The following is a 115,343-nucleotide window of genomic DNA, read 5'->3' as shown; positions in this document are numbered from 1 at the left end:
AAAATACGCTGGGGCGGAACAGGAGCTGAATGTGAACCCTCCTCTGAAAACAGAGTATCGGCCCCTGGCTGGAGGTTTTATTCTTATGAGGGAGGGAGTAGAAGAAAACTATACGTTTGAATCCTGGATTGATTTGATTCGTCAGGAGATGGAACAGGAGGTCATGGATATCTTATATGGAGAGGAGAGGTGAATTTGAAGAATACGGATTTTATAACTGTTTCCAGCTATATAAGAACGTTGGAAAGCAGACTGCTTACGAAATCGAAATTGGACAGCCTCATATCGCTCCATCATTTTTCTGATATAACAAAGGGGCTTTCTCAGGACACGGATTACAACTTTACAACGGTAAGCACTTTAGATCAGGCGGAAGCTGTTTTAAAAGAAGAATGGGAACGGGTGTGTAAAATGCTTTCTAAGGTGTCTCCCCACCAAGGGGCAGTTGAGATCATGCGGTTACCCTATGAGTTTCATGCATTTCGCCGTGTATGGAAAGAGGATATGTCAAAAACTGAAAAAACAGCACCTCTTTCAGAAAACAGGAAGAAGCTTTGGTTGGAAGTGGCTGCTATGGAAGAAAGCAGTCAAATAAAAGAAATATATCTGGATAAAAAAATGTTTGAATCTATGATAGAGATCAGTCAGGAATTAAACAGTGCATTAATAACGGAACAGGTGCAGATGAAAATTGACTTTTATAATATAAAAGCAATGCTGCGTGCCAGAGAAATGGATAAGGATGCTGCTTTTTTTGAACTCTGTTTTCAAAAGGGCGGACGTTTAGCAAAGCATGTGCTGGTTCGTAATTACTCCCTGCCGTTCTCCTCCCTGGCAGCTTCTTTTTCAAATAAATACTGCAACGAAGAGGTTCAAAAGGGACTGGAGGCCTTTGAAGGCCAGCATAACTTTTCAGAACTGGAGACTCTTTTTCATAACAGTCTCATAAGGCATGTAAAAAATGCCAGGTTCATTTCCTATGGACCGGAGATTTTGTATGCTTATCTGATGGCAAAAGAAAATGAAATCCGGCAAATCCGTTTGCTGCTGACCTGCAAATTCCGGAACATATCTGACAGTATTCTGATTGGAAAGCTGGGGGAAAGTTATGTATAAAATGGCGGTAATAGGAGACCGGGAATCTGTTTTGATTTTTAAGGCATTTGGAGCTGATATTTTTTCGGCAGACAAAGAAGAAGTATTGAAGAATAAAAGGCTGATTAACCAGTTGGCAAGTGAAGGATATGCTATTATTCTGATTACCGAGCAGGTTGCGGAGCATTTAAGTGAAGTTTTAGAGCATTTCAGCAAGGAACCGTTACCGGCAATATCAGTCATTCCGTCCCTTGATGGTTCCCTTGGGCTTGCTGAAAGGATAATGAAAAAGAATGTTGAAAGAGCAGTCGGGATGAATATTTTATGATTTTCTTTTACGTCAGTTTTTTATGAGAGGAGAGATACAATTTGAGATTAGGTACCGTAATAAGTGTTGCAGGCCCATTAGTGATTGCGAAAGGCATGAATACTGCAAAAATATATGATATGGTGACTGTTTCCGATCAGCATTTAATTGGTGAAATTATAGAGATGCGTGGTGACAGAGCTTCCATTCAGGTATATGAAGAGACCTCCATGATAGGGCCTGGGGAACCGGTATATGGCGAAGGGGAACCGTTAAGCGTGGAACTGGGGCCGGGACTGCTGGAATCCATGTTTGATGGAATCCAGAGGCCCTTAAACATAATCATGGAACAGTCAGGAGATTTTATTAACCGGGGCGTTTCCGTAAAATCATTAAACCGGGAAACAAAATGGAATTTTGTACCGTGCAAAAAGGCAGGAGACATGGTTTTCCATGGGGATATTATAGGGACTGTAGAGGAAAATACCATCGTACAGCATAAAATCATGATACCAAAAGGGATCCAGGGAATTATAAAGAGTATTTCAGAAGGGGAATATACCATAGAGGATACCGTTGCAGTTGTTGAGCAGGAAGACGGAACACAGATAAATGTCACCATGCTTCAAAAATGGCCTGTCCGGCGGGGACGGCCATTTTACAAAAAGAGAACTCCGGAAAAACCTCTGGTTAGCGGCCAGCGTATCATCGATACATTTTTCCCTGTGGCAAAAGGAGGAACTGCCTGTGTTCCGGGACCTTTTGGAAGCGGAAAGACCGTTGTGCAGCATCAGATAGCAAAATGGGCGGATGTGGATATCGTCGTTTATGTAGGCTGCGGGGAACGTGGCAATGAGATGACGGATGTATTAAATGAATTCCCTGAATTGATCGATCCTAAGACCGGGCAGTCCCTGATGAAGCGGACGGTCCTCATAGCCAATACTTCAAACATGCCTGTAGCTGCCAGAGAAGCCTCAATCTATACAGGAATTGCTGTTGCAGAGTATTATAGGGATATGGGATATTCGGTGGCATTAATGGCGGATTCCTCCTCCAGATGGGCGGAGGCCTTAAGGGAGATGTCCGGACGCCTGGAAGAGATGCCCGGAGAAGAAGGGTACCCGGCATATCTTGGATCAAGACTGGCAGAATTCTACGAAAGATCCGGAGAAGTGGTCTGTCTGGGACAGGATAAACGGATTGGAACCCTGACGGTCATGGCAGCTGTTTCTCCTCCCGGAGGTGATTTATCAGAGCCGGTGACCCAGGCAACCCTGCGCATTGTTAAAGTGTTTTGGGGTCTGGATTCCAGTCTTGCATATGCCCGGCATTTTCCGGCCATTAACTGGCTGTCTTCTTATAGCCTGTATACCTCTAGTCTCATGAAATGGATGGATGAAAATGTGGATAAGGAGTATTCCGGTTTACAGGGGGAAGCACTTGCTGTTCTGCAGGAAGAAAGCCGGCTAAATGATATTGTAAGACTGGTTGGGTATGATTCCCTGTCTCAGGAAGATCAGCTGAAGCTTGAAATAGCAAAGTCATTAAGAGAAGATTTCCTTCAGCAAAATGCTTTTGTGGAGGAAGACAGCTATACCCCTTTAAAGAAGCAGTTTCTAATGCTGCAGACAATTTTAAAATTCCATACACTGTCAAAGCAGGCATTAAAAGCAGGCATATATTTAAAGGATATTTTGAATTTGTCAGTTCGTGAAAAACTGGGACGCATAAAAGAAATACCGGAAGATACCATGGAAAGGTTTGGAGAACTTCAGGAAATGATGGCACAGGAGATTAACAGCCTGGTACAGGAGAGGGGAAACAGAAGATGATAAAAGAATATCGTACCATATCAGAAATTGTCGGACCTCTAATGGTGGTGGAAAAGGTTGAAAATGTCTGCTACGATGAAATGGTAGAAGTCAGGACCCAAAGCGGTGAGCTCAGACAGGGGCGGGTTTTGGAAATCAATGAAAGCAGTGCGGTGGTCCAGCTGTTTGAACGGGCAGACGGAATACTTATGGAAAAAAGCTCGGTACGCTTTCTGGGCAAGCCCCAGGTATTGGGAGTTTCTATGGATATGCTTGGCCGTATCTATGACGGCATGGGAAAATCCATTGATGAAGGGCCCAGGATTCTGCCGGAAAAATATATGGATATTAACGGGGTGGTCATTAATCCTGTGGCAAGGGATTATCCTTCTGAATTCATACAGACAGGTATTTCTTCCATTGACGGGTTAAATACAATGGTGCGCGGTCAGAAGCTGCCGGTATTTTCCGCTTCTGGTCTGCCTCATAAGGAATTGGCGGCTCAGATTGCCAGGCAGGCAAAGGTAAAGGGCGATGGAGGCAACTTTGCAGTGGTCTTTGCAGCCATTGGCATCACCTTTGAGGAAGCAGAATATTTTATTGAAGACTTTAGAAATACAGGTGCCCTGCAAAGAACCGTTATGTTTGTAAATCTGGCTGATGATCCTGCAATTGAACGCCTTTCCACTCCGCGTATGGCTCTGACAATGGCTGAGTATCTGGCATTTGAAAAGGATATGCACGTGCTGGTCATCATGACTGATATTACCAACTATTGTGAGGCGCTGCGTGAAGTGGGTGCTGCGCGAAGAGAAGTACCGGGCAGAAGAGGATACCCCGGTTATATGTATACCGATCTGGCCAATCTGTATGAACGTGCCGGTAAGATCAAGGGGCGGAAAGGTTCTATCACACAGATTCCTGTTTTAACCATGCCGGAAGATGACAAGACGCATCCGATTCCTGATCTTACCGGGTATATTACAGAGGGACAGATCATTTTGAGCCGGGATTTATACCGGAAAAAAATCTGGCCGCCTGTGGATGTCCTTCCTTCCCTGTCAAGACTAAAGGATAAGGGAATCGGAGAGGGAAAGACCCGTGAAGATCATGCAGATACGATGAACCAGTTATTTTCCGCTTATGCCCAGGGGAAAAAGGCAAGAGAACTGTCTGCAATCCTGGGGGAATCCTCCTTATCCGATGCCGATAAATTATATGCCAGATTTGCCGATGAGTTTGAACTTAAATACATTGCTCAGGGATTTGATGTAAACCGCAGCGTTGAAGAAACGCTTGATATTGGCTGGGAGCTGCTTTCCATGTTCCCAAAATCTGAATTAAAACGAATAAAGGAAAAATATTTAAATAAATACCTGCCAGATATCAGGAACAATCCTTCCCCTGAGGAGCACTCAGAGAAAGAGGTATAGCAGACATGGAACGATTGAATGTGAATCCCAATCGAATGGAGCTGGCGGAACTCAAATCAAAACTGGCGGTTGCAAAGCAGGGACACGAATTGCTTAAAGGAAAGCAGGATGAACTGGTTCACCGTTTTGTAGAGGTGGTTCAGCAAAGCAAAAGTCTGAGGGCCCGTCTGACGGAGCAGTTTTCTGGTCTGTATCAGGAGTTTGCTCTGGTCGGAGCAGAATTATCTCCGGATTTTCTTGAGGAAGCGTTTATGCTTTCCGGAAGTTCTTCCGGCATAAAGGGATCGGAAACCTCCATTATGGGTGTTCGTGTCCCGGTATTTGATTATGATCTGCCCAAAGAAGACATCTCTTATCCCTATGGCTTTTCTTATACAAACAGCCAACTTGATACTTCTTTAAGAAAATGTCATGGGATGATGCAGGATATCATTCATCTTGCTGAATTGGAAAAAACCTGCGAGCTATTAGCCAATGAGATCGAAAAAATCAGAAGGAGAGTCAATGCACTTGAATTCATGACAATTCCCCAGTTACAGGAGAGCATCCGTTATATCCAAATGAAGCTTGATGAGAATGAGCGGGGAAATTTAGTCAGGCTTATAAAAGTGAAGAATAAAACGAAGAAATAATGGCCGGGTAAAGACCGGCAGATTGAAAGACCTGTCTATTTATGATGGCCTAAATTCAAAAATAAAATCATCCTGTGATCCGTCTGTAATACCAGCCGGCATAGGGTGATTTTTTTGCCATCTTAGTAAAATCATTAAGTTAGAGGAGAGGGGAGATGAAGAGCCGGGGGGATTCATTTATTAGAAGGTTTTTAAAAAAAATTTAAGAGTATGTTATTTTATGACAAAAATAATGGTAAAAATGCATAAAAAAATAGATAAAAATCTCTTATTTTTAGAAAATAAGATGAGGGATTGAATGGGGAGTATGAGGGAGGTAAAATGATAGTATAAACAGGTCAGAAGATAAAAGAAAAGAGGGGGATTCTTATGGCAAGCAAATATGATGGCCTTGCTCGGATCATTATCCAGAACGTAGGCGGCAAGGAGAATATTAACAGCATCACACATTGTATTACACGTCTGAGGTTTAAGTTAAAGGATGAGGGGAAGGCCAATACAGATATTTTAAAACAGACGGATGGGGTTCTTTCGGTAGTCCAGGCCAATGGTCAGTATCAGGTAGTCATCGGCAATACGGTGCAGGAGGTATATGATGCAGTACTTCAGGCTGGACATTTTAAAGGGGAAGGCATGGTAGATGAGGAGGGGAATTCCTCCGGGAATGATTTGGGCTCTCAGGGAAAGAAAAATGCTGCAACTGTCCTGATTGATATGATCTCCGGAATTATGGCTCCGACAATCACCCTGCTTGGGGCTTCCGGTATCATCAAGGGTCTGCTGACACTGTTCACATTCTTTGGCTTTATGAGCACCACCAGTGGAGAATATATGGTGCTGTATACCGTGGGGGATGGATTCTTTTATTTCTTACCGGTCATTCTGGGATATACGGCGGCAAAAAAATTTAAAATGAACGAGTTTACAGGTATGGCCCTTGGAATTGCCCTGTGCTATCCCACAATGGTGGGCCTGACAAAGGGGGAGGTGTTGGGTACCCTGTTTGCAGGAAGTGCTTTTGAAATGAGTTACTACACAACATTTTTCAGCATCCCGGTCATTATGCCGAAATCCGGTTATACTTCATCGGTCATCCCTATCGTGCTGTGCTGTTTCTTTGGAGCGAAGCTGGAGAAATGGCTGAACAGGCACATCTCTGATATGGTGAAGAATTTCCTGACTCCGGTATGTGTACTGATTCTTATGGTATCCGCTACCTATCTTGTAATTGGGCCTGTATCCAATATGATCTGTTGTGTCCTGACCCTGGTGTTTGAAGGAATGTTCTCTATCCCGGTCATCGGTGCAACCCTGGGCTGTGCAGTGGTCGGCGGCTTCTGGCAGTTTCTTGTGATTTTTGGGTTCCACTGGTCGGTCATTCCACTGGGCTATATCAACATTGCAGCTTTGGGATATGATTTTATTATGCCGGGAACCTTTGCCACAGTGTTTGGGCAGGCAGGTGCCCTGCTGGCGGTTATTTTAAAGACAAAGGATGTAAGATTGAAAAAAATAGGCATTCCGGCCTTTGTTTCCTGCATGTTCGGAATCACGGAACCAACCCTTTATGGTATTAATTTACCGAAAAAGAAGCCATTTGTAATAGGCTGTGTGGCATCCGCCATAGCCGGGGCCTTTGTTGGTCTCATGGGAGCAAAGCGGTACATCCCCGGCGGGTTAGGTCTTTTCGGACTTCCTGGCTATATTGATGCCAATGGAACCGGTCTATACAGCATGTGGGTAGTTCTGGTGGCAAGTGTCATCGCATTTTTAATTGCTTTGGCTGCTACAATGGCACTGTATAAGGAAAATAAATAGCAATTCCAGATATTAACAGTTTTCCGGTTGTCCTTTTGAAAAAAATCTGTTATTATAAACCCCATCCAGAAAAAAAAGAGGAGCAACAATGAATAACAGATTTCCAGAAGGTTTCCTGTGGGGGGGAGCAGTGGCTGCCAACCAGTGTGAAGGAGCGTATAACGAAGACGGAAAAGGGCTAAGCACTCAGGATGTGACCCCCCGGGGAATTAAAGGACCGGTAACAAAGGAACCAACTTCAGATAATATGAAGCTGGTCGGAATTGATTTTTATCATCGCTACAAAGAGGATGTCAGGCTTTTTGCAGAAATGGGATTTAAGGTATTCCGTACTTCCATTGCATGGAGCCGGATTTTTCCAAACGGCGATGAAAAGGAACCGAATGAAAAGGGGCTTCAGTTTTATGATGATTTGTTTGATGAATTGTTGAAGTATGGGATTGAGCCCCTGGTGACAATCTCTCATTATGAGACACCGCTGAACCTGTCAATCAAATATAATGGCTGGATTAACCGGGATATGATCGGTTTTTATGAGCGGTATGTAAGGACCATATTCAAGCGCTACGGCGGAAAGGTAAAATACTGGCTGACCTTTAATGAAATCAACTCTGTACTCCATGAACCGTTTTTAAGCGGCGGAATCTATACGGATAAGAGTAAATTGAAAAAGCAGGATCTTTATCAGGCGGTTCACCATGAACTGGTGGCAAGTGCATTGGCAACAAAAATCGGTCATGAGATGATGCCTGACAGCAGCATCGGCTGCATGATACTGAGTATGCCCATGTACCCCCTGACCTCTAATCCGGATGATGTAATTGCAGCTATGAAAGCAGATCATATGAATTTGTTTTTCGGTGATATGCATGTCAGAGGAGAATATCCCGGGTATATGAAACGTTATTTCAAAGAAAATAATATCCGGCTTGAAATTGCAAACGGCGATGAAGAACTGTTGAAACAGCACACGGTGGATTTTGTGTCCTTTAGTTATTATATGAGTTCCTGCGAAGCGGCCGATCATAAAAAAGCACAGACCGGGGCAGGAAATCTTATGGGTGGTGTAATAAATCCCTGTTTAAAACAAAGTGAATGGGGCTGGGCCATTGATCCTCAGGGACTTCGATATGTATTAAACCAGTTTTATGACCGCTGGCAGAAACCTCTGTTTATTGTGGAAAATGGATTGGGAGCCGTTGATGAGCTTATAACCGCCCAGGATGGAACAAAGACTGTCATTGATGATTACCGGATTAATTATTTAAGAGACCATTTAATTCAGGTGAGGGAAGCCATTAAAGACGGGGTGCCGGTTATGGGTTATACCAGCTGGGGCTGTATTGATCTGGTCAGCGCCTCAACTGCGGAACTGAAGAAAAGATACGGATTTATCTACGTTGACCGCAACGATGACGGCACAGGTACTTTAAACCGGTATAAGAAAAAATCCTTTGACTGGTATAAAAAAGTGATAGCGTCCAACGGAGAAAGCTTGTAAAATTGTACAAATTGTCTTATATAATATTGTCAAAAATGCTGATTGTTTTTATAAAGTTCTTGTGATACAATTTTAGCAGTTTACAGAAGTGTTACTATTCAATTAGGCAAGTCTGCATCTGTTTTGGTGCATGCTTGTTTTTTTATTGTTTAAATATCTGTAACATTGCATTTCATTTAGACAATGAGATTGAGGATACGTTTATGAAAATGGTTATTAAGCAGATATTAAATACAAACGCAGTCATATCAAATGATGAGAACGGACAAGATGTACTGCTGCTTGGAAGCGGTCTTGGATTCAAAAGCCATATAGGTGATATGATTGATCAGGAACGGGTTGAAAAACAGTTTATCCTAAAAGATAAAGATCATAAAAGCCAGTTTCGGGAAATATTAGAGACGGTGCCCCAGGAATATATTATGGTGGCGGAAGATGTGATTGATTATGCTGTCCATGCCCACGATATGACTCTCAATGAAACCATTCATATTTCCCTTGTCGATCATATTTATCATGCAGTAGAGAATTTTCAGCAGGGGATAGTAGTACCTAATTCCATTCTCCACGACATCATACGGTTTTATCCGGACGAATATGAGGTCGGACAAAAGATGCTGGATTTGATAGAAAAGAAATTCGGGTACCGGTTATCCAATGATGAAGCTGGATTTGTTGCCATGCATTTTGTAACTGCACGGCATGACCAGATCAGCGGTAATGCCAAAAAGATGATTGTAATGGTGAGCGAGCTGAATGATCTGATTATGTCAGAACTTGATTTTAAAGTAGAAGAAGACTCTCTCCCATATTACCGGTATATGACTCATTTAAAGTTTTTTGCACAGCGGGTCATGAAAAAATATCATTATAAAGAGCAAGGCGGAGTCCACATGCTGGAAGTATTGTTGAAAAATTATCCGGAAGAATACCGCTGCAGCCAAAAAGTATGTAAATATATTGAAGACAGGTATAATTACAAAGCAGGACACGATGAATTAATTTATCTGGCCGTTCATTTGTCACAATTAAAAAACAGTTAGTATTTGGCGGTGTTATGATTTAGTTCAGCAAAGCCTGGTCATTTTCTTTTTGTAAGGGAATGAACCAGGCTTTTTTGATAGAAAAATTAGGAGGTAATCATATGGCAGATTATTCTAAGTTAGCCAAAGATATTGTAGAACATGTTGGGGGAGAAGAAAATGTGGATTCCCTGACTCATTGCATTACCCGGCTTCGTTTTAAATTAAAAGACGAAAGCAAAGCAGATACGGAAACACTCAAAAATATGAAAGGAGTGATTAAAGTAATGCAGGCAGCCGGCCAGTATCAGGTTGTTATTGGAAGTGATGTGGAAGACGTATATGACCAGATTTTGTTGAGCACAAATATTGGAACAGGAAATAAGAGTAATTCTTCGGCTTCAGAAGGTGCTTCCTCAGAAAATAATAAGGTTAGTATTGTGGGAAAAATAACAGATATTATCTCCGGTATTTTTATGCCGTTTATGGGTGCCTTTACCGGTGCCGGGCTGTTAAAAGGCTTTTTGGTCTTGCTTACCACACTGGCGCTCATTGATAAAACTTCTACCACATATACCATACTGAATGCTGCATCAGACAGTGTTTTTTATTTCCTTCCGGTGTTTCTTGCATACTGTGCGGCTCAAAAATTCGGCGCAAAGCCATTTATCTCAATGGCGATTGCCTGTGCTATGTGCTATCCAAGCCTGACAGCACTGTTTAATGACAAGGTGGCTGTTACATTTTTTTCTATTCCGGTAAAGCTGATCAGCTATCCCAGTTCTGTACTGCCAATTATCATAACGGTATATGCACAGTCAAAGGTAGAAAAAATTGCAACAAAAATAATTCCAAAGCTTGTGCAGAGTATTTTTATTCCGCTCATTGATTTTGCAATTCTTTTCCCTATGGCGCTTATTGTTATAGGACCTGTTACAGATATAATAAGCAAAGGCCTGGCCGGAGGCATCCAGACGGTGTTTTCCTTTTCCCCGGCGATTGCAGGATTATTGTTGGGAACATTTTACCCGTTATTTATTGTATTTGGGTTGCATTGGGGGCTTCTGCCGATCGTTATGAACAATTATTCTGTATTAGGCTTTGATTATATAATGCCTCCTACATTTGGCGCAAATTTCGGAATCGCAGCAGCTTGTCTTGCAGTATTTTTAAAAACAAAAAATAAAGATCTGAAGTTGGTGGCAGGTTCTGCGTCCATCTCCGCTCTGATCGGTGGTGTTACAGAGCCGGGTATTTACGGGGTTTTGATGAAGAACCGAAGAATATTTATCTGCATGTGTGCGGTCAATGGAATTGGTGGTATTATTGCAGCTGTTACAGGCAGCATCCGTACGTCACAGGTTCCAGTCAACATTTTAACCATACCAGCACTTTATGCGATGTCAGGTGTTTCTATTGTAATAGCGATGGCGGTATCTTTTGTCGGAGTATTTTTGCTTACTTATCTTTTTGCATATAAAAATGATACACCGGCAAAAGAATCTTGATCATAAAAAATAAAAGAACAGGAGAATGATAGATGCTGAATTTTTCAGAACTGTATCCATGCAGCAATCAGGTGAGAACAGCATACTCCCTGGATGGTATGTGGAAATTCCAGTTTGACCCGGAAGAAAAAGGGTTAAAGGAGAACTGGCAGCTTAAGCTGCCAGAACCTGTCTCCATGCCGGTTCCTGCCAGTTTTTCGGACTTTTTTACGACAAAAGAGGAACGGGATTATTGCGGAGATTTTTGGTATGAGACGGAAGTATTTGTGCCGGAGGATTGGGCAAAACAGAAGTTGGAAATCCGGTTCGGAAGCATTACTCATCGTGCATTTGTGTATTGCAATGGCAATCTGGCAGCGACGCATGAAGGCGGATTTCTGCCTGTGGTTGCCAGTGTAACGGATTATGTAAAATTTGGTGAATTAAATAGTTTTGTCATAAAAGTCAATAACGAGTTGAATGAAGAGACAATTCCCTGTGGTACCACCATGGTGCTGAGTGATGGAAGAAAACTGGCCAAGCCTTATTTTGATTTTTTTAATTATTCTGGAATTCAGAGAAGTGTATGGCTTGTTTCAAAACCGGAAGAATCCATCGAAGATTTTGAAGTGGATTATGAATTAAATGGAGCAGATGCCGTCGTCCGGTATGAAATTAAGACAAATGGAAACCATCAGGTCTCTTTTGAATTATTTGACGAAGAGAAACGGCTGGTTGCAAAAAGTACAGGCAGGCAGGGAAGTGTTACTGTTGAGAGAGCCCATTTATGGAATGTTGGAAATGCTTATCTGTATCAGGCAGTTATGAGAATCTGGGATGGAGAAAAGCTGATCGATGAATATTCTTCTAAAATCGGTATCAGGACTGTGAAAATTCAGGGAAAAGAAATACAGATTAACGGACAACCGGTCTATCTAAAGGGATTTGGCAAGCATGAAGATTTTGAAGTGATTGGCCGCGGGTTCAACTGGGGCGTTCTAAAGAGAGATTTTGAGTGTATGAAGTGGATTGGAGCCAACTGTTTTCGAACCAGCCATTATCCTTATGCAGAAGAGTGGTATCAGTTTGCAGATGAGGAAGGCTTTTTGATCATTGATGAGGTTCCGGCAGTGGGAATGATGAGATCAACAAGAAACTTTGCGGCAGCAGGAACCGGTCAGTATACCGGATTTTTTGAAGCACCTACGGTACCAAATTTACAGAAAGCCCATCTTCAGGCAGTGGAGGAGATGATCGCAAGAGATAAAAACCACCCTTCCGTCATTGCCTGGAGTTTATTTAATGAACCGGAAACCACCAGTAAGCAATCTAAGGATTATTTTACACCGGTCTTTGATCTGGCAAGAGAGCTTGATCCTCAGAAGCGTCCGCTGACCGGTGCATTTGAAAAGAACAGCCAGCCGGAAATTTGCCAATGCTATCAGTTGTGTGATATGATATGTCTCAATCGGTATTATGGTTGGTATATCAAAGGCGGACCGGAGCTTGTGGATGCAAGAGAAGCGTTTATAACAGAGATGAATAAGTGGAAGGATAAAAATTTAAATATTCCGTTTATCTTTACTGAGTTTGGCACTGACACCATGCCATCGGAGCATAAACTTCCAAGCATTATGTGGAGTCAGGAGTATCAGGATGAGTATCTGGAAATGAATTTTGAAGTATTCGACCAATTTGACTTTGTACAGGGAGAACTTGTATGGAATTTTGCTGATTTCCAGACGACGGAGGGAATCATGCGGGTGAATGGTAACAAGAAAGGGATCTTTAACCGGATAAGACAGCCAAAGAGTGCCGCGTTTGTGTTAAAGGCTCGTTGGGAATCCATGGATTAGGAATGCAGAGAGGAAATAATTATGGGATTTTTTGATAATTTATTTGGCAGCAAGGAGAAACAGGGATTGGCTGCTCCTTCCGTAAAGAGCATTGTTTGCGAGCCGAGAACAATATACAGCCCTTTAAAAGGAACGGTCAAGCCGCTTTCAGAGGTAAGCGATCCGGTATTTGCAGAAGGAGTCATGGGCCCGGGTGTGGGAATTGATCCACAAGAGGGAAAATTATATGCTCCGGCGGATGGAGAAATTGTGTCCGTTTTTCCAACCGGACATGCTGTGGGAATGAAAACTAAGGATGGAATGGAAGTTCTGCTTCATATCGGAATCGATACGGTACAACTAGAAGGTGATGGATTTAAAGCTGTTGTAAAACAGGGAGATCACGTAAAAGCAGGGGAGCTGCTGGTAGAATTTGATCGTGTTAAGATTACTGAGAAGGGCTATCAGACGACTACAATGGTGCTGGTGCCAAATGCAGCAGAATTAGGGACCATGAGTGAGTCCCGTCTTGGTCCGGTTGAAGCCATGGACAAGCTGTTTGATTTTAAGTGATTTTTAATTTCTAAGCAACAGATCTCAGGGGAGTAATTAAAGGCCCGCAGGGCATTATAAATTTACAGTAACAAAAACAGGAACCAAAAGAGTCTGCATAATCTTTTGGTTCCTGTTTTTACATCATTAAATTGTTCATGTAAGATTTCCCCGGTATTGATGCAACCGTTCCAGAAACAGTTCCGCCGCTTTTGGCAGGTTCTTTTCATGTATGAGGTAGGAAAAATATCTGTAATATTGATTTTCCAGGGGAATGATTTTAATCTCTTTATTCTTTACGGACTCATCGACGACGAGTGAGGAGATAAAGCTGATTCCCATATTGTTTTTAACCGCTTCTTTGATGGAATAGTTGCTTCCCAGGGTAATCAGGTTTTTCGGAGATATGCCGTAGCTGTTTAAAAATATATTTAAATTTTCTCCGGTGCCGGAACCCTTTTCCCGGTGGATCCAGGTCTGGTTAGACAGGGAATGTTTCAGCTCTGCCTCTTTGTCATATTGAAAACCGACCGGAGCAACGATGACCATTTTATCCTTATAGAAATTGTGATGGATATAATTTTCTACGGGTACCGTTCCTTCGATTAAAGCGATATCAATATCATAATTTTTAAATTTTTCGTAGATATGCTCCGTATTCTCAATGGTCATATCCAGCTTTATGTTTGGGTATGATTTCATAAACTCACTTAATATAGAAGGAAGTAGAAATTCACCAATGGTCATACTGGCTCCGACTCTTAAGGTTCCGCAGGGAGAAAGGTCCGATTGCAAAAGCTCTTCTTTTGTTTCTTCCAGTACGGATAAAATCTGCTTTGCCCGTTTATATAGAATGTCCCCCTGGGCAGTAATAAAAATATTTCTTTGTTTATTTGAACGTTCAATCAGCCGTGTATGAAAATAATTTTCCAGATTTGAAATGTGAAGGCTTACACTTGGCTGGGATATATTAATGGCAGCTGCAGCTTTTGTAAAACTCTTTTTATCTACAACTGCAATAAATGTTTTTAATTCTTCAATCAAAGGTCTTTCCTCGTGTTTTATTTTTTATAAGAAACAATAGATTAGAAATATGAATAGGTATAATAAAAAATAAATATTATACTTATTGGTTCAAACACAGTATACTATATACTAGAATATGATGCAATAAGTATAAGGAGTTGTGAATGGTGAGAACGTTAGATGAAGTGTTATTGGGTGAAATTGATGGTTTTAAAGAACTGGGATATAAATTTTTAAATGGCGAAATGGGCAAGATGGATTTTAAAGGGGCTTCCGGCGGAATGGGTGTGTATGCCCATAGAAGCGGAAAAGAATTTATGATTCGGTTCAGAGTTCCCTCTGGCATCGCTCAGTGGAACACGCTTCAATTTATTTATGAATATGCGGTTAAATACGGTGTGGAAAATATACATCTTACAACACGGCAGGCAATCCAGCTTCATGGAATTACCATGGACCAAATCTGTGAGGTGATGGAGGAGGGAATCAGGCATGGCATCTATACAAGAGGTTCCGGCGGAAACTATCCAAGAAACATTGCCATTTCCCCATTGTCAGGAGTGGAAAAAGGAGAAGCCTTCGATGTATCTGCCTATGCATTGGCAGTGGGAGATTATTTCCTACAAAGAATCTATACATACAAACTTCCGAGAAAATTAAAGGTTGCATTTTCCAACAGTGAAAAAGACGTGGCGAATACAGGGGCAGTTGATTTGGGCTTTCTTGCCGTAGCAGAAAACGGTAATGAGTATTTTAAGGTTTACGTCGGTGGAGGGCTTGGAAGAAATTCAAAGATTGGTGTGGAGTTTCCGGAGCTTGTAAAGCCGGAGGATGTGTTATACCATGTGGAGGCTGCAACCCAGCTTTTTATCAGCGAAGGTGATTACCAGAACAAAAAGAAAGCCCGTATGAGATATATTCTGGACCGTATGGGGGCAGAAGAGTTTATGAGGTGCTACAGAAAGCATCTGGAAACGGTAAAAGAAAGCAAAGACTTAAAGCTGTCTGTCAGCAGGAAAGAATATCATAAGACAGGGTCGAAAACAGACATGAAGAGCCGCCGGTTGTATGAGCAGAAGCAGGAGGGGCTATACAGTGTCTATGTGCATCCGGTCGGAGGCCAATTGGCATTGCATGATTTAAGGCTTATTTTAGATGAGGTAAAGACGGTTCCCGAGGCAGAGATCAGGCTGGCAATGAGCGAGGGCTTATTTATAAGAAACTTAAACGGACAGGAAGCAGAGAGATTTCTGGATATTACAAAACATATTGGAGGAGAAACCCGTCTGGAGCGGTCCGTTGCATGTATTGGAGTTCCCACATGCCAGATAGGAATCCTTGACAGTCAGGAAACATTAAAAGAAGTAATCGCTTATTTTAAAGAAAAGAATTTTACAGAGGATGTATTGCCTCAGATCCATATTTCCGGCTGCCCGAATTCCTGCAGTGCCCATGAAATCGGAGAAATTGGTTTTTGCGGAAAGAAGATGAAGGTGCAGGGAGAAACAAAGGATGCGTTTGAATTGCATCTGGGCGGAAAACTCGGTATGGGGAAAACAAAGCTTGCTGATTACTGCGGAGATATTTTAAGAGAGAGTCTTCCTGAATTTTTATATGAGATTGGGTTAGAACTTTCAAAGACCGGGAAGGATTTTTACGACTGGACAGAGGAGAATCGGCCACAGTTGGAGGAAATTTTAAATCATTATATTATAAAATAAGAAAGGGGCGGTGCTTCAAAAGCACCACCTCTTTTTTTCGTTCAGTTATGATGCTGCAGGAATCATGGTATGTCCGTAATGCCTTTTTCCATGGAAAAAAATATTTTCCCACACTTTTCGATTATGACATGTCGTAATTTATAGTGCAATATGATATTCTTACTATATCAGACAGAAATTGGAGGGCTTACAAATGTGTGATATGAATGTGATAGAAACACCGTTTTCCTGCGAAAGAAATGGCCTGCAGATCCGGGGGAGGCAGTATGTTCCTGGTGGGGAACAAAAAAATAAAAAATATCCTGTAATAATTGTCAGTCACGGATTTACCGGTAATTATATCAGCGTAGAAGATTATTGCAGAGCGTTCGCACGAATGGGCTATGCTGCATTTGGCTTTAATTTTTGCGGTGGAGGAAAGATGGATGAAGATATCAGCTTTAAGAGCGATGGAGCCTCCACGAAAAGCACGATTTTTACCGAGGTCGAAGATCTTATTGCAGTAAAGGATTATGTAAAAGAGCTTCCGTTCGCAGACGAAAAAAATCTTATTCTTGCAGGGGTCAGCCAGGGAGGTTTGGTTTCCGGATTAGCAGCTGCCAAATGTAAGGAGGAAATTAAAAAACTCATTATGATTTATCCGGCGCTTTGCATACCGGATCATGCCAGAAGAGGGCGGCTTGGAGGTTCCCGATATGATGTTAATCATGTCCCTGAAATCATAGACTGTAAGGTAACCCGGCTGGGAAAGGTTTTTCATGACAGTGTGGTTTCCATGGATGTATTTCTTGAATTGAGTGCTTATAAGGGGCCGGTATTGATATTGCAGGGGCTGAAAGATGAGATTGTAAACTACTCATATGCGATACAGGCAAAGGAAACTTATGAAAAGGGACAGTGCCACCTTCAGCTTATTCGAGATGCCGGACATGGTTTTAATAAAATACAAAAGAACTGTGCGGTTGCTTCCATCAAGCAGTTTCTGCTGGGGCATAAGGAACTGCTTACGGTTCGCCTGATAGTTACAAAAAAAGAGCTTGTTACGGATGACGGTTATAGGAAATCCAGGATTTATTTTACCGGCTATTGTGACACAGAATGTTTTCATGGAACTGTTTTGCCGGGAGGCTGTGATACACAGGAATATGACCAGGAGAAGCTGACAAAGGAAAGGGCGGAATATACATTGCAGGGAGTGGATATGGAAGGAGAAATGTGCAGTCTCTATGTTGTCAATCAAAAGGTGGGTGAGGAGTGGAAACCGGTGATAGAAACAAACAGCAAAAATCTTCTGTGGCTCAACAATGCCGACTTAACAGCGATTCTTGAAGAAAGTAAAGAAGGGCCGGTAGTAAGAATCTTTGGCCAGTTGGCTTAATCGGTGTATCACTGAATCCATTCCCGGATACAACGATTGTCTTTTATTTGAGAAAAGGAGTGTCGCTTTATGAAACTATTAGCATATAACGTTCGGATGGACGAATCCATGTATTTTCAAAAATTTGCAGAGAAATATGAGGTGGAGCTTCATACTGTGCCTTACAGTCCTTCGCCGGAGAACGCAGGGAATACAGAAGGCTGCGACGCAGTTAGCGTTGTCACTTCCTCCATTACCAAAGAGATATTGAAACAATGGAAAGATAGTGGTATCCGCTGTGTATCCACCCGCACTGCAGGCTTTGATCATATAGACATAGATGCTGCAAAAGCGTTGGAGATTCCTGTCTCCACCGTCAATTATACGCCGGCCAGTGTGGCAGAATATACGGTTATGCTCATTCTGATGGCACTGCGCAAGGTAAAAACGCTGATTACACGAGGGTTGGTACAGGATTTTTCACTTACTAATGTGCGGGGGCGGGAGCTTCGTACCTGCACCGTCGGCATCATCGGAGCAGGAAGAATCGGAGAGGCTGTGATTCAGCGGCTTCGTGGATTTGGATGTAAGATTCTGGTACATACCCTGCAGCCGAAAGAAGCCCTTGCTTCCTTTGTTTCCTACGTTTCTTTCGATGAACTTCTGAAGGAGAGTGACGTTATTTCCCTTCATGTGCCTGCGGCGGCAGATACAAAATACCTGATTGGAGAGGCGGAAGTTGAAAAGATGAAGAAGGGTGCGGTGCTCATTAATGCCGCCAGGGGTACACTGATTGATACCCAGTCCCTGATTGCAGGTCTTGAATCAGGGAAAATCGGCGCGGTAGCTTTGGATGTAATTGAAAATGAAAGAAAAATATTTTATAAAGATTTGAAATATAAAGTGCTGTCCAATCGGGAACTGGCTGTCTTGCAGTCAATGCCCAATGTTATCATCACTCCGCACACGGCATTTTATACTGAGGAAGCTGTGAGTGATATGGTGGAATATTCTATTTTAAGCTGTAAATACGAGTTAGAGGGGAAGGAGAATCCCTGGCGGGTGTATTGATATCAGACAAAATGCTTCCGTATGCCACATGGATTCTCCCTGTGTTTTATTCCGTATAAAATTGGAAATAAGAATAATACTAAGAAAAAAAAAGCATACGGAGCAAAGATGAGAGCGAATAAACGATTAACAAAGGCTTTGAAACATGCGTCTGTCATTTCCTTTGATAAAAATTCAAAATATATATTTTTCAGTGACTGTCATCGGGGCGATGACAGCGTTTCCGATGAGTTTATCAGAAACCAGAATATTTTTTTGCATGCGCTGAATTATTACTATAAGGAAGGTTATGTCTATGTGGAAGCGGGGGATGGGGATGAGTTATGGGAGTACAAAAATTTCAGTGTGATCCGGCTTGCACACACGGATGTATTTACCGTGATGAAAAAATTTTATGATGCCGGCCGTTTCATCATGCTGTATGGCAACCATAATATTTATCTGAGATCAAAGCATTTTGTAGAGTCCAATTATTATGAATACTATGACGAGTATAATCAAAAAAAGGTGGATTTGTTTCGGGGATTAGAACCGAAGGAGGCTCTGGTCCTTCAATATAAAGATACCGGACAGAATATTCTCGTCATTCATGGGCATCAGGGCGACTTTATGAATGATCAGCTTTGGTTTTTTTCTATGCTGCTGCTCCGCTATCTGTGGCGGTATTTCCATCTGGTGGGCTTCGACAATCCCACAAGTCCTGCCCGCAATATGTTCAAAAGACATAAAATAGAACGGATATACGGTGAATGGATTGCAAAGCAAAAAATCATGCTGATCTGCGGCCATACACACAGGCCGAAATTCCCAAAAGCAGATGAACTGCCGTATTTTAATACCGGCTGCTGCATCCGGACCCGTGGTATCACCGGGATTGAGATAAAAAATGGTGAAATTTTAATGGTTGACTGGAGAATCGCTGCCGCTGAAGATGGCTGCCTGCAAATCCTCCGTACGGTGGTCCGGGGGCCTGTACCGATTGAAAAGTATGACGGTATGAAATTTGATTATTTCAAAACCCATAAAAGGTATGATGATGAATAAAATTTTATAAGGGTTTCTCACGGGCGTTTCCTTCCTTTCATATAATGCTGGAAAGAATACGGCTGGCTGGCCGTTAAAAGCAGAAAGGAAGCTAAGACGGTGAACAGAAACTTTATCCCTACACCTCATTTAAACGCCTGGGAGTGGAATGAGAATTATATCCCCTTTGGTATAACCAGTTTTCCAGGTCCTTCCTTTGAGGTGGAGACCATTGCAGAAAATCTATACGTTCCCTGGTCCGTGGTTGTCAGTGGGGATGGAAGGTTGTTTTTTACGGAACGAAACGGAACCCTGCGAGTCATAGAAAACGGTATATTAAATCCTGTGCCGGTGTATACGTTTGCCCCTCCTTTTGCCAGTATCGGAGAAGGCGGGCTTATGGGGCTTGCCCTGGATGAGGATTTTCTATCCAATGGTTATATTTATCTTATGTATAATTATGAAGACAGCGATGGAATCTACGGCCGGGTGGTGCGTATGACGGTTGATGGGAATACCGCTTCCCAAGAGGTGATTCTTTTGGATGGGATACCGGCAGACCGGATCCATAACGGGGGAAGGATTAAAATCGGACCGGATGGTTATCTGTATGTTACTGCCGGAGATGCGGGCAAACGGGAGCTTGCCCAGGACATAAGCAGTTTAGCCGGAAAAATACTGCGGATCGGAACCGATGGAAGTATTCCGCCGGATAACCCGTTTCCCGGTTCTCCGGTTTATGCTCTGGGGCTCCGGAATCCTCAGGGCCTTGCATGGAATGACAGGAATATTTTATATGCCACGGATCATGGAGAAATTGCTCATGATAAGATAAATATCATACAGCCAGGCGGAAACTATGGCTGGCCTTTGGTTATAGGAGATGAGGAAATGGAGGGATACGATTTTTTAAGGCCTGTGATACAAAGCGGGAATGACACATGGGCTCCAGCAGGGCTTACTTTTGTGACAGAAGGTCCAAGGAGCGGCCAGCTGCTTGTATCCACACTCCGGGGAAATGTGCTTCTGGCAATCACCTTTGATGAATCCGGAACAGAAGTGGTCAATGTGGAACGGCTGCTGGACGGCCGTTACGGACGCTTAAGGGAAGCCTATGAAGCTGCGGACGGTTCCATATATATTACCACCAGCAACACGGACGGCAGAGGAATACCGGATATAGGGGATGATAAAATCTACAGACTGGTGCTGTCATGATTTTTTTGAGCCGTATCACCATCTTTCCAGAGAGAGGTAGACAATTTCTTTGAAATTTGTTATAGTACGCTAAATAAATGTTTTTCGTACTTTAAGACGGAGGAATTGGCTTATGAAAACAATGGCAATAAAGTCTTTGAAGCTGCCGGCAGTGGGGCAAAGGATTTACCGTTCTGTATGGGGAGTCTGTCTATGTTTTGCTATTTATTATATTCGAGGAAAAGAAGGGATTCCCTTTTATTCAGCCATTGCAGCATTACAGTGTATTCAGCCCTATTCTGTTAGCAGTACGCAGATGGCAAAGCAAAGGTGTTTTGGTACTTTGATCGGTGCTGCATGGGGACTTTTTTTGCTTCTTCTCTTTGATTGGGGAGGAGGAATCTTTGATGAAAGTGCACTCAGCTATCTGATGATATCTCTGTTCACAGGACTGGTCCTTTATACAACGGTTGTTTTAAATAAAAAGGATACCTCTTATTTTTCCTGTGTGGTATTTTTAAGTATTACGGTAATGCATATGGGAGACAGCACTCCATTCCTGTTTGTTATGAATCGGGTGGCAGATACTCTCATAGGTGTGGTGATGGCAATGGTTGTAAATTCTGTTCATTTACCGAGAAATAAGCAGCTGGATGTGCTATATGTCTCCGGGGTAGATGATACGCTGCTTACCAGAGAGGAAAAATTAACTCCTTACAGTAAGGTAGAATTAAACCGGTTGATTGATGATGGAATGAAATTCACTCTTTCTACCGGCAGGACACCGGCAACCTTGATGGATTCTGTCAGAGGCATTAATCTGAAGCTGCCGGTAATTGTAATGGATGGAGCAGCGCTTTATGATATCAATGAAAATTCCTATCTTTTGACGTATGTGCTCACTTACGACCAGTCAGAAAGAATATTAAAGCTGTTAGATGAGAGGAAACTTAATTATTTTGCAAATGTGGTAATTGATGATTTGCTTGTGATTTATTATGAAAGGCTGGACAATCTGGCAGAACAGGGCATTTACCGGAAACTCAGAAAAAACCCTCTTCGCAACTATGTGAAAAGAAGGCTCCCTCAGTATGAAAATGTAGTTTATTTCATGGTGATCAACACCACGGAACAGATAAAAGCGGCCTGTAAATATCTGATGGAACAGGAATGGTCCGGGGAACTGAAGATACAAACCTATGAATCAAACGATTATCCTGGATATTCCTATATGAAAATATACAATAAAGAAGCCAATCGGGAGCGCATGCTGCAAAATCTGAAAGAAATGCTGGATATGGAAAAAAGCGTGGTCTTTGGAAGTATACCCGGACAATGCGATATTCTGATTGAAAATTCGTCAAAGAATGATATGGTCAAACGCTTGAAGAGAGAGTTTGAGCCTGTCCGTCTTTTCCGCTTCTGATTTCTGTAAAAAGCCAGTCATTTTCCATGGAAAACGGTTGGAAGAAGTTTTGTCAAGGATTTATACAGGTATCAGTTGCTAAGGCTTTTCGCCCAGGCAATCACCTTTGCGGAGTTATCCTTCGGATTTTTCTTAGGATCAACAAAAGCAATTTCACCAATGAATTCATTGTCCGGGATTGCTTTCTTTAGCTTTGCAAAGCATTTTTCGGCACCGCCGCCGCCATGGCTGGCAAATAACGCGATCCGCTTACCGTGAAGGTTATATTGACTGAGGAAACTTTTTACGGGCGGTGCAAATGATCCGGCCCAAACGGGAGTACCGATGATGATTGTCTCATATTTGTTCACGTCCATAGGGGCATTTAAAAGCGCAGGTTCCTCGCCGAAAAGAACGCTCTTACCTCCCCAAAGAAATTTCTTAAGGCCTTCCGTGGGATACTGCTTACTTGTTTTTAATTCAATGCTGTCGGCGCTTATGGTATCTGCAATCGTGTCTGCAAGATATTTCGTGTTGCCATTAAATGAAAAATATATAACCAGTGTGCTCATTTTGATTCTCCTCCTGTTTATATTTAGATTATTTGTGTTTACCGGCATATCTTAAAAATGATTTTCCGATATCCGTTTATGGATCATCTTTTGACTGTCTTATATAGTACAGTTATATTATATGGGGCAAGGTGCAATTGTAATCTGTTTATTGTGTGATTTTTTCATGTTCTTGCTGAATATGGCCTATGTTATATTTTTATGTAAAAGCGGTCAGACCAATAGCAGCAGGGTACCAATAACAATTAAAATTAAACCGGCAAAGGATTTTCGGCTCAGTTCTTCTTTTAAGATGAAATATGAAAATCCTATGGTAAGAAGTATGCTCAGTTTGTCGATAGGAACCACAATGCTTGCAGGGCCATCCTGCAGGGCCTTATAATAGCAGAGCCAGGACATACCGGTAGCAAGACCGGACAGAAATAAAAACAGCCAGTTCTTTTTATCCAATTCTTTGATTTCGGACTGCTTTTTTGTTATGAAAACAAGGATCCATGCCATAATTAAAACTATGACCGTTCGGATTGCTGTACCCAGGTTGGAGTTCACATCCTGGATTCCGATTTTTCCCAAAATAGAAGTCAGACTGGCAAAAACGGCGGAGCCTGATGCGTATAAAAGCCACCGGTTATCTATGGCCTTTTTCGTTTCTTCCTTTTTCTCAATCATTAAGTAGGTACCTGCACCGATGAGAAAAAGACATAAGATCTTTATTCCGGTTATGGCTTCGCTTAAAAAGATCATAGACAGGATCATGGTCAGTATTGTACTGGACTTGTCAATGGGAGTTACTTTATTGACGTTGCCCAGTTGAAGTGCTTTAAAATAGCAGAGCCATGACATGCCGGTAGCTAACCCGGACAGGACTAGAAAAAGAATTGTTTTTAAAGACAGTGCATTCATGGTATGCTGGGCACCTGTGATCCAGACCATGAACCAGGAAAAAAACAGAATCACAACGGTCCGCAGTGCGGTTGCCAGATTGGAATCGGTATTTTTAATTCCTATTTTTGCAAGTATTGCCGTTATTCCGGCAAAAAAGGCGGAACCAAACGCAAACAGTATCCACATGATCGTTCCTCGTTTTCTAAAATAAATTTATGTGAAGTATTTTAAGTACAGTTTACACTCTTATAATTAATATATCAATCTGTCCGCAGAAAAAAATTACATTATTTGTAAAAAAACAGGGGTTTGTTTCAAGGTGTCCTTGCGTTGGGTTATGGTTATAAGGTAATATAATATAAAAATGAGAGGATAAGATTGAATTGGAATGAAAAACGGCAAAGAGAAACAGGATTTTTTAGTCAGTCTTGAACATGGACTGAGTAGAGAACAGGTAAAATTGCGTTACGAGCAGGGAGAGTACAACAAACTGCCTGAACCAAGCACAAAATCTAAAAAGGATATTTTGAAAGATAATATATGCACCAGGTTCAATTTGTATAATCTGCTGATTGCATTGGCACTTGCCTTTGTGGGAGCCTGGTCGAACATGGCTTTTTTCCTCATAATTGCACTCAATGCATTTATCGGGATCATGCAGGAATTACGGGCAAAGAAGCTGATTGAAGAATTATCCATTCTTTCTGCCCCGCAGGTAAAGGTGATCCGTGACGGGCAGCTTCAGGAGATTGAAACAGGCGGCCTAGTTCTTGATGATATTATGGTTTTGGAAAGCGGAATGCAGATCTGTGCGGATGCAATGGTTAAAAAAGGGAGAATTGAAGTAAATGAGGCGCTTTTGACCGGAGAATCCGATCCGATTTTAAAGGAGACCGGTGATATATTATTGTCAGGAAGTAGCGTGGTCAGCGGACAGTGCCTGGCAGGTGTGATTCATGTAGGCGATGCAAATTATGTGGCAGGAATTACAAAGGAGGCAGGAAAATTCAAGAAAATTCACTCCGAACTTCTGGATTCCATGCGCCGTGTAACCCGGTTTACCGGATATTTGATTCCCCCGTTAGGAGTGATTCTCTTTATACAGGCATTCTTTATGAGGGAATCAGGAGCCGCACTTTCCGTGACCACAACAGCTGCGGCATTACTTGGAATGCTTCCCAAAGGGCTGGTGCTGCTAATCAGTGTAAGCCTTGCAGCGGGTGCAGCAGCATTGTCAAAGAAAAAGGTTCTGGTACAGGAATTATTCGCTCTGGAAACTCTGGCACATGTTGACATTCTCTGCCTGGACAAGACCGGAACCATTACCCAGGGAAAGATGCAGGTCATGTATATCAAAGAGCTGGAAAAGGCAGAGCAGCCGTTAATGGATCTTCTGGGGGCCTTTGTAGCCGCCTCAGACGATAATAATGCAACGTTTCAGTCCCTGAAAGAATATGTGCCCCCTTGCCATCTGGAATCAGTCATTGAAAAGATACCATTTTCTTCCGAAAGAAAATGGAGTGCCGTAACCTTTGAAACCCTGGGAACACTGGTTGTCGGCGCGCCGGAACGCATGACAAAAGAGGTTTCCGGAGAAGTAAAATCAGAAATGGAACATGGAAACCGGGTGCTTCTGGTGGGTATCACTGGTGAAACCGTGGGGATTAAAGCGCCTCTTCCCAGGCTGAAGATTATCGGTATGATTTGTGTGACAGACCCGATCCGGGAAAATGCTGTTGAGACATTGGATTATTTTAAGAAGGAAGGAATCAAGATAAAAGTAATTTCCGGAGATAATCCAGTGACTGTAGCGGCTGTGGCTGAAAAAGCAGGCATTTTGGAAACCGGAGCATACATTGACATGAGTGAGCTTTCCGGTGAGGAAGAGATTGCAGCGGCTGCCGGGACTTATTCCATATTTGGAAGAGTCTCTCCCATACAAAAAAAACAGCTGGTACAGGCATTGAAAAAACAGGGACATACCGTAGCCATGACCGGAGATGGCGTAAATGATTTGATGGCACTTAAGGAATCTGATCTAAGTATTGCAATCGGGGATGGCAGTGACGCAGCAAGACAGGTATCCAGGCTTGTTTTAATGAATTCTGATTTTGGAGTACTTCCGGACGTAATGAAGGAAGGCCGCAGGGTAGTCAATAATGTGACCCGTACCGCAGGTATCTTCTTTGTAAAGACGATTTATTCCATATTATTATCCATTGTATGCGTTCTGGGGAATCTTGCTTTTCCCTTTGTTCCCATACAGATTACGTTGATTGATCTTGCAATTGAGGGATATCCGTCTTTTATAATGTCTTTTCAGCCGGATAATAAAAAAGCACCAAAGCATTTTCTGAAAGAGGTTTTGAGCAGGGCGCTTCCAAATGCGCTTGCCATTGTCATGTGTTTTTTAATTATTCGATTGTCTGCGCCTGTTTTTGGAATGACAGACGGACAGGAAGCGGTACTTCAATATTTAACCGTAGGAACGGTTGGCATAGCGGCGGTATTTAAGGCGTGTCTGCCGTTTGATATGGTCAGAACCTTTGTGTTTGGGACAATGACGGTTGGATATTATGGGGCTGTTTTGATTTTTCATAAAATCTTAAAGGCAGAACTTCCGGAGTTGAAAACCTGGGCGCTGTGGCTTTTGATGGCAGTTATAAGTGTTTTCCTGGAACGCATATTCGCACTGCTCATTGCCAAAAGAAACGGGACAATAAGACAACCGGAGAGATAACTTTATAATCATTCCGGGCGGTAGCTTTGAAAAAATCAAGGCTGCCGCTTTTTTTATTAGGAAAAAGGAAAATCTTTGGTGTCTGTTTATCTTTAGTTAATCTTTCCCACATATACTTTTATAAAATATTTTATAGCTATTGGTTTTCTGCAGTGAGGAGGTAGTATATGGGAATTATAAAGGCTGTTTTAAAGCGTCCGGTTACCATGGCTTTAGCAATTCTATGTTTGATGGTATTTGGTTTATCTTCTGTATTTACATCGAAGATGGAACTGACTCCGGAGATGAATTTTCCCATGATGCTGGTCAGCAGTGTCTATGCGGGGGCAAGTCCGGAAAATGTGAATGACCTGGTGACAAAGCCCATGGAGGAGGCCATGGGAACTCTTTCCGGTATCAAAAATATTCAGTCTATTTCTCAGGAGAATGTCTCCATGATCATGCTGGAATATGAATACGGCATCAACATGGATAAGGCATATTCCGATCTAAAGAAAAAAACAGATGCAATAAAACTGCCGGATGATGTGGAGCCCCCTACGATCATGGAGTTTAACATCAATGACATGCCGTCGGTTGAACTGGCAGTCAATGACCCTACGCAGCATAATCTGTACAATTTTGTCAATGACTGCATTGTTCCGGAATTTGAAAAAATATCTTCCGTTGCCAGTGTGGATGTAAGCGGCGGACAGGAAAACTATGTGAGTGTACGTCTCATTCCGGAGAAGATGAACCAGTACCATCTTACCATGAATTCCATCAGCCAGGCCATCAAGGCCGCAGACTTCAGTTATCCTGCTGGAAGTACAGGCGTAGGGAAACGGGAATTATCTGTGGTTACAGCGGTTAAGGTGGATAATGTCAACAAGCTGAAAAAGGTTCCTCTGGTCGCAGGAGCCGGAAAGACGATTTATTTAGAGGATGTTGCAGAAATTACAGAAGCATTGAAAAAGAAAGAAACCATTGGTCGGTATAATGGAGAGGAAACCATTACCTTATCCATCAATAAGCAGCAGAAAAACAGCGCCGTAGATGTTTCAAAGGGAGTAAAAGAAACCATTGAAAATCTAAAGGCGGAGTTTCCCAATGTGGAATTCATTGTAATCGACGATGCCAGTGACCAGATTCTTTCTGCCTTAAATGACGTAAAGGATACGATGATCGCGGCAGTAATCATTGCCATGGTTATTATTTTCCTGTTCTTTGGCGATTTAAAGGCATCTTTGATCGTAGGCAGTTCCATGCCCATATCCATGCTCATTTCCCTGATTATGATGTCTGCCATGGGATTTTCTTTAAACTTAATTACAATGAGCAGTATTGTACTGGCTGTCGGAAACATGACAGATGACTCCATTGTTGTCCTGGACAGTTGTTTCAAAGCACAGAAAGGAAAGGGATTTAAGGCTTATATGTCTGCGGCTGTAGGAGGTACCAGTGAGGTATTTGCCGCTATTTTAGGAGGGGCCCTGACCAACAGTGTGGTATTTATCCCCCTTGTTTTTTTAGAAGGAATGTCCGGGCAGCTGTTTATGCCTTTGGGCTTTACCCTTATTTTCACTTCCCTGGCTTCGGCGGTATCCGGCTTGACCATTGTGCCCATGTGTTATAGCAGGCTGCGTCCGGTAGAGAAGAACAATTCACCGGCAGGCGGCATTGTGAGAGTGCTGCAGGCGGGCTATACAACGCTTGTTACAAAGCTTCTTCGCAGAAAAGCTCTTGTTATGATCGTATCGGTTCTTCTTCTGGCGGCTTCCGCAGTTCTGGCCGGAAGACTGGGATTTGAACTTATGCCGGATACGGATGAAGGTACCATCGCCGTTTCCGTAGAGGTAAAACCCGGCCTGAAATTAGAAGAAGTGGATAAGCTTCTTCAAAATTTAGAAACCATTGTGACTAAAGAAAAGGACTTAGATTCCTATATGCTGACCTATGGGGGAGGAGGCTTGAGCTTAACCAAGGGGAACGTGGGTACTTTGACCGCTTATCTGAAAGCAGACCGGACCCTTTCCACAAAGGAGATCGTAAACAAATGGAAAAAGGAGATGGGCCAGATTCCTGACTGCAGCATTACGGTAGAGTCCACATCAAGTATGAGTATGATGGGCAGCAGCCCGGATTTTGAAGTGATCCTGCAAAGTGCGCAACTGGATAAGCTGAAAAGAGTATCGGATCAGATGGTAACCGAACTGTCAGGCCGCACCGAGTTAATCAAGGTGCATTCCGATCTGGAAAACGCAGCACCTGTCATTAAAATCAGCGTGGATGCCATCAGGGCAGCGGCGGAAGGGGTTGCGCCCATCCATGTAGGAACTGCCATAAATGAGATGCTAAGCAGTGTGGAGGCCGCAACCATGGACCGGTCCGGAGAGGAGATCTCTGTGCAGCTGGAGTATGGAGAAAAATATTATGATACCTTAGACAAGGTAGAAGGAATTTTACTTCCCAACAGCTTTGGCGGCTCGGTTGCTTTGGCAGACCTGGCAGATATCGGCTATGAAGACAGTCCTACTGCAATCAACCGCAAGAATAAACAGTATCTGGTGACAATTACCGGCTCTTTTACCGACGAGGTAAAGACGGAGAAAGAAAAAGCGGCAGTGATAAAGGCTATTGATCATGACATTGTTGGCAAATATCTGGATGCAACAATTACAAGGGCACAAAACAGTGAAGATGAATCCATGGTGGAAGAATTTACAAACCTGCTTATAGCTATCGTTACGGCTGTTTTCCTGCTTTTCGTAGTTCTGGCCGCCCAGTTTGAATCAGCCAAAATGTCCTTGATGGTCATGACCTCTATACCATTTAGCCTGATTGGTGCCTTTGGATTAATGGTAGCTGCTGATATTAAGATCAATATGCCTTCTCTTCTGGGCTTTCTGATGCTTGTTGGTACGGTAGTCAAGTCGGGAATCCTGTATGTGGAAACCGCAAACCAGTACTCTGAGACCATGGATAAGCCAACTGCGGTGGTAAAGGCAGGAGCCAACCGGTTCCGCTCTATTTTGATGACGACCCTGATTGCTATCGTTTCCATCGTTCCCATGGCAGTGGGAGGCGGTGACAACGGAGAAACCATGCAGGGACTTTCCCTTGTAAACGTAGGCGGCCTTACTGCTTCCACGGTTTTGACCCTTTTACTGCTGCCTGTCTATTATATGATCATGAGCGGAAAGAAAAAAAACAAACCAGAACCTGATTTTGATTGATATCTCACTCATTCTTCGATATGATGGATTTATAAACTGGGGTTATTGGAGGTGGAGGTAATTTTTAAAATTTTAGTAGTTGATGATGATAAGAATACAAGAAAGTTCTTATGTGCATTGCTTCACCGTCATGGTTTTGAAACATTGCAGGCGGAGGATGGACTGTCAGCTCTTAAGGCAATGGATCAGTATCACGTAGATCTGGTGGTACTGGATCTGATGATGCCGAATCTAAATGGTTATGATCTGACAACGCAGCTTCGTCAGGGCTGGGAGAATCTTCCTATTATGATGGTGACAGCAAAACAGGAGTCTATGGATAAAAGAAAAGGATTTCTGGTGGGTACGGATGATTATATGACAAAGCCATTTGATGATCAGGAGCTGGTTCTTAGAATTAAGGCCTTGCTTCGGAGAGCCCAGATTGTGAGTGAACACAAACTGACTATGGGAAATGTGACCCTTGCTTATGATTCTCTGAGTGTAATGCGGAATAAGGAAGAGATTAAATTGCCTCAAAAGGAATTTTATTTGTTGTTTAAACTGCTTTCTTATCCAAACATCACATTTACGCGTCTGCAGTTAATGGATGAGATATGGGGACTGGATTCTCAAACCGATGACCGTACCGTGAATGTACATATTAACCGTTTAAGGGAAAAGTTTCGGGACTGGACGGAATTTGAGATTGTTACCGTGCGGGGATTAGGGTATAAGGCGGTCAAAAATATATGAAAGATTTTATGAAGCTGAAAAGAAAGTGGAAGCTTACCGTTTCCCTGATATTATTCATTTTTGTTTTTATGATGGTTCTGCTCATTATGCTGGCAGTTACCATCACTGTACTCAGTTACAGTGATATTATAAAATTTCAGAAACATGAAAGCCTTAATCTGCTGGGCGATAACTTTTTCAATTTACTGATCATGCTTTGCGTACTTCTGGGAATGGCCCTTACCGTATTCTTTACCAACAAGGCACTGAAACCACTCTGCAAAGTCATTGATGCCATTCACAAGGTATCCCAGGGAGACTTTGATGTACAGGTAAATCTGAAAGGGATCGGTGAATTGGAGGAGCTTTCCCAAAGTTTTAATAAAATGACCTTTGAGCTGTCATCCATAGAGACATTAAGAAAAGATTTTGTAAATAATTTCTCCCATGAATTTAAAACTCCCATTGTATCTATGCAGGGATTTGCCAGGCTTTTGAAAGACGGAGAACTTAAGGAAGAGGAACGGCAGGAATATCTTGATATTATCATTGCAGAATCGGAGCGGCTGGTTGAGCTTTCCACCAATGTTCTTAGCATGTCGAAGTATGAGAATGTGAAAATTATCACGGACAAAACCTGTTTTCGGCTGGATGAACAGATACGCAGGGTCATCCTGCTGATGGAGCCGAAGTGGACGGAAAAAGAACACCTCATCAATATCGGGTTAGAGGAGATCGTTTTTAATGGAAATGAAGAGTTTACCAAACAGATATGGATCAATCTTCTGGATAATGCCATTAAATTCACCAATCCGAAAGGAACCATACATATAAATCTGGCCCGCAGCAAGCAGGGTGTCCTATTTACCATAAAGGATAATGGCCCAGGAATGGAAACACAGACCCTCAAGCACATTTTTGATAAGTTTTATCAGGGGGAGACCTCCCATTCCATATCAGGCAATGGGCTTGGTCTGTCTATTGTGAAACGAATCATAACGCTGTGCAAAGGAACCATCTGTGTGGAGAGTGAGCCTGGGAAAGGGAGTTCTTTTTCTGTTTTTCTTCCGGATGAGATAACCTGTACTATAACCGATTGAAAAATAAAACAAATGAAAAATTGTATGGGGCAAGATCACGGTTCGTGGGTCTTGCTCTTCGTTGTATTATGTATGGATTCCTGTTTACATTTTGTCCGTTCGATGATTGTTTTGTCCCTTTACTCATGATGCTGCTTTCTTTAAAATAGAAAGTAGCTATTTAGGGAGGTGCAATATGGAAGATTTGAACAAAATGGCTTCAATTTTACTGGAATACGAAAGAATCAGGGCAAATGCCGCAATAGATCCGTCTTCCTGCCGTGATCTTGCTGACTATATACAGAAGAAGGACTGGAGCCGGATTCTAAAACTGCCGTTTCTGGCTTTGGAAGATACGGTTTGCGGAAAAAAAGAAAAGTATGCCCGGATTGCGGAGGCATGGGTACAGGAGAAGGGAGACATAAGCGGCTGGGGATTGCTGGCACTGGCAGACACCCTGGAATCAATGTCCAAGATGCTTTATGAGCATTACAGGACACTTCAGGACTTATTTCGGTCCAAACTTGATCAGTATCTGTCTCAGGAATGTTCTCTGGATGTACTGGCAGGGGTGGCAATTTTAAAAGCCTGCAGGCTGGAACTGGTGCCGGCAGAACGTTATGCACAGGAAGGAAAACGGAGAATGAAGTTTTCTGATGGGAATTCAAAAGAAGGAATGGACTGGTCCATGGGGAAAGCGTTTGAGGACCTGGCCGGGATCTTATGGGATGAAATTAAAGAGACATGGGGGTTGGAGGATGGAGAGTAAGGTTCTGCAGCAGAATGCCAGAAGTGTTGTATTGGAGCTTCTTTTGGAAGACCGTTATGAAACCAGGCCCTACGAATTATGGGTAAATGGAAAATTCTTGCGAAATGACAGGAAGATGGTCGTTATCATCGATCATTTAGAGCCGGATACCCAATACCGGATTTTATTTCAATGGGATGATAAGGAAACCGTAGAAGCAGAAGTAAGCACCAGCAGGGAATATGTAACTTTAAATGTAAGAAAATTCGGAGCCAGAGGCGACGGAATCTGTGACGATACGGGGGCCATTCAGGCGGCAGTTATGTGCTGCCCTCCAAATGGACGTGTGTTCGTGCCTGCAGGAACCTACCGCATCCGCAATCTCTTTTTAAAAAACGGTCTTACCCTGGAGCTGGGAAAAGGAGCATTATTACAGGCATTTCAGGAACGGAATGAGTACCCGGTCCTGCCTGGAATCATTCAAAGCAATGAGAATTGTGAAGATTATAACCTTGGAACCTGGGAAGGCAATCCACTGGATGCCATGGCTTCCGTTATTACCGGTATTGCTGTGGAGAATGTAACCATCTGCGGAGAAGGCACCATTGACGGTGGAGGGGACTTTGAAAAATGGTGGATCAGTATGGTAAACCGTATTCCCCCATACCGTCCCAGAGTCATCTTCTTAAATCGCTGCCGGAATATTCTGATTCAGGGAATTACAATCCGCAATTCCCCTGCCTGGAATATCCACCCATATTTCAGTGAAAATATCCGCATATACGGAATCACTCTGGAAAGCCCTGACAAGTCTCATAATACGGACGGAATCGACCCGGAATCCTGCAGCGACGTGGAGATTGCAGGGGTACATTTTAGCGTGGGAGATGACTGTATTGCCATAAAATCCGGTAAGATATACATGGGAAAGAAATACAGACAGCCGTCTCAAAGAATCAGCATCCGCCATTGCCTTATGGAGCGGGGGCATGGAGCAGTGACCATTGGCAGCGAGATTGCAGGCGGCGTCCGGGAAGTCCGTGTATCCCAGTGCGTATTTAAGGATACGGACCGCGGACTCCGGATAAAGACAAGGAGAGGAAGGGGGAAAGATTCCATCGTGGATGAAATTGATTTTAGCAGCATTACCATGGACGGAGTAAAGTCTCCTTTTGTGGTAAACTGTTTCTATTACTGCGATCCCGATGGAAAGTCCGATTATGTAGCCTGTCAGGAGGCACTTCCGGCAGATGAGCGGACCCCGGAAATCCGCAGTCTGTCCTTTTCAGAGATTACCTGTAAGAATGCCCATCATACGGGGATATGCATCTATGGACTGCCGGAGAAGAAGATTCAGTCGGTTGTGATGAAAGATATTGCTATCACTTACCATCCCCAGGCAGAAGAGGGAATAGCCGCCATGATGAGAGAATGTGCACCTACGAGAAAACAGGGGATTTTCATCCGGAATGTAAAGAGGCTGGTCATGCAGAATGTCCATGCGACCGGTGCGGAAAAGGAATTTGAATGTGAGTCGGTTTTAGAAATAAACAGGGCATAAAAGGAACTGTTGCGTGGAGGTGTGGGGATGAAAGGTAAATTCAGGGTCAGGAAAAATCATACGCTCTACAAATGGATCGTGGTGGGCTGCATTGCATTAATGATACCAATTAGCTGTGCGGTCATCAACTATTTCATTAATAAAAACCTGGTGGAACGGAAGATGAAACAGGTCAATCATTTTATGCTTGAGAACATCCGGTATAATATCGATGATCACTTAAAGGATATTCTGGAGGCTACCAGGTATCATATGCTGGATCAGAATTTCACATTGTGTGCAATGAATACAGGGGAAGAACGCCGCTTTCTGGCGCTGGCTTTCAAGTGCTTTCAGAGATTGCAGATATCCGGGGGGTCCAATCCTGATATTGAATTAATGATGTATCTTCGGAATAGGGAATATCTGCTGACTTCCCGAACCGCCAATCAGCTGGATTATATTTATGGCAGTCTGCTATTAAGAAGAAAGTTATCCATCTCTTTGGAAGAGTGGAAAAAGGAACTGACGGGAAATGATAAAAGCGGGTTTCTGATTTCCAAAAATATGAGTTACGGAAATTGTGGAGAGGAGAGTCTGGTCTATGTTACGCCGGTGCAGCATTTAAGCAACGAAGAAGCCGCATACTTTATCGCATCAGTCTCAACCGGGTTTCTGGAACAGCTGATGCAGAAAGAAACCAATATGGGAAATACCGTCTTTATTCTGGATCAGGAGCACCGGGTCATCGGCCAATATGGTGCCCAATTGGATTTAAGCGGAGTAAATCTTAAACTGGAGTCGAATCAGGAGAACAAGTCCTTTGAAGTACAGGGGCAGGAGTATGTGGGAGCCTATACAAAATCCAAGGTAGCAGACTGGAATTATGTGGTCTGTATGCCAAAGCGGGCTTTTATGAAAGAAGTAAACCAAAACCGGAATTTAAATATGATGATCGTTTTCACCGGGGCGGTCATCGGAGTGGCTGCGGTAATCTTTCAGCAGCGCAGAAATTACCGTCCGGTCCGCCAATTGGTAAATATACTGCCGGAACTGGATAACAGCCAGGGAAATGAGTTTGCCATGGTGGAGAAGAATTTACGGAAGCTGTATGAAGAGAATCTGTCCATGCAGGATTCCATGGAAAGCCGAAGGGCGTATGATCGAGAACTGGGGCTTCTCTCCGCAATCAAGGGGAGCAATAATTTCTTTCGGAAACTGGGAACAGAGGAATTACTTGGGCCGGATTACCAGAATCAAAGTTTTGCATTCGTTACGGTAAATCTGGAAGGAGCGGATGGGACCTCTGTGATGGGAGAGTCCATTGACACCGGCCTTCTTTGTTTTTTAATTCACAATGTCACTATGGATATTCTGGGCAATGTATACTCCTGCATTAAGACTCTGGATGGCAGCCTTCTGGTCTATCTGTTCCTGATTCAAAAAAGTGAAGTGGCGGAATGGGAAAGGGTAAGTATGGAAAAGTTTCAGTGGCTGAATGAGTTTTTCCAAAGCCGCATGGAGACGGACCTATGTATCACGCTTGGCAGTCCATTTGATGATTTTGAATATGTGGAATCGGCATATGCAGAAATTACAGAGGCCAACGAGCAGAGGTATTATACCAGGCCGGACGGGGTTTTAAAAGCAGATCTGGTCAGCACCGTGGACTTTTCTTCTTCCGGCCGCCTGGCATTTTATGCGAAACGGTTCGGGAGTGTTGCTTCTGAGGCTGATCTATCAGGAGGGAAGGAGTTGAGCAGGGAATTGTTCCATGAACTGGAGGATTCCAGAAAGCCCTTTAATGCCATGCTTTACTACGTTCTTGCCATTGCCAATCATGTTCTGATGGGATCCGTCAGTCTGGTAAAGAATGAAACCATCAGGGAAGAATCACTGGAACATATATTGGCACAGATGAGAACCGCAGAGTCTTCTTCGGCTCTGCAGAATTCGTTCTATCACTTCCTGCATTTGATCTGCAAAGGGGTCTATCAGGACAGCAAAGATACCAGGCAATTATCAGAAAACATCAAACAGTATGTCCAGGAACATTATGCGGACAGCAATGTCAATATCTCAGCCATAGCAGAAGAAATCGGTATTACACCACGATATATGTCACGGATATTTAAAGAACAGACAGGGCTGAATCTGCTGAATTATATCAATGATGTAAGAATTGAGCACGCAAAAATACTTTTAAAAACAACAGGAAAAACGGTGGATGAAATAGCGGTGGAGACGGGCTTTGCCAATTCCCGGACCTTTCGCAGGAACTTCCAGAGGGCCACAAAGGTTACGGCTATGAACTACAAAAATACATAAGTGCTGGTTTCATAAGCGGATAAAACGGAAAAGGAACAGACAAAATGTGAAATCCATAAAGGGATAGTACATTCTGACCGTTCTTTCTTCTTTTTGCCACTTTTGCAGCTGCAGTCTGTGGGTTATAGTTGGTTCATGAAATGGCAAAAACGTGTAGGAGGGGTAATAAAATGAAAAGCAAATCAAGTTTCAGGAACGGGGTTTCCTTATTAACGGCAAGTGTTCTGGCACTTTCTTTATTATCCGGGTGCAGCGGAAAAACAGCACAGCCGGCGGCTGGAACGGGGACAGCACAAAGCAGCAGGGAGGTATCTGGTCAGGAAGTCTCTTTCGGAGGAAAAGTCACCTATCCGGTAGCAGACGGAGGATCCTTTACCTATGGGATGACTCTTTCTACTGCCTGGAGTGACCGGTTCGATTCCTTTGACCAGCTTCCTCTTGGCAAGGAACTGGAGAAACGGACTGGTTTTGATATGGATATGGTTCATGTGGAGAATAAGCAGGCCATGAATCTTTTATTGGCTTCCGGAGAGCTGCCGGATGTGATCAGCTATAATTTTCAGCTGAATTATACCGGAGGGGAAGCAAAAGCCATACAGGATGGTCTGATTTATCCTATGAGTGAAGAATTTGTTCAGAAAAATGCGCCGGATTACTGGAAAGTGATCAGTTCTGATCCTGAGATTTTAAAGCAGGTCAAGACACCGGAAGGAGATATTTACGGATTCGCCTTTATTCTTGGGGATGAGCTGCTTAAGGGCGGTTACGGTCTGATTGTCCGTGACGACTGGTGCGGGGAACTGGGGCTTGAATTGCCGGAGACGGCTGATGAATACTATACCATGCTAAAAGCCTTTAAAGAAAAAAAGGGAGCAGCTATCCCGTTGTGTGTTAATGTTGATTTTCTAAAAGATCTGTTGGAACGGGGAATTATCACCTCTCCCTTTGACTTGGTGACCATGGATATTTACGTGGATCAGGACAGGGTAAAAATCGGCTATGCCCAGCCGGAATTCAAAGCAGTTCTGGAATGGCTCCATAAGCTGTATGCAGAAGGATTGCTGGACCCTAATTTTGCCACCATTGATAAAGAAACCATTACTGCCAATATGCTGACAGGAAAATCCGGTGCATCCTCCGGTGCCTGCGGAAGCATTTTAGGAACCTGGCTTACAACAAATAAAGATGTGGCCAATTATTCCCTTGCAGGAACAAAGAATCTGGTTGCGAAACGGGGGGATACGCCTATGTATGGCCATTATAACACTGATGTGGCAGGCGGTATTACGGCAATCAGCACTGCCTGCAAGGACCCGGAAAAAATGGCCCGCTTTATCAATTACGGTTATACCGGGGAAGGACATATGCTGTACAATTTCGGAATTGAAGGAAAAAGCTATGAAATGAAGAACGGAGCACCTGTGTTCACAGATCTGATACTGAATCATCCGGACGGACTGACCGTTCAGCAGGCATTGTCCGAATATGAACTGGCCTACGGCAATGGTCCGTTTGTACAGGATAAGGATTATCTCCTTCAGTATTACAAAGAAGATGCACAGAAAAAGGCTCTGGAAGTATGGGGGCAGAACAATGCAAAGAACTATAAGCTGCCAAGAATCACGATCAATGCAGAAGAGTCCGGGGAATATTCCAGTCTGCTCAGCGAATTAGAGACATACAGGGACGAAATGATCATTAAATTTATCCGCGGAGAAGAATATCTTGATAAGTATGATACCTACACAGAGAATTTAAAATCCATGGGGATCGACAGAGTGCAGGAAATTGTACAGAATGCGGTCGATGAGTACCGTTCAAGGTAATAGGGAGGACTCCATGCAGAGCTTAAGTAAAAGAAATTCCCCAATGCCAGCGGGGATAAAAAAATCTTATTGGACCATGCTGAAAAAAGACCTGGAAAAGAACCGGTCAGCATATATTCTGTTTTTGCCGGTATTGGCATTTTATCTGGTATTCTGTTATAAACCCATGTATGGACTGATCATTGCATTTAAAGATTTTACTCCCTATAAAGGGATTCTTGGCAGTCCGTGGGCAGACAGCTTTGGCTTTGAGCATTTTATGGACTTTTTTGGTTCCGTATACTTTGGAAGGCTGATCCGCAATACCCTGGTACTGAGCATCACCAATTTGCTGGTCACATTTCCGGCTCCCATCGTTCTTGCACTTTTGCTGAATGAGGTGCGGTGCCGGAAATACAAGGGTCTTCTTCAGACACTGACCTATCTTCCGCATTTTATTTCCATGGTGGTTATCTGCAGTATGGTGCGGATGTTTGTGGACCATAATGGCTTCATTACCCAGCTTCTTGCCGGCATGGGACTGATCGACGGAAATTTATCCATGTTATCCGACAAAAATTATTTTGTATCCATATATGTGGTATCCGGCTTGTGGCAGACCATTGGCTGGAGTGCGATCATCTATATCTCTGCCCTGGCAGGAGTGGACCAGGAATTGTATGAGGCAGCCAGAATTGATGGAGCAAACCGCTGGAAGCAGACCCTTCATGTGACCCTTCCTGCGATCATGATGACCATTATCATGATGTTTATTATGAGAGTGGGAACGGTGATGAGCGTTGGTTATGAAAAAATCATCCTTTTATATAATCCGGGGATTTACGAAACTGCAGATGTGATTTCTTCCTATGTGTACCGGAAAGGTCTTCAGGAAGCGGATTGGAGTTATGCGGCTGCAGTTGGTTTCTTTAACTCTGTGATCAATCTGTTTTTGGTGGTGACTGCAAATAAGATTACAAAAAAAGTCACCGATATGGGTTTATGGTAAGGAGGCTGACCGGATGAAAAAAAGAAGCAGCGGATATGGGATTTTTACTGTATTTAATTACGTGTTTTTAACAGGCATTGCAATTGCATGTCTTTATCCTTTCTATTTTGTGGTGATCGCGTCCATCAGTGATCCGGATGATCTGATGCGTCACGGAGGACTGCTGTTAAAGCCGTTAGGGGATTGGACCTTAGCCGGATATGAAATGGTATTTAAAAATCATCTGGTGCTGTCCGGGTTTGGCAATACCTTTCTGATTCTATTTGCAGGGCTCATATTTAATCTGGCCCTTACCGTACTTGGTGCTTATGTATTGTCCATACGGGAATTGATGCTGCGCAGGCCACTGACCATACTTGTAATTGTTACCATGTATTTTTCCGGCGGACTGATCCCTTCCTATCTGAATGTAAAGGAACTGGGAATGTTAAACAGTCTCTGGTCCCTGATCTTGCCGGGAGCCATCACCACTTCCAACTTAATTATTATGCGAAGCGCATTTATGGCAGTTCCGGAATCCCTTTCAGAAGCGGCCCGGATGGATGGGGCAAACCATATCCACATTTTGAGTAAAATCATGCTGCCCCTTGTAAAGGCGACTCTGGCCGTCATGGTGCTTTACTACGCAGTCAGCCACTGGAATGCATGGTTCAATGCCTCCATCTATCTGCGGACTCCTTCCAAATATCCGCTGCAGCTGGTGTTGAGAAATATTCTGGTGGAAAGTCAGATGGGAGGAATGATGCAGGATATCGGTGCAGCAAGAACCCCTCAGGTGCAGCAGCTGTTAAAATACGCGCTGATCGTGGTCAGCAGTCTTCCTATCATATGCATTTATCCGTTTTTGCAGCGCTTTTTCCAAAAAGGAGTTATGCTTGGGGCAGTAAAAGGGTAAAAGGAGAGTAAGGTTGAAAATTGACAGAAAAAAGCTATTAAAAAAGCATAATCCGGTCCTGACAGAGGTGGATGTAGAAACTCCTCTTACGGTTGGAAACGGGGAACTTGCCTTTACCGCCGATATAACCGGAATGCAGACATTCTATGAAACCTATAATACGGTTCCGCTTTGCACCATGTCCCAGTGGGGCTGGCATACCAAACCCGTAAGTGAAGAGAGATATGGTTATACCCTGAGCGATATGGTTATGACGGAATACGGCAGAAAGGGCAGAACGATCAGTTATCCCAAAAGAAGGCAGCCCGGCAATGAGGAGGTCTATGACTGGCTGCGGGAAAATCCCCACCGCCTGAATTTGAGCCGGATCGGACTTACGTTGGGGAAAGAGGAAATCACGTCTTCCATGATTCATTCCATTCGTCAGGAATTGCATCTGTATGAAGGCATATTAGAGAGCAGCTTTGCCATTGGAAAAGACGCCTGCAAGGTAGAAACCGCATGTGACAACGCAGGAAACCAGGTTCTTGCGTTTCGGCTGACCGGGCAGGCCCTCCGAAATAAAAATCTGGAAGTGAAAATAGATTTTCCTTATGGGTCTCCTCATATCTCCGGTTCGGACTGGGAAAGTAAGGACAGACATGAGACAAAGAGTCTGAAAGCGGAAAAGGGCAGGCTTATCCTGAAACGGACCCTGGACAGAGATATCTACTATGTGGGAATAGCTACAAATGGTACGGTGGAACAAAACCTGGAGGAGCACAGGCTTTATATTATCCCAAAGGAGGAGGTTCTGGAGATTACCGTCAGCTTTTTAAATAGTCCGCCGGAGGTATTCTTTCATGCAGAACATGTTTTTGAAAACAGCCGTGACGGCTGGAACCATTTTTGGGAAGATGGCGGTATCATACGGCTGAATAAAAGCAAGGACCGACGGGCCTTTGAACTGGAACGGAGAATTCTGTTATCCCAGTATCTGATGGCGGTCAACTCCAGCGGTTCTTCCCCTCCTCAGGAAACCGGATTAACCTGCAACAGCTGGTATGGAAAGATGCATCTGGAAATGTATCTATGGCATTGTGCATGGCTTCCGTTATGGAATCATGGAAAACTTCTGGACCGGAGTTTGAAATGGTATACGGATCATCTGGAGGAAGCAAGGGACAATGCCAAAAGGAATGGCTTCAAAGGTGCCAGGTGGCCTAAGATGATAGCAGCAGAAGGCATTGACGCGCCCTCAGAGGTAGCTCCTTTGCTGGTCTGGCAGCAGCCCCATATTATTTATATGCTGGAACTGGCATACAGAGAAAGGCCGGAACAGGCATTATTGGAACGTTACTGGAAGCTGATAAAAGAAACTGCTGACTTTATGGTGGATTTCGTTGTGTGGAATCCGGAAAAGGGCTGTTATGACATCTGCGCCCCGGTCATTCCGGTTCAGGAATGCCATAAGGAAACTAAGACCCATAATCCGGCATTTGAAATTGAATACTGGCAATTGGCTCTTAAAATTGCGGTAGAATGGTCAAAGCGCCTTCAAAAAACTCCGGACCCCAAATGGAGCGACGTAGGAGAGCACATGGCCGGTCTGACAGAGATGGACGGTGTTTACCTTGCCCATGAACGGTGTCCTTCCACGTTTACGGAATTTAACCGGGACCATCCTTCCATGCTGGGGGCTTATGGTCTTATTCCAGGCACGAGAATTGACCGAAAAGTCATGGAACGTACCCTGCACCGGGTACTGGAATGCTGGAACTATCAAACACTGTGGGGCTGGGATTTTGCCATGATGGCTATGACTGCCGTTCGTCTTGGCAAACCGGAACTGGCTATTGAAATCTTATTAAAGGACACCCCTAAAAACTGTTATTTAAAAAACGGGAACAACATGCAGATAACGAGAAAGGATCTGCCCCTTTATCTTCCCGGAAACGGCTCATTACTGCTTGCTGCAGCATTGATGACAGCAGGATATGACGGGTGTGAAAGAAAGACACCAGGATTTCCGGATAATGGGGCATGGACCGTAGAATATGAGGGGATCAATCCGTTATTATAAGGGAGGATAAAACCATGAACAAGTATACTTACCGGGGGCATTCGCCTCTATCTTATGCAAAAGAAGCGTGTGATACCATGATGCGGAAGTTTGATGCGGAAGATTTACCGCCCAAAGCACACTTTCATTATCATCAGGGGGTATTTTTATCTGGGATGGAGAAAACGTACCTGTTAAGTAAGGAGGAGAAGTACAGGACCTATATTGATGCATGGGTCAACAGCCTTGTGACTCCTGACGGAGAGCTGCATGGATTTCATTCGGATGAACTGGATGACATACAGCCTGGAATCTTATTATACCGTATGTATGAAGAAAGCGGAGACAAAAGATATGAAAAGGCCATTCATACATTAATGGATGTCCTCCGTAATTTTCCCAAAAACAAGGAGGGCGGTTTTTGGCATAAGGGAAAGAACCGGGATCAGATGTGGCTGGATGGCCTGTATATGGCTGGTCCGTTCAGTGCTTTATATGGAAAGACGTTTCACGATACGGAGTGCTTTGACAGCTGTGTATTTCAGGCATTGCTGATGGAAAGAAAGACAAAGGACAGGAAAACAGGACTTCTCTATCACGCCTGGGACAGTACAAAAGAGAGACCCTGGGCCGACCCGCAGACCGGATGCTCTCCGGAGTTCTGGGGACGGGCCATTGGCTGGGTTTTGGTGGCCCTCTTTGATGAACTGGAATGTATGCCGGAAACACAGCAAGGTTATGAGGAATTGACTGCATTCGCCCTCCGGTTGTTAGAGGCAGTGGAAAACTATCAGGATTTCAGTGGTCTGTGGTATCAGGTCATTGATAAAGGCCAGGACCCCCACAATTGGCCGGAAACATCCTGTACCTGTCTTTTTGCGGCAGCCATCTGCAAAGGCGTGGGACTAGGCTTTCTGGATAAAAGCCATTTGGCAAAGGCGGTAAAGGCATTTGAAGGAGTCATTGACCGGCTGGAATACAAAGGGGAGGATTTGATAATCGGTGGAATCTGCGTAGGAACCGGTGTGGGCGATTATATGCATTATTGCAATCGTCCGACCAGTGAGAATGATTTACATGGAACCGGAGCTTTTCTGCTGATGTGTACCGAAATGGAACGGGTAATAAAGTGATGATGATTGTGGAACCTATACTTGCAAACAATTATAAAATCAAAATGAAAAAACTTGAAATTATTATCTGATTGTAGTATAATGTTTAGGTTTGTAAAGTAAATAAATTTGGTTTTTGATTGGAAACATTGCTTCCCTGGCATGAACAACACAGATATTTTTACTTAAGATTAATTTATCAGGAGGATGCAATCAATGCCAAGAAACAAATTCCAAACCATTATTTTCACTTTATTAATGACCTTTTTTATGGTGTATGTTATGATCTGCTATAATATAGCTATAGAAAAAGGAAATATGCGAAATGAAATATTTCTCATAGCTTTTCAGGAAATGCTTATTATGTGGCCGGCAGCATTCATCATTGAGATGCTGTTTGGGGAAAAGTTATCAATGAAATTATCCCAAAGAATCATTACACCGTTTATGAACAACTCCATATTAATAGTATTGGCAATTTCTTCCATGACTGTATGTGTCATGTGTCCTGTTATGAGCCTGCTGGCAGTTCTGCTTTTTAAAAGTCCTGGCTCTGAACTTGTTGCCGTATGGCTCAACACCATTGTATTTAATTTTCCTATGGCACTTTTTTCACAGATATTTTTCGTTGGTCCGCTGGTGCGGTTTATTTTCGGAACTGTGTTTAAAAATGAAGGAAAAGAAGTATCTGATAAAATGTAAATATAGAACGGGACCCGATGACTTTTTGGTTGTCGGGTTCCTTTTTTCCCCTATATCCACATAATTAATCTGATTTTGCATATATATTATTGACTTGTTGCAGAAATAAGGAAAATAAATATGGCTAAAATCTTAGATGAGAATTATTTTGATTTGATGATAGAAAACACAGTAAGTCCGCTATACAACAATGATAACAATGTCACCCTTCTAAATGAAACCCATTCCATATTGCACATCAGGACCTCTGAAATTAATACCTGTGATCAAAGACAAAATCCTTATTCTTCTTTCCCTGAAATATATACACTGGTCTCGGAAGTCAGTGATGGAATTGCCTACAGCCAGGCAATACAGTTTAATGCGGAGTATAATTTTCATGGAAATGGGGTTATTGTAGGAATTATTGGTACTGGCATTGATTATCAGCATCCGGCTTTTATAAATGCAGATGGAACTACATGTATTTCTTCCATATGGGATCAGACCGAGCAGAGCGGTAACATACCCATGGAATTTACTTTCGGCAGCCAGTATACCCGTGATATGATTAACCAGGCATTGAATTCTTCCGATCCTCTTTCCATTGTTCCGTCTGTGGATACGGTCGGACATGGAACCGCTGTTGCAAGCATTATTGCAGGAAGACCGGATTACACCCGGAGATTTAGCGGGATCGTGCCGGAATCGGAACTGGTAGTTGTTAAATTAAAAGAAGCAAAACAAAATCTGAAACAGCTTTTTAATATCCCGGTTGATTCACTGTGCTTTCAGGAGACCGATATCATTCTTGGAATCAGATATTTGATTACTATGTCCCTGAATTTAAACCGCCCGTTAGTTATATGCATTACATTAGGCAGCAGCCAGGGGGGGCATGATGGGATTAATCCTTTGAGTGATTATTTAAATAACATATCCTTGGTGTATAACATGGGGGCATGTGTTTCGGCCGGAGATGAAGGCAATAAGGGAAGGCATTATTTTAACAGCATTTATTCCGAACCTTTTGTTCATGAATTTTATATGAATGTAGGAAACAATGACAAATTGTTTTCAATGGAAATCTGGCCATATGCACCGTCAACAGTATCCATTGAGCTCACATCGCCTTTGGGAGAATCAACGCAAGCGGTTTTTCCCTCGCTGGAATGTGAGGAATTTATATTTGAACAAAGTCAGAGTACTGTTTTGGTCAATAACTTTGTTTTCTTAAGCAGACGCAGGAATCCTTTGATATTAATTAATTTCGGCAATGCTTATCCGGGAGTCTGGCGCTTTCGGGTCGTAGATGTGGAGGATTTTCCGTTCTCTTTTCATGCGTGGCTGCCATCGGGGAATCTCATATCCAATGAAACCTATTTCTATGACCCTAATCCGGATACTACAATAACTTCACCGGGAAGTACGAGCAATATCATAACGGTCACCGCTTATGATCAATTCAGTAACAGTATTTTAGCACAGTCAGGAAGAGGCTATACCAGAATTGGAGGCATTAAGCCGGATATAGCAGCTTCCGGACAACAGATCGCCTGTGCATTCCCGGGAGACCGGTACGGGGTATTCAGTGGAACCGGTGCTGCCGTTTGCTTTGCAGCGGGAGCCATTGCAATCATTCTGGAGTGGATCATAAGAAGCAATCATGCCGCTTTTAATGGGAATCAGATTCATGGCATGCTGATCCAGAATGCACGCCGGGAGCCCATCATGTATTATCCCAATAATATTTGGGGATATGGGGTACTGGATATAAGAGCCTTACTAAGTATGCTGTCCAGCACAACGTAATAAATTAAAATATGGTAAAAAGGTTTGTAAGCTGGCTTCCGAAAGAAGCCGGGGCGGATATCCCCCGCCGCAGAGAATTTCTGAATCTTAATGCCTGAAAATGCCTGATTATTATTGTATAGTTTTCATGGAAATACAGAAACTAATGGAAGACAAGGAGGTATTATTATGGCAAAAGCAGGTATGAGAAGACCCGATCCATATGATTCTAACAATCACGGAACAGAGAATCATGAGAAAATGCATCATCCCAAAAATGAACAGGCTCAGGTGCCTGAGATCCAGGGCGCTGCAAAAAATGGCAATGAAAAAGCAGGCCCCATCAATGCCCCCAACTGGGCCAGAGCTGATTATAAAACGGGAAATAAACACGATGGCGAATAAGAATGCTTTAAAAGTGACTAAGATATTTTAGTCACTTTTATCATATCCTTTTTTCCTGGTTTCTGGCGTAAAAACTGGGAAGCGATGTTGTTTGTATTCCCCGGAATAAACAGTTAAAAGCCCAATACGATCTCGGATTACGTACTCAGGACTTCTTATCCATATGGGATTCATGGAAATGTGATTTCACAAAAAAATTAATATTGATAGACAGTAGGTTTAATGATATCCTGTATGTATCGATGAATAGATTTATCTGAATAAGAGATCGTATTATAATTAAAAATGGAATAGAGATTGGAGATGAGTTTGTGGAATATTCCCAGATAAGAGAGAATTTTGAGCGGCATGGCTTTACAACGCAGGTTTTTTCTGCAAAAGAGGCTGCCTGTTGTTACCTTACCGATAGTTTACAAAATCAAACCATCGGATTTGGGGGAAGTGAAACTTTGAAGGAAATGGGATTGTTTGAGGCTTTGCAACAGAAAAATGTCGTTGTATGGCACAATAAGATTCCAGGACGGTCAGTGCGAAAGCTTGCAAACTGTGCAGACATTTATATATCCAGTGCAAACGCAGTAACAGAAACGGGAGAGATTGTAAATATTGACGGAACAGGAAATCGTGTCGCAATGACTGCTTTTGGACCTCAATCCTGTTATTATATTATAGGAAGAAATAAAATCACAGCTAATATTAGCGACGCTTATTCCCGGTGTAAAAATGTAGCGGCCCCCTTGAATGCCAGACGATTGGGAGCAAAAACTCCATGTGCGGTTAAGGGGGATAAATGTTATGATTGTAACAGTCCGGGCCGGATTTGCCGTATTATTTCAGTAATTGAACGTGTACCATTGGGGATGAAGTGTGAAGTTATCTTTGTGGATCAGGAATTGGGGTATTAACTGAACCGGTTTGCAATGTTCTGTTTGAAAGAAAATTGTATTTCTTTAATGAATGCTCATTTTGATACTGATAATCCTGATAAGGTAATTTATAAAGGGGAGAGTTCTGTATATTTTGATGATTTAAAAGGAATTGCTTGTGCTCCGAATACAAGAAAATTCGTACTGAACTTTCATACAGAGGACTTAAAAAAGGAATATGAACGTGTAAAGAGTATAAAAATCACAGATCATTGTACAAAAATAAAATATGTGTGTAATATTGAACCTTATTATTACTTTCAATTTACGGATCCAGATGGAAATGTGATTGAAGTCACCGGAAATTATATCCCCTATGCCGGAGAATTTGCTGAGTAATTAATAAAGATACATAAGAATCTGTACGATTAGAGGTGTAATATGCATATAGAGTTACTGTCTCGGAGATATAAAGTAAAACGATTAGAAGAATTCGACATACCCCAAATTTATGATTTGTGTAAGGACAATTCATTATATTATCAATATTGCCCGCCATTTGTTACGCATGACAGCATAAAAGAAGATTTAAATGCATTACCTCAAGGGAAAACCAACCGTGAAAAATACTTTGTAGGTTTTTACCAGGATAATATGCTTATGGCAGTATTGGATGTAATATCTGGATATCCAAATGAAGAAACTGCGTATATAGGTTTTTTTATGGTTAGTCAGCAAGCGCAAAACAAAGGGATAGGTACTGCTATTATCACAGAAGTTTGTCAATCTTTAAAAGAAATCGGATTTTCTTATATCAGACTGGCATATGTAAAAGGTAATCCACAAAGTCAGGCATTTTGGATCAAAAATAATTTTAAAAACACCGGAAAAGAAGCGGAAGCTCAAGGGTGCAAGGTCGTTGTTCTACAAAAAAACTTGTAAGACAGATAAAATAAAAGAAACGGTTTCAGTTACACAATAGAAAGGAGCATATGATTGATCTCTCGTCATATAGAAAAAATGTATACAGCAGATTATTTTATTGAAAAGTTGAATATGGTTTCCCATCAGGAAGGCGGATATTTTAAAGAGTTAGGGGCTTCCGAAGACATTACAATCTTAAAAGAGAATGGTGTGGAAACACAGGAAGTTAGAAAGTTGTGGACAAGTATTTATTTCTTATTGAGAGACGGCGAAGTATCAAATTTTCATCGTTTAAAGTCGGATGAAATGTGGTATTACCACGCAGGTTCTTCCTTAACCATATATATGATCACTCCTGACGGAGAATTAATTACGAAAGAGCTGGGACTTGATGTGGAAAAAGGAGAGAAGCCTCAGGTTCTGGTTCCAAAAGGTTATATATTCGGGTCTGCAATGAATAAGGAAGGCTATGCACTGGTTGGCTGTATGGTTTCTCCGGGATTTGATTTTAAGGATTTTGAATTATTTGACCGGGAGGATCTGCTGTGTAAATACCCTCAGTATAAGGAAACCATTTTAAAGTTATCAAGAGAAAGCAATGAAACAAAAGAATAAAAGATGAATCACATAGATAAGAAAAGCTGCAAATCTTCATATAAGAAGGTCTGCAGCTTTTCTTAAAGTATTTAATCTTAAATCTTTAATATAGCGTATCCATGTATCTCGGTTTCGTCTGTTGAAAGTTACTACGTATATTCATGCTTACTCCGGATATTCTTCCGGTACGCCAGGGGAGACACGCCAACGGTCTGTTTAAATATTCTGCTGAAATATAAGGAATCTGCATATCCGATGCTTTGGGCGATCTCATTGCAGCCAAAGGAACTGGAATATAGAAGCTCTTTTGCTTTGTTCATCCGGATGTCCATAATGTATTGCTGGGGTGTTTTTCCTGTGTACCGTTTGAAGCAGCGGATAAACCAACAGCTGCTGATGTTGAGCTTTTTTGCATAATCATTGACCTTGATGGGTAGATGGTAGGACTGATGGAAATCAACAATGGCTTTTTCTATAAAACCAGTGCTGTCCCACCGGTCCTTTTCATCTTCCGAAAAATACCGGGCACCAAGTTCAATCAATTCTTTCATATATAAGTTGGTGATTGGAAGGTAACGGCACTTTTTTACCTGCAGTTCCTGAATCATATTCTGAATCAATAAGACGAATTCGCTTTGAGGACCGGTGCGGTAAATGCCGCTTTTGCCAAATCCCGCCTGGGACAGGAGTGTTTCCGCCTGATTGCCTGTGAAATGGACCCAGTAGACATCAGGCTGATCCACCAATTCATAACGGTAATACTGGCTGTCTCCCGGATGGTATAAGACCATGTGCCCCTCTCCGACTTGATGAAGCTTTCCTTCTATCTGAAAAAATACACTGCCTTTGGCAACATACAGCAATTGATAATCCTGACGCCCGTACGGACGGGTGGTTTCAAAACATTGCTGTGTAATCAGCTTATAGTGTCCCGCGCTGTTGACCAGAATGTCATACTGCATGTCTTTAGCGCCGCCTTCATCCGTATAATAATATCCGGAATCGTTAATCATTGCAAATCCCTCCACTTATCATTACTGCTTTAACTATACCATCCGATTGCTGCTCTGTCTATGGATAAGTATTATTTCCTCCATATTTCAGACGATATTCTGTATTTACCAAACATATAAATACTGCCATAATAATGGTAATAAAATCAATTCTATCCAGAATGGAGCGGAAGGGGACTTTTTTTCTATGCGTACTATTTTATCCATTAATCAGCAATGGCTTTATAAGCCGGAATTTTGTGAGGAAAAGGATCTTAAGCAAATGGAGGACAACGGCTGTTATGAACCGGTGTGTCTGCCTCACACGAACCTTGAATTGCCCTATAATTACTTTGATGAGGAAGCCTGCTGCTTTGTGTCCTGCTACAAGCGTAAGCTGGCTTTAGAGCCTCAGTGGAAGGGAAAAAGATTGTTTCTTGACTTTGAAGGGGTGATGAGTGATGCACGTGTCTATGTAAACGGTATTTTCGCAGGGGAACATAAAGGCGGTTATACGGCCTTTGACATCGAGATCACAGATCTGGTTGATTTTGCTGTTGAAAATGAAGTGACCGTTGTTGTGGATTCCACCGAGCGGCCGGATATCCCCCCTTTTGGCGGACAGATCGATTATCTGACTTATGGTGGGATCTATCGCGAAGTGCAGCTGCGTGTGGTGTCACCTGTGTATCTGGAAGATGTTTTCATAACGACTCCGGGCCTGTTGACGGGCAACCGGAAATTGTCTGCGGATATTCTTCTGAACGGATTGGAAAAGGAACAGAGTGATCTTACGGTACAGATAACATTGCTTGATGGAACTAAGGAAATCTCCAGCCTTGAACGTGCTGTTTCATATGACAGTCTTGTACATCTGGAACTGGAGCCGCTTGACGGCATTGTGCTTTGGTCCTTGAATCATCCAAAGCTTTATAAAGTCAAATGTGTGCTGTTCCAGGGAAAATGTGAGATCGACTGCTATGAAGTGCGTATTGGATTTAGAGAAGTGCAGTTTATGCCGGAAGGATTTTACTTAAACGGGGAAAAGATCAAATTAAATGGACTGAACCGCCATCAGTCATACCCTTATACAGGCTATGCCATGCCGGCACGGGTACAGCGTAAGGATGCGGACATTCTTAAATACGAACTGGGGCTTAATACGGTGCGTACATCCCATTATCCTCAATCCCGTCATTTTTTAGACAGATGCGATGAGATCGGGCTGCTGGTGTTTGAGGAAACACCGGGCTGGCAGCACATTGGTGATGAAGAATGGCAGCTGCAGGTGCTGCAGGATATAAAGGAAATGATAATCCATGACAGGAATCATCCCAGTATCTTTTTGTGGGGAGTGCGTATTAATGAATCCCAGGATCATCATAGCCTTTATACACGTACCAACCAGCTTGCAAAAGAGCTGGACCCCACCCGTCCCACAGGTGGGGTACGTTATCTTTGCAACAGTGAATTTTTAGAAGATGTATATACAATGAATGATTTTATCCATGATAACGGTTACGGAAAATATTTATCATCTGTAATCCGTAATTATAAAACCTATGATCATCTTCAGGGAAAGGACGGAGCGTGCATTGCTTTGCGGGAACCGAAAGATGTGACCGGACTGGCATATGATGTGCCTTATCTGGTCTGCGAATACAATGGACATATGTATCCCACAAAACGGTTTGATCAGGAAGAACGTGCCGCAGAGCATGCACTCCGGCATTCTAGGGTATTGAATGCCTCATGGGGCAATGATGCTATTGCAGGAGCCATTGGCTGGTGTGCCTTTGATTATAATACTCACGCAGATTTCGGTTCCGGTGATAAAATCTGTTATCACGGGGTTATGGATATGTTCCGTATCCCCAAGTTTGCTGCATATGCTTACAGCAGTCAGAAATCTCCTGATGAAGAGGTAATTTTAGAACCTGCCACCTATTGGGCCCGGGGGGAACGCAGCATTGGCGGTGTGATTCCGTTGGTAATCTTTACGAACTGCGACGAAGTCAGGTTTTATTATGGAGATGAGTTAAAAGGTACCTTCCAACCGGATTGGCAGCACTATCCTGCGCTGTCCCATCCGCCGGTCGTGATTGATGAAATGGCAGGAGAGTGGGGCATGCGATGGGAAGACGGAGTCTTTGCAGGCTATGTCCATGGGAAAGAAGTGATCCGTAACATGTATTCAAGAAATTCCGTTCCAACTCATCTGACCCTTACCCCGGATGATTTCAGCTTAAAAGCTGGTGATTGGGACGCCACCAGGATCGTGGTCAAGGTCAGCGATCAGCTTCATAATACACTTCCTTTCTTACAGGAACCGGTCAGTATAAAGGTTGGGGGAACTGGGGTACTGATTGGTCCTTCTGAACTCAGTCTCATCGGCGGTCAGACTGCATTCTGGGTAAGGACAACCGGAGAGACAGGAACAATCCACATTTCCGTGACCTGCCCGGTTTTAAAAAAGTGTGCGGACGCAGTTATTGCGGTTGATGTATAAGCAATTATGGGGTTGCGGTATTTTTGCAAATATTTTTAAATTTTACTAAAATAGCTATCTTTCTTATAGAACGGAAGGATAGCTGTTTTTCGTTGTCACAAATCCCGTATTGATTGATAGGGGCAGCGGATTGAAAAATCCATCCAAAATCATATAATTTTGTTAAGATTTTGTAAAAATATACAGGAAAACTTAAAATTAATTAATGCTTAATTAATGGCATTCTGAAAATAAATGATTATAATAGGTCTTTGTGGTACGTGTTTCCAGTGAATATCGAGAAACCACATGATAGCAGCAAGAGGGAGGACAACTCGGTGGTTTTCAGTAGTTTGGGATTTATTTTTCGTTTTTTTCCGATATTTCTGGTACTTTATTATGCAGTGCCTGTCAAACACAGAAATAAAGTCCTTTTTGCAGGGAGTCTTTGTTTCTATGCACTGGGTGATTTTCAATATCTTCCTTTGATTTTATTGTCAATCGGAATCAATTATATCGCAGTAAGGCAGATGCTTTCGCACCGGGAGCATGCAAGGATTTGGCTTACGGGAGCTTTGATTTATAATATTGGAACCCTATTATTCTTTAAATATATAAATTTTTTCATAGAGAATATTAATTTCCTGTTAAGGTTCTTTTCTTTGAGTGTTAAGATAGCTTCTTTCCATCAGGAATTACCGCTGGGAATCAGCTTTTATACTTTTCAGATCATTTCCTGCGTTGTGGATGTGTACCGCGGTGACATTGGGGATACACTCACTCTTTCCGGTTTTGCCACCTATGTAACCATGTTTCCGAAAATATTATCCGGTCCCATCACTGCCTTTGGGGAGATTGCAGAAGAACTTTCCGCCAGAAAATACAGTATATTTAAGGTGGAGATGGGGTTAAGAATTTTTATTCTTGGACTTGGAATGAAGGTTTTGGCGGCTGACCGGATCGGACTGCTGTGGAATGGGATACAGACCATTGGTTTTGAAAGCATTTCCACCCCTCTTGCCTGGCTGGGGGCCGTAGGATACAGCCTGCAGCTGTATCTGGATTTTCAGGGATATTCCCTCATGGCAATTGGAATCGGCAGGATGCTTGGCTTTTATCTGCCTGCGAACTTTAATTACCCTTACATATCGAAATCTGTAATGGAATTCTGGCGCAGATGGCACCAGACCCTTGGAATGTGGTTTCGGAGTTATGTCTATATCCCTCTGGGCGGAAACCGGCACGGCAGGCTGCGCCTGGCAGGAAACCTTCTGGTGGTTTGGCTCCTTACCGGTTTGTGGCACGGGGCAAGCTGGAATTACGTCATATGGGGACTGGTTCTGTTTCTGTTGATTTTCCTTGAAAAGCTCTATTTTAAACCGGTACTGGACAGATCAAAGATTCTTGCCAGATGTTATATGTTACTTGTAATTCCCGTTACCTGGATGATTTTTGCCATCAGTAACTTAAAACAGTTGGGAATCTATCTTGGCAGAATGTTTGGTCTTAATCAGGGAATCAATGTAAACCCTGGTGACTTTATAAAATATTTCAGTCAGTATCAATGGCTGCTGTTGATCGGAGGATTTCTTTGTTTGCCTTATGGGAAACGGATCTTCCACAAATACCAGAATCATCTGGTCTGCACGTTTTTTCTTCTGATTATATTCTGGTATTCTGTTTACCAGCTTTCCAATGGAGTAAATAATCCATTTTTATATTTTAAGTTTTAAGCGCTGCAAAGGACGAAAGGACAATTATGAGAAATTTGGGAGACTTTAAAAGATACCGTCTGCTGGCTCTGTTATCTGCCAGCACCGTGGTTTTGTCTTTGGTTGGATATCTTGGCAGGAATACTGTTTACGCCGAAAATTCTGTAGATCTGATAAAATCTCCCCGGCTGGCAGTGGTCTTTCAAGGGATGGAACAGGGAAAATATCCATGGGATATACTGGCGTTTGGTTCCAGGAAGACAGCTGCAGGCATTATAGATGACCGTGGACCTGCCGGGATGGGGGAAACAGCCAGCCCGGAGACAGCAGCCAGCCCAGAGACAACAGCCAGTGCAGAATCGGCAGCCAGTAAGACAGAAAAATCAGCACCCCCTCAGGACGGCAAGAAAGCAGAGGGGGAAAGTCCTTCTGGGGGCAAGGCTGAGAGTGCCCCTGTATTTACGACCGTTGATCAAAGCTATTTTGATGATGCTCTATTTATCGGAGATTCCAGGACTGTTGGCTTATCGCAGTATTCTGGCTGGAAGAATCCAGTTTATTATGCAGACATAGGTCTTACGATCTATGATGTATTTGAAAAAAAGATTGCAAAAGTAAACGGGGAAACACTTACCATAGATAAAGCGTTGGAAAAGCAGAAGTTTGGAAAAATCTATATTATGCTGGGAATCAACGAATTGGGAAGAGGAACGACCGGGAAATTTGCAGAACGATACAGTCAGGTAATCGGAAGAATAAGGGAGCTTCAGCCTGATGCGGTAATATACATTGAGGGTATCATGCGGGTTACGAAAAAAAAATCGGATACGGACCCCATCTTTAACAATAAAAACATAAATGAAAGAAATGCTGCCATAGAAAAATTAGCGGACAATGCCAGTGTATTTTACATTGATGTAAATCAGGCCATTGCGGATGAGACAGGTGGAATCCCGGAGGCTTATACGTTTGATAATGTTCATTTAAAAGCAGCCTATTACCATATATGGACCGATTTCCTTCTTACCCATGGTATTATGAGAAATTCCTGATAAAATAAAAGGAATTATTTGGATAAGGGTATTTCCAAAAAGCAGCGCTTATATTATAATTTTGTTTACAGGCGTAAGATTCGTGTAAAAATACATAACAGATAAATTCCTTTTACAGGATAGAGAGGCATAATGGATGGACAGATTTGATGATATAATTAATAACACCATAGTTAAGAAGGTAGTCAGTATTTTATTGCTGGTTTTATTTATGTATTTCTTTCGGGGGATGCTCAATCAGCTTTTGCTCATTTTCATCGTAACATTTATCTTTGGACAGCTTCAAAAGTTTATCTATGATAAAGTCAATGCCCACATAAAGATCAGCCGTAAACTGATTACCATTTTGATGTATATCGTAATTCTTCTGTTTTTCACCATTTCAGGAATTATGTATATTCCAAAGGTGACCCAGCAGCTTCTTGATATCGTCAGTCTGATCTCTACCTTTGATTTAAATCAGGTTCAGTCAAAAGTGGATATCAGTCTCATCAACAGCATACCAAAGGACCAGATCGATTCCTATATCCAGGTGGCAGAAAGTCATCTTCTGAGCTTTGTTGCCACGGCGGGAACATTCAGTTTTAATCTATTGCTGTCCTTTTTAATCAGCTTTCTCTTTTTGCTGGAAAAGGATGAGATCCTTTCGTTTTTTAAACATATGGAGCAAAGCAAGGTTTCTTTCTTTTATGAGTATTTTACGTTCTATGGAAAAAAGTTTTTAAACTCCTTTGGAAAAGTGATTGAATTGCAGATTCTGATTGCCTTTATTAATTCGTTTTTATCAGTATTAGCCCTTACGGTCATGGGATTTCCACAGACCCTGGGTCTTGGTGCCATGATTTTCATACTGGGATTGATTCCGGTTGCAGGAGTGATTATTTCCCTGATTCCTTTAGCCATCATCGCATTTAATATCGGCGGAGCATTTAAAATTATTGAAGTGATTGTAATGATCGTCGTGCTTCATTCTCTGGAGACTTATGTGCTGAACCCAAAGTTAATGTCTGCAAAAACAAAGATTCCGGTGTTCCTGGTATTTCTTATTCTTCTTGTAAGTGAACATTATATTGGAGTATGGGGATTGCTTTTCGGCATTCCGCTGTTTATGTTTTTTCTGGATATACTGGATATCAGGGTGCGGGAAAAATAAGAGTTCCAATGACTGAATAAACCCGGTCACATAAGTAAAGCAAGGGGGCTGCCAAACGTACATTCTGCGGCAGCCCCCTTGCTTTACGCTTTCTGTTTCATTGCTTTATTCTGAAAATATAGCTTTATATTCCAAATCGCTTACCTCCCGGCCCTTTGGCGTCAGTTTGATCATCTCTTTCTCTATCACCACATTCCCTTCCCTTAATAAATCGCTGACAATTTTATCGGTAAATGCTTTTTCCCAGTGAAAGTGTGCAGAAAGAGTGGTAAGACCGGCTTCCTGCTTTTCTTCCTCGCTTCCTTCGTGCTGGTATAAATGAAACAGAAGGGTCTTTTTGCTGAAATCCAGTTTTTGTCTCTGGTGCCTTCTTACAGAGCTTATCAATCCTCTTTTGGGAGCTGTGATAAATACAAGAAAGAACACCAGTCCGGTCATGACTGCCATACTGCCGGAAATGGAAACATCAAACCAGGACGCCATATAAAATCCCAGTATTCCGTTTACAGCACCGATTCCGGCACTGAGGAGCAGCATATGTTTTAAGTCATCGGTCAGCAGATAAGCGGTAGCCGGAGGCCCGATCATAAAGGCAACCACCAGCACAGAACCAACCGCTTCAAAAGCACCTACCGTTGTCATGGAAACCAGCATCATCAGCCCATAGTGGATCAGGGAAGGAGAGATTCCAAGAACAGCAGACAGTACAGGGTCAAAGGTGACCACCTTTAATTCTTTGAAAAATACAAGAATAAAGATGAGATTAATAAGTAACAGTGTGAGGGTGCTGTAGATTGCTTTTGCACCGATATCATAACCAAACAGGATCATCCGGTTAAAGGGGGCAAATGCCAGTTCCCCAAGAAGAACGGAATCCGTATCCAGATGAACGGAACCTGCATATCTGGTGATCAGGATAATGGCGATGGAGAACAGCAGCGGAAATACGATTCCAATGGAAGCATCTTCAGAAAGCAGTTTCGTCCGGTTCAGTGTTTCCGTCATCCAAACCGTTGCAAGGCCGATCAAAGCAGCACCTGCAATCAGGAGAGGAGAAGATAAGTCACGGGTCAGGAAAAAGGCAAGGACAATACCAAGGAGAATGGTATGGGTAATGGAGTCGGACATCATTGACATTTTCCTCAAAACCAGAAACACGCCCGGCAGCGAACAGGCAACCGCAACAATAACGGCAATCAGCTGAATTTCAAATTGTGGTGACATCCGCATTCCCTCCTTTGTTTTTTATTATTTGTTTTAGGTTTTTGCGATGGAGTATTTTTTGTATAATTCCTCTTCCCGGTGCAAATAAAATGCTGAATATAACAATGGAGCTGATAAAAACAACAATCGCAGGGCCTGTAGGGAGCTTGGCTGTCAGGGAACTGGCAATGGTTCCAAGAATGCCGGACACAGCACCAAAGACAGAGGACAGCGTTACCATGATCCACAAACGGTCAGTCCATTGCCTGGCAGCAACCGCCGGTGCGATCAGCATGGCACTCATTAAGATGACTCCTACAGTCTGCAGACCGATAATAATGGTCATAACGATCATAAAAGATAGTAAAAGATTGATTTTGTTTGCAGGAAATCCAAGGCTTCTGGCGTATTCCATGTCAAAGATGAAAAGCTTGAATTCCTTCCAGAAAAGAAGAACCAGGATCAGAAGAATCACTCCGCACAGAACCATAAAGGTTACATCCTTTTGAAGCAGAGTGGATGCCTGCCCAAAGATAAAGCGTTTTAACCCGGCCTGATTGGAATTGGGGATTTTTTGAACAAAGGTCAGCAGGACCAGACCGAATCCGAAAAATACAGACAAGACAAGGGCCAGAGCGCTGTCAAATTTGATACGGGTATGTTTTACAATGCTGATTATGAATAAAGTGGCAATTAAGCCTGAGACCAGTGCTCCAAATAAGAGTACTTCCGTATTTTTAGAGCCGGTCAGCACGAATGCCAGTATGACACCGGGCAAGGCAGCGTGGGAGACACCGTCTCCCAGAAGACTTTGCTTGCGAAGCACAGCAAAGCTTCCTAAAATGCCGCTCAATAACCCGAGAATGGCAGAGCCAAGTGCCACAGTCTGGAACGTGTAATCTTTAAAAAGGGTAAATACCTGTTCCATAGTGTCACCTCCTACATGGCGCCCTGTAATAGATTTACGGAGCTGTGATAAGCCTTTTTTAAATTATTTTCATGGAATACTTCCTCCACAGGGCCGCTTGCGATCACTTTGATGTTGATCAGTGTGACCCAGTCAAAGTATTCAGGTACTGTCTGCAAGTCATGATGGACCACAACAACTGTTTTACCGGACTCTCTTAATTCCTTCAAAAGCTGGACAATTGCTTTTTCCGTCTGGATGTCAACGCCCTTAAATGGTTCATCCATAAAGTAGATATCTGCCGTCTGCATCAGGGCTCTGGCTAAAAATACCCTTTGCTGCTGGCCGCCGGAGAGCTGACTGATCTGACGGGCTGCAAATTCTTCCATACCCACTTTTTTTAAGCATTCCATTGCCATTTCCCTGTCTTTTTTTCCTGGGCGGCGGATAAAGCCAAGTCTTCCGTAGCAGCCCATAAGAACAATATCCTGTACCGTAGCCGGGAAATCCCAGTCAACGCTTCCGCTTTGGGGAACATAAGCTACCTGATTTTTTAATTTACGGAGATTGTTTTCTTTATCCTGAAAAAACTGGACCGTACCTGTAACCGGAATCAATAGTCCAAGCATGGCTTTTAAGAGGGTGGTTTTTCCTGCCCCATTGGGGCCTACCACAGCCATTAACTTGCCCTGGGGGATATCAAGGTCAATATCCCACAGAACCGGTTTGGAATCATAGGCGACGGTTAAATCTTCTATATGAACTGCATAATCCGATGGATTTAATTTCATAGGTGTTCCTCCTTTTCCAGGCATTATTTTAATGCTCCTACAATGGTGTCAACGTTGGCTTTTACGGTCAGGAGATAGGTTTCCGCACCGGAATTTACGCCTCCAAGAGAATCCGAGTAAAGTTCTCCGCCGATGGTTACATCAAAGCCTTTTGATTTTACAGCGGCCTGTAGCGCTTCTATGTTTTTTGGAGGGACAGAGGATTCCACAAAGATGGCTTTTATTTTACGTTCCGTAATAAAATCTGCCAGGCTGCTCACGTCGGCAGTTCCGGCTTCCGCATCAGTGCTGATTCCCTGCAAGCCTCTCACTTCAAGGCCATAGGCCTTGCCGAAATATTGAAATGCATCATGTGCTGTGATTAAAACCCGCTGTTCTTTTGGAATTTCTTTTATCCGGTCTTTTATGTAGGTATCCAGTGCCTCCAGTTCTGCCGTATAAGCTTCCAGGTTCTTCTTGTAATCGGCTGAATGCTCGGGGTCTGCTTCGGATAATTGGCCGGCCACAGTTTTAGCGGCGGATTTCCAAAGAGAAACATCAAACCAGATGTGAGGGTCGTGTACGGAACTGTCATTCTCCCAGGATAATAATTGGTCTTTTGGAAGACCGTCTTCAATGCAGATCACCTTGCTGCCCCGGTCAGTCAGGGATTCAAAGATCTCGCCCATTTTTCCCTCCAGATGAAGGCCGTTATACACGACGACATCGGCATTCTGCATAAGCGTAACGTCTCCGGCGCTTGCCTGATATAAATGCGGATCAATTCCCGGCCCCATAAGACCATCAACCTTCACATGTTCTTTGCCGATGGCTTTTGATAAGTCGGCAAGCATGGTAGTGGTAGCTACAATATTAAGCGTATCATTTTCACTTTTTGGGTCTGTTTTCTGGCAGGCCGTTAAAAGTAAGGAAACAATCAAACTGAGGTTTACTGCCACAATTAATTTTTTTATCATATTCAATCCTCCAATCATTTCATGTTATAGACATTCATCATTTGCAGATACATAAATCTGGCAGGCAGCTTTATGACTGATCTGTATGGTTTTGTCTTTAAAAGCCAGAGTATATGGACCCTCATAGGCATCAACAGCCAGGACGGTGACCTTGCTTCCGATTTCAATTCCCTGAATCTGTAAGTAATCAAGAAGCTCTTTTTCTTCCTGGACTTTTTTTATGAGAGCTGTTTTTCCGGCCTCCAGAGTGGAGAGAAGCATTAAGGATCCTTCTTTTATCTGTCCGTTCTGGTCGGGAATCGCATTGCCGTGGGGGCAGTATGCCGGGTAATTTAAAAAGCGTTCCAGCCGGTTGGTCAGCCGGGAAGGAGATACGTGTTCCAATAATTCCGCATCTTCATGTGCTTCACTCCAGGAATAGCCCAGGTGCCGTATGAGAAAAACTTCCCAAAGGCGGTGCCCCCGTAAAAGAGAGACTGCAATTTCAATTCCATCTTTCGTCAATTTTGCTCCTTTATAAGGTTCCGTGGTCAGCAATGCTTCCTGATTCAGCTTTGCCAGCATTTCAGATACGGAAGCCGGAGCGACTTTTAATGTCTGTGATAACTGTTTGTTGCTTACGAGGCGTTCAGAGCCTCCCAGTTTATATAGTTCTTTTAAATAATCTTCTTTATTTGGTGTCATAAGGCTGCCTCCTGTTTTAGGTACTCCTAAATTATTTATATTATATACCTAAAATCAATCATGCGCAAGCCGGACGACAGCAAATAAATGAGTATCTTTATCATTAGCAGAATTAGCATAGGCTAAAAAAGTTTCCTTAGACTAATATATTTTAAAATGCGGAAAGTGTTACAACATGTGAAAAAGAATCAATGCTTCTGATTGTTATGAGTTTTATCCGGATCATAGATTTCTTCTGAAAATTCGGTCAAAATGCGGCGGTGTTCCAGACTTCCTGCCGGATACTGATTTTGCTGGTGAGAGTTGTTTTTATCTGCTGCACGGACAAATGCATAACAGACCGTAAAAAACGCCACAAGACCAATACCTGCAAAAAATCCCAGGGTCTGGCTCTTTAAAAACGGCATGCTGAACATGGCAATGACCAGACCTGCCATCGTAAACAGAGAACTATACGGGAATCCGCACAGCCTGCAGTTTCCCTCCGGTTTTCCGTTCTTTTTCCGGAAACGGATGTGGGTAAACATAAGCACAATATAGGTAAAGAGCAGCGCAAATCCCCCGGAGCTGATCAAAAACAGATAAACTTCAGGGAAAAACAGTCCAACGTATAAAAACAGCATCATGGAAAAGCCGGAAAACAGGATTCCCCGGTAAGGAACATCGGTTCGGTCCCTTAAAAATGCAGGCCCAAGCCCGTCTTCGACAAGGGAACGAAGCATTCTTCCGATTCCAAACATGGCAGCCAGCATGGTAGATAAAATTGCGCTGATAAGTATGACCGTCATGGCAGTACCTGCCCAGGTCATTTGATAGCGGTCTAAAGCCGTAACCATAGGGCTCACATCATCACTTAAGGCTTTGGTGGGAACCAGCAGCAATAGAACTGAGATGCACAGGATATAAAGTGTCACGAGCCAGAACACCGTCAGGTGAATGGCACGGGGCACATTTTTTTCTTTGTTTTCTGTTTCGCTGGCAGCAAGTCCGATGATCTCAAAACCTGCAAAGGTAAATAAAACGATTAGCATGCTTCCGGCCAGGCTTTTTATCCCTCCGGGAAGAAATGGCTCTGAGCGGAGGATGCTGCTTCCCAGCGGCCGGATACCGGGAAAAAAACCAAAGATGATCAGGGAGCCTATAAGGATAAAGCCGATAATGGCTAAAATCTTGATTGCGGACAGTATGCTTTCCAGGTGACTCAGCTGCTTGGCCCCCAAAAGGTTTAAAACAGTGACGCCCACGATCAGTACGGTGCCAAGTATTGGAACCGATATGGAGGGAAACCAGGTTCGGAATAATAAAGAAACTGCGGTAGCTTCACTGGACATGGAAATGACCATTCCTGTCCAATAAACCCAGCCGACCACAAAACCTGTTCCTTTATTTATATACTGAGAGGCAAATGTCCGAAAGGAAGAAGAGTCGGGATTGGATACTGTCATTTCCGAAAGTGCAAAAAGAATGAAATAAACCATAACCGCACAAATCAGATAAGAAAGGATAATTGCTGGTCCGGCAGCCTGTATGGCCACTGATGAACCTAAAAAAAAGGAGCCGCCGATCACGGTTCCCAGAGCCATCATCGTTAAGCGGCCGGCAGTAAGGCCTTTTGGTTTGTTTTTCATTAGAATTCCTCGCTTTTACTTTTTGTATTATTATTTCAGATTACAGAAAAGATATTCGAATCATAGAACAACTTTTATACCGTTTATCTGTAAATTTTCCTAAAAATACTTTGATAATTATGAGCGGATGAATTATAATGGAAAATAAAAAATCCGGAGGAGCTTATGATCAGAAGGTCAACAAAAGAAGACATCGCTGCAGTAGCTGACACTTACAGGGAACTGCTGCTTTATGAGAAGGAACACGGAAGTCATTCCAATTGGGTCCTTGATGTGTATCCCACAAAAGCAGTGGCTGAAAAAAGCCATGAAGAGGGTACGCTGTATGTTCTGGAGGAAGACGGAGAAATTTCTGCCAGCATGATTTTAAATCATTATCAGTCCGAAGGCTATAAAAGGATTCCCTGGAAATATCCTGCCGCCCCGGAAGAAGTGCTTGTCTTACATACTCTATGCATTCCTCCTTTAAAAGCAGGAAAGGGCATTGGCAAGAAGATGGTTACTTATGCCTTAAAAAGAGCAAGGGAACTGGGCTGTAAAGTCATGAGGCTGGATACACACTTTGACAACGAACCGGCGGCGGGCTTATATAAGAAGCTGGGATTTCAGTATGCAGGCTCCACAGACGTTTTGCTTGAAGGACTTATTCCGGAAAAACAGATCTTTTTTGAGCTGAAGCTGGAAGAATTATAAAAAACAGAACGTGCAGCAAGCTGCAGATAAGCCAAAATCAATCCGGATCAATGGGAAGATACATGATATGCATGTCGGAATACCCGCCATTCTTTAACCGAAAGCCTCCTGGAATGGTGCCGACCATGGTAAAGCCGATTTTTAAGTATGTGTGGATGGCAGCCAGATTGCCTGCCACGACCGCATTGAACTGCATTCCCCGAAAGCCTGCTTCTTTTGCCTGTTGAATGGATCTTTTAACCAAAGGTTTTGCCAGCTTATGCCCCCGGTATTTTTTCGCGATGGCATAACTGGCATTTGCAACATGGCTGCATCTGCCGATATTATTCGGATGAAGGATAAAGTATCCTGCCACTTCCTGATTTACCAGAATGCAGGAAACCACGGTCTGGGCTTTTAACATTTTTTCAAATCCTGTTTCCTCATAGATACTTTCTCCGGGAAAAGCATTTCCATCTTTCAGGATGTCATTCCATATCTCCATTAAATATGTAAGTTCTTCTTTTTTATAGGTTCGGAAAGAAATATTCATTTTGATCTCCTTTTTTGCAGGTACCATTTAATTGCAGATAATGAATCAGAGAAGTGCAAATATATGATCTCTTTATAGATATATCGTCATTTCCAGGGAGATATTTAAGAAAAAAGCAAAAGGGTTATGTTGCACAGACAACATACCCGCTTTGCTTTTTTCTATATAGTAGAAACAGGCTCAAAGTCAAGAGATCAAAGGAGATATTGCATATGAAAGATATCTATGTACTCAGTGCCTATGAAACAAGTGCTGAGAAATTTTTTGAAACATTAAAACAATATCAGGTAGACCTGGTGCTGGATATAAGACAGAAGAATGATTCCCAATTGTGCGGATTTACAAAGAAAAGAGATTTGGAGTATCTGATTAAAACCATTGTCCATGCGGATTATGTTCATGACCGGGAGTTTGCACCTGACAGTGGACTGCTGGAGCCTTATCTAAAGCAGTGGATCACTTGGGAGCAATATAAAAAGGGGTATGCAGCTTTGATGAAGGAAAGAAATATCATTCCTTATTTTATGTCCCAGTATGGGAAATACTCAAGGATCTGTTTTATTGGAACCGAAACAAAGAAGAGAAAGTCCCATAGCCAGGTACTTTGTTCCATGCTGCAGGACTGTTTGTAATTAAAAAAATTAAAAAGATTCTGGTACGTTGTAATAACAACGGACATATTTCTGTGATGATGTTATCCTGTACAAGGATCGGGAACAGAACAAAATACGAGTAAATGTTCCCCTATCTTACAATTCTCAACAAAGATGTTGACGAGAACAAGCACCTTTTTAATAAAGGGTGTTATGCATAATAATTTACTACAGGAGGTAAGGAATATGAGCATGTTTTGTTATCAGTGTCAGGAGACAGCAAAGAACACAGGATGTACCGTAATGGGAGTCTGCGGCAAGACCGAGGAGGTTGCAAAGCTTCAGGATCTGCTTGTCTATTCAGTGAAAGGAATTTCTGAGGTGGTTGTAAAGACAAACACCAAGGCTTCCGATATCGTTACAATTAACCGGGAGATGGTGACAAGCCTCTTTATTACAATTACAAATGCAAACTTTGATGCGGATGCAATTGAAGCACAGATTGTAAAGGTACTTGGATTAAGAGACCAGCTTGCAAAGGATAAGGGGTATCATGGCAATAGTGATGCTGCATTATTTACTGTAGATACAAGAGAATCCATGCTCGCCAAGGCAGCAACTGTAGGTGTGCTTGCTACAGAAAATGAAGATGTTCGTTCTTTAAGAGAACTGATCATTTACGGTATCAAGGGTATGGCTGCTTATGTAGAGCATGCATTTAACATCGGCAAAGAGAACAACGATATCTATGCGTTCATGTATGAAGCTCTGGCCGCAACACTTGATGATACTTTATCCGCCGATGATCTGGTGGCACTGACTTTAAAGACCGGTGAATTTGGCGTGTCCGCTATGGCACTTCTTGATGAGGCCAATACAAGCCGTTACGGCAATCCGGAGATCACTACCGTTAATATCGGTGTAAGAAAGAATCCGGCGATTCTTATCTCCGGTCATGACTTAACGGATATGGAGCAGCTTTTAGAGCAGACAGCAGGCACAGGTGTGGATGTTTATACCCACGGCGAGATGCTTCCGGCTCACTATTATCCTGCATTCAAGAAATACGAACATTTTGCAGGAAACTACGGAAATGCATGGTGGAAACAGGTAACAGAATTTGAATCCTTCCACGGACCGATTCTCTTTACAACGAACTGTATCGTTCCTCCAAAATCCCCGGAAGTTGCATCAAGAATTTTCACTACAGGGGCTACCGGTTTCCCAGGCTGTACTCATATTGAGGCAGATGAGAATGGAAAGAAGGATTTTTCAGCGATCATTGAACTTGCAAAGAAGCTTCCAAGCCCGGAAGAAATCGAGACTGGCACCATCGTAGGCGGTTTCGCACATAATCAGGTATTTGCACTTGCAGACAAAGTGGTAGACGCTGTGAAATCCGGTGCCATTAAGAAGTTCTTTGTAATGGCAGGCTGCGACGGCAGAGCAAAATCAAGAAACTATTATACAGAATTTGCAGAGAAGCTTCCGAAGGATACTGTAATCCTTACCGCTGGATGTGCAAAGTACAAATATAACAAGCTGGAGCTTGGGGATATCGGCGGTATTCCAAGAGTTCTCGATGCAGGACAGTGTAATGACTCTTATTCTCTTGCGCTGATCGCATTAAAGTTAAAAGAAGTATTTGGACTTGATGATATTAATAAACTTCCGATTGCTTACAACATCGCATGGTATGAGCAGAAGGCCGTAATTGTACTTCTGGCACTGCTTCACTTAGGTGTTAAGAACATTCACTTAGGACCAACATTACCAGGATTTTTATCTCCAAATGTTGCAAATGTCCTTGTTGAGACCTTTGGTATTGCTGGAATCGGCAGTGTGGATGATGATATTGAATTATTCATGAACGCATAATCGGATCAACAATAGAAGTCCGTCAAGGATGTTGCCTGTGCAACGTCTTTGGCGGACCTTTTTTGGTACTATTATATGGTAAGTGCTGGCTTACAGATGCAATGAAATATTTCACGATTGAATGGAGGAAAACATGAAAAAGGAAAACGTATATTATGATAAGCTGTATTACGGCTTTCCAATCGTTCTGGTCAGTTATTATGATACAGATGGAACTCCCAATGTAACAACCATATCTTCATCCTATACGTTAAAGGATATGATGGCTCTTGGCTTCAGTACCAAGGGATATGCCCTGAACCGAATCAAGGAAGTATCTGATTTTGTTGTAAATGTCGTGGACAGCAGCCAGGTGGAAGCGGTGAATTTCTGCGGAAAGAATACAGGAGCAGAATGCAAAAAGTTTGACAGCATTCATCTGACACCGGTGCCATCAAAGGTTGTCAATGCCCCCATCATCGAAGAATGCCCCATTTCCATTGAATGCAGACTGACAGATGTGATTGAAAGTGAGAACCATATGGGAATTACAAATATTCTGGCAAAAATCAAAGGACGTCTTGTGTCAGAAGCCTATTTAAATGATTCAGGACGGCTGAATGTATCTGCATTTGATAATCTCTTTTATGTTGGTGATGGTGACAGCAAAGGGTATCGCAATATGAAATAAATCTGCTGGTTATGTGATTCCTTAAGCAGTAATAGAAAGGGAAGCGCCAGGAAAAGCGTCTTAGTCTGAATGGAATAGAGCTGTTCAGATAAGGCGTTTTTTATGTTACCGGAAGAAAAAAAAGACTCTTTCCTGTCTGCAGGTAGGAATAATAATGGAGGATGCTGGAAATAGTATTTTCTGTATGTTTTAAAATCATCTGCGGGTTTCAGAGAGGAGATTAATCGTTATGCAGGAAATGTTTTGCTTTCAGTGTCAGCAGACAGCTCATAATACCGGCTGCGAAGGAAAAGCCGGTGTATGCGGTAAAAAGTGCGATACAGCTAATTATCAGGATGAATTAACCAGTGGCCTCATTGGTCTTTCCAGAGCAGTACAATCGGCAAAGCCCACCAAAGAATCCGATGAACTAATCATTACGGGCTTATTTACAACAATCACCAATGTAAACTTTTATAATGACACCATCATAGACCTGATTGATAAGGTTGCCCGTGAAAAAGAAAAGATTGCAGCAGATACGAAAAACTACGATGTGCGGGATATATGGGAAGATGATGAAGATATCCGGTCGTTAAAATCGTTGATTTTATTCGGGCTTCGGGGCATGGCTGCATATGCGTATCACGCATTTGCACTGGGATTTACAGATCCGGAAGTTACTTCATTCTTCTATGAGGGATTATGTGCGATTGGGGAAGATTATGACGTGGATACGCTGTTTCCCCTGGTATTAAAGACTGGTGAAGTAAACTTTAAATGCATGGCACTGCTTGACAGTGCAAATACGGAGAGCTACGGAACACCTGTTCCAACAGAAGTTCCTCTGACGATTGAAAAAGGGCCTTTTATTGTAGTAAGCGGTCATGATCTCCATGATTTGGAACTCCTTCTGGAGCAGACAAAGGACAAAGGAATCAACATCTATACACACAGCGAGATGCTTCCTGCACATGGTTATCCGGGGCTTAAAAAATACAAACACTTGAAAGGGAATTTCGGAACGGCATGGCAGAGCCAGCAATCAGAATTTCATAATATCCCCGGCCCCATATTATTTACCACCAACTGTCTGATGCCTGTAAGACAAAGCTATAGTGACAGAGTATTCACTACCTCCGTGGTTTCTTATCCGGATCTGGTCCACATCGGAGAGGATAAAGACTTTACGCCTGTTATTGAAAAAGCGTTGGAGTGCGGCGGATATAAAGAAGATGAGCATATGAAGGGAATCAATGATGGCTCCACAGTAACAACGGGATTTGCACATGGAACCGTGTTATCCTCAGCCGGAGCTATTATTGACCTGATTAAGAAAGGGAAAATCCGCCATTTCTTTCTGATTGGCGGCTGCGACGGCGCTGCTCCCGGAAGAAGCTATTATACGGAATTTGCAAAGCTGACGCCTATGGATACCATAATCCTGACCCTCGCCTGCGGCAAATACCGTATCAATGACCTTGATCTCGGACATATTGATGGTTTTCCGAGAATACTGGATATGGGGCAGTGCAACGACGCATACAGTGCCATAAAAGTAGCTCTTGCGCTGGCTGATGCATTTGAATGTGATGTAAATGATCTTCCTTTGTCTCTGGTCCTTTCCTGGTATGAGCAAAAGGCAGTATGCATCCTTTTGACCCTGCTTTCCCTTGGAATTAAAAATATTCTCTTAGGGCCTACATTACCGGCATTTATTTCTCCCAATGTGCTTAACATCTTAGTAGAAAAATATAATATTGGACCTATCAGTTCACCAGAGGAAGATTTAAAGAAAATACTTGGTTAAAGAGAAAAGACTTGATTGCACCCGGCAGTCAGGTCTTTTTTGTGATATAATAAATATGGTATTGCAAATATTCCGGTAAAACGATACTATCAATATAATATTCCTCATCTGCTAAAAGTTTTTATGATAATTTTTTTATTTTGCAACATTTTTGCCTTCTCATGTGTATATAAAGCAGGACCGTGAAACGGTCCACATTAAATATCCGAACAGGAAGGAAAAACTATGAAAAAATTAATTGTAATTACCATGTGTATTATGACTCTGGCTCTGGCTGCCTGCACAAATACCGCATCAGCAAAAGAAAAGCCACAGAAACAGACAAAAAGTGAAGGTTTTACAAAGGAGACAGTACAACTCCCCAATCCATTTGTGGATTGCAATACGATAGAAGAGGCTGAAATAATTGCGGGATTTCAAGCTGCAGTATTTGAACAAATGCCGCAGGGATATACCCAGTCTGCCATACGTGCCATAGACCATGACATGATCGAGCTCATTTATGAAGATGGGGAAAAATCCATTCAAATCCGAAAAGCCAGGGGAAGGAGTGACATCAGCGGTGATTATAATTCCTATAAGGAAAATACTACAGCTGCAATAGGAAAATTTCAGGTATCCACCAGGGGGAACGACGGAAAAGTAAGCGTTGCCGTGTGGGAAGACGGAGAATATTCCTTTGCTGTTTCTGCGGACCCGGCAGAAGCCGGTATAAGCAGCCTTGAAATAAGTGATATGATCAGCAGTATTCAATAAAACGAACAGGGAAGAGAAGGCTGGTAAATGCAGTGTGCTTTCCCCATACCTGGAGGTGATAAAATGACAGGAGTATATAACATTCAATATGCGCTGACTCAGCTTTTTCTGATTTCAAAGAATACATATCTGCGTTTATTTGCTCCGCGTGTGCTGGAAAAAGATAAAAAGGCACCGGCCGTCAGCGATGAGGCCCGCAGGGCCCAGATCAATGTAAATACTGAGTGGATGCTTCAGCTATACGGTGACAATATTTTGCGTCTGGCCTATTCCTATCTTCATAACAGGAGCGATGCCGAAGACGTGTTGCAGGACACGCTTGTCCAGTATATAAAAACAATGCCTCAATTTAAGTCAGACAGCCATGAAAAGGCATGGTTTATGCGTGTGGCCATCAATATCAGCAAAAATAAAATTTCCTACAATCAAATCCGAAGAACTGATGAATTGAGTGAAGATCTGGCTGCTGAGGAAGCAGAGGACCTGGCTTTTGTGTGGGAGGCGGTCAAAGAGCTGCCGGATAAATACAGAGAGATCGTCCATCTCTTTTATCAGGAAGGATATAATACGGCGCAGATTGCAGAACTTTTATCAAAAAAAGAAACCACGGTCCGGTCTTTGCTGCTTAGAGCCAGACTTAGGCTGAAGGAAATCTTAAAGGAGGTGTACGATTTTGGCGTCTAGATACAATGAGATCATGAAACAGATCAAAGTGACACCGGAAATTCACGACAGGGTCATGGAGCGGATTCGTCAATTAGACGTAATGGAAACAGAAGAAAAACCGGTCCATTCCTTTTCCTATCGGAGATATGTGTCCATTGCTGCCTGCGTTGCATTTTTATTTGTTGGGTCCTATCTTGTATACAATACCATAAATCCGTCCTCAGAGCTTCCCCAGCAGGTGATTCCTGATATTACAACGTACCGTTCTGTTAAGGATTTATCCAAGGCGGTTGGCTTTAACGTCCGCCAGGTGCAGAAGCTTCCGTTCGAGGCAGAAGAAATCCGGTTCACTTCCTACTGGAAGAAGACCGCTCAGATTGATTACACCGGTAAAGACCAGGCAGTTTCTTACCGGATGTCTGCCGGTGATGAGGACGTGAGCGGAGATTATAACCAGTATACCAGCGTGAAAAGCATTCTGTCCGATGATATCAGTGTGACCATAAAAGGAGATGAGGATCACTATGTTCTGGCCGTTTGGCAGGCGAAAGGATATTCATACTCCATAAAACTGAACAATGGAATTACGCAGGATCAGATACTGGATATCGTACAGAGCGTACACTAATGCTTTTATGAAACCGGAGACTGGTCAGAGGACTTGATGATCTGAAAACATCCGGAGCAGTTTTCCGCAAATTGCAGTCATTGCAGGAAACTGCTCCGTCTATGTACGTTTCATTATTAAGCTATCTGGTGTCTTCCGGTAGTTCGGAGCAGCCGCAGCCACATCCGCAGCCGGCTTCTCCGTTTTTTCTTTTCTGGATTCTGCGTATAATAACGAATCCAACATAGGCAGCAATCAGTGCTGCTATAATAATCGTTGCTATCATAATAAAAACCTCCTTTTAATGCTTGATTTTATAATGGAAAGTATTCGTTATTGAAGTGCCTTCCGCCTTAATACCTCCGGGTTAGACATGGCTAACCTTATCGGATAAAAATACAGGCGAAAACGGTTTGTATAAAAACACCCTTCAGCCACTTGTATCAAACGATATAAGTTTATTATAATACTCATTTTATGTATCGTAAAGTAGGCACCATTTGGGTACCTAGGGAACAAATAGAAACTATTGGAACTGAATGAGGCAGCAAAAAGGGTTGGGTCCTCTATTTTAAATTCCTTAAATGAAGATAAACCGTATTTTTTGATATATTTAATAAATTGGCAATTTTAACCACAGAATCTTTGATATTAAATATGCCGCGCTGTTCCAGAGCAATTATAATTTCTTTATTCTTATTTGCAGAAGATATGGATGGATCGTTCATAATATTTTCTCGGATTTCATTTAATGTACTTTCTAAAAGATCATCAATATTTTCGGAAAATGTTTCAATATTTTTTGCTTCAGCAAGCTGCATATGGGACTGAGGGTATAATTGGGAAACAAAATCCGATATAGAAATACTGGTGTAAAAGTTTATACAAAGCAATCCGATGATCCGTTTATTTTCCCCAAGAAGTGGGATCGTAGTAGATTTTAATATTTGATCTTAGTCTGTGACCAGGCGTTTGAAGACCATATTTATGATGGGATTAAATTTGTATCACCAGCTTTCGTGCCTGGTATGTGGGAACGGACAGTAACTGTATTTTCTATATCAAAAGGATTAGGATTATCTGGTTTCCGTGTAGGATATATTGTTGCGGATGATCATATCATGGATGTTTTATATGGTGGAGCTGTGAATGTCTTAGGTGCGACCAATACCCTGGCGCAACAGGCTGCAATTGCTGCATTGCAGGATGAATCCATTTTAAATCATTATCATGATGTGCTGGAAAGAAGAAGGGACATCGCTTATGAAGTGTTCAGCAGCATTCCTGGTGTAACAGCAGTTAAGCCTGAAAGCGGCATTCTCTCCTGGATCAATATTTCAAAACTTGGAACGAGTAAAGAAGTGGCAGCTTACATTTTGGAACATGCCAAAATATCTGTAAATGAAGGCTCACCCTATGGACCGCTTTGCGGAGAAGGACATCTTAGGATTGTTCATGCCTGCTTTGCAGAAGAAATGAGAGCAAAAGAAGCATTTGAGAAAATAAAAGAGGCCCTGATCACTCTGGCGGAAGAAAAGAATCTTCATTTTAACTAAATCGGAAAAACAAGGAGAACAACAACATGGAAAATAAGAAGAATTTGGAATTTTTCGGTGGAATAGTATCTGCATTCATACCATTAACCGTATTTTTGATTAGCTGTATCTTATACTTTGTAGTATTTAAAACCTTTGAAATGTATGCGTTGGCAATGGGAGCTTTTGCAGGCTTAATGATTGGAGCTTTATTTGCTAAAAAGTATGATGATTTCTGGAAATCTGTCTGTGCAGGAATCGCAGATGAGGTTGCAATTTCCATTGTTTTGATTTTATTTGTAATCGGTATGTTTTCTGAAATGATAAAAGCCTGAAATGTATCCGGTGGTTTTGTGTGGCTGGCAGATTCTATGGGAATCCGTGGGGGAGCATTTACGGCATTTACGTTTATTTCCCTTTGCGTGATTGCGACGGCTACCGGTTCCTCCATTGGAACCATGTTTACCGCTTTTCCAATATTTTATCCGGCCGGAGTGTTACTGGGGTGCAATCCAGCAGTACTTGCCGGAGCAATTCTGTCCGGAGCAATCTTTGGCGATAATCTTGCACCTATTTCTGATACAACGATTATGTCCGCATCAACACAGGAATATAAAAAGGGCGGTACTGCAGATATCGGTGGCGTGGTATCCAGCAGACTAAAATATTCTTTAGTGGCAGGGATCATTGCAACTGTTTTATTTTTTATCTTTGGTGGTGGACATTCTATCGGTGAAGGTGCAAGTGAGATGTTAGAAGCAAGTATGAATTCCAAGAGCCTTATTATGCTGGTTCCGGTAGTTATTATGCTGCTTGTTTCCGTGCGGACAAGAAGTATTTACAAAGCGATTACAGCAGGCTTGATCTTAGGTTCTGCCGCTGGTCTTATATTTGGGTTAATTAAGCCTGCCGATATTGCAAATGTGGCAGATGGAGCCCCTGGCGGATTCCTGGTAAAGGGTATTTTTAACATGATGGGAACAGTAACCCTTGTTATCTCTGTATTCGGTATTATGGGTGTATTAAGAAGTGCAGGTGCATTTGATATGATTATTAAAGCCATATTAAACAGTGGCGCCGGGAAAAGTGCAAGGGGAACTGAGTTGATTTCCGCAGCTGGAATCTGCATCACTACGCTATTATTTGGCGGAGTAACGAGTGCGGCCATTATTACCTTTGGACCAATTTTAAATCAGGTAGGAAAAGAAAAGGACATTCATCCTTACCGCAGGGCAAACCTTCTGGATGGTTTTGCAAATTCGATTCCGGTATGTGTTCCATTTTTAAGTGTATTCGTATACATAGGAGCATTGTTGGTTCAGGGCTACGAATTCGTTAAACCGCTGAATGCTGCTGAGATCGCCTCGGGTATGTTTTACCCAATGTGCTTGTTTGTGGTTTTACTGGTCTCTGTGTTCATCGGCTGGGGAAGAACTTACGAAGGAGAGAATGGAGAGCAATTGAAAAAAAGGTAACTAAATAAAATATAATGAAAATTTATGGAAATAAAGCAGAAAAAATATTAAATTTTTGGAAAGTGTTTAAAGGGTCTATCAATTCATTTTTATTGGTTGTATAATAAAAGATATTCCAAATGATGACAGTGACGAAAGTAAGGTCTGCATGGGATTGTTTAAAAATTAACAATATAAAAATACAGTAAGGAGAATTCATCTATGAGTAAAGTTCTTTATATTAAAGCAAATGCAAAACCCGAAGGTGTCTCCAGAACCTTTAAAATATCGGATGCTTTTATCAGTCAGTATCAGAAGCTTCATCCGGAAGATGAGGTAGTAGTTTTGGATCTTTATAAGCTGGGAATTCATTTCCTGGAGGAGCAGGATCTTGCCTATCATACCCCCACACCAGGAGAGGGAAAAGATCATCCGGTTTTAAAATACGCATATCAGTTTGCGGAGGCAGATAAATATGTGTTTGCAGAACCCCTTTGGAATTTGAGCATACCGGCAATTTTAAAAGCTTATATTGATTATGTCTGTATTTCCTCTATTACCTTCCGGTATACGGCAGATGGTCCAATCGGATTATGTAAGGGAAAGAAAGCAGTGAATTTCACCACAAGAGGCGGTGCCTACAGTACCGGAATTGCAGCAGAGATGGAGATGGGAGACAGATATTTAAAAACCGTTCTGGGCTTTATGGGAGTGACCGATTATACCACCATAGCGGCAGACCAGCTTGACGTAATGGGCGTTGATGTTGATGCAATCATTACAAAAACCATTGAAGAAGCAGGAGAATTTGCAAAAACATTTTAAGCTGAAACAGCGGTGCCACTAATTGTTCCTGATTAATGAGGCCGTTGCCAATCCGTCTAAATTAATGGTAAGATAGAAAAAACGTCTTGATTCAGGTTATAAAAACCCGTATCAAGGCGTTTTTTCATGTTAGCGAATGATTTTTGTAGAAACTATGCCGCAGCTTTATTTTGCAGCGCCCATGGATTGCAGGATTAATAATGAATTACCTGTTCTGCTTCCCGGATTTTTTGAATCACAGGTTCTGCCTCCGCGCTTTGAAAATAGCGAAGGGTAGAGTTTGGAAGATAGTTACCTAAAAGAGAAAATTCTCCGTCCTTGATCAGCTTTCTTACGGTTGATGCGCTGATTACGGTTCCGGCTGTTTCTTTTCTTGGGATGATGACGCAGTCAATGCCTGACTCCGGTAGTTTTTCTTTCATAATATCATTATAAATAGCCGTTACCTGGCTGTTGGGTTCTTCCCCCACATACCGTTTGTTGATTCCGAGGGCTTTGGCAATTTTTACGAAAATCCCCAGATCTAAAAGGGCGTGGCTTTCTATTACTGCTTCATCGTCCTTTTGGAAATAGCTTGGAAAGGTAGCCGTGCTTACAATGTAAGGGCCGCTGTCATGGTAGCAGATATTGGAAAGGTGTGCCGTACCTTCCATGATGAGGCGTTTTCTTACTTCAAAAGGAACAAGGCTCACATCTTCACTGACAATGAACAGATGAAGTACATCATTTTCTTTCGCCGCTTTTTCTACAAGGGAAAGGTGCCCTAAGGTAAAGGGGTTGCCGTTCATCACAATGGCGGCCACCGATTTTCCTGTTTTCTTATTCTCGCTTAAGCGGTCAATATAATCGCTGAATCCCCGCCTTTTATTTTCCATAAAAACCACCTTATTGGCAATGCTTACAATTTCATAGAAGCCCAGGTCAGAGAAAAATCTGGAAGCAGAGGATTTTGTGTACAGGAACAGGTGCGAATAGCCCCTGTGAAACTGGACCTCTGTCAAATGTGTCATGATCTGGTTCATCAGACCTTCTCCCTGGTGTTCGCTGCTTACGGCAAGACAGCGAAGGGTGTTGCCATAACAGCTTCCCGTGGCGATTACATTGAAATCTTCATCAAACATGGCACAGGTGTAATCGAGGTTCTTGTCCCTGCGGATTCCTTCTCTTAAAAGCAGTTCATCAATCAGTTGATTGCTTCTTTTATCATTGGGTGAAACTCTGGAAATATTATAGTCACTCATTGTTTTTCTCCTTTTGGTCGTAACCTTTTAAAACATCAATAAAAGCCCTGATCTGAGGCAGTAAAAGCGCCATCTCAGAACATAAAACATAGGTGGATCGTTCAAATGCTGTTCCGTTTTGGAAGAACAGAGGCTGTACGCAGCCATGGAACCCACCCAGACATATTTCAGGCACCATGGTCCAGCCAAGTCCCTGTTCCGCCATTCCTACACATGTAATGATATTGTCTACGTAGATTCCATTTTGTTCCGGCTGCAGGCCATTCTCCCTCATCCACCGGACAGACTCCCTCTCAAATTCAATATCTGTCTTTCTTCCAATATATGGGATTTCGTGAAATGATCTGTTTTTATATTTTTCACTGTATATGGCACAGATTTTTTCCTTTTCAAGCAAAAGCTTTGTTCCTGTCCAGGCATAATCACCTCTTAATATAGCCACATCAACGGTTCCTTCCATAAGCTGAAGATATAATTTTTTACTTTGATCCGTAATAATGTGAGTATTTACATTGGGGTATGCTTTTTTATAGTTGGCTAAAAGTCCGGATAGACGGAAAAGAGCATAGTTAATGGATACTCCTGCATTTAAGGTACCGCAGACATATCCTTTCTTTTCGTCAATCGCTTCTCTCATGATTTTCAGCTGATTGGCTGCCTGCGCGGTTCGTTTTAAAACCTCTTCCCCCTCCGGCGTGAAATGAATTCCATGTCTGGAGCGAAGCATAAGAGTGATACCGAGTTCATGCTCAATTGCGCTGATCCTTTTTGATAAAGAGGACTGGGTAGCGTACAGCAAATCAGCCGCCCGGGTTATGTTCTTTGTTTTTCCCAGAGTTTTTAAAAGTTCAAAATCTCTCTCATCCATACGTAACTCCTTACAAGAATCTAATGGTTTTATAAAAAATGTTTATCGGTTTTAATAGCAGAGCATCAAGGTCAGCCAATAAGTAATAGAACCGGGGCACAGGTTCTTATGCTTTCTTTATAAAGTATATTTTATACAAAGGAACATCCTTTGTAAACAATTGTATACATTCCTGTTTAGAATGTAAATAGTGGAAAAATAGGACTTTTACATTTATTAAAATGAATGCTATCTTATGATTAGGCTATATGCTGGTTTTTTGCCTTAATTACACAAAAAAACTGGTAAAATCAGTGAAAGAAAATAGCATAGAAAATATTTTCTTGATGTAGTATTTTTGTTCCCTGTCAATGAATTGCAAGAATAAAATTGTTACAATTTTGCAAATGCAAAGGAGGATAAGCCATGGAAATCAGAAAGAAGGCAGTTGCTAAAAATTCAGAGCCCATAAAGAGTCAGGTGCCATATGAATCATTCGGCCAATATTCCACTCATACATTTGATGGAAGTGTACTGAACCAATACAGTTTTCGTATCAGGGATGTAGTGGAGAAAATGGAACGGGCAATGGAAAAAAGAGAGAAAGAGCAAAGGAAACTTTTTCTGTTATTCTTTGGCATGTCGGCCTTTGGTATATTTCTTTTAGCTCTGGGAATATAGGAACTTTGCTGATAGGTCTGCGGTAAGAACAGCAGCCTTATTATATACAACTTATATGTTATACGAAAAAGAAGGAGATAAGCTATGGAGATTAAACAGACGGCAATTGCCGGAACCTTAGAGTCCAGCGACGCTCAGGTAACCGTTGAGCCTTGCAGCAGCGAACTGAGTGTTATGATCGAAAGCAGCGTCATGAATCAGTACGGCCGGCAGATAAAGGAAGCGGTGGAAAAAACGCTAAAAGAACTAGAAGTTAAAACAGGAAAAGTGACGGTGATTGACAAGGGAGCTTTAGAATGTACCATTAAAGCCCGTGTTGGCTGTGCAGTATACAGAAGCTGCGGTATTTCCAATGAAAATATTTCATGGGGAGGAAATGTCAGATGATTACAAGACCAAAGCCAGAGAAGAAACGCCTTCGCCGTACCATGATGTTCATGAATGCACAGAAGCCGGGGCTGATTAAAGATGCGTATATTTACGGTGCGGACAGCATTATTCTGGATTTAGAAGATGCTGTTGCAGAAAACCAGAAGGATGCGGCAAGGTTCTCCTTGTATCATGCCCTTAAAAATATAGATTACGGCAAAACAGAAGTTATCGTGAGAATCAACGGACTGGATACCCCTCACTGGAAGGAAGATATCCGATGTGTGGTTGCAGGCGGAGCAGACGGAATTAGAATTGCCAAATGCGAAAGCGCACAAGACGTAAAGGCCGTAGAAGAGCATGTGATAATGGCAGAAAAGGAATTCGGTGTGGAAGTGGGAAGAACACTTCTCATGGCAGCTTTAGAAAGTCCCAAGGGAATTTTAAATGCGTATGAAATTGTTACCGCCTCAGACAGAATGTTTGGCTGTGCGATTTCCGGCGGAGATTTCCGTAAAAGCATGCATGTCCAGATCGAAGAAGGCGGGATTGAGATGCTGGCGGCGAGAGGCCAGATGCTTTTGGCAGCAAGAGCAGCAGGTGTCCAGTGCTTTGATACCATGTTCCCCAATATTGATGACATGGAAGGATTTCGGGCCGAAGTAATCCAGAACCATAAAATGGGATTTGATGGAAAAAGTGTGGTCAATCCTAAACAGATCCGTTTCGTACACGAAACATTTGCTCCGACTAAAAAAGAAATTGCCTATGCAGAAAAACTGGTGCGTTCCTTTAACGAACAGGCCGATTCCGGCATTGGTGTCTACACGGTAGATGGGAAAATGGTTGATATTCCATTCTTTGAGGATGCCAGAAGAATTCTTGATTTAGCCAAAGCATGCGGCGTCTACCAGGGAGACTTATAGGAAACGGCCGCAGGGAAAAGAAAGAACACAGGGTATGAACAATTGATTGAGAAAGGAAGTAATGAAATGATAAACGCCGTGAACAGAGAGATTCCGGATGAGCTTCTTAAAAATGGAAAAGAGGTCTATCAGGGAAAATACTATATGGATGGCAAGTATATAAAAAAGGATTCACCAAAGGCATGCCGTTTTGTAAAGCCAGTGGAAAGTAAACTGTGCAAAAGCATCCGGGAAGCCTGTGAAAGATGCGGTGCCCATGACGGAATGACATTTTCCTTCCATACTGAGTTCAGAGACGGAGATTATGTGGCAAGCATGGTAGCAAAGGTCCTGGTGGAAGAGATGGGGTTAAAGGATATAACAGTAGCAGCAACTTCTCTTGGAAGCGCACAGGATATTATTGCAGATTATATTGAAGAGGGTAAGATCATTGGCGTACAGACGTCTGGTGTGAGGGGACGTATCGGTGAAGTCATTTCAGCGGGAAAGCTGGCAACCCCTGCAATTATCAGAAGCCACGGAGGAAGGCCAAGAGCCGTGGAAGCAGGAGAGGTTCATATTGATATTGCATTCCTGGCCGCTTCCACTTCCGATGAATTTGGTAATGCCAAGGGCGTAGGCGGAAAAAATAACTGCGGAAATATGGGATTTGCCATTCATGATGCCCATTATGCCGACCATACAGTAATCATTACTGATACACTGGTGGATTTCCCCAACATGCCGTCATCCATCTCTGCCATTGATGTGGATTGTGTATGTGTTGTGGAAAATATTGGAGATGCGAAAAAGATTTCTACCAAGGAAGCAAGAATGACGGAAAATCCAAGAGAATTGATGATGGCTGAAGATGTTGCAAGAATCATTGCAGCAACCCCATATTTCAAGGACGGATTTTCCTTCCAGACCGGAGTGGGAGGACCTTCTCTTGCAGTAAACCGCTTTCTTGAAGGCCATATGACAGATAAGGGAATTAAAATGAAATTTGCATTGGGCGGGACCAGCAGTTCTATCTGCAAGCTTCAGGATAAGGGACTGGTGGAATATATTCTTGATACGCAGGATTTTGACCAGGGTGCCATTGACCATTTGTTTAAGAATCCAAAACATCTGGAAATCAGCTTAAGCGAATATGCAAATCCGGGAAACAAAGGTGCTTATGTCAATATGCTGGATTTTGTGGTTTTATCTGCTCTGGAAATTGATACGGATTTTAATGTAAATGTTATTACAGGCTCGGACGGAGTCCTAAGAGGTGCCCCGGGCGGTCATCCCGATACCGCGGCCGGCAGCAAATGCTGTATTATCGTAACCCCTCTGACCAGAGGAAGGATGGCTACGGTGTGTGACCGTGTCGTTACGGTTACCACACCCGGAGACTGCGTAGATGTTCTGGTTACGGATTATGGAATTGCGGTAAACCCCTTAAGAAAGGATCTGGAGGAATGTCTTGACAGCGCAGGGATTTCTCGTGTGACAATTGAATATTTGAAAGATAAGGCTTATAGTCTGGTGGGAACTCCGGATAAACTGGAATGGGAAGACAAGGTTGTAGCCATTGTGGAAGCAAGAGACGGAACACTTTTAGATGTTGTAAAAAAGATAAAGCCCCTTGTATTGGATTGACAGATGGTTTCCAGCAGATTGAATTATTCTTGCCATGATTGTTCTGTTATGGTAATATTACAGTGATTGGCTCAAAATAATAGAATATTACAAAATATTATTGACCGTGTGGCGTAAGATTCTGAATAAACATCTGATGTTTTATTATTATTTTGGGCACTGAAGCATTATATTCTTATCTAATGGAGGATTAATTTATAGAGAATGATCTCCTTAGTGCTCAGGAAGTTGCTGAAATTTTAAAAGAAGGAGCTATTATGAGAATTCATTATCTGCAGCATGTACCGTTTGAAAATCCCGGGATTATTCTTAGCTGGGCCGAAAGCAGGAAGTATCCCGTTACCTGTACCCGGTTATTTGAGGACGACAAACTGCCAGCTGGGGAGGATTTTGACTGGCTGGTTATTATGGGCGGTCCCATGAATATCTATGAGGAAGAAACATATCCATGGTTGATAAAAGAAAAAGAATTTATAAAGACAGCCATCAGCGAGAATAAGTTAATCCTTGGCTTATGTCTGGGAGCACAGTTGATTGCGGACGTGATTGGCGGAAAGGTAGTAAAAAATCAGTACAGTGAAATTGGCTGGTTTCCAGTGACTTTTACAAAAGAGGCTATGGCTTTGCCCCAGTTTTCTCACTTTCCGCCAAATCCGGTTGTTTTTGAATGGCATGGAGACACCTTTACCGATTTGCCGAAAGAGTCCATGCTGATTGCTACCAATGAGGCCTGCAGGAATCAGGCTTTTGCCTATGGAAAAAGGGTGTATGGATTCCAATTCCATTTGGAGAATACGAGGCAGATCATCACAGATTTAATTGAAAATTGCAGGGACGAGATGGTTCCGGGCACCTATATACAGTCAGTCAGTGAAATACTGGCTGGCAAAAGGTTTATAGATCAGAATAACCAATGGATGCTGCAGCTTTTAGATAAGTTGGAAAACTTACAGAACGATTGACAGCAAATGAACGAAAGATAGTAAAGCGCTGTATTTTTATGAGAGCGGTAATGTGAAAAGCTTAGCCCCTGAAAAACGGACGATGGGATCTTCTGGGACAGAAAGAATCAAGGCAGGGCTGAAGCTGTTGAATTTTTGTAGTATAAGTATCAGACAGCCTCCATGAAATGGAGGCTGTCTTTTTTATATATAAAATGAAAAAATATTAAAATGCACGCATCAGATTTACCATTTCTATTGCACTGACTGCGCAGTCAAAGCCTTTATTTCCTGCTTTGGTACCGGCGCGTTCTATGGCCTGCTCAATATTTTCTGTTGTCAGCACACCGAATAATACGGGAATATCATTGGCAAGAGATATCTGTGCGATTCCCTTTGAAACTTCATTGCAGACATAATCATAGTGGCTGGTGCTGCCACGGATGACGGCACCCAGGCAGATAACGGCATCGTATTTTTTGCTTTTGGCCATTTTTGATGCGATGAGCGGAATCTCAAAGGCTCCGGGTACCCAGGCCACATCAATGTCTTCGTCGGAGACCTCATGCCTCTTTAGTCCGTCCAGAGCGCCGGAAAGCAGCTTTGAGGTTATAAATTCATTAAAGCGGGCGGCAACAATACCTATTTTTATATCTTCAGATACTAATTTTCCTTCAAATATGTTCATGATCAAAGCTCCTTTTTATAATTTAACAGATGTCCCATTTTGGACTGTTTGGTCTTTAAGTAAAACAAGTCATAGGCGGTGGCACTCATCTGGATAGGGACCCGTTCTGTGATTTCCATTCCGAAATCAGAAAGCTGGTATACTTTATCCGGATTATTCGTCAGCAGGCGCAGAGTCTTCACACCCAGATCCTTCAGTATCTGAGCACCAATGTAATATTCCCTCATGTCACCGTCAAAACCCAAAGCCAGATTTGCTTCCAGAGTATCAAGCCCCTGATCCTGCAATTCATAGGCACGAAGCTTGTTGATCAAGCCGATGCCCCTGCCTTCCTGCCGCATATAGAGAAGAATGCCCCGTCCCTCCTGTTCCATCTGTTTCATGGCGGCCGCAAGCTGCTGGCCGCAGTCGCAGCGGAGAGAGCCAAAGGCATCCCCGGTCAGGCATTCCGAATGGACGCGGCACAGGAGATTGGTTCCATCTCCGATTTCTCCCCGGACCAATGCAACGTGATGTTCCCCATTGAGCTTGTTTACATAGCCGTAGGCTTTGAACTCCCCATATTTGGTGGGCATTTTCGTCACGGAAGCGCATTCTACCAGTTTGTCATGCTTTTTGCGGTAATTTTGCAGTTCTTTGATGGTGATGAAGGTAAGGCCGTAAGCTTCTGCCAGTTTTATTAATTCCGGAGTGCGCATCATGGTTCCGTCTTCCTTCATGATCTCACAGCATAATCCGCACTCTTTCAGACCGGAAAGACGAAGTAAGTCGACCGTTGCTTCCGTATGACCGTTCCGTTCTAAAACACCGCCTGATTTTGCGATTAAAGGAAACATATGACCCGGACGGCGAAAGTCCTCCGGCTTTGCGTCTTCCATCACACAGGCACGGGCTGTAATTCCACGTTCTTGTGCAGAAATTCCGGTGGTGGTACTGATGTGGTCAATGGAAACCGTAAAAGCAGTTCCATGGTTATCGGTATTATCCTGAACCATTGGAGGAAGCTGAAGTTTTTGACAAAGGGCAGCGCTCATGGGCATACAGATCAGTCCTTTTCCGTGGACAGCCATAAAATTTATATTTTCCGTAGTGGCAAACTGGCCCGCACAGATCAAATCCCCTTCATTTTCCCGGTCCTCATCATCAGTAACCAGTATGACCTTACCCTGGCGCAGATCTTCAAGTGCTTCTTCAATCGTATTAAAATGAAACATATTCCCTCCTAATTCTGACTGTATGAAAAAATGTTATTTAATGGGGCAGCAGCTCCAAGGAATTTTTCAACATATTTTCCTACACAGTCGTTTTCCAGATTGACAGTATCCCCAACCCTTTTGACGGACAGGGTTGTTTGCCTGGCAGTATGGGGAATAACGGATACGCTGAAATCATTTTCTGACAGTCTGGCAACGGTCAGGCTGATGCCGTCGATCCCTATAGAGCCTTTTTCTACAATGTAACGCAATATTTCTTTCGTCGTCCGTATGGTATACCAGATGGCATTGCCGTCCCGTTCCATGGAACGGATGATTCCGGTTCCGTCGATGTGTCCGGTGATGATATGGCCGCCAAACCTGCCATTCGCAGGCATTGCCCGTTCCAGGTTCACCATGGAACCGGAAGGAAGCCTTGAAAGAGAGGAGCGGATCATGGTTTCGTGCATCACATCTGCAGTGAATTCCGTAGGAGTAAAAGAAGTCACGGTCAGGCAGATGCCATTGACTGAAATGCTGTCCCCTGTTTTAATATCCTTTAGTATCCCGGATGCGCCAATGGTCAGAACCGCAGAACGTGCCCCCTTTTTTACGCTGCGCACAATACCGGTTTCTTCAATAATACCTGTAAACATCAAAGCACCTCGCTTTCAAAAAGGATATCGTCTCCCAGTACTGTGATCCGGGGCGGCGATAATGCAAACGCATGGTCTGGAGATTCCACCCCGGTGCCGCCGATGGGAGATTTTGCGTCAATGCCGCCAAACAACTTTGGTGCGGTATAAACCTGCACTTTATTTACGATTCCGTTTGTTAAAGCGGACCAGTTTAACGTGCTTCCGCCTTCCAAAAGAATGCTGTCCACGTTCCGTTTCCCAAGCTGTATCATCAGTTCCTTTAAGTCCACCCGTCCTTCCTTTTGAGAAACCGTAAGGACCTGGCATCCGGCCTCCTCATACGGTTTTATTTTGGACGCATCGGTACAGCAGGTAGCCAGAATGGTTTTGTACTGACTGGCAGTTTGAACGGCATGGGCCGTTAAAGGCGTCCTTAAGCGGGTGTCACAGATAATACGGCTGGGGCTTTTGCAGCCGTTTAAGCGGCAGGTCAGCATAGGGTTGTCGGCGAGTATGGTATTTACACCAACCATGATTCCGGAATATCTGTGTCTGTCTTTTTGCACCTGAAGACGGGAGGATTCCCCCGTAATCCACTTGGATTTTCCGGAATAAGTGGCAATTTTTCCGTCCATCGTCATTGCATATTTCATTACGACGTAGGGTGTTTGTTTCTCCATGAAGTGGAAGAAGACCTGGTTGAGTTTTCGGCATTCTTCCAAAAGAATCCCTTCCGTAACTTCGATTCCATGGTGACGCAAGGTTTTGACTCCTTTGCCGGCTACAACAGGGTTGGAATCCGGGGAACCGATGACAACCTTTCGGATTCCGCTTTCGATGATTGCGTCGGTGCATGGCGGCGTTTTGCCATAGTGACAGCATGGCTCCAGAGTCACATAAAGGGTTGCTCCCTGAGGAGATTCCATGCAGTTTAATAGGGCTTCACGCTCCGCATGGGGCATACCAGATCGCTGGTGAAAGCCCATTCCAATAATCCTGTCATCCTTTACGATAACAGCCCCCACCATTGGATTGGGACTGACCCAGCCAACCCCTTTTTTTGCAAGAGCCAATGCTTTTCTCATGTAATCAATGTCTGTCAACAGCACACCTCCTAAAATATAAAATGCCTTGAACCGATATCGTTCAAGGCCTGTAATCACATGATGGAGGGGAATGGTATAAAAAACAAAAAACTCCGAAATCAAAACGATTTCAGAGTGAATATACCATGCACATAAAAATGTGTCTGCATCTTCTTTCATCCAGACTATACTGTCGGCTTCGGAATCACACCGAATCAGCCTTGCGGCTCGTGGGCTTTACCACCGGTAGGGATTTACACCCTGCCCTGAAGATATGTATTCAATTATTTGTTAATATAGCACGAAGAAAAAGCGTTGTCAAGTGCCTTAAACTTCAAGGAGTCCGGAAAGCCTGATTCTATGGAACGGGCCCTGTACATATAATAGGCATATACTTTTAATCACTATGGGCAAAACGTATAGGGAAGGAGAAAATGGATGATTGTATCGTGGCTGACCACCAATCAGTGTAATTTAAGATGCAGGCATTGCTATCAGGATGCCGGCAGAAAAAGCGCAGAGGAACTGACCACAGACGAAGCAAAGAAAATGATCGGAGAGATAGCCTCAGCCGGTTTTAAGATTATGATATTCAGCGGAGGAGAGCCGCTCATGCGTCCGGATATTTTTGAACTGGTCTCTTACGCCGCTTCCATAGGACTGCGTCCGGTCTTTGGAACCAACGGGACGCTGATCACAGAAGAAACAGCCATGAAATTAAAGCAGTCCGGTGCAAAGGCCATGGGCATCAGCCTGGACAGCTTAAAAGAAGACAGACATAACTTTTTCAGGGGAAAAGAGGATGCATTTCAAATGACTTTGAAAGGGATAGAAAACTGCAAAAAGGCAGGTCTGCCCTTTCAGATCCATACGACCATCATGGACTGGAATAAAAAGGAAGTATGCGATATCATTGATTTCTGTGTGGAATCAGGAGCAATCGCCAGTTACTTATTTTTCCTGATTCCGGTAGGAAGAGGAAAGTTTCTGGAAAAAACCTCCCTGGAGGTGATGGAATATGAAGAACTCTTAAAAACCATTATGGAGAAGCAGAAGCAGGTTTCCATTGATATAAAGCCCACCTGTGCACCACAATTTATCCGGGTAGCCCGGCAGATGGATGTGAAAACCCGTTTTACAAAAGGCTGTCTTGCCGGATTGACCTACTGTATCATTGATCCTGTGGGAACGGTCAGGCCCTGTGCCTATATGGTAGAGGAAGCAGGTAATGTAAGGGAACAGCCCTTTGATCAGATATGGAAAAGCAGCCGGTTATTCAAAAATCTGCGAACACGGCGATATAAAGGGACATGTCGTGATTGTATCTACGAAAAAGAGTGCGGCGGCTGCCGCGCAAGGGCAGGATATTACCATGAAGGCGACTATATGGCAGAGGACAGTTACTGTGCCTATGGAAAGCAATTGGAAACAGGAGGTGTTGTGGCAGATTGAAAGTGAGAAGAATGATGGTTGGAGTGATTTTTTTTCTGCTTGCAGGCTTTTTGTCAGGCTGCAGCGATAACGGAAAGGAACCGCCGCCTTCCAGAGAGGGGTACCGTTTTGCAGATGCGCTTGATCAGGAAATTGCTGTTCAAAAGCCTGAAAGAGTGGTGGCTCTTATGGGCAGTTTTGCAGAAATATGGCTGGATGCCGGAGGAGAGCTGACGGCAGTTACAGATGATGCTTTTGAGGAAAGAGGGCTGACACTTCCGGAACCTGTAGTTACGGTAGGAACCTACAACAATCCCAGTGTGGAACAGATCCTGGCATGTGATCCGGACTTTGTGATCCTGTCTTCTGAGACAAAGGAACATGTGGCTTTAAAGGAAACGTTTAAGCAGGCCGGAATTACCGCCGCTTATTTTGATGTGACTTACTTTGAAGATTATTTAAAAATGCTTAAAATCTGTACGGATATTACAGGCCGGGACGATTTGTATGAAAAGAATGGTCTGGCGGTGAAAGAGCAGATTCATACCATCATCACAAAAAGCAAGGATCAAACGCCTAAGACCGTTTTGCTTCTCATAACCTATTCAGGCGGAGCCATTGTTAAGAATTCTCAGTGCATGACCGGAAAGATGTTAAAGGATTTAGGCTGTGTAAACATTGCAGATCAAAATCAGAGCCTGTTAAAGGAGTTTAATATAGAATCCATTATAAAAGCCGATCCCGATTATATCTTTGTTGTTGCCATGGGAAATGATGAAGAACTGGCTGAAAAAAACTTAAAAAAGACCGTAGAAAACAATCCGGCATGGAACGGCCTGAGTGCAGTGCAAAATGGACGGTATATTATTTTGCCAAAGGAAAAGTTTCTGTATAAGCCAGATGCGAAATGGGGAGATAGTTATGCATACCTTTCTGAAATCCTTTATGGGAACCAATCGTAAGGCGCTGCTCCTTTTGCTGTGTTCAGGAGCCGGTCTTTTGATTTCTGTTGGTTCAGGCCTGTGCCTGGGAGCAAGTCCCATTGGAGTGCCTGTGTTTTTTGATACTTTGATCCGGAACGATCCGGATGATTTTTTATACCGGATTATTATGACCGTCCGCTTGCCAAGAGTATTTGGGGCGCTTTTAGCGGGAAGCGGTCTTGCGGTATCGGGAACCATCATACAGTCTGTGCTGAATAATCCGCTGGCAAGTCCGAACATCATAGGAGTCAACGCCGGAGCCGGATTTTTTGTTCTTCTTTCATCTGCTCTGTTTCCGGCACAGTCCGGTCTGCTTCCGGTGTCAGCATTTCTTGGAGCGCTGTTGGCTTCCATGCTGGTACTGTTAGCCGGTGCAGGCAGCCGAATGTCCCAGCTGCTGCTGGTTTTGACCGGGTTTGTAATCAACAGCATTTTCAGTGCCGGAATGAATACCATTATGATCCTTTGTCCGGATGCCTATGTGGGAGCAGGCAATTTTCTGGTAGGGGGGCTTTCCTCCCTGACGGCAAATGCCATTGCCTTCCCGGCTGTCCTTATCCTTTTAGGTCTGATGCTTGCAATGCTTTGTTCCAGCGGATTAAACCTTCTCCATCTGGGGGCGGAATGCGCAAAAACACTTGGTATGAATATTTTAGTCAGCCGGTGTCTGTATCTTGCAATTGCTGCCGTACTTGCCGGTTCCGCTGTAAGTTTTGCCGGACTGATCGGCTTTGTGGGGCTTTTGGTTCCCCATGGGGTGAAGCTGCTCATTGGATCAGACAATCGTTTCGTAATTCCTGCCAGTGCCCTTATGGGAGGGATGTTTGTAATTCTGTGCGACCTGCTTGCAAGGACAATTTTCCTTCCCTACGAATTGCCGGTTGGGATTTTAATGTCTTTGATTGGAAGTCCCTTTTTTCTGTATCTGATCTTTAAAAACAGGAGAAACGGAGGAAAAGAATGATCCGATTTGAAAAAGTGACTTATTCCTACAATCAGCAGCCGCTGATACAGGATATGGACGTAACCTTTGAAAAAGGAAAAGTAACGGCGATCATCGGTCCAAACGGGTGCGGAAAAAGTACGGTATTAAAGCTGGCTTCCCGCCTTTTGCGTCCACAGAAGGGAAAAGTACTTTTGGATGGGCAGGAAATTGGTGCCGTTAAGCGGAAGAATTTTGCAAGAAAAGTATCTGTACTTCTGCAAAATAACCTTATTCCTGAAATGACAGTGGAACGTGCGGTCTTATCCGGAAGATACCCCTATCAGTCTCCTTTAAGACCTTTTAAAGAAGAGGATAAAACCATTGCAGAGTATGCCATGGAACTGGCTTGCTGCAGCTCCCTTAAGTATAAAAACATGGATCAGCTGTCCGGAGGGGAACGCCAGCGGGTGTTTCTTGCCATGATATTGGCTCAGGATACACCGTATATATTTCTTGATGAACCGACTACTTATCTGGATATAAATGTCTCCTATGAAATAATGGAACTGGTTCGGGAATTAAATGAAACCCTGGGAAAAACAGTCGTCATGGTTCTGCATGATATGGCTCTGGCCCTAAACTATGCAGATTTTATCTTATTAATGGAAAAAGGAAAAATCAAATCCTATCATTCTGTGCTTGATGAGGAGCTGCATCAAAGCATTGGCGATACCTTTCATGTGAAAATCCAAAGCTTTTCGGAATCAGAAAAATCCCAATTTTATATTATAAAAATGTAAAAATCTATCGTCTCCATGCGCAGAACACTTACCGGCAAGTCCGGGGCGGCGTTCCGCTTTATTTACCCGATGTTTCGGTAATAAGGGGAATAACAAAAGAATTCAAACTTTATTGGATATAAAATAAAATAATTATAAAATTTATAAAAACAACCGGAAGAATATTGAAAATATAATCGAACTTTGTTATAATTGGTCAAAATTCATAAGGAGGTAAGCCTATGTACAATATTCTGATTGGCGGTGCAGCCGGACAGGGAATTGATACCACAGTTGCTATTTTAGAAAAGCTGCTGAAGCGTTCCGGCTATTATATTTTTACCACCAGGGATTTTATGTCCCGGGTACGCGGCGGCCATAATTTTTCATTACTCCGTTTCGGAACGGAAGAAATTACTTCTCATAGCGATGTTCTTGATGGAATTATTGCATTAAATGAAGAAACCGTTGAATTACATAAGGATAAACTGACAGATAGAGGATTTGTATTGTGCGATACCAGCCTGGATTGTCCGGCTGATGAAAAAAACATTATAAAACTTCCCATGAACCAGTTGGCAAAAGAACTGGGTAATCCGAGGGCATTTGCAAGTGTTGGCATTGGTGCGGTGCTGAAACTTTTTGGGGAACCTTTTACCTATGTAGAAGAAATCATGGCCGGTGTCATGAAAAAAGAAATTCTTGAAGTAAATGTGAAAGCAGCAGAAGCGGGATATAACCGGGTGGAATCCATGTATGAGCATCTTGACGGCGGCTTTCAGGACTATATGCTGATTTCGGGCAGTGAGGCCCTTGGACTTGGTGCGGTGGCAGGAGGTCTGAAGTTCTATTCCGCATATCCTATGTCTCCTTCCACGGCAGTGCTTGAATACCTGGCTTCGGTTGGCAACTTGGCCGGTGTGGTTGTGGAACAGGCGGAAGATGAGATTGCCGCAATCAATATGGCTTTAGGTGCATCTTTTGCAGGTGCAAGAGCTATGACAGGAACCAGCGGCGGAGGGTTTTGTCTGAAAGTAGAGGCATTAGGCTTTTCCGGAATTGCAGAGATTCCTCTTGTAGCGGTGGATGTACAGAGACCGGGACCGGCAACAGGACTTCCGACCAGAACCGAGCAAAGTGATTTGAAGTTTGTTATTTCCGCTTCCCAGGGGGAATTTCCCCGCATGGTCATTGCATTGAGAAATCAGGAAGATGCATTTTATCAGACCGCACGTGCATTAAATCTTGCAGAAAAATACCAGATCCCTGTTATTTTGCTGAGTGACCAGTATCTTGGAGATGGAACGGCATGTGTGAAGCCTTACGATCCTTCCAGACTGACCCGGACGACCTACGCAGCAGAAGCAGAGGGAGAATATCTCCGCTATCGGATTACAGAGGATGGGATTTCTAAAAGACTGGTTCCGGGAGTCACAAGCCATCTTGTTACGGCAGATAGTGATGAGCATGATGAAAGAGGCTGGATCACAGAATCTGCGGAAGTCAGGAACCAGATGATGGAAAAGCGGATGAGAAAGCTAAAGGGCTTATGCCAGGAACTTTTGGAACCGGAATTCTTGGGAGATGAGAACTGTACCACCCTGCTGCTTGCCTGGGGCTCTGTCTATGGCCCGGTAAAAGAGGCTGTAAAAACATTGAATCGGGAGGGAGGAGGCTATGGAGCCCTTGTATTTGGTGACATTTATCCTCTTCCTCAGGAAAACTTAATCAAGTACTCAAAAGGAAGGACCCTGATCAATGTGGAACAGAATGCGACCGGACAGCTGGCTTCCTTAATCCGTGGGGAAACCGGAATCAGCTGTGACCGAAGCATTTTAAAATACGACGGACGGCAGATTACCGGGGAAGAAATCGTGAAAGAGGTACTGAAAGGAGGTTTGAGGTAAATGGAAGAATTCAAAACTTATGAAACAGCCTGGTGTCCGGGCTGCGGTAATTTTGCCATATTAAACAGTTTAAAAGCAGCACTTGAAGAACTTGGCAAACAGCCGAATGAAGTTCTTATGGTAGCGGGAATCGGCCAGGCGGCAAAGACTCCCCAGTATTTAAGCGCCAACAGCTTTTGCGGTCTTCACGGCAGAGCGTTACCGGCAGCAGTGGCTGCAAAGATAGCCAATGAAAAGCTTACGGTAATAGTAAATTCCGGTGATGGAGATTCCTATGGAGAAGGAGGAAACCATTTTCTCCACAACATCAGAAGGAACGTGAATATCACTCATTTTGTTCATGACAATCAGATTTACGGTCTGACAAAAGGGCAGGCTTCTCCCACCACATCGGAGGGTCATATCACAGGAGTGCAGACAGAAGGCAATATAAATCCGCCCTTAAATCCAATCCTTCTGGCACTGGCTGCAGGTGCAGGCTTTGTTGCCAGAGGCTTTAGCGGCAACGGCAAACAGCTGACAGCAATCATGAAAGAAGCAATTGAATATCCCGGCTACGCATTCGTGGATATTATGCAGCCCTGTATTACTTTCAACAAAATTAATACCTTTGCATTTTATAAAAATGCGGTAGAACCTCTTGGGGAAGATTACGATTCGGGGGATAAGCTGGCAGCCATGAAGCTGGTCATGGAATCCGGTGATAAAATTCCTACCGGAGTCATTTACAGGGAGGATAAAACAGAGTACCACAGAAAGCAGCATCTGCTAAAGGACGGGAAGCCGTTGATTGAACAGGAATCTGAAGCCAGTGTATTAAAGGATCTGATTCAGAGTTTTGTATAATTAGATAAATGTTCAACCTTGAAATCATTCTAAAAAAAGGCTAAGTTCAGGTCGTTTTCCGTGACTTCAGGCTTAGCCTTTTTGATCATATCGATGAAAAGAGAATAATATTCTTCTTTCGCCGGCAATAGAATAAGATAACGGATGGAATATAAAGAAGGAGGTGCATGATTGGGAAAGATTCTGCTGATGATCATGGGAATAATATCTATGGCTCTGGGAATGGCAGGGGTCGTGGTGCCGGGGCTGCCGGCAACACCCTTCTTCCTGCTTTCTTTGTTCTGTTTTACGAAAAGCTCCAAAAGGCTGGACCGCTGGTTCCGGAGCACAAAGATTTTTGAAAAATATGTAAAGCCCTATGAAGAGGACAAATCCCTGACCCGGAGACAGAAGCTTAGCATTCAGCTAACTGCCGGAGCTATGATGATGATAACCTTTTTGTTCCTTGATCATATGGCGGTACGCCTGTTTCTGATTATTGCTTTTATCCTCCATAATTATGTATTTCTATTTGTAATCAAGACAAGGAAAGAAGAAAGTCCCTGATATGAAAACAGGAACTTCTAATGGTGAAACTTATGAATTATGATGGAATAATAATAGGAATTGGATCGTTTCTTATGATTGGACTGCTTCATCCGGTGGTCATTAAGGCAGAATATTATTTTGGAACGAAAATATGGCCGGCATTTCTGGTTTCCGGGATCGTGTGCATTATACTCTCTCTTTTTGCATCCGGAAGAGTACTGTCCCCTCTTTTGGCAGTCCTGGGATTTTCCCTTTTGTGGAGCATTAATGAACTTTTTGAACAGAAAAAAAGAGTAGAAAAAGGATGGTTTCCACGCAATCCCAAGAAAAAGTTCTTTGAATAACATACATACCGATTTTTAAAAAGAAGGAGATGATAAGCAGAATCGTCTTCTTTTTTTAGACTAAATTTATGCAGTCAGTCCTTTTATGGAACACTTGCTTTTAAGCAGGAGCAGCCAGACGCCTATGGCAGCCAGTGAGCAGGAGATCATGATGATTCCAAGGCCATGGACCATATTTCCCCAGGCCAGAGAACCCATTGCCATGCCTGCACTTCCTAGTATGGTCTGCACCGCATTGATTAAAGAGGAGGCAGAACCAATGTCTTCGCTTTGCTGGTCCAGAAGAATGCTGGTACTGAAAGGTCTTATGGCTCCTTCCACTAGGGTAAATGGAATATAGGAAACCAGGAACAGGAACGGCGAGCGGTTTCCTGCAAAGAGGACGCAGATTCCGCTCAAAAGAGCCACGCCAAAGCAGCACCATGCAAAACGGAATCCGGACACCTTTCCAATGGTGCGAATGTAGATAACAGGTCCCAAAACAGCAAAAGCCGAGTTTGCAGCAAAAAAGTAGCTGTAAGTTTGCGCATCCAGGGAAAAATGATTCTGATATATGTAAGAAGACATGGTTACATACCCCATGTATGGAGCTGCGAGCATGGCGGCAACAATCAGAAAACTGGTGAATCCAAAGTTCCTTAAAACCACTGTAAGACGTACCAGAGAACTGCCCATACTTCCCAGGTGCCGGTCCTTTTTGGGTAAGGTTTCCTGAAAGAAAAAGGTTATTATCAGTGTGAAAAAACCAATCAGGGTAAGAATCCAAAAGGTTTCCCGCCATTGGGCAAACCGCAAAATGGCGGCTCCTGCAATGGGAGCGATCATTGGTGCAATTACGCTCATGGCCTGAACCACAGCAAGGACCTTACTCTTTAGGCTGCCGGAAAAACTGTCTTTTACAAGAGCTGTAGAAATAGCCATGACACCTCCGGCACCCAGAGACTGGACCACCCGAAAGAAGATCAGTTGTTCCATGGACATGGAAAGAGCACAAGCAGCACTTCCGGTGGTGTATAAAAGCAGACTTGTAATCAGTACAGATTTTCGCCCGTACCTGTCACTGATGGGGCCAAACATAATAATTCCTATGGCGAAAAAGAAATAAAAGGCAATTAAAGTCAAGTTGACCATTGCGGTGGTCGTTTGAAAATAATCCGTCATGATAGGCATTGCCGGCAGATACAGATCAATAGACAGCGGAATAAACATTCCCATTAAGGAAATGAAAAATATAAGTCCTCTGGCTCCAAGATGCGTTTGAGGCATCAGTAATATGTTATTTTTTATAGATGTTGCTTTTTCCTTTCTCATGATATCAAATCTCCTGATCCTATTGGTATAGACAGAAAAACCCCTGAAATTGCCTGAAAATAAAAAAAAGATAAGCAATCAACAGCATCTGTTGACAACTTATCCAGCACATTCGGTGTACCCTCCGTCACCAAAATATAATAGCTTAAAAAAAGACTGGTGTCAATATGCGGATTTAAATTATTGGAATGCAATAAAAAGATGGACAGACCGTTCTATACCAATTCAACAAAAGACATTTCTCGAATAAACAGCCATGACCGTATATGTTTTAAAAATAGCTTGACAATAAGTGAATGATCATTTATTATAGAATCACAGAGGTGATGGCATGAGAAAAAAAGACGACGAAAAAGTGAGAAGCATAAAAGAAGCAGTTATTAAGCTGATCCTGCAGGAGGGCTTTCATGGCACTTCTGTCTCTAAAATCGCCAAGATGGCAGGGGTTTCGCCGGCAACGGTATATATTTATTTTGAGAATAAAGACGATATGCTTCATGATATCTACATGGAATACTCCGAGGAGATTTATGCGTATCTGTTAGACAGCATTGACCGGAAGATGGAAGGCCGGAGGCAGATCGAAGCCCTCATCCGCAGCTATTACAACTACATTTTAGAGAACAAAGAGATATTTAGTTTTGTAGAGCAGTTTTCCAATTGTCCATCTTTAGCAGGCAAGTGTACCGGCAGGCAGGGAATCTGTAATATTTATAACCTGATGGCAGAGATGAAGGATAACAACATTATAAAGAACTACAAAGAAGACAACTTGATTGCGATTATTTTCCAGCCGGTAAAGGCAATTGCAGTTGATAACCGGAAGAGTGAAGCTCAAAAGGAAGATCTGTTGCAGGAGATGATAGAAATCATACAGTATGCATTATTACGGTAGGTAAATGCGGGATTATATTACAGAGAAGTTCTGTAGGGAATCTCGCAAAAAAATATTTTAATATAAATGAATATTCACTTATAAAATACGCACAGAAAGGATAAAACTATGAAAAATAACAAAAATAATCAAACAGGTATTGTTTTTCCAGTCTCATATAAAGTTTTATTGCCGGATGTCGTAACTTCAATTCATATGGAGCTTTTTGATGAAGCGCTAATAGAGTATCTGGAGAGCGATGAAGCAGTAAAAATCGCGTTGCCGCTGAAGCAGAATTTTGGCAGAACAGAAAAGACAGAAGATGATTTTTACCGTACCGGCGTTCTCTTTGAGGTGATCAGCCTGGAGAAAACGGAAAAAGGAGTTCAGATTTCCGTTAAATTAACAGACAGGGTTGAGGTAAAAGAGTTTCATGCAGAAGATGGCCTTTTGCTGGCGGATTACGATCTTTCCCCCGATATCGATGATCTGGATGAAAAGAGCCGGGAAGAGATGCTTGGTTATATCAAGAAGATCAGCGGTGAGATCAGTTCCAAATTTACCGGAGGAGAGCAGTATCAGAAGGTAATCGATGCCTTTCATGACTTAAACAGTCTGATGGTATACTTATCCCAATTCATACAGCTGCCTGTCAATGAACGTTATGAACTACTGGAATTGCAGTCTGTAAAAGAGAGAGGCCTGCGTTTCATGGATCATATGCTGAAACATAAGGAAATGATCCAGCTTCAGATGCAGATTTCTGAGAAGTTCTCGGAAAGGGCCAACCGTTACTACAGAGAATCGGTTCTCAGGGAACAGTTAAAGGCCATTCAGGAAGAGTTAAACGAAGGAAAAGAAGAGAGCAGTAAGAAAGAACCGGATTATTTAAGTAAGATTGAAGAAGCCGGAATGCCGCCTGAAATCAAAGAAGCTGCCCTTGAAGAATACAGAAAGATGGAAGATCAGGGTCCCAATAAGCTGGATTACAACATAATCCGCAATTATCTTGATCTTTTGGTCCAGCTTCCTTGGAAAAAGGAAGAGGCAAAGGATATGAATCTGGAAGAAGCCAGACGAATCCTCGATGAGCAGCATTATGGCTTACAAAAAGTAAAGGACAGAATCATACAGCATTTGGCTGTAATGCAGCTGAATAAAAACAAAAAAGGTTCTATTCTCTTACTGGTAGGCCCGCCAGGAACCGGTAAAACAAGCCTTGGCAAGAGCATTGCAGAGGCCCTTGGAAGAAAATACACCCGTATAAGCTTAGGCGGTGTAAGAGATGAATCAGAAATCAGAGGACACCGGAGAACCTACGTTGGCGCCATGCCGGGCAGAATCATACAAAGCATTCGGAAAGCAGGGCATTCCAATCCGGTTATGGTATTAGATGAAGTGGATAAGCTGATGTCCGGAGGCTTCCATGGGGATCCGTCCAGTGCGTTATTGGAGGTGCTGGATCCGGAACAGAATGCAAGTTTTACGGATCATTATCTGGATCTGCCTTATGATCTGTCCGATGTGTTCTTCATTGCAACTGCCAACTCTTTAGAGAGTATCCCAGGTCCGTTGCTGGACCGAATGGAAGTGATCCCCATTTCCAGTTATACGATCGAAGAAAAGTTTCACATCGGTAAAGATCATCTGTTACCGGCAGTTTTAGAAGAACATGGACTCAAAGCCGGTCAGCTTGTTCTGGAAGATTCTGTTCTTAGAAAGATTATCAGTGATTATACGCTGGAAGCCGGAGTCAGGGGACTGAAAAAACAACTGGCAGCTCTGGCAAGGGTTACAAGCGAGAAAATTGTTTCCAACAAAGGAGAACAGCCCTTTAAGGTCAGGGAAGAAGATCTGGAAGAGGTACTTGGCAGACAGGTATCCCGTCATGAAAAAGCCCAGTCAGACAATCCGCCGGGTGTCGTTACAGGACTTGCCTGGACACCGGTTGGCGGAGAGATCCTCTTTATTGAAGCCACGGATATGCCGGGAAATGGAAACGTGATCCTGACAGGAAAACTGGGAGATGTAATGAAAGAATCCGCAAGGATTTCCTTAAGCCTTTTAAAGTCCAGACTTCCTTTAAATTCCTTTAATTTTAAGGAGAGGGATTTGCACATTCATGTGCCTTCAGGAGCCGTTCCCAAAGATGGTCCATCGGCAGGAATTGCATTATTTACCGCATTGGCTTCTCTGGTCACAGGGAATAAAGTAGATTCCAGGCTGGCAATGACAGGCGAAATCACGTTAAGAGGCGCGGTCCTGCCTATCGGCGGATTAAAAGAAAAACTTTTAGGCGCCCAAAGAGCAGGTATAAAAAAGGTGTTAATACCAAAAGATAATCTGGTTGACTTAAAAGACGTACCGGAAGAAGTAAAAGAACAGCTTACAGTCGTTGCCGTAGAAACTGTTGAAGATGTGCTGAAAGAGACGCTTGGAATTTCTCTTCCAAGACTGGAGCACATGCTTTTGCAGAACGAAGGAAATACAAGAATGCTGGATGCCACCACCCCATTAAAAAATAATTTAAGAAGAGAGGTAATTTAATATGACAGTGACAAAGGATACTTTAATTGGAGAGATTTTAAGAGAGGACCAGTCCACAGCACCATTCTTTTTTGAAATGGGAATGCATTGCCTTGGATGTCCTTCCTCAACCATGGAAAGCCTGGAAGAGGCATGTATGGTTCACGGAGTTTCCGTAGATGAACTGGTAGGAAAGCTCAACAGCCATATGGCAAAGCAATAACAAAGTGATTAAAAAAAGAACCGCTGCAGAATCTTACGAATCTGCAGCGGTTCTTTTTCTGTGAACGGATCTTATTCTGCAGTATGGCCCAGAAGAGCCTCTGCCATGCTCTCATAACCGTACAGAGTTGCCACATGTCTTAATCCATCGGTAATTTCACTTTTAGAGTAATCATGTTCTTCCAGAAACTGGGCATCTTTTTCATTCATATAATAGTAAACCATCAGTGACAGTTTAAAAATCTCCATGTTATCAGGGTCCAGAATATCAGACATCTGGTTTTCCGCACCATTTAAGTCCCCATTATCAATCATCTTTTTAAACTCCTGATACTTGTCCTTCATTTCATCATCCGGAAAGGCAGTATCGTCATTTTTACCCAGTTCTATGTGAAAAATCAATTTTAATAAAGTACCGACCACACTACTTGTCATCCTTGTTGCATAATCATCCGTCAGCATTGGTTTCTCCTTTTTCATGTTATCAAATAATATAAGGAATACTTTATCATATGTATTGAAAAATGTAAAGAATCTGAACCGGCCAAGAGCGAGAAGAGAGGGAGGCTGCAGTATCTTTTACAGATATTGGGGCCTCCCTCAAATTCTAATGCTTATAAAATAACTTTATTAATATTTGCTGTAAGGATTTTCCTCTACAGGTGCTTCATAAGTCTCTGTTGACTCCGGCTGTTCATTACTTTCTGGTTTCATGCCGAATACGTCAGTCCTGGTATCGATCAGCTTGAATTTTCCTACCAGTGTTTTTAAAGTCACTGCCTGAGCGGATAATTCTTCGGAAGTGGCAGCACTTTCTTCTGAGGTTGCAGAAGTAGTCTGAACGACAGCAGAGATCTGGTCGATACCGGTTGTAACCTGCATGATTGCGTCGGACTGAGCGGTAGATGCTTCTGCGATTTCAGCAATACGTACAGCAGAAATATTTGATTTTTCAACTACAAGGCGAAGTGCTTCCGCCGTTTCTCCAGCAATTTTTGTACCGTTTCCGATTGCAGTAATGGCGTTTTCGATCAATGTAGTGGTATTCTTTGCGGCTTCCGCAGACTTACCGGCCAGGTTACGGACCTCATCTGCGACAACGGCAAAGCCTTTTCCTGCGGAACCGGCTCTTGCGGCCTCTACGGCTGCATTCAGTGCCAGAATGTTGGTCTGGAATGCAATGTCATCGATGGTCTTAATGATTTTACCGATTTCATTGGAGGTGTTGGCAATATGATTCATGGCAGCAATCATATCCCGCATTTTCTGGTTACCGGCCAGTACGCCGTCACTTGCTTCCTGGGATAAAGAATTTGCTTCTGAAGCGTTGGCTGCATTCTGTCTCACGCGGTCTGCGATATCTGTAATGGTTGCAGATAATTCCTCAATAGAAGATGCCTGTTCGGTAGCGCCCTGGCTTAAGGCCTGTGCCGCATCAGAAACCTGGGTAGCACCGGTAGCAACCTGCTCAGAAGCACGGTCAATCTCTAAGAGAGCATCACTGAGTGTAAAGCGGATATTGCGCATTGCTTCCAGAAGGTAGCGGTATGCGCCAATGTATTTATCTTCGTTATCTGTCCTTACTTTAAAATTGCCGTTTGCCATTTCACCGAGGAGATGGTTGATATCCTGAATGATGAGCTTTAGGTTATCTGCCATTACAACAAAAGTCCTGGAAAGAACACCGATCTCGTCATTGGATTTAATCTCCAGGTGAATGTCCAGATCTCCGGCAGCTATGTTCTTCGCAGCGGTAACTATTCCGCTGATTGGGCGAAGGGTTTTATTCATCACTATCGTAACAACGGTCACAATGAATCCTATGGCAAGTATTGCCATAATGATCATGGTAATGACGATTTTAAAAACGTCTTTGTTTAAATCACTCTTATCCAGACTGCTGGAGGCCCACCAGGTCTGCGATTCACAGGTGATCGGATAGTAATGTCTGGATTCATAGGTACCGTCAGTTCTTTTGGTATCCACATGAAACTCCTGCTTATCCTTTTGCATGGTAACAATTTTATTATATTCGGAAGCAGGCAGCATTTCTTCCAGATTTTTGCCGATATTATCACTGGATATGCTGTCAAAGGAAATAATATTTCCTTCTGTGTAGATGTCAACATACATGGTTGGATATTTGGAATCCGTTGTTTTGATCTTTGAGAAGTTTGACAGGCTGATATCCGCCAGAACAACTCCGATGACATTGTCTCCTCTCATAATCGGGAATGCAATTGTACTCATCATAGTGCCTTTGTAATCAAATGGATCAGTGAGGAACGGTGCCTTTGTTTCCTTGGCAACTTTATAGTAATCGTTCTGGGAATATTCACTGTATGCACCGAGGGACTGAGCTGTCTTATTCTTCATGTCATTTCTGTCCACATAGACAGAATAATCTTTGACGGAAGGATCAAACTGTCCCGGTTCAAAGAATGCACCTACACCGTAAAGATTTTCGTTATTGTTAAGTGCGGCCCAGGCAGTATTCATGACATAGGTTTCAATCACATAATTGGATTCCGTCAACTGCGCATTATAAATATGGCTTTTTTTGGGTTCGCCGGTCCAGTCTCCGCCTCCAGACTGGTTTTTGCTGTAAACGCTGTTTAAATAGTCCTGCAGTTCCCTGGCAGTTCCCGTTGCATCGCTGATGATGGACTGAACCATAAGTCCATTTGTTTTAGCGATTCCGGTAAATTCCCCATTGATTGCTTTTGACAATGCGCTACTCGCCTGCACTGCAGAGATAGCAATCAACAATATCAAACTTACGGAAAGAATTGTGCCCGTTATCAAGGACATCTTTGTTGCAAGTTTAAAATCATTGAAATTTAATCTTTTCTTGTTTTTCATGGTGTGTTATGCTCCCTTAAAATAAGTAATCAGTAAAAAAGCAAACCTTTTGTGCAGTGTAACAGTATGATTGCATAGAGGAAATTTTTACCAATTAACAGACAAAAAATATACTGCATCGACTGCAGTAAAATTTCGTGTAAATATAAGAGAATAACCTCCTTTCTTTTCTTTCGATTCAGTTTATGCCTGTTCAACAACTGTATAATCGACATAAATCGACATTAAAATAATAGGATTTGTGAAAAAAAGTTACTATAATAATGTATAATGTGTTGTAATATGCTAGTACTAATAGTTTTTTGTAAAATTTAAGACTGAAAAAGCAGATATGCCCGGATAAATACTCGGGCATATGAGTCTGTTTGCTTCATTCATTGTTTTCTGTAGTTTTATGCCCGGACTTCCATAGAAGAAAGAAGCCGGCGGCAGTAACAAAAAGCGAGATAAACTGAGACGTTGAAAGAGTCCCTACCGTTCCTCTGATTAAGTCCCCGCGATAAAATTCAATTAAAAATCTGCCAACGCTGTAGAAAATCAGATAAAAAGCGGTGACTCTTCCCTGTCTGTGATTTTTTCCAGCAATCACTGATAGAACCATAAAAAGCAGAAAGTCAAATACGCTTGAAATAATCTGGGTAGGGAACAGAGAAATCCCATTTGGTGCAAACTGGGACGTATGAAAGACCATGGACACAGGTCCCTTATATGGAGCACCATAGCAACATCCGGCCAGCAGACAGCCCAGCCTTCCAAATCCCTGAGCGAGAGATATGGAGGGAATAATCTGGTCCAGATAGGTGAAAAAACCGATTTTCTTTATTCGGCAGTAAACATAACCGGCGGCAATGCCTCCCAATATCCCTCCATATACAACAAAACCTTCGGAAACGTTTAATAAAAGGCTGGGATTCTTCTTTATATCCTCAAAGATGGTAAAAAAATAAAGAAGCTTAGCGCTTACAAGGCCGAATCCACACCCCCATATAAGGAGCGGAAATATATGGTCGGAATCAAGTCCTGATTTTTTAACACGTTTTTCAGCGGTTAAATAGGCCGCCAGAATTCCGATGCCGATCATAAGACCGTAGCCGTGTATCGTCAGGCCTCCGATGGAAAATAAATCATTATACATAGTGGTCTTCCTTTGCTGTTATTTGTGTGAAAGAAAAGCCTATTATAGCATATCTTTTAACAGTTGGCAAAAAAAGAATTGCAAAGAACGGTCAGACCACATATAAGATCTTCATTTCCTTTAATTTACTCTCGATCTGCTGCCTTAAAAACACTTCACCGTCAACTCTTAAATCTGTTCGGTAGCAATATTTACCGCGGCCTCTTCCTGTCATTAATTCTTTGGAATAAAGCTGTTCGGAAAGAGGAAAGGCTTCTGTATTAATGGCATTGTGGACGTAGCTGTAGGTCATAAATATGATCTCAATGGGGGCATTTTTCTTAACCTTTTCCGTTAGCTGCTCGGAAAGTACTGTGATTAAGTCCGAGTAAAGGTTTTTCCAGTCTTCTGTTAAAATTACAGGGGCAATCAAAAGACCGACCGGATAACCGGCATCACACATCCGGTTTAGTGCATTTATTCTCGCATTCAGGCTGGAGGTGCCAGGTTCAAAGCGGCTGATGATGGATTGGGGATTTACACTCATACGGATGATGACGCGGCCGCCGTGGTTTAAGTCAAGAAGAGAATCCACCTTATCAAATTTTGTGGGAAAAGTGAGAGAACCGTACTGGCTTTTGCTGAAATTTTCAATGGTCCAGGACAGGTTTCCGGTTATGGTATTTTCCAGTACTAAATCACTGTTGCTTCCTATTTCATAAGTGAAATCTTTTTGGGAACGTGCTCCATGGTCCATGATCTTTTTTAACATCTTTTCCCTGTTGACGAACAAACGCAGGTAAGAGCATTTGTTGTAATTGCAGACCAGATAGCAGTAGTGGCACATGGCAGTGCAGCCGGATGAAGTATAGGGCACTAGAAAATCGGAAACCTTATGGTTGGGTACAAAATTATGAGTTTTACGTACGCCGATTACCATATACTGTTTCAGTGCAGGGAAATCTTTATTGGGGCGGGTTCTTAATTCGTCAATTTTGTTGTGGCTTTCTATGGCAATCCAGGGAGTGTCACTGTATTTTTCTTTTAAAAGCTTGCCCAGCTCATAATCCAGGGAAGCGGGTTCATAATAAATTTTATCCGGAAACATAAAGTACCTCCTATTCTTTAACAGTATGTGTTTGATGAGCCGAATTATTCCCCAGCCACTCATAAAGAAAAGTAACAGGTCTTATTAAATGGTTAAATATTGGTCAGACGTTCAAACAGGTTGTTGATATCGATTTGCCCGTATCCCCATACATTATTGGGATAGACTTCTGCCGTAGTGCGTCTGGCTCCCCGGATAATCAGACGGTTCACATCGTTGCCTGTCATGGAGGTGTAATTTCCACGGGGAACCGCCCATTCCATAACCATTGCCACGATCCCTGCAGCATGGGCACAGGCGGCACCGGTTCCTGTAGCAGTTCCGTACTGGTTGCCGGGAAGTGCGCAGGGAATCTGAAATCCGGGAGCGGCAATATCAGGCTTTACCAGGCCGTTTCTGGCATAGCCTCTGCTGGATTCGGCAAGTATGCTGTCGTTGAGCTGATTATAGGCAGTTACAGTCAGCTGATTGGTGCCGTTTGCCGGAGAGGTGATCGTGGTATCCGGATTGGGGTTTAAAAAGAAGGTTTCGTCGGATATCAAATCTCCATTTGGCAGCCAGCAATGGAAAGAAAACGGTTCATCTTCCACGCTTTGTGCCCGGAAATACCAGATTCCGGCTGCCGGATTTTCAAAACGGATCAGGATGAGCTGATCGCCGGTTTCTTCTTCTAGAACAATATTGTTCACCCAGATATCACTCTGGGTAAATATAAAATCGAATTTCCTGCATTCACCGATGGTAGGATAAACTCTCTGTGTGGATTCCCGGTTGGGAGAAGAAATATCTATAGAGATTCTCTCAGGAGCATAAGGCCATAGTTCCATCCATAAAAGCCGGTCACTTTCTCCGATTCTCAATTCAAAATCATTGTAAAAGGGGGCCACTGCCGTATTATTAAAGTAATGCCTCCGTTTGTTGCCTTCATTTCCTGCGGAAACGGTGACTCCGATCCCAGGGAGCTGGACGATATAGGTCAGATAGCTGCTTAAAAGCCCTCTGCCGTCATGCCCCCCCTGATTGCTTCCCAAAGCAATACAGATGACCACCGGACGGCCCAGTTTCTGTGAGGCCGTAAGCATATACCTGGCTCCAAGCTGAATGTCAGATTCCTGAAAGCATATGGCATCTTCTCTTACAAAGAAGATGTCTTTTAAGTTCTGTTTTGCTTCTTTCAGTTTTACAACGATAATATCGGATTCCGGAACAATCCCGGAAAATGACATATCATCATTGGGCTTTCCTGCGATGATGCTGGTAATGGCAGTCCCATGGCCATTGGTATCCACAGAGGGGACAATGGAAAGTGGATCCTCAGAGATCAGGGCCTGGTTGATCGCTTCTCTGCTGAATTCCGTGCCAAAGGTAAATCCTTCCGGAATTGGCCCGGTTTGTATGGTCTGATCCCATATGGAGAAGATTCGCGTGGTTCCATCGTTGTTACGGAAAGCCGGATGCTGATAATCAATGCCTGTATCAATGACTCCGATAATGATTCCCCGGCCGAACAGGCTGAGAAACGGATTTCTCTGAACGGTGCCAATCCCGGATTTTTCAATGCTTACGGTGGATTCAAGTGTATAAAGAGATGGAAAGGTGTGGTATGGCTGGTTGCCTAAATCACATGGCTCGATCTGGGATCTGAGGACATGCAGCAAAGAATTGCGTTCGCTCAGAAAGGTAATATTATCGCCTGTATCATAGGATGGGACGGTTATGTTACTTATGATTAAGTCATAGTAATCATTGTCTAGTATTTTGTTCAAAATCCAGCCTCCTGTCTATCCTGATGGAGCATATAGTATATATTATGCGAAGGAAATCCCTTTATGAGCGGTGAAAAAGCGGGTGATGGGGCATTAGATATTTGTCAGCCGCAGAAATAAGTTGTTCACATCCAGCTTTCCATAGCCCCATATGTTGTTGGGGTAAATAATCGTGTTTTCACGTCTTGCGCCCCTTATAATAAGCCGGTTCACATCATATCCGGTGATCAATGTCAGATTGCCCCTGAGAATCCCCCATTCCATGATCATGGCTATGGCACCTGCCGTATGAGCTGCCGCCGCCCCGGTTCCTGTCAAAGTGCCATACTGGTTGTTGGGCAATGCACAGGCTATCTGATAACCAGGAGCAGCAATGTCTGGTTTTACGAGTCCATTTCTTGTATACCCTCTGCTGGATTCCAGCAGGATGCTGTCATTAAACTGATTGTAAGCGGTAACTGTCAGCTGGTTGGTGCCATTGCCCGGAGAGGTTATGGTTGTATCCGGGTTGGGATTAAGAAAAAAGGTTTCATTTGAAATTAAGTATCCGGAAGGCAGCCATGCATGAAATGACAGTGGGGCATCATCCAGGCTTTGAATCCGGATTCTCCATACTCCGGGAAGGGCATCCTGAAAACGCACCAGAATAAGCTGGTCACCGGTTTCTTCTTCAAAGAGAAAATTGTTTACCCAGATATTACTTGGGGTGAAAATAAAATTAAACATTCTGCAGTCACGGATTGCCGGATAGACTGGACTTGTGGATTCCCGGTTGGGAGAGGAGATATCCACAGAAAGGCGTCCCAGGGCATATGGCCAGATTTCCATAGAAAAAAGCCTGTCATTTTCCCCGATCCTTAACTCAAAATCATTATAAAAAGGGGCATTGGTCGTGCTGTTGAAATAATGCCTGCGGCTGTTGCCTTCATTGCCTGCAGAAACAGAAACTCCGATACCGGGAATCCTTGCAAGATAATTTAAATAATTGCTTAAGGCGCCGCTGCCGTCATGCCCCCCCTGATTGCTTCCCATAGCAATGCAGATGACCATAGGACGGCTCACAGTTAAAGCGTAGGTTTCCAGATAACGGAGAGCCAGTATAATATCGGATTCCTGATAACAGAGCCGGTCTTCAGGAACGAAGAATACCTCCTTTATGTTAGGCTTTGCGTCCTTAAGTTTTACAACCACCAGTTCTGCTTCCGGTACAACGCCGGAAAAGGCATTCACTTCATTGGGCCTGCCGGCAATGATACTTGCGATGGCAGTCCCGTGACCGTCTGTATCATTGGTGGGAACCATGGAAAAGGGATTTTCTGAACGTAAAGCAATGTTTATCATTTCCCTGCTGTATTCAGTGCCAAAGGTAAAGCCTGCGGGAGGGGGGCCTGTTTGAATGGACTGGTCCCAGATGGAAAGAATCTTTGTGGTGTTGTCATTATGCAGAAACGCCTGATGGGGATAGTCGATTCCGGTATCGATAATGCCGATAAGAATCCCTCTTCCAAGTAAATTTAAGAATGGGTTTCGTTGCACGCTGCCGATTCCGGAGGCCTCAATACTGATGGTTGAGGTAGGAGTATATAAGGAGGGAAAGTTGTGGTAAGGATATTGCCCCAGGATACAGGGATCAAACTCTGTTCTTGGTATGTTTAAAAGAGAATGCCTGAGATTGAGCAATGTAATATTATCCCCTGTATCATACAAAGGGACGGATACATTATTGATAATAAGATCATAATAATTATTATCCAGAATTTTTTCCAAACTTGCCTCCCGGACTTATTCAAAAGAAGCATTTGTTCTATATTATGCAGACAGAAATTTAATATGAGCGGCTGCAGGGATTGTTTATTCCTGGTTTTTTGTGGAGTTCTATCCAGCCTTTCTGCCCGGTACCGGTAATTACAGTGATTTTCATGGCATGCCTCCTGTATAGAAATGATCTTCGTGAACGATTGATTATAGTGTGCCCTGTCAGCCTGTGAAAATCAAGAAAAAATAAGCAGCCGCCGTCCCATGGAAAAACACGGAGCAGAGGCTGCTTTTTATTATGTTATTCTATGATACAATCGTTTAAGAATACGTTGGCGAATTTTCCACCGCAAACTCCTAATACTGTAATTGTATCTCCTTTTGTCAAGGATGAAAGCTTTTCGATTTGTGCAGAGTCACTGAAGTAACACTGAACAGTCGTAATGTTATATGTATCACTGCTCTCGAACGTGATATATGCTCTATTAGAGGAATCATTACCGATTTCTAATATGACTCCAGTTAAACGAAGGTTCTGGTCTTTATAGAGTTCATCTGCAGCAACCTGATTTGCTTCATAGGCATTTAATAAATCACCAGGAGTAATATCCTGATAATATCCTGTGGTCATATCCGTAATAGCAGCAGTGGTTTCTTCCAGGATTACTTCTGCAGTCTCAGCAGGAGTAGTTGCAGCAGGTGCCTGAGTTGTCTCAGCAAGAATATCTTCGGTGGTTTCATAGTCTGAATCCGCATATTTATCCTCAGAATACGCTGAACTATAAGCCGTAGATGCTTTTTTTGATGATCCAACGACATTAACAATTCCGCCAATGAATGAGATTAAGAACAACAGTATAAAAAAGCTGGTAAAAGCAATTCTTACACCGATATGAAACTTTTTGTACTTCCACATCAGAAACAGACCGACTGGGAAGCAGCAGCAGAACATCATTAATAAAATAAACCATGTGGTTTGATAAAATGGTGTTTTCTCAGGTGCCTGTGAAGGCTGAAATTGATTGGTAGCGTTTGGGTTATCCATACTCGGTTCCTCTTTTCCTTTGATTATATAAAAGGCCATAGGCCGTTTTATCCATACATTTCCACTCATGCCAAACAATACTATCATAGAAGTTCAGAAAAGACAATAAATACATTCAGAAAAAAGAATATAATGAAATAATATGAACAATTTCTTAATACACAATAAACAAAAACACCGGAAGTCCCTGCTTTTACAGGAATTTCCGGAGTCTTGGCTGTTTATTAAAAATGGAATTGTTCCATTTTCTGGAGATAGCGAGATTCGAACTCGTGACCTATGCGTTGCGAACGCATCGCTCTCCCAACTGAGCTATATCCCCTTGTCTAAATTATAACACTCAAACGGGGAATTACAAGTGTTTTTTGCATGACTGGAAAAAGGAGGTTTATTTGGCAGCTTTTTCCGAAAAAACCGTAGTCACAAGATCTTCATACGGAACCCGTTTCTTTAACTGACCGGATTCTTCCAGAATATTCTGGAGAAGATCAAAGCTTTCCTTCTCAAAAACAGTATCCTTTTTCCAGGTATCCTGCGCTTTATAGCGGTCTACGATTGCAGCAATCGTTTCCACATCGGTTTCCTTAAACTGTGGCTGGATCACTTTTGCAATTTCCTCAGAAGAATGGGAATCAACATATTCCAATCCTTTCTGAATCGCATTGGTGAACTTCTGAATGATTTCCGGATTCTTTTCCATATAGCTTTTCTTTGCGCTGTAAGCAGTGTAGGGTACATATCCCGAATCAACACCCAGAGATGCTACAACAAAGCCGCTGCCTTCCTTTTCAAGTCCTGTGGCAAACGGTTCAAATTCTACGGTATAGTCGGCATCATTGCTGGTAAAAGCTGCGGCAGTTAATCCAAAGTTAATACTCTGGTCAATGGATAGGTCCGTGGCCGGATCCATGCCGTTCTTTTTTAATATATACTCAAAGACCATCTGAGGCATTCCCCCGGCTCTTCCTCCAAGTACTTTTTTCCCTTTCAGATCCGTCCATTTAAAATCAGGCTGGCTGGTTCTTCCTACCAGAAAGTTACCTGCACGCTGGGTCAGTTGTGCGAAGTTTACGGCATAGTCCTCAGAACCGTTGGCATAAGTATAGATGCTGGCTTCAGAACCCATAAATCCAATATCGGCATCACCTGAAATCAGTGCAGTCATAACTTTATCCGCCCCTGCTCCATTGATAAGGGTTAAATGGATACCCTCCTCCTCAAAATAACCAAGCTCAATGGCTGCGTATTGAGGCGCATAAAAGATGGAATGGGCGACTTCGTTTAATGTGACCGGAGTTAAATTTGATGGTTTTGCTTGTGAACCGCAGGCTGTCAGGCTGAGTATGGCAGTCCCGGTAAGTATAACAGACAGAAAAAAGTGTAAAGCTTTTCTCATACAATCCTCCTTAGGGAAATCTTAATACTACATATTATTAATTACTCGGAGATTGGTACCTTGTCTCAAAAAAAATCATAGTCTCATGGTCTCGGTGGTAACATGGAAGAAAAGAGGCCGGATGTGCTTTCTGGCCGAATATCTGCAGCTTGTAAAAGAGGCGGCCACCATGAAAGCCGCCAGTAATAAAAATATTGTCCGATTCACACGGTTCCTCCTTCTTTGGTTGTTCTGGTAGCATTGTATGAGAAGGGACAGGCACCTGTTACGCCCATTGAGCCGATTATTTATTTTAGAATGGATTAAGAAGATAAACTGTGATATACTGCTATGGTAAATCAACAAAAGCGGGAGAAATAGAATGAACTATCGAATGATTGTGCTGGATCTGGATGGAACGCTGACCAACCGGAATAAGGAGATTACCCCCAAAACAAAAGAAGCACTGTTTGAATTAAAGCGTCAGGGCGGTATGATTGTTCTGGCTTCCGGACGTCCTACTTATGGGATCATGCCGCTTGCCAGGGAACTGGAACTTGACAGGACCGGAGGATATATCTTATCTTTTAACGGCGGCAGGATCATTGACTGCAGCACCGGACAAACTGTTTTTGCAAAAGAACTGCCGGTGGAATCCAATGAAACGATTATAAGACTTTCCAAAGAACATGGAGTGAACCTCCTTACCTACGAGGAGGATTTGATCATTACTCCGGATGCTTCGGATCAATACGTAAAGAAAGAAGCTGCCATCAATAAGCTTCAGGTAAAAGAAATCAAAGATATGGAAGCTTACGTAAAGTTTCCGGTCGTAAAATTCTTAATGCTGGGAGAAGGAGACCTTCTTCAGATGGTGGAGCCAAAGGTAAAAGCTTTTCTTGGCGATGAATACAGTGTTTACCGTTCAGAGCCGTTCTTTTTAGAGATTCTTCCAAAAGGAATCGATAAAGCGGCCAGTCTGGAACGTCTGCTTGCCCGCCTGGGCATGAGCCGGGAAGAGATGATTGCCTGCGGAGATGGGTATAATGATTTGTCTATGATTGAGTATGCCGGGCTCGGTGTTGCCATGGAGAATGCAGTTACTGCAGTAAAAGAAGCGGCAGATTACGTGACCCTGTCAAACAATGCGGATGGTATCGCCCATGTGGTGGAAAAATATATGCTTTCCTGATCGGCTGGGGTGGATTTTAAGACTTTAATATGTTAAAATGTACCTGGAGTAAAAGTTGAATAAAGGGGACTGAATAATATTATGAATAAAAAGATTAAGACAGACGCGGTAGACCATCTGTTTGAAGCAATTTTAACCATAAAGACACCGGAAGAATGTTACACTTTTTTTGAGGATGTCTGTACGGTGAATGAGCTGTTAAGCTTATCCCAAAGGTATGAAGTGGCTAAGATGCTGAGAGAGGGCCGTACTTATTTGGAAATCGCAGAAAAAACAGGTGCATCCACTGCGACCATCAGCCGTGTCAACCGTTCCTTAAATTATGGAAACGACGGCTATGATATGGTGTTTAAACGTCTGGAAGAGAAGAAAGAAGATTAAAAAAAGGGACAGGCCTCAAGGGCTGTTGTCCCATATTTTTTAGTTACTTTTTCTTTTTATTCCCTGAATCACTTTCTGCCAGACCGTCAATGAGCTGTTCAATGACCTGCTTTTTCATATAAACGTCAAAGGAAAGGCTGCAGATCCAGGAGAAGAGACGTAGATACTCCTGGTCCTCAGGCTCTAAGTCTTTGTCCGCAAAGGCTGACTGGGCGTGTTCATATTTATCTTTGATATCCGCTTTGATGCGGCTTAATTCAGATTCTTCCTGCGCAAAGATCTCTTTGTATATTTCTTCCAGAGGCATATCCTCCGGCCGGTTGAAGTGTTTTTCTGTTATGGGGCGGAACATCTGCTCGATATCATGGAAGGAAAGAAGATTCTTAAAATAGTAGATAAATATAAGTAATAGAATGTGTTCTCTGGTATATTTCTTTTTATTGGGAGCCGGGAGAAGATTATTCTTGGCATAATTATTGATCATGGTTTTTGTGAGAACCTTGTCTTCCGGATAGCGTTTCGTATTTTTCAGATGTTCATCCATAAAGGTTGTGACCTGGTCCATATAGAGATCTATGTTAGGGATGGTTTCCGGTTTAATGTGCTGAAATGATTCTAAGTGCTTTAATATATCCTGCATTCTCTCGTCGTTTGTTTTCATGTATTCCTCCGTTCTGTGCGTGAAGTGCCCCACACAAGAGATAAATCACTTTATCATATTATATAGTATTCAATACCAGATGACAAGAGGTAAACGATGATAAAATATCAAATGTTTCAAAAGCCTGCAGGAGATTCTTGACTTTTGAGGAATGTATGATAATCTAAAACTATTAGTCTTACGAATGAAAGGAGATACAACATGATAAAAAAAGCATTGGCTACAGAAAAAGCACCGGCAGCGATCGGTCCGTATTCCCAGGGGGTGCGCTGCGGAGATTACGTATATGTATCAGGCCAGCTTCCCATTGACCCGGCTACCGGTGCATTTGCAGGAGATGATATTGCGGTACAGACCAGACAGTCCCTGACAAACATTCAGTCGATTCTGGCAAGTGACGGTTTAACCATGGACAATGTGGTAAAGACAACCGTATTGTTGAAAAATATCAGTGACTTCGCTGCCATGAATGAAGTATATGCAACTTTTTTTGAAGGAACATGTCCTGCAAGAGCTGCCTTTGAGGTTGCTGCTTTGCCAAAAGATTCGCTGATTGAAATTGAAGCGGTTGCCTATTGCGGTAAATAAATTTTTGGACTATATTATTAAAATAACATCAGGGAGTAGGGCTCTTAAAAAGCAATGCTCTCTTTTTTATTCCCGTAGGAACGGTAATTCGGGAGTCATTGTAGAAATTAAGGGCTTTTTGCGAAAGAAATGGGTTGCATATTGACGGACTTATATTATAATAAATTGAGGAAGTTCGATTGCTTCTTTACGTATCTGATGATTGATTTTACCCATCAGGAATAAAATCAAGGTTTAATTTAACAATGGAAGTTGGTACTTTTACGATGAATCTAAAAGAGACGGCAGAAGAATACTTAGACAGGATTCCAATGTGGGCCAATAAGAAAAATTCTCTGGCAGATATCCGAATGTTTTTGGGTGAGATGGGAGAGCCGGAAGAGAATATGAAGATTTTTCATGTGGCCGGAACCAATGGGAAAGGGTCGGTATGCGCATTTCTCCAGTCTGCCTTATTAAGTTCCGGATTCCGTGTGGGGACATTTACCTCGCCCCATCTGATTGAGACAAGGGAACGTTTTTCCATAGACGGAAAGATGGTTTCTGAAAATGCATTTTCAGAAAGTTACGAAAGTGTTCGGAAACTTTCTGAGCATATGGTGGAGAAAGGGTTCTGCCATCCTTCCTATTTTGAATTTCTGTTTTATATGGCAATGGACATGTTCCGGAAGGAGAAAGTGGATTATGTCATTCTGGAAGCAGGACTTGGAGGAAGGCTTGATACTACCAACGCCATAAGACATCCGCTTGTTTCGGTAATTACCTCCATCAGTCTGGATCATACAGAATATTTGGGGGATACGATTGAAAAAATTGCAGCAGAAAAAGCTGGTATTATTAAGAAAGGTGTTCCATTGGTTTTTGACGGGAATGACAGTCAGGCGTCTTGCGTAATAACATGCAGGGCAAAAGAGCTTGGCGTTTCCTTTTATGAAGTGGACAGGCATGACTATAGGATAACCGGTTATGAGGATTTTGGTTTTAAGGCCGGATTTATAAATACAAAAGGAGCGTTTGTCGAAGTCTCCATACCCTCCCACGGAGAGTATCAGATCATGAACGGGCTTCTTTCCTATCGCGCATTGGAAGCGGCTGGATTGGGAGGAATGAAAGGCATAAGGGAAGGATTTGCACAGATGCGCTGGCCGGCAAGGATGGAAGAGGTTTTGCCAGGTGTCTTCCTCGATGGTGCCCACAATCCGGGAGGAATAGAAGCATTTATAAAAGCAGCGTCTGGTTTATGCAGGAAGAGACAAAAACAGGCGGACCTTTTGTTTTCGGCAGTTTCCGGTAAGGATCACAAAACGATGATAAAAAGGATAGCCGGGTCACTTCCTTTGAATCATGTGGCGGTGGCTCATATGGATTCAGAACGGGGACTGGACGCGGAAATTCTTCTTCAGGAATTCCAAAGTTACTGCAAAAAACAGGCAAAAGGATTTACCACAGTAGAAGAGGCTGTTTTATATATGCTGAAGGAAAGAAAGGAAGGCCACCTGCTTTTTTGTGTTGGCTCTCTTTACTTAATGGGCGAAATTAAAGCAGTTTTAAGGAGGAACGGTTATGATTGATTTTGAAGCTGAAATTAACGAATACAGGCCAAGCCTTGAGGTTGATGCTATTGAAGATGCCATTGTGAGAAGCGATTTGACGGATATGAAGGACTTAATGATGGATCTTATAAAAGAAGTCAGCAAGGAATAGGCGGTTAAGATATGGATTATGAAAGAAAAACCCGTTATATAGCAAACAGCTATTACAATATGGGACTGGATAAAGCCAGGCTCAGGGATTTATCCGGAGCAGCAGAATGTCTGAAGAAAAGCCTGCATTTTAATAAGTATATGACAGATGCAAGAAACCTTTTGGGACTTATATATTATGAGGTCGGAGAGGTGGGCGACGCTCTGGTCCAGTGGGTAATCAGTATGAACCTTCAGCCGGAGGAGAACCGGGCAGATTATTATCTGGGAGAAATACAGCGGAAAAAAGGCACTATGGATAATGAACGGCGTCTGGTGCGCAGATTCAATCAGGCGCTGGTATACGCGCAGAATGGAAGCGAGGATCTTGCAATCTTACAGCTGAACAAAGTGGTGGAAAGCAAGCCAAACTATGTAAAAGCCCAGCTTTTGTTTGCCATACTGTGCATTGCCAGAGGGGATTACCAAAAAGCGGGCAAGGCAGTTAATAAGGTGCTCCAGATTGACTGCAACCACCCCAAGGCCTTATACTATAAATCTCTGGTGAAGTCTTCCGGTGTGAATATAAAGTCTGAGAAGGAACCGGAAAAGAGAAAACTGAAAAACGCAGTTTCCCACAGACAGATGGAAGATGATGATGTGATCATACCTCCCAGTTACAGGGAAACCACAAGGGACCAGGCCGTTATGAATATTCTGGCGGGGCTTGTTTTGGGGGCAGCCGTTATCTTTTTCCTGGTCATGCCTGCCAATACAAAATCCATCAATGAAGCTCATAACAAGGAGATGTTAAAATACAGCGAACAGTTGAGCCAGGCCAATAAAAAGTCTGACAGCTTAAATGCCCAGCTGGAGACCTTAAAGGCGGAGAAAAAGGCAGCAGAGGATTCTCTGGCCTCCCTGACCAATAATGCTGACAGCATTTTAGCCCAGTATCAGGCAGTCATAGGCATTCTTGAGGCGTATAAAAAGAATGATTTTAATACAGCAGTCAAGATCTATGCCGGTTTGGACCCGACCCTCATCACTTCAGAGGATGTACAGGCAGTCATTGGAGAAATCAGAAAAGATATGGCTGAGAAGGGGACGTCCATTTTGGAAGACCTGGGAGATAAAGCGACGGCAGCCGGTGACAGCCAGACAGCACTTGTTTATTATTCAAAATGTATAGAGTTGAAACCAGCCAGCTGGCAGGCAAAATTTAAGTCTGCAGTCATTTATAAGGGAATGGATCAGAAGGATCAGGCCAATGGGCTGTTTTCCGATATTATCAATAACAGCAAAGATGCAGAATTAACAGCAAAAGCAAAAACAGAACGTGGTTTTTAAAAAACAGTTCTATGAAAAGACACTACAGAAGAGAAATCTTTTTTTGTGGTGTCTTTTTTCTATTACGGGAAGACAATAAGGAATGGAGGAGATTGCATATGAATCAACCGCACTTTACCTATGAGGCAGATGGTCATACACTGATCGTACATCTGCCGGAGGAGCTGGATCATCATAACTGCTCGGGACTGAAATACGAAACCGATTTGATCCTGTCAGAAAATTATATCAAACGGATTCTGTTTGATTTTACAAAAACAAGATTTATGGATTCCTCGGGATTAGGAATTTTGTTGAATCGATACAAACAGATGGCTTTAAGCGGGGGAACCGTTGCCATCTACGGTGCAGGCGCCCAGGCTCTCCGCATTCTTAAAATGGGAGGCATTTTAAAATTAATGAAATTATATGACTCTAAGGAAGCAGCAGTCACAGGTTGAGGAGGAACGTATGTCTGAACAGAACAAACCAGAAATTCTGAAAATGGAATTGGAAGCCTTGTCAAAGAATGAGGAGTTTGCCAGAGTGGCAGTGGCTGTTTTTATGGCAAGATTGAATCCTACTCTGGAAGAGGTGGATGATGTAAAAACAGCCGTGTCAGAGGCAGTTACCAATGCGGTCATCCATGGATATCAGGGGAAGGGAGGGATTATATACCTGGAAGTTGGGGTGGAAGGTCAGGAGATATCCATTACCATTCGGGATACAGGAATCGGGATACCGGATATTAAGCAGGCCATGGAGCCCATGTATACCACAGATCCTGACGGAGAGCGTACCGGCATGGGATTTTCCTTTATGGAGGCATTTATGGACCAGGTGGAAGTACAATCGGCGCCGAATGAAGGAACTGCCGTGACCATGAAAAAGAAGATTAACGGGTGAGCCCTATGGATGAGACCATGAGATTGATAGAAATGGCTCACGAAGGAGATAAAGCGGCAAGGGATCAGCTTGTAACGGATAATTTCGGGTTGATCTGGAGCATTGTGCGCAGGTTTACAGGGCGTGGTTATGAACCGGAGGATTTATTTCAGATTGGCAGCATTGGTTTAATGAAAGCCATCGATAAATTTGATTTATCCTACGATGTAAAATTTTCCACTTATGCGGTGCCCATGATTACAGGAGAAATCAAACGGTTCTTAAGAGATGACGGAATGATCAAAGTCAGCCGTTCCATTAAGGAGATGGCATTGAAAGTAAAACGGGTGCGGGAAGAGCTGGTGTTTCGTTTTGGCAGAGAGCCTACGGTGGAAGAAATCGCCGGAGAAATCGGGGCCAGCAAAGAAGAAGTGGCAGCCTCCATGGAAGCTGGTGCAGAGGTGGAATCCTTATATCGTTCCGTCAATAAAAATGATGAAAACAGCATTTTGCTGATTGATAAGATCGAAGAAGAAAGCTCTGCCCAGGAAGAACTTCTAAACCGTATGGTGCTTCGGGATCTGCTTACGGAACTTTCTGACAAAGACAGAGAGATTATAATCAGGCGCTATTATTACAATGAAACCCAAAGTCAGATTGCATTAAAACTGGGAATATCCCAGGTTCAGGTTTCCCGGCTGGAAAAAAAGATTTTAAAGCAAATGCGTGAAAAATTATAGAATAAAAAAATCTGTACGGCTCATACTAACTTTGAAAAACCAGAGAAAAGGATGTGAGCACGTATGGAATCCGTTAAACATAAGCTTGTCATGGCACTTCTTGTAGTGTGCCTGATTGCAGTTGCAGTTGCTATCTGGTATA

Annotated in this window: 109 protein-coding genes, 1 tRNA gene and 1 riboswitch (2 of these 111 cut by a window edge); of the genes, 79 read left to right on the top strand and 31 right to left on the bottom strand. The window is 42.8% G+C overall.

The features are described from left to right. The 12 genes from ACLTWA_RS04595 to ACLTWA_RS04540 form a co-directional block, all read left to right on the top strand. Nucleotides 1–193 carry the 3' end of a V-type ATP synthase subunit E gene (locus ACLTWA_RS04595; RefSeq protein ID WP_412326387.1) on the top strand. The gene continues 371 nt to the left of window position 1, outside the view, so the window shows 193 of its 564 coding nt (coding positions 372–564); the start codon falls outside the window, past its left edge; the stop codon is at nt 191–193. Between the two features lie 2 nt (nt 194–195). Beyond that, nucleotides 196–1,116: a V-type ATPase subunit gene (locus ACLTWA_RS04590; protein ID WP_412326386.1), complete on the top strand. Its 921-nt coding sequence runs from the start codon at nt 196–198 to the stop codon at nt 1,114–1,116. Continuing rightward, nucleotides 1,109–1,423: a V-type ATP synthase subunit F gene (locus ACLTWA_RS04585; RefSeq protein WP_412326385.1), complete on the top strand. Its 315-nt coding sequence runs from the start codon at nt 1,109–1,111 to the stop codon at nt 1,421–1,423. The genes ACLTWA_RS04590 and ACLTWA_RS04585 overlap by 8 nt, the downstream gene beginning before the upstream one ends. Before the next feature lie 95 nt (nt 1,424–1,518). Further along, nucleotides 1,519–3,237: a V-type ATP synthase subunit A gene (locus ACLTWA_RS04580; RefSeq protein WP_412327176.1), complete on the top strand. Its 1,719-nt coding sequence runs from the start codon at nt 1,519–1,521 to the stop codon at nt 3,235–3,237. Beyond that, nucleotides 3,234–4,649 (top strand): V-type ATP synthase subunit B, encoded by a 1,416-nt coding sequence (locus ACLTWA_RS04575; protein WP_412326384.1) that lies wholly within the window; start codon nt 3,234–3,236, stop codon nt 4,647–4,649. The genes ACLTWA_RS04580 and ACLTWA_RS04575 overlap by 4 nt, the downstream gene beginning before the upstream one ends. Nucleotides 4,650–4,654: 5 nt before the next feature. Next, the gene (locus tag ACLTWA_RS04570; RefSeq protein ID WP_412326382.1) at nt 4,655–5,281 is read left to right on the top strand and encodes a V-type ATP synthase subunit D; all 627 of its coding nucleotides are present in this window, start codon (nt 4,655–4,657) and stop codon (nt 5,279–5,281) included. Between the two features lie 369 nt (nt 5,282–5,650). Further along, on the top strand, nt 5,651–7,099 hold the full coding sequence (locus ACLTWA_RS04565; protein ID WP_412326380.1) for a PTS transporter subunit EIIC: 1,449 nt from the start codon (nt 5,651–5,653) through the stop codon (nt 7,097–7,099). A gap of 88 nt (nt 7,100–7,187) precedes the next feature. Then, the gene (locus ACLTWA_RS04560) at nt 7,188–8,600 is read left to right on the top strand and encodes a glycoside hydrolase family 1 protein (protein ID WP_412326379.1); all 1,413 of its coding nucleotides are present in this window, start codon (nt 7,188–7,190) and stop codon (nt 8,598–8,600) included. Between the two features lie 203 nt (nt 8,601–8,803). Further along, nucleotides 8,804–9,643 (top strand): PRD domain-containing protein, encoded by an 840-nt coding sequence (locus tag ACLTWA_RS04555; RefSeq protein WP_412326377.1) that lies wholly within the window; start codon nt 8,804–8,806, stop codon nt 9,641–9,643. 101 nt (nt 9,644–9,744) lie between these two features. Beyond that, nucleotides 9,745–11,130: a PTS transporter subunit EIIC gene (locus tag ACLTWA_RS04550; RefSeq protein WP_412326376.1), complete on the top strand. Its 1,386-nt coding sequence runs from the start codon at nt 9,745–9,747 to the stop codon at nt 11,128–11,130. A 32-nt stretch (nt 11,131–11,162) separates the two neighbouring features. Next, entirely contained in the window at nt 11,163–12,965 is a 1,803-nt protein-coding gene (gene uidA / locus ACLTWA_RS04545) for a beta-glucuronidase (protein ID WP_412326375.1), read from the top strand. A 21-nt stretch (nt 12,966–12,986) separates the two neighbouring features. Then, nucleotides 12,987–13,517, top strand: a complete 531-nt coding sequence (locus tag ACLTWA_RS04540; protein ID WP_412326374.1) for a PTS glucose transporter subunit IIA — start codon at nt 12,987–12,989, stop codon at nt 13,515–13,517. 135 nt (nt 13,518–13,652) lie between these two features. Here ACLTWA_RS04540 and ACLTWA_RS04535 read toward each other — a convergent pair whose 3' ends face one another. Continuing rightward, nucleotides 13,653–14,540 (bottom strand): LysR substrate-binding domain-containing protein, encoded by an 888-nt coding sequence (locus tag ACLTWA_RS04535; protein WP_412326373.1) that lies wholly within the window; start codon nt 14,538–14,540, stop codon nt 13,653–13,655. A 146-nt stretch (nt 14,541–14,686) separates the two neighbouring features. Between ACLTWA_RS04535 and ACLTWA_RS04530 the strand changes: the two genes are divergently transcribed. The 6 genes from ACLTWA_RS04530 to ACLTWA_RS04505 all read left to right on the top strand — a co-directional run bounded on the left by ACLTWA_RS04530 (nt 14,687) and on the right by ACLTWA_RS04505 (nt 22,317). Beyond that, the gene (locus ACLTWA_RS04530; protein ID WP_412326372.1) at nt 14,687–16,243 is read left to right on the top strand and encodes a nitrite/sulfite reductase; all 1,557 of its coding nucleotides are present in this window, start codon (nt 14,687–14,689) and stop codon (nt 16,241–16,243) included. A gap of 193 nt (nt 16,244–16,436) precedes the next feature. After that, entirely contained in the window at nt 16,437–17,621 is a 1,185-nt protein-coding gene (locus tag ACLTWA_RS04525) for an alpha/beta hydrolase family protein (protein WP_412326371.1), read from the top strand. 69 nt (nt 17,622–17,690) lie between these two features. After that, nucleotides 17,691–18,671, top strand: a complete 981-nt coding sequence (locus ACLTWA_RS04520; RefSeq protein ID WP_412326370.1) for a D-isomer specific 2-hydroxyacid dehydrogenase family protein — start codon at nt 17,691–17,693, stop codon at nt 18,669–18,671. A gap of 108 nt (nt 18,672–18,779) precedes the next feature. Continuing rightward, complete coding sequence (locus ACLTWA_RS04515; RefSeq protein ID WP_412326369.1) at nt 18,780–19,715, top strand: serine/threonine protein phosphatase; 936 nt, start codon at nt 18,780–18,782, stop codon at nt 19,713–19,715. A gap of 99 nt (nt 19,716–19,814) precedes the next feature. Further along, nucleotides 19,815–20,912 (top strand): PQQ-dependent sugar dehydrogenase, encoded by a 1,098-nt coding sequence (locus tag ACLTWA_RS04510; protein ID WP_412326368.1) that lies wholly within the window; start codon nt 19,815–19,817, stop codon nt 20,910–20,912. 112 nt (nt 20,913–21,024) lie between these two features. Further along, nucleotides 21,025–22,317, top strand: a complete 1,293-nt coding sequence (locus ACLTWA_RS04505) for an HAD hydrolase family protein (protein ID WP_412326367.1) — start codon at nt 21,025–21,027, stop codon at nt 22,315–22,317. Nucleotides 22,318–22,388: 71 nt separating this feature from the next. Here the strand turns inward: ACLTWA_RS04505 and ACLTWA_RS04500 are convergent, their stop codons facing one another. Further along, nucleotides 22,389–22,868 carry a flavodoxin family protein gene (locus tag ACLTWA_RS04500; protein WP_412326366.1) on the bottom strand — a complete coding sequence of 160 codons (480 nt, stop codon included), beginning with the start codon at nt 22,866–22,868 and terminating at the stop codon, nt 22,389–22,391. A gap of 213 nt (nt 22,869–23,081) precedes the next feature. Beyond that, entirely contained in the window at nt 23,082–23,939 is an 858-nt protein-coding gene (locus ACLTWA_RS04495; protein WP_412326365.1) for an EamA family transporter, read from the bottom strand. A gap of 202 nt (nt 23,940–24,141) precedes the next feature. Here ACLTWA_RS04495 and ACLTWA_RS04490 point away from each other — a divergent pair, with 202 nt between their 5' ends. From ACLTWA_RS04490 to ACLTWA_RS04400, 19 genes are all read left to right on the top strand, one after another. Next, a complete protein-coding gene (locus tag ACLTWA_RS04490; protein ID WP_412326364.1) occupies nt 24,142–26,493 on the top strand; it encodes an HAD-IC family P-type ATPase in 2,352 nt (783 codons plus the stop codon). A gap of 167 nt (nt 26,494–26,660) precedes the next feature. Beyond that, entirely contained in the window at nt 26,661–29,708 is a 3,048-nt protein-coding gene (locus tag ACLTWA_RS04485; protein ID WP_412326363.1) for an efflux RND transporter permease subunit, read from the top strand. Nucleotides 29,709–29,768: 60 nt separating this feature from the next. Further along, the gene (locus tag ACLTWA_RS04480) at nt 29,769–30,443 is read left to right on the top strand and encodes a response regulator transcription factor (protein ID WP_412327175.1); all 675 of its coding nucleotides are present in this window, start codon (nt 29,769–29,771) and stop codon (nt 30,441–30,443) included. Next, nucleotides 30,440–31,522: an ATP-binding protein gene (locus ACLTWA_RS04475; protein ID WP_412326362.1), complete on the top strand. Its 1,083-nt coding sequence runs from the start codon at nt 30,440–30,442 to the stop codon at nt 31,520–31,522. The genes ACLTWA_RS04480 and ACLTWA_RS04475 overlap by 4 nt, the downstream gene beginning before the upstream one ends. Nucleotides 31,523–31,697: 175 nt before the next feature. Next, the gene (locus ACLTWA_RS04470; RefSeq protein ID WP_412326361.1) at nt 31,698–32,270 is read left to right on the top strand and encodes a hypothetical protein; all 573 of its coding nucleotides are present in this window, start codon (nt 31,698–31,700) and stop codon (nt 32,268–32,270) included. After that, a complete protein-coding gene (locus ACLTWA_RS04465; protein ID WP_412326360.1) occupies nt 32,260–33,810 on the top strand; it encodes a glycoside hydrolase family 28 protein in 1,551 nt (516 codons plus the stop codon). The genes ACLTWA_RS04470 and ACLTWA_RS04465 overlap by 11 nt, the downstream gene beginning before the upstream one ends. Nucleotides 33,811–33,837: 27 nt before the next feature. Continuing rightward, the gene (locus ACLTWA_RS04460; protein WP_412326358.1) at nt 33,838–36,117 is read left to right on the top strand and encodes a helix-turn-helix domain-containing protein; all 2,280 of its coding nucleotides are present in this window, start codon (nt 33,838–33,840) and stop codon (nt 36,115–36,117) included. Between the two features lie 170 nt (nt 36,118–36,287). After that, on the top strand, nt 36,288–37,943 hold the full coding sequence (locus ACLTWA_RS04455) for a hypothetical protein (RefSeq protein ID WP_412326357.1): 1,656 nt from the start codon (nt 36,288–36,290) through the stop codon (nt 37,941–37,943). A gap of 13 nt (nt 37,944–37,956) precedes the next feature. After that, nucleotides 37,957–38,931 carry an ABC transporter permease gene (locus ACLTWA_RS04450; protein ID WP_412326356.1) on the top strand — a complete coding sequence of 325 codons (975 nt, stop codon included), beginning with the start codon at nt 37,957–37,959 and terminating at the stop codon, nt 38,929–38,931. A gap of 13 nt (nt 38,932–38,944) precedes the next feature. Beyond that, entirely contained in the window at nt 38,945–39,826 is an 882-nt protein-coding gene (locus ACLTWA_RS04445) for a carbohydrate ABC transporter permease (RefSeq protein WP_412326355.1), read from the top strand. Between the two features lie 13 nt (nt 39,827–39,839). Further along, nucleotides 39,840–41,888 (top strand): hypothetical protein, encoded by a 2,049-nt coding sequence (locus ACLTWA_RS04440; RefSeq protein WP_412326354.1) that lies wholly within the window; start codon nt 39,840–39,842, stop codon nt 41,886–41,888. 14 nt (nt 41,889–41,902) lie between these two features. Continuing rightward, on the top strand, nt 41,903–43,000 hold the full coding sequence (locus ACLTWA_RS04435; protein ID WP_412326353.1) for a glycoside hydrolase family 105 protein: 1,098 nt from the start codon (nt 41,903–41,905) through the stop codon (nt 42,998–43,000). Between the two features lie 195 nt (nt 43,001–43,195). Continuing rightward, complete coding sequence (locus tag ACLTWA_RS04430; protein ID WP_412326352.1) at nt 43,196–43,681, top strand: DUF2798 domain-containing protein; 486 nt, start codon at nt 43,196–43,198, stop codon at nt 43,679–43,681. 120 nt (nt 43,682–43,801) lie between these two features. Continuing rightward, nucleotides 43,802–45,472, top strand: a complete 1,671-nt coding sequence (locus tag ACLTWA_RS04425) for a S8 family peptidase (protein WP_412326351.1) — start codon at nt 43,802–43,804, stop codon at nt 45,470–45,472. A gap of 168 nt (nt 45,473–45,640) precedes the next feature. Further along, nucleotides 45,641–45,856, top strand: coding sequence for a hypothetical protein (locus tag ACLTWA_RS04420; protein WP_412326350.1), 216 nt, complete (start codon nt 45,641–45,643; stop codon nt 45,854–45,856). 311 nt (nt 45,857–46,167) lie between these two features. Further along, the gene (locus tag ACLTWA_RS04415; RefSeq protein ID WP_412326349.1) at nt 46,168–46,761 is read left to right on the top strand and encodes a lactate utilization protein; all 594 of its coding nucleotides are present in this window, start codon (nt 46,168–46,170) and stop codon (nt 46,759–46,761) included. A 24-nt stretch (nt 46,762–46,785) separates the two neighbouring features. After that, nucleotides 46,786–47,121 (top strand): VOC family protein, encoded by a 336-nt coding sequence (locus tag ACLTWA_RS04410; protein WP_412326348.1) that lies wholly within the window; start codon nt 46,786–46,788, stop codon nt 47,119–47,121. A 42-nt stretch (nt 47,122–47,163) separates the two neighbouring features. Beyond that, nucleotides 47,164–47,664, top strand: coding sequence for a GNAT family N-acetyltransferase (locus ACLTWA_RS04405; RefSeq protein ID WP_412326347.1), 501 nt, complete (start codon nt 47,164–47,166; stop codon nt 47,662–47,664). Nucleotides 47,665–47,718: 54 nt separating this feature from the next. Then, nucleotides 47,719–48,261 (top strand): cupin domain-containing protein, encoded by a 543-nt coding sequence (locus ACLTWA_RS04400; RefSeq protein ID WP_412326346.1) that lies wholly within the window; start codon nt 47,719–47,721, stop codon nt 48,259–48,261. A 131-nt stretch (nt 48,262–48,392) separates the two neighbouring features. Here the strand turns inward: ACLTWA_RS04400 and ACLTWA_RS04395 are convergent, their stop codons facing one another. After that, a complete protein-coding gene (locus tag ACLTWA_RS04395; RefSeq protein WP_412326345.1) occupies nt 48,393–49,256 on the bottom strand; it encodes an AraC family transcriptional regulator in 864 nt (287 codons plus the stop codon). 187 nt (nt 49,257–49,443) lie between these two features. Here ACLTWA_RS04395 and ACLTWA_RS04390 point away from each other — a divergent pair, with 187 nt between their 5' ends. The 4 genes from ACLTWA_RS04390 to ACLTWA_RS04375 all read left to right on the top strand — a co-directional run bounded on the left by ACLTWA_RS04390 (nt 49,444) and on the right by ACLTWA_RS04375 (nt 55,640). Next, on the top strand, nt 49,444–51,744 hold the full coding sequence (locus ACLTWA_RS04390) for a glycoside hydrolase family 2 TIM barrel-domain containing protein (RefSeq protein ID WP_412326344.1): 2,301 nt from the start codon (nt 49,444–49,446) through the stop codon (nt 51,742–51,744). 641 nt (nt 51,745–52,385) lie between these two features. Beyond that, entirely contained in the window at nt 52,386–53,456 is a 1,071-nt protein-coding gene (locus tag ACLTWA_RS04385; RefSeq protein WP_412326343.1) for an MBOAT family O-acyltransferase, read from the top strand. A gap of 26 nt (nt 53,457–53,482) precedes the next feature. Continuing rightward, nucleotides 53,483–54,487, top strand: a complete 1,005-nt coding sequence (locus ACLTWA_RS04380) for a GDSL-type esterase/lipase family protein (protein ID WP_412326342.1) — start codon at nt 53,483–53,485, stop codon at nt 54,485–54,487. 136 nt (nt 54,488–54,623) lie between these two features. Then, nucleotides 54,624–55,640 (top strand): AI-2E family transporter, encoded by a 1,017-nt coding sequence (locus ACLTWA_RS04375; RefSeq protein ID WP_412326341.1) that lies wholly within the window; start codon nt 54,624–54,626, stop codon nt 55,638–55,640. A gap of 105 nt (nt 55,641–55,745) precedes the next feature. Here ACLTWA_RS04375 and ACLTWA_RS04370 read toward each other — a convergent pair whose 3' ends face one another. From ACLTWA_RS04370 to ACLTWA_RS04345, 6 genes are all read right to left on the bottom strand, one after another. Continuing rightward, nucleotides 55,746–56,864, bottom strand: coding sequence for a metal ABC transporter permease (locus ACLTWA_RS04370; protein WP_412326340.1), 1,119 nt, complete (start codon nt 56,862–56,864; stop codon nt 55,746–55,748). After that, on the bottom strand, nt 56,848–57,771 hold the full coding sequence (locus ACLTWA_RS04365) for a metal ABC transporter permease (protein WP_412326339.1): 924 nt from the start codon (nt 57,769–57,771) through the stop codon (nt 56,848–56,850). The genes ACLTWA_RS04370 and ACLTWA_RS04365 overlap by 17 nt, the downstream gene beginning before the upstream one ends. 11 nt (nt 57,772–57,782) lie before the next feature. Further along, entirely contained in the window at nt 57,783–58,541 is a 759-nt protein-coding gene (locus ACLTWA_RS04360; RefSeq protein WP_412326338.1) for a metal ABC transporter ATP-binding protein, read from the bottom strand. Nucleotides 58,542–58,564: 23 nt separating this feature from the next. Beyond that, nucleotides 58,565–59,497, bottom strand: coding sequence for a metal ABC transporter solute-binding protein, Zn/Mn family (locus tag ACLTWA_RS04355; RefSeq protein ID WP_412326337.1), 933 nt, complete (start codon nt 59,495–59,497; stop codon nt 58,565–58,567). A 24-nt stretch (nt 59,498–59,521) separates the two neighbouring features. Continuing rightward, entirely contained in the window at nt 59,522–60,181 is a 660-nt protein-coding gene (locus ACLTWA_RS04350; protein WP_412326336.1) for a metal-dependent transcriptional regulator, read from the bottom strand. A gap of 188 nt (nt 60,182–60,369) precedes the next feature. Further along, a complete protein-coding gene (locus ACLTWA_RS04345) occupies nt 60,370–61,809 on the bottom strand; it encodes an amino acid permease (RefSeq protein ID WP_412326335.1) in 1,440 nt (479 codons plus the stop codon). Between the two features lie 165 nt (nt 61,810–61,974). Between ACLTWA_RS04345 and ACLTWA_RS04340 the strand changes: the two genes are divergently transcribed. Further along, the gene (locus tag ACLTWA_RS04340; protein ID WP_412326334.1) at nt 61,975–62,502 is read left to right on the top strand and encodes an N-acetyltransferase family protein; all 528 of its coding nucleotides are present in this window, start codon (nt 61,975–61,977) and stop codon (nt 62,500–62,502) included. 37 nt (nt 62,503–62,539) lie between these two features. Here the strand turns inward: ACLTWA_RS04340 and ACLTWA_RS04335 are convergent, their stop codons facing one another. Then, nucleotides 62,540–63,034 (bottom strand): N-acetyltransferase family protein, encoded by a 495-nt coding sequence (locus ACLTWA_RS04335; RefSeq protein WP_412326333.1) that lies wholly within the window; start codon nt 63,032–63,034, stop codon nt 62,540–62,542. Nucleotides 63,035–63,246: 212 nt separating this feature from the next. Here ACLTWA_RS04335 and ACLTWA_RS04330 point away from each other — a divergent pair, with 212 nt between their 5' ends. From ACLTWA_RS04330 to ACLTWA_RS04300, 7 genes are all read left to right on the top strand, one after another. Beyond that, entirely contained in the window at nt 63,247–63,666 is a 420-nt protein-coding gene (locus tag ACLTWA_RS04330) for a DUF488 domain-containing protein (RefSeq protein WP_412326332.1), read from the top strand. Between the two features lie 207 nt (nt 63,667–63,873). Beyond that, entirely contained in the window at nt 63,874–65,505 is a 1,632-nt protein-coding gene (gene hcp, locus ACLTWA_RS04325; RefSeq protein ID WP_412326331.1) for a hydroxylamine reductase, read from the top strand. 133 nt (nt 65,506–65,638) lie between these two features. After that, the gene (locus ACLTWA_RS04320) at nt 65,639–66,175 is read left to right on the top strand and encodes a flavin reductase family protein (RefSeq protein ID WP_412326330.1); all 537 of its coding nucleotides are present in this window, start codon (nt 65,639–65,641) and stop codon (nt 66,173–66,175) included. A 238-nt stretch (nt 66,176–66,413) separates the two neighbouring features. Further along, the gene (hcp, locus tag ACLTWA_RS04315; protein ID WP_412327174.1) at nt 66,414–67,964 is read left to right on the top strand and encodes a hydroxylamine reductase; all 1,551 of its coding nucleotides are present in this window, start codon (nt 66,414–66,416) and stop codon (nt 67,962–67,964) included. A 225-nt stretch (nt 67,965–68,189) separates the two neighbouring features. Next, the gene (locus ACLTWA_RS04310) at nt 68,190–68,720 is read left to right on the top strand and encodes a hypothetical protein (RefSeq protein WP_412326329.1); all 531 of its coding nucleotides are present in this window, start codon (nt 68,190–68,192) and stop codon (nt 68,718–68,720) included. 63 nt (nt 68,721–68,783) lie between these two features. Beyond that, nucleotides 68,784–69,404, top strand: a complete 621-nt coding sequence (locus ACLTWA_RS04305) for an RNA polymerase sigma factor (protein WP_412326328.1) — start codon at nt 68,784–68,786, stop codon at nt 69,402–69,404. Further along, nucleotides 69,394–70,014, top strand: a complete 621-nt coding sequence (locus ACLTWA_RS04300) for a DUF4367 domain-containing protein (protein ID WP_412326327.1) — start codon at nt 69,394–69,396, stop codon at nt 70,012–70,014. The genes ACLTWA_RS04305 and ACLTWA_RS04300 overlap by 11 nt, the downstream gene beginning before the upstream one ends. Nucleotides 70,015–70,135: 121 nt before the next feature. On the opposite strand, the gene ACLTWA_RS04295 is transcribed toward ACLTWA_RS04300, so the two are convergent. After that, nucleotides 70,136–70,279: a FeoB-associated Cys-rich membrane protein gene (locus tag ACLTWA_RS04295; protein ID WP_412326326.1), complete on the bottom strand. Its 144-nt coding sequence runs from the start codon at nt 70,277–70,279 to the stop codon at nt 70,136–70,138. A 280-nt stretch (nt 70,280–70,559) separates the two neighbouring features. Then, the gene (locus ACLTWA_RS04290) at nt 70,560–70,814 is read right to left on the bottom strand and encodes a helix-turn-helix domain-containing protein (protein WP_412326325.1); all 255 of its coding nucleotides are present in this window, start codon (nt 70,812–70,814) and stop codon (nt 70,560–70,562) included. Between the two features lie 126 nt (nt 70,815–70,940). On the opposite strand from ACLTWA_RS04290, the gene ACLTWA_RS04285 reads away from it, so the two are divergent. The 4 genes from ACLTWA_RS04285 to ACLTWA_RS04270 all read left to right on the top strand — a co-directional run bounded on the left by ACLTWA_RS04285 (nt 70,941) and on the right by ACLTWA_RS04270 (nt 73,807). Further along, on the top strand, nt 70,941–71,549 hold the full coding sequence (locus ACLTWA_RS04285) for an aminotransferase class I/II-fold pyridoxal phosphate-dependent enzyme (protein WP_412326324.1): 609 nt from the start codon (nt 70,941–70,943) through the stop codon (nt 71,547–71,549). 26 nt (nt 71,550–71,575) lie between these two features. Continuing rightward, on the top strand, nt 71,576–71,863 hold the full coding sequence (locus ACLTWA_RS04280) for a hypothetical protein (protein WP_412326323.1): 288 nt from the start codon (nt 71,576–71,578) through the stop codon (nt 71,861–71,863). A gap of 18 nt (nt 71,864–71,881) precedes the next feature. Next, entirely contained in the window at nt 71,882–73,003 is a 1,122-nt protein-coding gene (locus tag ACLTWA_RS04275) for a Na+/H+ antiporter NhaC family protein (protein ID WP_412326322.1), read from the top strand. A 201-nt stretch (nt 73,004–73,204) separates the two neighbouring features. Beyond that, nucleotides 73,205–73,807 (top strand): FMN-dependent NADH-azoreductase, encoded by a 603-nt coding sequence (locus ACLTWA_RS04270; RefSeq protein ID WP_412326321.1) that lies wholly within the window; start codon nt 73,205–73,207, stop codon nt 73,805–73,807. Between the two features lie 194 nt (nt 73,808–74,001). Here ACLTWA_RS04270 and citC read toward each other — a convergent pair whose 3' ends face one another. Further along, nucleotides 74,002–75,048, bottom strand: a complete 1,047-nt coding sequence (gene citC, locus ACLTWA_RS04265) for a [citrate (pro-3S)-lyase] ligase (RefSeq protein ID WP_412326320.1) — start codon at nt 75,046–75,048, stop codon at nt 74,002–74,004. After that, nucleotides 75,041–75,916, bottom strand: coding sequence for a LysR family transcriptional regulator (locus tag ACLTWA_RS04260; RefSeq protein WP_412326319.1), 876 nt, complete (start codon nt 75,914–75,916; stop codon nt 75,041–75,043). The genes citC and ACLTWA_RS04260 overlap by 8 nt, the downstream gene beginning before the upstream one ends. Nucleotides 75,917–76,321: 405 nt before the next feature. Here ACLTWA_RS04260 and ACLTWA_RS04255 point away from each other — a divergent pair, with 405 nt between their 5' ends. The 5 genes from ACLTWA_RS04255 (at nt 76,322) to ACLTWA_RS04235 (ending at nt 80,459) form a co-directional block, all read left to right on the top strand. Further along, the gene (locus ACLTWA_RS04255) at nt 76,322–76,576 is read left to right on the top strand and encodes a hypothetical protein (protein WP_412326318.1); all 255 of its coding nucleotides are present in this window, start codon (nt 76,322–76,324) and stop codon (nt 76,574–76,576) included. 84 nt (nt 76,577–76,660) lie between these two features. Continuing rightward, nucleotides 76,661–76,963 carry a citrate lyase acyl carrier protein gene (gene citD / locus ACLTWA_RS04250; protein ID WP_412326317.1) on the top strand — a complete coding sequence of 101 codons (303 nt, stop codon included), beginning with the start codon at nt 76,661–76,663 and terminating at the stop codon, nt 76,961–76,963. Further along, nucleotides 76,960–77,871: an aldolase/citrate lyase family protein gene (locus ACLTWA_RS04245; protein WP_412326316.1), complete on the top strand. Its 912-nt coding sequence runs from the start codon at nt 76,960–76,962 to the stop codon at nt 77,869–77,871. Before citD ends, ACLTWA_RS04245 begins: the two co-directional genes overlap by 4 nt. A 66-nt stretch (nt 77,872–77,937) precedes the next feature. Then, nucleotides 77,938–79,497 (top strand): citrate lyase subunit alpha, encoded by a 1,560-nt coding sequence (gene citF, locus ACLTWA_RS04240; RefSeq protein ID WP_412326314.1) that lies wholly within the window; start codon nt 77,938–77,940, stop codon nt 79,495–79,497. Between the two features lie 257 nt (nt 79,498–79,754). Further along, a complete protein-coding gene (locus tag ACLTWA_RS04235; RefSeq protein WP_412326313.1) occupies nt 79,755–80,459 on the top strand; it encodes a type 1 glutamine amidotransferase in 705 nt (234 codons plus the stop codon). 205 nt (nt 80,460–80,664) lie between these two features. On the opposite strand, the gene ribE is transcribed toward ACLTWA_RS04235, so the two are convergent. The 4 genes from ribE to ribD are packed head-to-tail and all read right to left on the bottom strand — an operon-like array spanning nt 80,665 to nt 84,060. After that, the gene (ribE, locus tag ACLTWA_RS04230) at nt 80,665–81,126 is read right to left on the bottom strand and encodes a 6,7-dimethyl-8-ribityllumazine synthase (RefSeq protein ID WP_412326312.1); all 462 of its coding nucleotides are present in this window, start codon (nt 81,124–81,126) and stop codon (nt 80,665–80,667) included. 2 nt (nt 81,127–81,128) lie between these two features. Then, nucleotides 81,129–82,340: a bifunctional 3,4-dihydroxy-2-butanone-4-phosphate synthase/GTP cyclohydrolase II gene (locus ACLTWA_RS04225; RefSeq protein ID WP_412326311.1), complete on the bottom strand. Its 1,212-nt coding sequence runs from the start codon at nt 82,338–82,340 to the stop codon at nt 81,129–81,131. 8 nt (nt 82,341–82,348) lie between these two features. Continuing rightward, on the bottom strand, nt 82,349–82,975 hold the full coding sequence (locus ACLTWA_RS04220) for a riboflavin synthase (protein ID WP_412326310.1): 627 nt from the start codon (nt 82,973–82,975) through the stop codon (nt 82,349–82,351). Continuing rightward, complete coding sequence (gene ribD / locus ACLTWA_RS04215) at nt 82,975–84,060, bottom strand: bifunctional diaminohydroxyphosphoribosylaminopyrimidine deaminase/5-amino-6-(5-phosphoribosylamino)uracil reductase RibD (RefSeq protein WP_412326309.1); 1,086 nt, start codon at nt 84,058–84,060, stop codon at nt 82,975–82,977. The genes ACLTWA_RS04220 and ribD overlap by 1 nt, the downstream gene beginning before the upstream one ends. A 146-nt stretch (nt 84,061–84,206) precedes the next feature. Then, nucleotides 84,207–84,320: riboswitch (FMN riboswitch) on the bottom strand. Nucleotides 84,321–84,480: 160 nt separating this feature from the next. Between ribD and nirJ2 the strand changes: the two genes are divergently transcribed. The 8 genes from nirJ2 (at nt 84,481) to ACLTWA_RS04175 (ending at nt 91,785) form a co-directional block, all read left to right on the top strand. After that, nucleotides 84,481–85,494 (top strand): putative heme d1 biosynthesis radical SAM protein NirJ2, encoded by a 1,014-nt coding sequence (gene nirJ2, locus ACLTWA_RS04210; RefSeq protein WP_412326308.1) that lies wholly within the window; start codon nt 84,481–84,483, stop codon nt 85,492–85,494. A gap of 2 nt (nt 85,495–85,496) precedes the next feature. Further along, complete coding sequence (locus ACLTWA_RS04205) at nt 85,497–86,435, top strand: ABC transporter substrate-binding protein (RefSeq protein WP_412327173.1); 939 nt, start codon at nt 85,497–85,499, stop codon at nt 86,433–86,435. Then, on the top strand, nt 86,395–87,420 hold the full coding sequence (locus ACLTWA_RS04200; RefSeq protein WP_412326307.1) for a FecCD family ABC transporter permease: 1,026 nt from the start codon (nt 86,395–86,397) through the stop codon (nt 87,418–87,420). The genes ACLTWA_RS04205 and ACLTWA_RS04200 overlap by 41 nt, the downstream gene beginning before the upstream one ends. Further along, nucleotides 87,417–88,181, top strand: a complete 765-nt coding sequence (locus tag ACLTWA_RS04195; RefSeq protein WP_412326306.1) for an ABC transporter ATP-binding protein — start codon at nt 87,417–87,419, stop codon at nt 88,179–88,181. The genes ACLTWA_RS04200 and ACLTWA_RS04195 overlap by 4 nt, the downstream gene beginning before the upstream one ends. Nucleotides 88,182–88,402: 221 nt before the next feature. Beyond that, nucleotides 88,403–90,067: a 2-oxoacid:acceptor oxidoreductase subunit alpha gene (locus tag ACLTWA_RS04190; protein WP_412326305.1), complete on the top strand. Its 1,665-nt coding sequence runs from the start codon at nt 88,403–88,405 to the stop codon at nt 90,065–90,067. Further along, nucleotides 90,068–90,913 (top strand): 2-oxoacid:ferredoxin oxidoreductase subunit beta, encoded by an 846-nt coding sequence (locus ACLTWA_RS04185; RefSeq protein WP_412326304.1) that lies wholly within the window; start codon nt 90,068–90,070, stop codon nt 90,911–90,913. 171 nt (nt 90,914–91,084) lie between these two features. Beyond that, complete coding sequence (locus ACLTWA_RS04180) at nt 91,085–91,459, top strand: YbaN family protein (protein WP_412326302.1); 375 nt, start codon at nt 91,085–91,087, stop codon at nt 91,457–91,459. A 20-nt stretch (nt 91,460–91,479) separates the two neighbouring features. Continuing rightward, complete coding sequence (locus tag ACLTWA_RS04175; protein WP_412326301.1) at nt 91,480–91,785, top strand: DUF4491 family protein; 306 nt, start codon at nt 91,480–91,482, stop codon at nt 91,783–91,785. 66 nt (nt 91,786–91,851) lie between these two features. Here the strand turns inward: ACLTWA_RS04175 and ACLTWA_RS04170 are convergent, their stop codons facing one another. Next, entirely contained in the window at nt 91,852–93,096 is a 1,245-nt protein-coding gene (locus ACLTWA_RS04170; RefSeq protein WP_412326300.1) for an MFS transporter, read from the bottom strand. 331 nt (nt 93,097–93,427) lie between these two features. Here ACLTWA_RS04170 and ACLTWA_RS04165 point away from each other — a divergent pair, with 331 nt between their 5' ends. The 3 genes from ACLTWA_RS04165 (at nt 93,428) to ACLTWA_RS04155 (ending at nt 96,719) form a co-directional block, all read left to right on the top strand. Next, nucleotides 93,428–93,991, top strand: coding sequence for a TetR/AcrR family transcriptional regulator (locus ACLTWA_RS04165; RefSeq protein ID WP_412326299.1), 564 nt, complete (start codon nt 93,428–93,430; stop codon nt 93,989–93,991). A 108-nt stretch (nt 93,992–94,099) separates the two neighbouring features. After that, the gene (lon, locus tag ACLTWA_RS04160) at nt 94,100–96,517 is read left to right on the top strand and encodes an endopeptidase La (protein WP_412326298.1); all 2,418 of its coding nucleotides are present in this window, start codon (nt 94,100–94,102) and stop codon (nt 96,515–96,517) included. A 1-nt stretch (nt 96,518) separates the two neighbouring features. Beyond that, complete coding sequence (locus ACLTWA_RS04155; RefSeq protein ID WP_412326297.1) at nt 96,519–96,719, top strand: DUF1858 domain-containing protein; 201 nt, start codon at nt 96,519–96,521, stop codon at nt 96,717–96,719. A gap of 71 nt (nt 96,720–96,790) precedes the next feature. Here the strand turns inward: ACLTWA_RS04155 and ACLTWA_RS04150 are convergent, their stop codons facing one another. From ACLTWA_RS04150 to ACLTWA_RS04105, 10 genes are all read right to left on the bottom strand, one after another. Next, nucleotides 96,791–97,180 (bottom strand): DUF6483 family protein, encoded by a 390-nt coding sequence (locus tag ACLTWA_RS04150; protein ID WP_412326296.1) that lies wholly within the window; start codon nt 97,178–97,180, stop codon nt 96,791–96,793. A gap of 168 nt (nt 97,181–97,348) precedes the next feature. Then, nucleotides 97,349–99,580 (bottom strand): methyl-accepting chemotaxis protein, encoded by a 2,232-nt coding sequence (locus ACLTWA_RS04145; RefSeq protein ID WP_412326295.1) that lies wholly within the window; start codon nt 99,578–99,580, stop codon nt 97,349–97,351. 370 nt (nt 99,581–99,950) lie between these two features. Then, entirely contained in the window at nt 99,951–100,715 is a 765-nt protein-coding gene (gene lgt, locus ACLTWA_RS04140) for a prolipoprotein diacylglyceryl transferase (protein WP_412326294.1), read from the bottom strand. 91 nt (nt 100,716–100,806) lie between these two features. Continuing rightward, complete coding sequence (locus ACLTWA_RS04135; protein WP_412326293.1) at nt 100,807–101,802, bottom strand: SPL family radical SAM protein; 996 nt, start codon at nt 101,800–101,802, stop codon at nt 100,807–100,809. Nucleotides 101,803–101,894: 92 nt separating this feature from the next. Then, nucleotides 101,895–103,568 carry a S8 family peptidase gene (locus tag ACLTWA_RS04130; RefSeq protein ID WP_412326292.1) on the bottom strand — a complete coding sequence of 558 codons (1,674 nt, stop codon included), beginning with the start codon at nt 103,566–103,568 and terminating at the stop codon, nt 101,895–101,897. Between the two features lie 93 nt (nt 103,569–103,661). Next, complete coding sequence (locus ACLTWA_RS04125; RefSeq protein ID WP_412326291.1) at nt 103,662–105,335, bottom strand: S8 family peptidase; 1,674 nt, start codon at nt 105,333–105,335, stop codon at nt 103,662–103,664. Nucleotides 105,336–105,624: 289 nt separating this feature from the next. Beyond that, on the bottom strand, nt 105,625–106,368 hold the full coding sequence (locus tag ACLTWA_RS04120) for an OB-fold protein (RefSeq protein ID WP_412326290.1): 744 nt from the start codon (nt 106,366–106,368) through the stop codon (nt 105,625–105,627). A 249-nt stretch (nt 106,369–106,617) separates the two neighbouring features. After that, nucleotides 106,618–106,690, bottom strand: a tRNA-Ala gene (locus ACLTWA_RS04115). A gap of 66 nt (nt 106,691–106,756) precedes the next feature. Next, on the bottom strand, nt 106,757–107,764 hold the full coding sequence (locus tag ACLTWA_RS04110; protein ID WP_412326289.1) for an ABC transporter substrate-binding protein: 1,008 nt from the start codon (nt 107,762–107,764) through the stop codon (nt 106,757–106,759). 75 nt (nt 107,765–107,839) lie between these two features. Continuing rightward, nucleotides 107,840–107,971, bottom strand: a complete 132-nt coding sequence (locus tag ACLTWA_RS04105; RefSeq protein ID WP_412326288.1) for a hypothetical protein — start codon at nt 107,969–107,971, stop codon at nt 107,840–107,842. Between the two features lie 154 nt (nt 107,972–108,125). Here ACLTWA_RS04105 and ACLTWA_RS04100 point away from each other — a divergent pair, with 154 nt between their 5' ends. Then, nucleotides 108,126–108,935 carry a Cof-type HAD-IIB family hydrolase gene (locus tag ACLTWA_RS04100; protein ID WP_412326287.1) on the top strand — a complete coding sequence of 270 codons (810 nt, stop codon included), beginning with the start codon at nt 108,126–108,128 and terminating at the stop codon, nt 108,933–108,935. A gap of 81 nt (nt 108,936–109,016) precedes the next feature. Then, complete coding sequence (locus tag ACLTWA_RS04095) at nt 109,017–109,316, top strand: YerC/YecD family TrpR-related protein (protein ID WP_412326286.1); 300 nt, start codon at nt 109,017–109,019, stop codon at nt 109,314–109,316. A gap of 43 nt (nt 109,317–109,359) precedes the next feature. Here ACLTWA_RS04095 and ACLTWA_RS04090 read toward each other — a convergent pair whose 3' ends face one another. Then, nucleotides 109,360–109,977, bottom strand: a complete 618-nt coding sequence (locus ACLTWA_RS04090; RefSeq protein ID WP_412326285.1) for a DUF1836 domain-containing protein — start codon at nt 109,975–109,977, stop codon at nt 109,360–109,362. Nucleotides 109,978–110,181: 204 nt separating this feature from the next. On the opposite strand from ACLTWA_RS04090, the gene ACLTWA_RS04085 reads away from it, so the two are divergent. The 8 genes from ACLTWA_RS04085 to ACLTWA_RS04050 all read left to right on the top strand — a co-directional run. Continuing rightward, on the top strand, nt 110,182–110,565 hold the full coding sequence (locus ACLTWA_RS04085; protein WP_412327172.1) for a RidA family protein: 384 nt from the start codon (nt 110,182–110,184) through the stop codon (nt 110,563–110,565). A gap of 245 nt (nt 110,566–110,810) precedes the next feature. Beyond that, a complete protein-coding gene (locus tag ACLTWA_RS04080; protein ID WP_412326284.1) occupies nt 110,811–112,136 on the top strand; it encodes a bifunctional folylpolyglutamate synthase/dihydrofolate synthase in 1,326 nt (441 codons plus the stop codon). After that, on the top strand, nt 112,129–112,269 hold the full coding sequence (locus ACLTWA_RS04075) for a hypothetical protein (protein WP_412326283.1): 141 nt from the start codon (nt 112,129–112,131) through the stop codon (nt 112,267–112,269). Before ACLTWA_RS04080 ends, ACLTWA_RS04075 begins: the two co-directional genes overlap by 8 nt. An 11-nt stretch (nt 112,270–112,280) precedes the next feature. Next, nucleotides 112,281–113,597 (top strand): hypothetical protein, encoded by a 1,317-nt coding sequence (locus ACLTWA_RS04070; protein ID WP_412326281.1) that lies wholly within the window; start codon nt 112,281–112,283, stop codon nt 113,595–113,597. Nucleotides 113,598–113,695: 98 nt separating this feature from the next. After that, nucleotides 113,696–114,037, top strand: a complete 342-nt coding sequence (locus ACLTWA_RS04065; RefSeq protein ID WP_394526321.1) for an anti-sigma factor antagonist — start codon at nt 113,696–113,698, stop codon at nt 114,035–114,037. A 10-nt stretch (nt 114,038–114,047) separates the two neighbouring features. Continuing rightward, a complete protein-coding gene (spoIIAB, locus tag ACLTWA_RS04060) occupies nt 114,048–114,482 on the top strand; it encodes an anti-sigma F factor (RefSeq protein ID WP_412326280.1) in 435 nt (144 codons plus the stop codon). A gap of 5 nt (nt 114,483–114,487) precedes the next feature. Beyond that, complete coding sequence (gene sigF, locus ACLTWA_RS04055) at nt 114,488–115,201, top strand: RNA polymerase sporulation sigma factor SigF (protein ID WP_412326279.1); 714 nt, start codon at nt 114,488–114,490, stop codon at nt 115,199–115,201. 63 nt (nt 115,202–115,264) lie between these two features. Then, nucleotides 115,265–115,343: the 5' end (the start) of a hypothetical protein gene (locus tag ACLTWA_RS04050; protein ID WP_412326278.1), read on the top strand. Its footprint extends 83 nt past the window's final position; 79 of the gene's 162 nt are visible here — the first part of the coding sequence; its start codon is at nt 115,265–115,267; its stop codon lies off the right edge, out of view.

Origin of the sequence: Lacrimispora sp. (assembly GCF_046972725.1) — a bacterium.
Taxonomy (GTDB): Bacteria; Bacillota; Clostridia; order Lachnospirales; family Lachnospiraceae; genus Lacrimispora.
The sequence above is the reverse complement of the archived record's forward strand: the minus strand, read 5'-3'. Positions and strand labels throughout refer to the sequence as shown.

Excerpts from the sequence above, each read along its gene's own strand:
- ACLTWA_RS04560 (WP_412326379.1), top strand. The coding sequence starts at position 7,188 with ATGAATAACAGATTTCCAGAAGGTTTCCTGTGGGGGGGAGCAGTGGCT.
- ACLTWA_RS04070 (WP_412326281.1), top strand. The coding sequence starts at position 112,281 with ATGGATTATGAAAGAAAAACCCGTTATATAGCAAACAGCTATTACAAT.
- ACLTWA_RS04350 (WP_412326336.1), bottom strand. The coding sequence starts at position 60,181 with ATGACACCAAATAAAGAAGATTATTTAAAAGAACTATATAAACTGGGA.
- ACLTWA_RS04340 (WP_412326334.1), top strand. The coding sequence starts at position 61,975 with ATGATCAGAAGGTCAACAAAAGAAGACATCGCTGCAGTAGCTGACACT.
- ACLTWA_RS04075 (WP_412326283.1), top strand. The coding sequence starts at position 112,129 with ATGATTGATTTTGAAGCTGAAATTAACGAATACAGGCCAAGCCTTGAG.
- ACLTWA_RS04585 (WP_412326385.1), top strand. The coding sequence starts at position 1,109 with ATGTATAAAATGGCGGTAATAGGAGACCGGGAATCTGTTTTGATTTTT.
- ACLTWA_RS04520 (WP_412326370.1), top strand. The coding sequence starts at position 17,691 with ATGAAACTATTAGCATATAACGTTCGGATGGACGAATCCATGTATTTT.
- ACLTWA_RS04135 (WP_412326293.1), bottom strand. The coding sequence starts at position 101,802 with ATGTTTCCGGATAAAATTTATTATGAACCCGCTTCCCTGGATTATGAG.
- ACLTWA_RS04425 (WP_412326351.1), top strand. The coding sequence starts at position 43,802 with ATGGCTAAAATCTTAGATGAGAATTATTTTGATTTGATGATAGAAAAC.
- ACLTWA_RS04565 (WP_412326380.1), top strand. The coding sequence starts at position 5,651 with ATGGCAAGCAAATATGATGGCCTTGCTCGGATCATTATCCAGAACGTA.
- uidA (WP_412326375.1), top strand. The coding sequence starts at position 11,163 with ATGCTGAATTTTTCAGAACTGTATCCATGCAGCAATCAGGTGAGAACA.
- citF (WP_412326314.1), top strand. The coding sequence starts at position 77,938 with ATGATAAACGCCGTGAACAGAGAGATTCCGGATGAGCTTCTTAAAAAT.
- ACLTWA_RS04500 (WP_412326366.1), bottom strand. The coding sequence starts at position 22,868 with ATGAGCACACTGGTTATATATTTTTCATTTAATGGCAACACGAAATAT.
- ACLTWA_RS04390 (WP_412326344.1), top strand. The coding sequence starts at position 49,444 with ATGCGTACTATTTTATCCATTAATCAGCAATGGCTTTATAAGCCGGAA.
- ACLTWA_RS04355 (WP_412326337.1), bottom strand. The coding sequence starts at position 59,497 with ATGATAAAAAAATTAATTGTGGCAGTAAACCTCAGTTTGATTGTTTCC.
- ACLTWA_RS04455 (WP_412326357.1), top strand. The coding sequence starts at position 36,288 with ATGAAAAGCAAATCAAGTTTCAGGAACGGGGTTTCCTTATTAACGGCA.
- ACLTWA_RS04195 (WP_412326306.1), top strand. The coding sequence starts at position 87,417 with ATGATCCGATTTGAAAAAGTGACTTATTCCTACAATCAGCAGCCGCTG.
- spoIIAB (WP_412326280.1), top strand. The coding sequence starts at position 114,048 with ATGTCTGAACAGAACAAACCAGAAATTCTGAAAATGGAATTGGAAGCC.
- ACLTWA_RS04460 (WP_412326358.1), top strand. The coding sequence starts at position 33,838 with ATGAAAGGTAAATTCAGGGTCAGGAAAAATCATACGCTCTACAAATGG.
- ACLTWA_RS04345 (WP_412326335.1), bottom strand. The coding sequence starts at position 61,809 with ATGAAAAACAAACCAAAAGGCCTTACTGCCGGCCGCTTAACGATGATG.
- ACLTWA_RS04505 (WP_412326367.1), top strand. The coding sequence starts at position 21,025 with ATGAAAACAATGGCAATAAAGTCTTTGAAGCTGCCGGCAGTGGGGCAA.
- ACLTWA_RS04555 (WP_412326377.1), top strand. The coding sequence starts at position 8,804 with ATGAAAATGGTTATTAAGCAGATATTAAATACAAACGCAGTCATATCA.
- ACLTWA_RS04570 (WP_412326382.1), top strand. The coding sequence starts at position 4,655 with ATGGAACGATTGAATGTGAATCCCAATCGAATGGAGCTGGCGGAACTC.
- ACLTWA_RS04575 (WP_412326384.1), top strand. The coding sequence starts at position 3,234 with ATGATAAAAGAATATCGTACCATATCAGAAATTGTCGGACCTCTAATG.
- ACLTWA_RS04200 (WP_412326307.1), top strand. The coding sequence starts at position 86,395 with ATGCATACCTTTCTGAAATCCTTTATGGGAACCAATCGTAAGGCGCTG.
- lon (WP_412326298.1), top strand. The coding sequence starts at position 94,100 with ATGAAAAATAACAAAAATAATCAAACAGGTATTGTTTTTCCAGTCTCA.
- ACLTWA_RS04090 (WP_412326285.1), bottom strand. The coding sequence starts at position 109,977 with ATGAAAACAAACGACGAGAGAATGCAGGATATATTAAAGCACTTAGAA.
- ACLTWA_RS04380 (WP_412326342.1), top strand. The coding sequence starts at position 53,483 with ATGAGAAATTTGGGAGACTTTAAAAGATACCGTCTGCTGGCTCTGTTA.
- nirJ2 (WP_412326308.1), top strand. The coding sequence starts at position 84,481 with ATGATTGTATCGTGGCTGACCACCAATCAGTGTAATTTAAGATGCAGG.
- ACLTWA_RS04255 (WP_412326318.1), top strand. The coding sequence starts at position 76,322 with ATGGAAATCAGAAAGAAGGCAGTTGCTAAAAATTCAGAGCCCATAAAG.
- ACLTWA_RS04155 (WP_412326297.1), top strand. The coding sequence starts at position 96,519 with ATGACAGTGACAAAGGATACTTTAATTGGAGAGATTTTAAGAGAGGAC.
- ACLTWA_RS04420 (WP_412326350.1), top strand. The coding sequence starts at position 45,641 with ATGGCAAAAGCAGGTATGAGAAGACCCGATCCATATGATTCTAACAAT.
- sigF (WP_412326279.1), top strand. The coding sequence starts at position 114,488 with ATGGATGAGACCATGAGATTGATAGAAATGGCTCACGAAGGAGATAAA.
- ACLTWA_RS04065 (WP_394526321.1), top strand. The coding sequence starts at position 113,696 with ATGAATCAACCGCACTTTACCTATGAGGCAGATGGTCATACACTGATC.
- ACLTWA_RS04580 (WP_412327176.1), top strand. The coding sequence starts at position 1,519 with ATGAATACTGCAAAAATATATGATATGGTGACTGTTTCCGATCAGCAT.
- ACLTWA_RS04490 (WP_412326364.1), top strand. The coding sequence starts at position 24,142 with ATGAAAAACGGCAAAGAGAAACAGGATTTTTTAGTCAGTCTTGAACAT.
- ACLTWA_RS04320 (WP_412326330.1), top strand. The coding sequence starts at position 65,639 with ATGAAAAAGGAAAACGTATATTATGATAAGCTGTATTACGGCTTTCCA.
- ACLTWA_RS04530 (WP_412326372.1), top strand. The coding sequence starts at position 14,687 with ATGGTGAGAACGTTAGATGAAGTGTTATTGGGTGAAATTGATGGTTTT.
- ACLTWA_RS04260 (WP_412326319.1), bottom strand. The coding sequence starts at position 75,916 with ATGGATGAGAGAGATTTTGAACTTTTAAAAACTCTGGGAAAAACAAAG.
- ACLTWA_RS04110 (WP_412326289.1), bottom strand. The coding sequence starts at position 107,764 with ATGAGAAAAGCTTTACACTTTTTTCTGTCTGTTATACTTACCGGGACT.
- ACLTWA_RS04295 (WP_412326326.1), bottom strand. The coding sequence starts at position 70,279 with ATGATAGCAACGATTATTATAGCAGCACTGATTGCTGCCTATGTTGGA.
- ACLTWA_RS04525 (WP_412326371.1), top strand. The coding sequence starts at position 16,437 with ATGTGTGATATGAATGTGATAGAAACACCGTTTTCCTGCGAAAGAAAT.
- lgt (WP_412326294.1), bottom strand. The coding sequence starts at position 100,715 with ATGTATAATGATTTATTTTCCATCGGAGGCCTGACGATACACGGCTAC.
- ribE (WP_412326312.1), bottom strand. The coding sequence starts at position 81,126 with ATGAACATATTTGAAGGAAAATTAGTATCTGAAGATATAAAAATAGGT.
- ACLTWA_RS04120 (WP_412326290.1), bottom strand. The coding sequence starts at position 106,368 with ATGGATAACCCAAACGCTACCAATCAATTTCAGCCTTCACAGGCACCT.
- ACLTWA_RS04360 (WP_412326338.1), bottom strand. The coding sequence starts at position 58,541 with ATGAAATTAAATCCATCGGATTATGCAGTTCATATAGAAGATTTAACC.
- ACLTWA_RS04270 (WP_412326321.1), top strand. The coding sequence starts at position 73,205 with ATGAGTAAAGTTCTTTATATTAAAGCAAATGCAAAACCCGAAGGTGTC.
- ACLTWA_RS04370 (WP_412326340.1), bottom strand. The coding sequence starts at position 56,864 with ATGTCACCACAATTTGAAATTCAGCTGATTGCCGTTATTGTTGCGGTT.
- ACLTWA_RS04485 (WP_412326363.1), top strand. The coding sequence starts at position 26,661 with ATGGGAATTATAAAGGCTGTTTTAAAGCGTCCGGTTACCATGGCTTTA.
- ACLTWA_RS04445 (WP_412326355.1), top strand. The coding sequence starts at position 38,945 with ATGAAAAAAAGAAGCAGCGGATATGGGATTTTTACTGTATTTAATTAC.
- ACLTWA_RS04330 (WP_412326332.1), top strand. The coding sequence starts at position 63,247 with ATGAAAGATATCTATGTACTCAGTGCCTATGAAACAAGTGCTGAGAAA.
- ACLTWA_RS04165 (WP_412326299.1), top strand. The coding sequence starts at position 93,428 with ATGAGAAAAAAAGACGACGAAAAAGTGAGAAGCATAAAAGAAGCAGTT.
- citC (WP_412326320.1), bottom strand. The coding sequence starts at position 75,048 with ATGAGTGACTATAATATTTCCAGAGTTTCACCCAATGATAAAAGAAGC.
- ACLTWA_RS04145 (WP_412326295.1), bottom strand. The coding sequence starts at position 99,580 with ATGAAAAACAAGAAAAGATTAAATTTCAATGATTTTAAACTTGCAACA.
- ACLTWA_RS04450 (WP_412326356.1), top strand. The coding sequence starts at position 37,957 with ATGCAGAGCTTAAGTAAAAGAAATTCCCCAATGCCAGCGGGGATAAAA.
- ACLTWA_RS04185 (WP_412326304.1), top strand. The coding sequence starts at position 90,068 with ATGGAAGAATTCAAAACTTATGAAACAGCCTGGTGTCCGGGCTGCGGT.
- ACLTWA_RS04475 (WP_412326362.1), top strand. The coding sequence starts at position 30,440 with ATGAAAGATTTTATGAAGCTGAAAAGAAAGTGGAAGCTTACCGTTTCC.
- ACLTWA_RS04280 (WP_412326323.1), top strand. The coding sequence starts at position 71,576 with ATGGAAAATAAGAAGAATTTGGAATTTTTCGGTGGAATAGTATCTGCA.
- ACLTWA_RS04395 (WP_412326345.1), bottom strand. The coding sequence starts at position 49,256 with ATGATTAACGATTCCGGATATTATTATACGGATGAAGGCGGCGCTAAA.
- ACLTWA_RS04335 (WP_412326333.1), bottom strand. The coding sequence starts at position 63,034 with ATGAATATTTCTTTCCGAACCTATAAAAAAGAAGAACTTACATATTTA.
- ACLTWA_RS04235 (WP_412326313.1), top strand. The coding sequence starts at position 79,755 with ATGAGAATTCATTATCTGCAGCATGTACCGTTTGAAAATCCCGGGATT.
- ACLTWA_RS04405 (WP_412326347.1), top strand. The coding sequence starts at position 47,164 with ATGCATATAGAGTTACTGTCTCGGAGATATAAAGTAAAACGATTAGAA.
- ACLTWA_RS04225 (WP_412326311.1), bottom strand. The coding sequence starts at position 82,340 with ATGTTTCATTTTAATACGATTGAAGAAGCACTTGAAGATCTGCGCCAG.
- ACLTWA_RS04080 (WP_412326284.1), top strand. The coding sequence starts at position 110,811 with ATGGAAGTTGGTACTTTTACGATGAATCTAAAAGAGACGGCAGAAGAA.
- ACLTWA_RS04540 (WP_412326374.1), top strand. The coding sequence starts at position 12,987 with ATGGGATTTTTTGATAATTTATTTGGCAGCAAGGAGAAACAGGGATTG.
- ACLTWA_RS04190 (WP_412326305.1), top strand. The coding sequence starts at position 88,403 with ATGTACAATATTCTGATTGGCGGTGCAGCCGGACAGGGAATTGATACC.
- ACLTWA_RS04245 (WP_412326316.1), top strand. The coding sequence starts at position 76,960 with ATGATTACAAGACCAAAGCCAGAGAAGAAACGCCTTCGCCGTACCATG.
- ACLTWA_RS04365 (WP_412326339.1), bottom strand. The coding sequence starts at position 57,771 with ATGGAACAGGTATTTACCCTTTTTAAAGATTACACGTTCCAGACTGTG.
- hcp (WP_412327174.1), top strand. The coding sequence starts at position 66,414 with ATGTTTTGCTTTCAGTGTCAGCAGACAGCTCATAATACCGGCTGCGAA.
- ACLTWA_RS04100 (WP_412326287.1), top strand. The coding sequence starts at position 108,126 with ATGAACTATCGAATGATTGTGCTGGATCTGGATGGAACGCTGACCAAC.
- ACLTWA_RS04150 (WP_412326296.1), bottom strand. The coding sequence starts at position 97,180 with ATGCTGACGGATGATTATGCAACAAGGATGACAAGTAGTGTGGTCGGT.
- ACLTWA_RS04515 (WP_412326369.1), top strand. The coding sequence starts at position 18,780 with ATGAGAGCGAATAAACGATTAACAAAGGCTTTGAAACATGCGTCTGTC.
- ACLTWA_RS04290 (WP_412326325.1), bottom strand. The coding sequence starts at position 70,814 with ATGCAGCTTGCTGAAGCAAAAAATATTGAAACATTTTCCGAAAATATT.
- ACLTWA_RS04170 (WP_412326300.1), bottom strand. The coding sequence starts at position 93,096 with ATGAGAAAGGAAAAAGCAACATCTATAAAAAATAACATATTACTGATG.
- ACLTWA_RS04310 (WP_412326329.1), top strand. The coding sequence starts at position 68,190 with ATGAAAAAATTAATTGTAATTACCATGTGTATTATGACTCTGGCTCTG.
- citD (WP_412326317.1), top strand. The coding sequence starts at position 76,661 with ATGGAGATTAAACAGACGGCAATTGCCGGAACCTTAGAGTCCAGCGAC.
- ACLTWA_RS04465 (WP_412326360.1), top strand. The coding sequence starts at position 32,260 with ATGGAGAGTAAGGTTCTGCAGCAGAATGCCAGAAGTGTTGTATTGGAG.
- ACLTWA_RS04375 (WP_412326341.1), top strand. The coding sequence starts at position 54,624 with ATGGACAGATTTGATGATATAATTAATAACACCATAGTTAAGAAGGTA.
- ACLTWA_RS04430 (WP_412326352.1), top strand. The coding sequence starts at position 43,196 with ATGCCAAGAAACAAATTCCAAACCATTATTTTCACTTTATTAATGACC.
- ACLTWA_RS04175 (WP_412326301.1), top strand. The coding sequence starts at position 91,480 with ATGGTGAAACTTATGAATTATGATGGAATAATAATAGGAATTGGATCG.
- hcp (WP_412326331.1), top strand. The coding sequence starts at position 63,874 with ATGAGCATGTTTTGTTATCAGTGTCAGGAGACAGCAAAGAACACAGGA.
- ACLTWA_RS04495 (WP_412326365.1), bottom strand. The coding sequence starts at position 23,939 with ATGTGGATACTGTTTGCGTTTGGTTCCGCCTTTTTTGCCGGAATAACG.
- ACLTWA_RS04220 (WP_412326310.1), bottom strand. The coding sequence starts at position 82,975 with ATGTTTACAGGTATTATTGAAGAAACCGGTATTGTGCGCAGCGTAAAA.
- ACLTWA_RS04435 (WP_412326353.1), top strand. The coding sequence starts at position 41,903 with ATGAACAAGTATACTTACCGGGGGCATTCGCCTCTATCTTATGCAAAA.
- ACLTWA_RS04470 (WP_412326361.1), top strand. The coding sequence starts at position 31,698 with ATGGAAGATTTGAACAAAATGGCTTCAATTTTACTGGAATACGAAAGA.
- ACLTWA_RS04305 (WP_412326328.1), top strand. The coding sequence starts at position 68,784 with ATGACAGGAGTATATAACATTCAATATGCGCTGACTCAGCTTTTTCTG.
- ACLTWA_RS04550 (WP_412326376.1), top strand. The coding sequence starts at position 9,745 with ATGGCAGATTATTCTAAGTTAGCCAAAGATATTGTAGAACATGTTGGG.
- ACLTWA_RS04095 (WP_412326286.1), top strand. The coding sequence starts at position 109,017 with ATGAATAAAAAGATTAAGACAGACGCGGTAGACCATCTGTTTGAAGCA.